Annotated in this window: 79 protein-coding genes and 1 tRNA gene; 42 read left to right on the plus strand and 38 right to left on the minus strand. The window is 52.9% G+C overall.

The annotated features are described in order from the left end of the window. Window positions 1-172 precede the first annotated feature (172 nt). Window positions 173-343, plus strand: coding sequence for a hypothetical protein (locus tag NKF26_RS22225; protein WP_253227524.1), 171 nt, complete (start codon window positions 173-175; stop codon window positions 341-343). Window positions 344-427: 84 nt separating this feature from the next. Here NKF26_RS22225 and NKF26_RS22230 read toward each other — a convergent pair whose 3' ends face one another. Together NKF26_RS22230 and NKF26_RS22235 are read right to left on the minus strand one after the other, a co-directional pair. Continuing rightward, on the minus strand, window positions 428-1,639 hold the full coding sequence (locus NKF26_RS22230; protein ID WP_253227525.1) for an inorganic phosphate transporter: 1,212 nt from the start codon (window positions 1,637-1,639) through the stop codon (window positions 428-430). A gap of 102 nt (window positions 1,640-1,741) precedes the next feature. After that, on the minus strand, window positions 1,742-2,131 hold the full coding sequence (locus NKF26_RS22235) for a hypothetical protein (protein ID WP_253234892.1): 390 nt from the start codon (window positions 2,129-2,131) through the stop codon (window positions 1,742-1,744). A gap of 124 nt (window positions 2,132-2,255) precedes the next feature. Here NKF26_RS22235 and NKF26_RS22240 point away from each other — a divergent pair, with 124 nt between their 5' ends. After that, window positions 2,256-2,693, plus strand: a complete 438-nt coding sequence (locus NKF26_RS22240) for an ester cyclase (RefSeq protein WP_253227527.1) — start codon at window positions 2,256-2,258, stop codon at window positions 2,691-2,693. 1,177 nt (window positions 2,694-3,870) lie between these two features. Here NKF26_RS22240 and NKF26_RS22245 read toward each other — a convergent pair. Then, on the minus strand, window positions 3,871-5,076 hold the full coding sequence (locus NKF26_RS22245) for an inorganic phosphate transporter (RefSeq protein ID WP_253227580.1): 1,206 nt from the start codon (window positions 5,074-5,076) through the stop codon (window positions 3,871-3,873). A gap of 915 nt (window positions 5,077-5,991) precedes the next feature. After that, entirely contained in the window at window positions 5,992-7,380 is a 1,389-nt protein-coding gene (locus NKF26_RS22250) for a GntP family permease (RefSeq protein WP_253227528.1), read from the minus strand. 161 nt (window positions 7,381-7,541) lie between these two features. Between NKF26_RS22250 and NKF26_RS22255 the strand changes: the two genes are divergently transcribed. After that, window positions 7,542-7,922 carry an SWIM zinc finger family protein gene (locus NKF26_RS22255; protein WP_253227529.1) on the plus strand — a complete coding sequence of 127 codons (381 nt, stop codon included), beginning with the start codon at window positions 7,542-7,544 and terminating at the stop codon, window positions 7,920-7,922. 30 nt (window positions 7,923-7,952) lie between these two features. On the opposite strand, the gene NKF26_RS24515 is transcribed toward NKF26_RS22255, so the two are convergent. Continuing rightward, window positions 7,953-8,276, minus strand: coding sequence for a HalOD1 output domain-containing protein (locus NKF26_RS24515; protein ID WP_369682179.1), 324 nt, complete (start codon window positions 8,274-8,276; stop codon window positions 7,953-7,955). A 220-nt stretch (window positions 8,277-8,496) separates the two neighbouring features. On the opposite strand from NKF26_RS24515, the gene NKF26_RS22260 reads away from it, so the two are divergent. The 8 genes from NKF26_RS22260 (at window position 8,497) to NKF26_RS22295 (ending at window position 14,657) form a co-directional block, all read left to right on the plus strand. After that, window positions 8,497-9,135, plus strand: coding sequence for a heptaprenylglyceryl phosphate synthase (locus tag NKF26_RS22260; protein ID WP_253227530.1), 639 nt, complete (start codon window positions 8,497-8,499; stop codon window positions 9,133-9,135). A 571-nt stretch (window positions 9,136-9,706) separates the two neighbouring features. Beyond that, complete coding sequence (locus NKF26_RS22265; protein ID WP_253227531.1) at window positions 9,707-10,738, plus strand: hypothetical protein; 1,032 nt, start codon at window positions 9,707-9,709, stop codon at window positions 10,736-10,738. Between the two features lie 180 nt (window positions 10,739-10,918). Next, the gene (locus NKF26_RS24520; RefSeq protein WP_253227532.1) at window positions 10,919-11,182 is read left to right on the plus strand and encodes a HalOD1 output domain-containing protein; all 264 of its coding nucleotides are present in this window, start codon (window positions 10,919-10,921) and stop codon (window positions 11,180-11,182) included. A 330-nt stretch (window positions 11,183-11,512) separates the two neighbouring features. After that, window positions 11,513-11,740 carry a hypothetical protein gene (locus NKF26_RS22275; protein WP_253227533.1) on the plus strand — a complete coding sequence of 76 codons (228 nt, stop codon included), beginning with the start codon at window positions 11,513-11,515 and terminating at the stop codon, window positions 11,738-11,740. Window positions 11,741-11,987: 247 nt separating this feature from the next. Continuing rightward, entirely contained in the window at window positions 11,988-12,443 is a 456-nt protein-coding gene (locus tag NKF26_RS22280) for a hypothetical protein (RefSeq protein ID WP_253227534.1), read from the plus strand. Between the two features lie 4 nt (window positions 12,444-12,447). Next, complete coding sequence (locus tag NKF26_RS22285; protein WP_253227535.1) at window positions 12,448-13,065, plus strand: hypothetical protein; 618 nt, start codon at window positions 12,448-12,450, stop codon at window positions 13,063-13,065. A 65-nt stretch (window positions 13,066-13,130) separates the two neighbouring features. Next, on the plus strand, window positions 13,131-13,568 hold the full coding sequence (locus NKF26_RS22290) for a hypothetical protein (RefSeq protein ID WP_253227536.1): 438 nt from the start codon (window positions 13,131-13,133) through the stop codon (window positions 13,566-13,568). Window positions 13,569-14,402: 834 nt separating this feature from the next. Continuing rightward, on the plus strand, window positions 14,403-14,657 hold the full coding sequence (locus NKF26_RS22295; RefSeq protein ID WP_253234893.1) for a hypothetical protein: 255 nt from the start codon (window positions 14,403-14,405) through the stop codon (window positions 14,655-14,657). A 2,205-nt stretch (window positions 14,658-16,862) separates the two neighbouring features. Here the strand turns inward: NKF26_RS22295 and NKF26_RS22300 are convergent. Continuing rightward, window positions 16,863-18,479, minus strand: a complete 1,617-nt coding sequence (locus tag NKF26_RS22300) for a choice-of-anchor I family protein (protein ID WP_253234894.1) — start codon at window positions 18,477-18,479, stop codon at window positions 16,863-16,865. A 718-nt stretch (window positions 18,480-19,197) separates the two neighbouring features. Beyond that, window positions 19,198-19,422, minus strand: coding sequence for an SWIM zinc finger family protein (locus NKF26_RS22305; RefSeq protein ID WP_253227538.1), 225 nt, complete (start codon window positions 19,420-19,422; stop codon window positions 19,198-19,200). A 91-nt stretch (window positions 19,423-19,513) separates the two neighbouring features. On the opposite strand from NKF26_RS22305, the gene NKF26_RS22310 reads away from it, so the two are divergent. Both NKF26_RS22310 and NKF26_RS22315 read left to right on the plus strand, forming a co-directional pair. After that, window positions 19,514-19,894, plus strand: a complete 381-nt coding sequence (locus NKF26_RS22310; RefSeq protein ID WP_253234895.1) for a helix-turn-helix domain-containing protein — start codon at window positions 19,514-19,516, stop codon at window positions 19,892-19,894. Continuing rightward, the gene (locus tag NKF26_RS22315) at window positions 19,894-20,214 is read left to right on the plus strand and encodes a hypothetical protein (protein ID WP_253227540.1); all 321 of its coding nucleotides are present in this window, start codon (window positions 19,894-19,896) and stop codon (window positions 20,212-20,214) included. Before NKF26_RS22310 ends, NKF26_RS22315 begins: the two co-directional genes overlap by 1 nt. Before the next feature lie 676 nt (window positions 20,215-20,890). On the opposite strand, the gene NKF26_RS22320 is transcribed toward NKF26_RS22315, so the two are convergent. The 3 genes from NKF26_RS22320 to NKF26_RS22330 all read right to left on the minus strand — a co-directional run bounded on the left by NKF26_RS22320 (window position 20,891) and on the right by NKF26_RS22330 (window position 23,189). After that, on the minus strand, window positions 20,891-21,412 hold the full coding sequence (locus NKF26_RS22320; protein WP_253227541.1) for a nicotinamide-nucleotide adenylyltransferase: 522 nt from the start codon (window positions 21,410-21,412) through the stop codon (window positions 20,891-20,893). Between the two features lie 150 nt (window positions 21,413-21,562). Beyond that, window positions 21,563-21,763, minus strand: a complete 201-nt coding sequence (locus NKF26_RS22325) for a hypothetical protein (RefSeq protein ID WP_253227542.1) — start codon at window positions 21,761-21,763, stop codon at window positions 21,563-21,565. A gap of 415 nt (window positions 21,764-22,178) precedes the next feature. Beyond that, window positions 22,179-23,189 (minus strand): sodium:calcium antiporter, encoded by a 1,011-nt coding sequence (locus tag NKF26_RS22330; RefSeq protein ID WP_253234896.1) that lies wholly within the window; start codon window positions 23,187-23,189, stop codon window positions 22,179-22,181. A 222-nt stretch (window positions 23,190-23,411) separates the two neighbouring features. Here NKF26_RS22330 and NKF26_RS22335 point away from each other — a divergent pair, with 222 nt between their 5' ends. Then, window positions 23,412-24,797 carry a phenylacetate--CoA ligase family protein gene (locus tag NKF26_RS22335; RefSeq protein ID WP_253234897.1) on the plus strand — a complete coding sequence of 462 codons (1,386 nt, stop codon included), beginning with the start codon at window positions 23,412-23,414 and terminating at the stop codon, window positions 24,795-24,797. Window positions 24,798-25,035: 238 nt separating this feature from the next. On the opposite strand, the gene NKF26_RS22340 is transcribed toward NKF26_RS22335, so the two are convergent. Continuing rightward, complete coding sequence (locus NKF26_RS22340) at window positions 25,036-25,425, minus strand: SWIM zinc finger family protein (protein WP_253234898.1); 390 nt, start codon at window positions 25,423-25,425, stop codon at window positions 25,036-25,038. Between the two features lie 193 nt (window positions 25,426-25,618). On the opposite strand from NKF26_RS22340, the gene NKF26_RS22345 reads away from it, so the two are divergent. From NKF26_RS22345 to NKF26_RS22395, 11 genes are read left to right on the plus strand one after another with little or no spacing between them, the layout of a single operon-like run. After that, the gene (locus tag NKF26_RS22345; protein WP_253227546.1) at window positions 25,619-26,740 is read left to right on the plus strand and encodes a PGF-CTERM-anchored ABC transporter substrate-binding protein; all 1,122 of its coding nucleotides are present in this window, start codon (window positions 25,619-25,621) and stop codon (window positions 26,738-26,740) included. Window positions 26,741-26,798: 58 nt separating this feature from the next. Further along, a complete protein-coding gene (locus NKF26_RS22350; RefSeq protein WP_253234899.1) occupies window positions 26,799-27,452 on the plus strand; it encodes an HAD family hydrolase in 654 nt (217 codons plus the stop codon). Beyond that, window positions 27,449-28,372 carry an adenosylcobinamide-phosphate synthase CbiB gene (cbiB, locus tag NKF26_RS22355; RefSeq protein ID WP_253234900.1) on the plus strand — a complete coding sequence of 308 codons (924 nt, stop codon included), beginning with the start codon at window positions 27,449-27,451 and terminating at the stop codon, window positions 28,370-28,372. Before NKF26_RS22350 ends, cbiB begins: the two co-directional genes overlap by 4 nt. 17 nt (window positions 28,373-28,389) lie before the next feature. Next, complete coding sequence (cobS, locus tag NKF26_RS22360; protein WP_253227549.1) at window positions 28,390-29,106, plus strand: adenosylcobinamide-GDP ribazoletransferase; 717 nt, start codon at window positions 28,390-28,392, stop codon at window positions 29,104-29,106. After that, the gene (locus NKF26_RS22365) at window positions 29,106-29,654 is read left to right on the plus strand and encodes an NTP transferase domain-containing protein (protein WP_253227581.1); all 549 of its coding nucleotides are present in this window, start codon (window positions 29,106-29,108) and stop codon (window positions 29,652-29,654) included. The genes cobS and NKF26_RS22365 overlap by 1 nt, the downstream gene beginning before the upstream one ends. Next, window positions 29,651-30,649 (plus strand): nicotinate mononucleotide-dependent phosphoribosyltransferase CobT, encoded by a 999-nt coding sequence (gene cobT, locus NKF26_RS22370; protein ID WP_253227550.1) that lies wholly within the window; start codon window positions 29,651-29,653, stop codon window positions 30,647-30,649. Before NKF26_RS22365 ends, cobT begins: the two co-directional genes overlap by 4 nt. Continuing rightward, window positions 30,639-31,649, plus strand: a complete 1,011-nt coding sequence (gene cobD / locus NKF26_RS22375) for a threonine-phosphate decarboxylase CobD (RefSeq protein ID WP_253234901.1) — start codon at window positions 30,639-30,641, stop codon at window positions 31,647-31,649. The genes cobT and cobD overlap by 11 nt, the downstream gene beginning before the upstream one ends. After that, complete coding sequence (locus NKF26_RS22380; RefSeq protein WP_253227552.1) at window positions 31,642-32,358, plus strand: adenosylcobinamide amidohydrolase; 717 nt, start codon at window positions 31,642-31,644, stop codon at window positions 32,356-32,358. Before cobD ends, NKF26_RS22380 begins: the two co-directional genes overlap by 8 nt. Further along, complete coding sequence (locus tag NKF26_RS22385; RefSeq protein ID WP_253227553.1) at window positions 32,355-33,653, plus strand: cobyrinic acid a,c-diamide synthase; 1,299 nt, start codon at window positions 32,355-32,357, stop codon at window positions 33,651-33,653. Before NKF26_RS22380 ends, NKF26_RS22385 begins: the two co-directional genes overlap by 4 nt. Before the next feature lie 2 nt (window positions 33,654-33,655). Next, window positions 33,656-34,357, plus strand: a complete 702-nt coding sequence (locus tag NKF26_RS22390; protein WP_253234902.1) for a cob(I)yrinic acid a,c-diamide adenosyltransferase — start codon at window positions 33,656-33,658, stop codon at window positions 34,355-34,357. Next, entirely contained in the window at window positions 34,357-35,871 is a 1,515-nt protein-coding gene (locus NKF26_RS22395) for a cobyric acid synthase (RefSeq protein ID WP_253227555.1), read from the plus strand. The genes NKF26_RS22390 and NKF26_RS22395 overlap by 1 nt, the downstream gene beginning before the upstream one ends. Before the next feature lie 283 nt (window positions 35,872-36,154). Here NKF26_RS22395 and NKF26_RS22400 read toward each other — a convergent pair whose 3' ends face one another. From NKF26_RS22400 to NKF26_RS22415, 4 genes are all read right to left on the minus strand, one after another. Further along, on the minus strand, window positions 36,155-36,814 hold the full coding sequence (locus tag NKF26_RS22400; RefSeq protein WP_253227556.1) for a DJ-1/PfpI family protein: 660 nt from the start codon (window positions 36,812-36,814) through the stop codon (window positions 36,155-36,157). 94 nt (window positions 36,815-36,908) lie between these two features. Next, a complete protein-coding gene (locus NKF26_RS22405) occupies window positions 36,909-37,139 on the minus strand; it encodes an SWIM zinc finger family protein (protein ID WP_253227557.1) in 231 nt (76 codons plus the stop codon). Window positions 37,140-37,320: 181 nt separating this feature from the next. Further along, window positions 37,321-37,785 (minus strand): hypothetical protein, encoded by a 465-nt coding sequence (locus NKF26_RS22410; RefSeq protein WP_253227558.1) that lies wholly within the window; start codon window positions 37,783-37,785, stop codon window positions 37,321-37,323. 66 nt (window positions 37,786-37,851) lie between these two features. Further along, window positions 37,852-38,418, minus strand: coding sequence for a transcriptional regulator TrmB (locus NKF26_RS22415; RefSeq protein WP_253227559.1), 567 nt, complete (start codon window positions 38,416-38,418; stop codon window positions 37,852-37,854). Window positions 38,419-39,028: 610 nt separating this feature from the next. Between NKF26_RS22415 and acs the strand changes: the two genes are divergently transcribed. Together acs and NKF26_RS22425 are read left to right on the plus strand one after the other, a co-directional pair. Next, a complete protein-coding gene (acs, locus tag NKF26_RS22420) occupies window positions 39,029-41,023 on the plus strand; it encodes an acetate--CoA ligase (RefSeq protein ID WP_253227560.1) in 1,995 nt (664 codons plus the stop codon). A 1,118-nt stretch (window positions 41,024-42,141) separates the two neighbouring features. After that, window positions 42,142-42,215, plus strand: a tRNA-Thr gene (locus NKF26_RS22425). A 108-nt stretch (window positions 42,216-42,323) separates the two neighbouring features. Here the strand turns inward: NKF26_RS22425 and NKF26_RS22430 are convergent. The 4 genes from NKF26_RS22430 to NKF26_RS24525 form a co-directional block, all read right to left on the minus strand. After that, window positions 42,324-42,824: a hypothetical protein gene (locus NKF26_RS22430; protein WP_253227561.1), complete on the minus strand. Its 501-nt coding sequence runs from the start codon at window positions 42,822-42,824 to the stop codon at window positions 42,324-42,326. Between the two features lie 159 nt (window positions 42,825-42,983). Then, on the minus strand, window positions 42,984-43,235 hold the full coding sequence (locus NKF26_RS22435) for an SWIM zinc finger family protein (RefSeq protein ID WP_253234903.1): 252 nt from the start codon (window positions 43,233-43,235) through the stop codon (window positions 42,984-42,986). Between the two features lie 71 nt (window positions 43,236-43,306). After that, the gene (locus tag NKF26_RS22440; RefSeq protein ID WP_253234904.1) at window positions 43,307-43,714 is read right to left on the minus strand and encodes a nuclear transport factor 2 family protein; all 408 of its coding nucleotides are present in this window, start codon (window positions 43,712-43,714) and stop codon (window positions 43,307-43,309) included. Window positions 43,715-44,248: 534 nt separating this feature from the next. Further along, the gene (locus NKF26_RS24525; protein WP_369682180.1) at window positions 44,249-44,524 is read right to left on the minus strand and encodes a HalOD1 output domain-containing protein; all 276 of its coding nucleotides are present in this window, start codon (window positions 44,522-44,524) and stop codon (window positions 44,249-44,251) included. Between the two features lie 321 nt (window positions 44,525-44,845). Here NKF26_RS24525 and NKF26_RS22445 point away from each other — a divergent pair, with 321 nt between their 5' ends. Together NKF26_RS22445 and NKF26_RS24530 are read left to right on the plus strand one after the other, a co-directional pair. After that, on the plus strand, window positions 44,846-45,526 hold the full coding sequence (locus NKF26_RS22445) for a type 1 glutamine amidotransferase domain-containing protein (RefSeq protein WP_253234905.1): 681 nt from the start codon (window positions 44,846-44,848) through the stop codon (window positions 45,524-45,526). A gap of 515 nt (window positions 45,527-46,041) precedes the next feature. After that, the gene (locus NKF26_RS24530; protein ID WP_253227565.1) at window positions 46,042-46,305 is read left to right on the plus strand and encodes a HalOD1 output domain-containing protein; all 264 of its coding nucleotides are present in this window, start codon (window positions 46,042-46,044) and stop codon (window positions 46,303-46,305) included. A gap of 24 nt (window positions 46,306-46,329) precedes the next feature. Here NKF26_RS24530 and gdhB read toward each other — a convergent pair whose 3' ends face one another. The 3 genes from gdhB to NKF26_RS22465 form a co-directional block, all read right to left on the minus strand. Next, complete coding sequence (gene gdhB / locus NKF26_RS22455) at window positions 46,330-47,613, minus strand: glutamate dehydrogenase GdhB (RefSeq protein ID WP_253234906.1); 1,284 nt, start codon at window positions 47,611-47,613, stop codon at window positions 46,330-46,332. Window positions 47,614-47,616: 3 nt separating this feature from the next. Then, window positions 47,617-47,760: a rubrerythrin-like domain-containing protein gene (locus NKF26_RS22460; RefSeq protein ID WP_253227567.1), complete on the minus strand. Its 144-nt coding sequence runs from the start codon at window positions 47,758-47,760 to the stop codon at window positions 47,617-47,619. A 378-nt stretch (window positions 47,761-48,138) separates the two neighbouring features. Next, window positions 48,139-51,018: a bacterio-opsin activator domain-containing protein gene (locus NKF26_RS22465; protein WP_253234907.1), complete on the minus strand. Its 2,880-nt coding sequence runs from the start codon at window positions 51,016-51,018 to the stop codon at window positions 48,139-48,141. Between the two features lie 191 nt (window positions 51,019-51,209). On the opposite strand from NKF26_RS22465, the gene NKF26_RS22470 reads away from it, so the two are divergent. The 3 genes from NKF26_RS22470 (at window position 51,210) to NKF26_RS22480 (ending at window position 52,927) form a co-directional block, all read left to right on the plus strand. Then, window positions 51,210-51,548, plus strand: a complete 339-nt coding sequence (locus tag NKF26_RS22470; protein ID WP_253234908.1) for a helix-turn-helix transcriptional regulator — start codon at window positions 51,210-51,212, stop codon at window positions 51,546-51,548. Next, window positions 51,545-52,048 carry an SRPBCC family protein gene (locus tag NKF26_RS22475; protein WP_253227570.1) on the plus strand — a complete coding sequence of 168 codons (504 nt, stop codon included), beginning with the start codon at window positions 51,545-51,547 and terminating at the stop codon, window positions 52,046-52,048. The genes NKF26_RS22470 and NKF26_RS22475 overlap by 4 nt, the downstream gene beginning before the upstream one ends. Window positions 52,049-52,285: 237 nt before the next feature. Next, window positions 52,286-52,927 carry an RraA family protein gene (locus tag NKF26_RS22480; protein WP_253234909.1) on the plus strand — a complete coding sequence of 214 codons (642 nt, stop codon included), beginning with the start codon at window positions 52,286-52,288 and terminating at the stop codon, window positions 52,925-52,927. A 479-nt stretch (window positions 52,928-53,406) separates the two neighbouring features. Here the strand turns inward: NKF26_RS22480 and NKF26_RS22485 are convergent, their stop codons facing one another. From NKF26_RS22485 to NKF26_RS22500, 4 genes are all read right to left on the minus strand, one after another. Continuing rightward, a complete protein-coding gene (locus tag NKF26_RS22485) occupies window positions 53,407-54,510 on the minus strand; it encodes a glycerol dehydrogenase (RefSeq protein ID WP_253227572.1) in 1,104 nt (367 codons plus the stop codon). Window positions 54,511-54,792: 282 nt separating this feature from the next. After that, the gene (locus NKF26_RS22490) at window positions 54,793-55,575 is read right to left on the minus strand and encodes a VOC family protein (protein WP_253227573.1); all 783 of its coding nucleotides are present in this window, start codon (window positions 55,573-55,575) and stop codon (window positions 54,793-54,795) included. Between the two features lie 158 nt (window positions 55,576-55,733). Continuing rightward, window positions 55,734-56,486: a metal-sulfur cluster assembly factor gene (locus NKF26_RS22495; RefSeq protein ID WP_253234910.1), complete on the minus strand. Its 753-nt coding sequence runs from the start codon at window positions 56,484-56,486 to the stop codon at window positions 55,734-55,736. Between the two features lie 2 nt (window positions 56,487-56,488). Next, entirely contained in the window at window positions 56,489-57,538 is a 1,050-nt protein-coding gene (locus NKF26_RS22500) for an amidohydrolase family protein (RefSeq protein ID WP_253227575.1), read from the minus strand. Between the two features lie 186 nt (window positions 57,539-57,724). Between NKF26_RS22500 and NKF26_RS22505 the strand changes: the two genes are divergently transcribed. Beyond that, window positions 57,725-58,762 carry an NAD(P)-dependent alcohol dehydrogenase gene (locus NKF26_RS22505; protein ID WP_253234911.1) on the plus strand — a complete coding sequence of 346 codons (1,038 nt, stop codon included), beginning with the start codon at window positions 57,725-57,727 and terminating at the stop codon, window positions 58,760-58,762. Between the two features lie 356 nt (window positions 58,763-59,118). Here the strand turns inward: NKF26_RS22505 and NKF26_RS22510 are convergent, their stop codons facing one another. The 4 genes from NKF26_RS22510 to NKF26_RS22525 form a co-directional block, all read right to left on the minus strand. Next, on the minus strand, window positions 59,119-59,895 hold the full coding sequence (locus tag NKF26_RS22510) for an IclR family transcriptional regulator (RefSeq protein ID WP_253227577.1): 777 nt from the start codon (window positions 59,893-59,895) through the stop codon (window positions 59,119-59,121). Window positions 59,896-61,091: 1,196 nt separating this feature from the next. Then, window positions 61,092-61,850, minus strand: coding sequence for an IclR family transcriptional regulator (locus tag NKF26_RS22515; protein WP_253227365.1), 759 nt, complete (start codon window positions 61,848-61,850; stop codon window positions 61,092-61,094). Between the two features lie 647 nt (window positions 61,851-62,497). Further along, the gene (locus NKF26_RS22520; RefSeq protein WP_253227366.1) at window positions 62,498-63,262 is read right to left on the minus strand and encodes a sugar phosphate isomerase/epimerase; all 765 of its coding nucleotides are present in this window, start codon (window positions 63,260-63,262) and stop codon (window positions 62,498-62,500) included. 169 nt (window positions 63,263-63,431) lie between these two features. Then, window positions 63,432-64,553 (minus strand): Gfo/Idh/MocA family protein, encoded by a 1,122-nt coding sequence (locus tag NKF26_RS22525; RefSeq protein WP_253227367.1) that lies wholly within the window; start codon window positions 64,551-64,553, stop codon window positions 63,432-63,434. Window positions 64,554-64,742: 189 nt separating this feature from the next. Between NKF26_RS22525 and NKF26_RS22530 the strand changes: the two genes are divergently transcribed. The 7 genes from NKF26_RS22530 to NKF26_RS22560 all read left to right on the plus strand — a co-directional run bounded on the left by NKF26_RS22530 (window position 64,743) and on the right by NKF26_RS22560 (window position 73,048). After that, window positions 64,743-65,564, plus strand: a complete 822-nt coding sequence (locus NKF26_RS22530; protein WP_253227368.1) for a sugar phosphate isomerase/epimerase — start codon at window positions 64,743-64,745, stop codon at window positions 65,562-65,564. After that, a complete protein-coding gene (locus tag NKF26_RS22535; protein ID WP_253227369.1) occupies window positions 65,561-66,664 on the plus strand; it encodes a Gfo/Idh/MocA family protein in 1,104 nt (367 codons plus the stop codon). The genes NKF26_RS22530 and NKF26_RS22535 overlap by 4 nt, the downstream gene beginning before the upstream one ends. A gap of 139 nt (window positions 66,665-66,803) precedes the next feature. Then, window positions 66,804-68,582 carry an ABC transporter substrate-binding protein gene (locus NKF26_RS22540; RefSeq protein WP_253227370.1) on the plus strand — a complete coding sequence of 593 codons (1,779 nt, stop codon included), beginning with the start codon at window positions 66,804-66,806 and terminating at the stop codon, window positions 68,580-68,582. A gap of 273 nt (window positions 68,583-68,855) precedes the next feature. Further along, window positions 68,856-69,872 (plus strand): ABC transporter permease, encoded by a 1,017-nt coding sequence (locus NKF26_RS22545; protein WP_253227371.1) that lies wholly within the window; start codon window positions 68,856-68,858, stop codon window positions 69,870-69,872. After that, on the plus strand, window positions 69,859-70,890 hold the full coding sequence (locus NKF26_RS22550) for an ABC transporter permease subunit (RefSeq protein WP_253227372.1): 1,032 nt from the start codon (window positions 69,859-69,861) through the stop codon (window positions 70,888-70,890). Before NKF26_RS22545 ends, NKF26_RS22550 begins: the two co-directional genes overlap by 14 nt. Continuing rightward, window positions 70,890-71,948 carry an ABC transporter ATP-binding protein gene (locus NKF26_RS22555; protein WP_253227373.1) on the plus strand — a complete coding sequence of 353 codons (1,059 nt, stop codon included), beginning with the start codon at window positions 70,890-70,892 and terminating at the stop codon, window positions 71,946-71,948. The genes NKF26_RS22550 and NKF26_RS22555 overlap by 1 nt, the downstream gene beginning before the upstream one ends. Window positions 71,949-72,085: 137 nt before the next feature. After that, window positions 72,086-73,048, plus strand: coding sequence for an oligopeptide/dipeptide ABC transporter ATP-binding protein (locus tag NKF26_RS22560; protein WP_342766334.1), 963 nt, complete (start codon window positions 72,086-72,088; stop codon window positions 73,046-73,048). A gap of 216 nt (window positions 73,049-73,264) precedes the next feature. Here NKF26_RS22560 and NKF26_RS22565 read toward each other — a convergent pair whose 3' ends face one another. The 6 genes from NKF26_RS22565 to NKF26_RS22590 form a co-directional block, all read right to left on the minus strand. Further along, window positions 73,265-73,495: a hypothetical protein gene (locus NKF26_RS22565; RefSeq protein WP_253234912.1), complete on the minus strand. Its 231-nt coding sequence runs from the start codon at window positions 73,493-73,495 to the stop codon at window positions 73,265-73,267. 677 nt (window positions 73,496-74,172) lie between these two features. After that, entirely contained in the window at window positions 74,173-75,558 is a 1,386-nt protein-coding gene (locus NKF26_RS22570) for a glucoamylase family protein (RefSeq protein WP_253227376.1), read from the minus strand. Between the two features lie 251 nt (window positions 75,559-75,809). Then, complete coding sequence (locus tag NKF26_RS22575) at window positions 75,810-76,538, minus strand: TIM barrel protein (protein ID WP_253234913.1); 729 nt, start codon at window positions 76,536-76,538, stop codon at window positions 75,810-75,812. A gap of 152 nt (window positions 76,539-76,690) precedes the next feature. Continuing rightward, entirely contained in the window at window positions 76,691-77,434 is a 744-nt protein-coding gene (locus NKF26_RS22580; protein WP_253227378.1) for a ThuA domain-containing protein, read from the minus strand. Window positions 77,435-77,539: 105 nt separating this feature from the next. Continuing rightward, on the minus strand, window positions 77,540-79,066 hold the full coding sequence (locus NKF26_RS22585) for a sulfatase (protein ID WP_253227379.1): 1,527 nt from the start codon (window positions 79,064-79,066) through the stop codon (window positions 77,540-77,542). Between the two features lie 76 nt (window positions 79,067-79,142). Then, entirely contained in the window at window positions 79,143-79,454 is a 312-nt protein-coding gene (locus tag NKF26_RS22590; protein ID WP_253227380.1) for a hypothetical protein, read from the minus strand. Window positions 79,455-79,856: 402 nt separating this feature from the next. Between NKF26_RS22590 and NKF26_RS22595 the strand changes: the two genes are divergently transcribed. Next, entirely contained in the window at window positions 79,857-80,744 is an 888-nt protein-coding gene (locus NKF26_RS22595; RefSeq protein ID WP_256487805.1) for a glycoside hydrolase family 172 protein, read from the plus strand. Between the two features lie 395 nt (window positions 80,745-81,139). On the opposite strand, the gene NKF26_RS22600 is transcribed toward NKF26_RS22595, so the two are convergent. Beyond that, window positions 81,140-81,805 carry a sugar phosphate isomerase/epimerase gene (locus tag NKF26_RS22600; RefSeq protein WP_253227382.1) on the minus strand — a complete coding sequence of 222 codons (666 nt, stop codon included), beginning with the start codon at window positions 81,803-81,805 and terminating at the stop codon, window positions 81,140-81,142. 234 nt (window positions 81,806-82,039) lie between these two features. Here NKF26_RS22600 and bglX point away from each other — a divergent pair, with 234 nt between their 5' ends. After that, window positions 82,040-84,229: a beta-glucosidase BglX gene (bglX, locus tag NKF26_RS22605; RefSeq protein ID WP_253234915.1), complete on the plus strand. Its 2,190-nt coding sequence runs from the start codon at window positions 82,040-82,042 to the stop codon at window positions 84,227-84,229. 992 nt (window positions 84,230-85,221) lie between these two features. Here the strand turns inward: bglX and NKF26_RS22610 are convergent. After that, window positions 85,222-86,067 carry a hypothetical protein gene (locus tag NKF26_RS22610; protein ID WP_253234916.1) on the minus strand — a complete coding sequence of 282 codons (846 nt, stop codon included), beginning with the start codon at window positions 86,065-86,067 and terminating at the stop codon, window positions 85,222-85,224. Window positions 86,068-86,224: the final 157 nt, after the last annotated feature.

The raw sequence follows: 86,224 nt of genomic DNA on the forward strand, positions 1-86,224 counted from the left end.
GAACGCTGACGGAAAGCGCGAGCACTGTGACTGACGATACACCCGAGACACCGACGGCCCTCCTCGACCGAGCACAACAGCACGCAACGACCGTCGCCGCTGAACACTTTCCGGATCTGCCGGTCGAAACGATCGACTGGGAAGTCTCACATCGACGCAACGACAAGCAGGTGTGACGAAGTACAACCCGACAACAGAGGCGATCACGATTTCGTTGACCTGGACGGCCTACGAACACCACGGCCGGGAGCAATTCAGTGCGCCTGTCCGCCACGAACTCATTCACGTCTGGCAGTACCACGAGTTGGGCACCACGGATCACGGCGCAACGTTCACCCGCTGACGGATACTTTCGATACCTCGGGTCACTGTGACTCATTATGAAAGAGAATATCTACAAATTTGTCTGATAAATGCGAAAAGCAGACTAACCGAATAGAGGAACGAATTCGAACAACAGGTACGCAGAGACTGTTGAAATCCCTGGAACAATATTTTGCATGGCAATAACCCGTGCTGTAGTCCACGGTTCATAAAGCGAATTAATATCGGGGTGTTGATTCCTCTCTACTTCACTAGTCGAGGAATGGTGGTTCTCTTCTGGTTTGGTTTTCTTTATTGTTGGCGTGTCCGCTGAATCTACAGCAAGTGCGCCACCAGTGATCCCCAGTGGACCTTCTTCGATCATTGTAGAGCGACGAGTATACTCCTTTACGCGAGTGGCACGGCCCCATCCAAGACCGACAATACTCATCGTAGAAACAATAACGATGCTAGCAGGAATCCCGAGCTCTGAAAGGACAGTGATAAGTGTGGAACTCACAAGTGCGACGATCAATGCTGCAAGTAGAGGCATATCAGTGAGTTCACTTCCCATCGTATCGAGAGTCCGTCGAGCAATGGTAAACGCACCGACTGCAATAGCAGTCCCCGCAATCAAAATACCATAGTTCATTTCAATGGCACCGCTGCCGACGAGTGGAGCAATTGCGTTCGCCATATTCGATGCCCCTGCTGAGAATGCAGTATAACAGCCAACGATGATAACCAACAAGGTACCAATGAATTCTCGCATAGTTGTATTTGGACCGAGTGTTGGCCGGGCAATCCCTCCCGAGCGATCAATCTGAAGCAGTGTACCTTTGGTCTGTGTAATCGCAAACCAATCGAGAAGGGTAGGGTACCAGTATCGACCAATAATAGCACTCACCCAAAAGGCAATCACCGGAGAGACAAGCCACCATGAAACAATTCGCCCCATCACTCCCACGTTCAGTGCATCAGTTGCAAGGCCGAGACCAGCAATTGTGCCAACTCCAGTCATTGAGGTCGAGGCAGGGACACCAACAATATTTGAAAGGAACAACGCCAATCCGATAAAAAAGAGAATTGCAATACTCGCTTCCAGAGTGAAAAATCGACTCGGAACAATTTCCCCACCCATTGTATTGATAACATTGCGGCCAACTGTCCATCCGCCAATAAGTGCACAGATACTCATAAGAGACGCAGCACCGAACTTTGAGATTGTTTGGCTCCCAACTGCGGGACCGAACGCAACACCTGTATTCGAACCTCCAACATTGAACCCTACGAAAATTGCAACAGCAAGTCCAATGAGAAAGAGTATCTCTGCCATAGCAGAACCATGCGGTATCATCTGTTAAGTCCTTTGTCAATGTTTAGTGGGAACCAAGATCACTAGCTAAAGGTCGCTCTGTCGGGAAATCTGCCCCCTCGCTTACGACGGATGACTTTCCCCAGTTGCTATGGAGTGAACTAATGAGAATGATATATCACTGATATAGAACAATTCGAGATTGTACAGGTCGAACGATTTGCCTTCGACGTCGATGCCCCCAGACTCGTCGAAGTCACCAACGAGAGCCACGAGAACCCCGCAGCCCACCAGTACACCGCCTCCAGCGACGATGTGACCGACGAACTGATGGCCTGTACGTGCCCGCACCACGTTCACCGGAACGCCTTTTGCAAACACATAGCCGCCGTCGAAAATGCACCCGACGGCGGGACATTCAAGCCCTTCCCATCGGAGGACAAAGACGACGCTGAATCGGCAGAGTGCGACTGTGACAGCCTCAGTGGCTTCCCGTGCTGGCCGTGCCTGCAAACGGGACGGACAGAACTGCCGAACTAACCACCCGCTTCAGCCCAGTTTCTCCAGTAGAGAATTCCTATAAAGGCGAGAGACATCTTATCTATAGCGATAGCGTACTTCTCCTCGGGCAAAAACAATGAACGAGCAGGAGCAGATGGAAGCAGAAAACAAGGAGATTGTGCGTAGCCTCATGGAGGAAGTTTTTAACGAGAAAAACATAGAGGCTGCTGACGAATTCTTGGTTGAGGACTACTCGGAGTACGCAACCGGGAATGGGGAATCATTCCAAAGCCGTGAGGAGTTTAAAGCAGGGAATGCAGACTTTTTCGCTGCATTTCCTGACCTCATTGTCACGGAAGATGGATGCATTGCTGAAGGGAATACCGTTGTATATCGGCATACTTTGACCGGGACGCACGAGGGGGAAATTATGGGAGTCGAGCCGACGGGCAACGAGATTACCCTAGAGAATGCTGGTGTCTTTCGTATTGAAAACGGGAGAATCGTTGACCTCTATCTCTATGCGGACAATATCAGTCTGATACGCCAACTGGGAATCGTAACTGAAAATTGAGGGATGGTAATTAAAAAACTAATCTTTCATACCATTAGGACGAACTCGTCGATACATCGTCAAGAACGATGCCGACATTATCCATTGTAATGGATGTTTGGCCAACTGTTTGCGTATGACCGTCGATGGTGAGCGTTACTCCGTCGATGTGGACTGTCGACGAATCGATCGTAAACGCCCGGTGTTCAATCGAAGTGGTCGGAAGTCCTGGTCCTGACAGGTGTGTGTCTTGGATCTGGACCGTTCCATCACTAAGTTGAATCTGGTGCTCTCTCCCCGCGTGATCGTTCACATGTGTTGCTGAATCGCCACTGGAGGCTGTGGCACCCATCGCTACGGATGTGAGGAGTACCGCGCCCACAAGTAGACAACCCAGGCGTTGTATTCGTCGCATTGCACGTTGAGGGTGGCCACCGCTCTTGATAACTTCCGTCGACTGTTTCGATTTTCAATCGAACTGTTATTTTCGAAGGTCTACTCAAATGAGATAAACGGTGCTATCCTAACTCGTACAAATCGGAGCTCTCATCGGTTCTATAGCGAATTTTGTAGAATTCCGAAGAGAGCCATCGTTTAGATCGTTTGTATCTTTTCCATCCTATCTAATCTTTGTCCGGGAACATATGAGATACTGCTTTACAACTACGATGAAATGGCTTCGTATAGTTCGATAAGGAGATACTTCGGAGTGTGATTTGGGATGCTCTGATTGGTTGATGACTCATCGCACTGGGTGAGCCATTACCCGGCACCAGTCTCCCCATTGCACTCACAAAAGCAAGGGCACAAACTCGCCTCAGACCGTGACACTGTCAAGATGGCACAGAACCGCGCACAGGCCGACCAATTCGCCTTCGACCTCGATTTCGCGCTAAACAACGCGGTACGATGCGGCCGCTTAGCGGTAGCGTGGGAAGTTCAGCCGAGCGTGACTAGCTTTACTCCGTTGATTCACTATTCTTAGATACAAGACTGAGATGATAACTGATGTATTCTATTGATGATGATCAGCTATCGTAATTTCGCAGGCGGTGCGTGAGCTGACCGACTGTCCTTTCCATGGTATTCGTAGAAGTCTTCTTCCATAGCCTTCCTTAGCGAGACACCGACTTGCTAATCGAGACGGATTGACGGCCCTATAATGAAATTGACAGGACAAATATTAGGTTAGTCTCGGTTACAGAACTAAGGCAAAAACTCGATACAGTATAAATCCAGTGCCTCCGGCACCAAAGAGTGTGAGAAACCAAATTGCGACTGTATAAACCGTTTTTCGGACGGAGATACTTTCTGTCCCTTCAGTTAGACCACTTCCAATGATACTCCAGAGGATAATATTGTTGAACGAGATCGGATAGCCGAGAATTATCGCGGTTTGAGCGATGATAAACGCCGGAATCAGCGCTGCAATAGATCGTAGAACGCCGAGCGATGAGTAATCACGTGCGACCGCTTGGAGAATTCGGGGCGACCCCATCCATGCTCCCAACAGAATTCCAATTGCTCCGATCGATAGTAATATCGTCCCTGGAAGATGCAGCTGTGATTCAAACAGAGGCTCTAACGGACCGGTCGCTAAGCCAACTTGACTGCCACCGCTCGAAAAGGCAACTAAACTCCCAAGACCAATCAAAAAAAGCCGAACTCCACGGTCGATCGAACGATTGAGTGATCGTCGAAGTAACCCGGCTACGAATAGACCCAGAATCAAACTCGTAGACGCCATCACAAAATCATACCCTCCAATTATCGTCGGGCTAGTCAGCCTCAATGAGTTAGCGACGTAACTCGCGATGGTTCCCTGTGCAGTACCAGGAGCAGGAATCAGGGCCGATGGCATATTCGCAACGATGATCCCAACGATCCCACCGAGAATCGGGAGCGTGCTTTGTTCGGAAAGTCCAGTGCGACGGAGCAAGTATCCCGTTGTATAAGCAATCGTAATCGACATCACTGGTACTGCCGCCCAGAATATTGCAATCTTACGATAGGTCCCATATGCAGGCTCCCCACCAAGTGCCAGTCCCGCGCCAACGATCGACGCCGTCGTTGCAAACGCGGCTGGGATCGGATATCCTGCCCGAACTCCAAGTGAAATAAAGCCTGCTGCTGTCAGTAGACCTGCAATCGCCGCGAGCGGTGTTAATTGAGCGCCCGCTATCAGCCCTTCCCCCACCGTTTTCGAAATATTGCCACCTTGTGTGATCGCTCCTAAAGCAGCAAGTAGTCCTAGAAGAAATGCAGCGCGCATTGTCGAGAGGGCATTTGCACCGACCGCAGGTGCAAATGGGGGAGAATTACTACTCGCTCCTAATGCCCACGCCATCGCTAGACTTGTAGCGATCGCACCAGCTACGACAATAAATGATGTTAGGATAGCCATCTGCTCTTTTGAACTACGTACCTTATTCATCGTCAATAGTAATAGCCCCGCTGCTTGAATGAGCGTCCTGAAAATTCGTAGGTATTTCCGGATATATACTCCCGTAACATCCGATCAGAAGTTCGTGTACGATCGTTCACACGGGTAGCAGATTGGATTATGGGAGTTGCAAGGCTATGTAGTCGTTCCGTACGCCACGACAGATGAGTTCTTCCGGATGCTCGGTTGCTTCGAGTAATCTGACGTTCATACCAGAGAGAGGCGATTACTCCATTAAAATGTGGCTTAGAATCCAAAAAGAAACAGATGTAGACGGGTCGAGTTCTATTTGAATGAAGCATCTATTCCCCTGGAATCCACCAGATAACCTCCTGTGGACTCCATTTCCCTCGTTCTAACGCACCACGCTCATGAAGCTCCTCAAGCCGTTGATGCACTGGCCGCCGTTTCATCACAACCGTATCTGCAACCTACCGGATGATCACTGCCGGGAGCTCGGACTCCCAAATCGCTTGAAGAAGTTCTAGTCAGTCACTATCGGCGGTAGTTCGTGCTCTACTATTCTCTCAATTCGGATTTTATGTGAAAGTACACTGGTTTTAAGCAATTATATAATAATTATCGCATCTTCTACTCACCGGTGGGTCCGTCGCAAAAGGTATGCTCGACAATCTCGATGCGGGCATACTTTCGCGAGGAGTAGATCGACGTCAGCGTCCCCGTCGATGTGCTCGAGGTAAAAGGCGGACGGAACGCCTGTCGTAACGAAGACAGGCGTGTTTGACTGAGATGAGACTATCGTTGATGTGTTCGACTGTCCTATCTCGAGGCGTAGTTCCCACAACCCCACCGCTAAGAGCACAGAAAACAGAGTTGAACGGAAGGGAACGAATCGACTGAAAAGGAGATTCCTCCTCAGGCGAGCGGGATTATTCGTGAGGCAATCAGCGTGGTAATGAGACCGACGACGCCGACCAAGGTGGTGACCACCGTCCACGTCTTGAGTGTCTCTTTTTGTGTGAGACCACCGATCTCTTTGACGATCCAAAAGCCGCTGTCGTTATACCATGAAAAGATTGAGGCACCGGCACCAATCGCCATTACGAGGTACGCAGGGTTGACGGAGAGTTGACTGGCGAACGGGGCCATGATTCCGGACGTAGTCACGATAGCAACGGTCGCGGATCCCTGAACGACGCGCACTCCGGCGGCGATGATCCACGCCGTCACGAGTAGCCCGAATCCAACGCCCTTGAGTCCCCCGGCAATGTAATCGCCGGCACCCGCTGCCTGCAACATAACTCCGAAAGCGCCTCCGGCGGCGGTGATCGCGGCGATGTTGCCGCCGCTTTTGAGAGCGTCGGTCAACTCGTCTGAGAACACCGACTGGCCTATGTCACTGATACGGTAGTACGTGAATGCCGCCGCCATCGCAGCGGCGGTCAGGGCAAAGTTCGGGTCGCCCACGTATCCCGTCACAGAGGACGCAAGCGTGTTATCGGAGAATAACGTATCGACGGTCGTGGCTGCGCCTACGAGTCCAACGGCGAGAATGATCGGCAGGAGTGACTCGAGCAGACCGGGAAGCTGGTCTATCGGCGTCGTGGCCACTTCCTCGATTTCCGTGACCGTCGTCCCCATTGCGTCCCGGAGCGGGATGTTCAGCCGCTGGTTGATCCAGTGACCGTAGGCCAATCCCGACACGAGTGCGGTCGGAAGACCGACCACCACGCCGATCAGCATCGTGGTCCCGAGATTAGCTCCGATATTATCGACTGCGAGCAATGGTCCTGGCGTCGGCGGGATGAACCCGTGTGTCACCACCCCACCGGCGGCGAGAACCACTATGTAAAGCGTGTAATTCCCGCCTGTCCGTGATCGAGCGGACCGCGCGAGGGGCGCAAGCAAGTAAAAGACGTTGTCGAAAAACACGGGAATCGCCATCACGAAACTACTGCCGAACAGAGAGATCTCGGTTTTTCCATTACTCAGCGTACCGAATGCGCGCACGATGCGGTCGGCCGCACCGCTCTCTGTCATCGCCTTCCCGATGATCGCTGCCATCAGGATCGGGATTCCAATCCCAGCCATCCCGTCACCGAATCCGGTGGCCGTTTTACTTACCACATCGCCCAACGGGACTTGTGGAGAGACTGTTCCAACGACAAACGTCGCGATGACGAGTCCGACGAATGCTGGAAGGTCAAGCACGACGAGGAGAAGTACGACGGCGATAACACCGACGAGCAATGAGACAAGCGGACCTTGTCCGCCTAACACTAGAGGGACGTTTACGTGGACCATGCTATCTCGGTTCAAATCTATCCATTATAAATCCATGGATATTAGTCTAAATTTATCATTTGGATTGTTTTACGTGAACATTGTCGTTATTGAAGTGGCAGAAAAGCTGAGGGATCCCCTGTGAAAGCGGAGAGGTGGATTACTTACCTGAAGAGGTGAGTGTGTACAATGTCTCTCGACTCATCGAAGTCACCAACGAGAGCCACGAGAACCCCGAAGACCACCAATACGTGGTCTCCATCGACGACGTGATCGAGGACCTAATGGCGTGTACCTGCCCGCACAACGTCCACCGCAACGCCTTCTGCAAACACATGGCCGCCGTCGAAACCACCACTGACGACGAGACGCTCGAGGCCTTCCCGTCGGAAGACGAAGACAATTCCGAACCATACGACTGCGACTGCGAGGGCCTCGGTGGCTTCCCGTGCTGGCCGTGCGTGCGGACGGGACGAAAAAACTGCCGAACTAACCACCACTACAGCTCTTTTTACCCTGGTATGGTGGGCAGCGCTCTCGATGTTACTCTACCTACGCCCTAAATGAATCAACATGAGTTTCTCCGTGCTAACTCAGTCGAATATAGGCGACGGATCTGTTTGCCGGTCAGAGTCACAGATGAGAATGTGTCCATCATGTCGAACGAACACGTTCCAGCGATCAAGAGAGTAACTAAGGAGTGCTGATTGGGCTCCGTCAGAGTGGTCCAACAGTTGGTCAACAGCATCAAGGTCAATCTGCTCAAGCAGCGGATCGAGTTCTAATGGATTGGCGTCTTCGACTTCAGCGAGTCCTTCAATAATTGCTGCAGACGGGGGTATCTCCCCTTCTGGCTTTGCCCACGTTTTGTATGCCGGGGTACAGGAACACTGAAGAGACAGTTGTTGGGGCGCCATCAAATCAAAACTAGCAAACTGGATGACTTGTATCCATCGCTTCAGTCTTTTTTATTCATGGCACGCCGATTGACCGTCTCGGACATTACCGACCAGCGAACGCTGACGGAAAGCGCGAGCACTGCGACCGACGATACTCCAGAGACCCCGACGGATTTGCTCGGCCGAGCACGACAGCACGCAGCCGACGTTGCCACCGAGCACTTCCCTGACCTTCCGGTTGAAGCGATCGACTGGGAAATTTCACATCGAGCCCAACGACTGGAACAGATGCATCGGTGGCACCACGAATGTCACAGAAGCACGCGTACAACCAATTCTCGATGCATTTTCTTCTACCGAGATTCCCATATTTGTCGAGCCGACCTATCTCCCGTCGTCGTCTCACACCGAGACAATCTCTGGCTATTTGCTGCCGATCGTTCTGAATGCCGGTGACACGATGTGGATCACAGGAGCGCACCATGAATGGGTTCGCTCGGTCGATCTTGATTGGGACTACGTCCAGCCGGAAGCGTACATTGTTCTGAATCCAGCGTCGTCAGTTGCGACGTACACACGGGTAGACTGTGACCTTGATGTCGATGACGTCGTTGCCTATGCTGAACTCGCCGAACAGATCCTCGACCAAGAAATCGTCTACCTCGAATACTCTGGTATGCTTGGTGATCCAGCTGTCGTGGCTGCCGCACGAGATGTACTTTCGTCAGCACAACTCTTCTATGGAGGCGGGATTCACGACTACGACTCAGCTTATGAGATGGCGAAAGTGGCAGACACAGTCGTTGTGGGTGATGTGCTCCACGACGCTGGTATCGAAGCGGTTGAGGCAACCGTTCGTAGCGCGAAGGATGCATAGCACGAGTCATAATCGTGCTCTCTACGATCAAAGAGACAATTAGGAAGATTGAGATTGTGCGCCTGGAATCGGTCGCTCACCGGTTAGTATCCCATACTAACTACACATTCCACCGGTTTTCTCTTTGGGCTTTGCAGCTACTCGTGTCGGGTGACCGGCGTCTCATTTTTAACTTCTATATTGAATTTCTATATTGTCCATAAATACTATCTAGTTATACATATTATTACATTCTATACATGAACGCACTCAAGACGATTTAGAGCAGTACAACGGATCGCTTGTTCGTATAAACGCCCGGTGCTGGGTCCTCACGGGGTGAGCTACAATGCACGACTGCGAGAACAGTACGCAAGACTCCGGTACCGTATCGACACGCAGACGAGCGTTTCTCACAGCTGGTGCAAGTGCTAGAGTGACGGCGCTCGCTGACTGTCTCCTCCCGGCTAGCACGAGCGGTGGAAGTGTCTCACCAGCAAGACCGACGAACAACAGCACGAACGCAACGAGCGGTAACTTCCAAGCAGTCGACCCCAAGCAGTGGCGCGGAGAGTTTCAGAATGTCGTAAATATGGCGAAGGCCGGTGCGGATCCGACCGGTGAGGAAGACGTCTCGCCTATAATCCAGCGCGAGATTGCGAGTCACACACTGCTCTACTTCCCGCCCGGTCGCTACAAGATGAATAGCCAAGTTCGGCGCGTCGGGCTTCGGAATCTCGGGATTATAGGCCAGAACGCGACGCTTGTCCACGGGAAAGTGGATGCGATCGAAGGCTTCGATGTGACAGCAGGCGAGTTCCACGGTCCTGCCCAACACTTCAAAATCGGAATTCCTGATGATCCACATCGAGGGAAGTTCGTGTTCGGCGGGTTCACGCTCGATTGGCGCGGGAAGGACCAAGGGATGCAGGTGTTGAATCACCACACAGCGGGAACATCCGAAATTCGCTCGCTTCGTCAGGTTGGACTGCATTCTCTCGGGTGCCAAGGTCCACTTCGGGTCAATCCGGCCACAGAAGCAGCGCGAGCTCGCGTGCACAACGTCGATTTCCGGTTTGGTGGCCTCACCTACCAGAAGACGATCAACACGCGAGATACGTACGATAATGGTCCAAACTCGGGTCGGTCATGGGCAACCTCGGGAATTACGATGCATCCGAGGACACAGGGCTATCTTCGTGTCGAGAATTCGTTGTTCGGTGGGTGGCCAGACAATGGTATCTACGTCAAGGGTGGCAACCCCGGAACAGGCGATGGGACGGTCGACGTGGTGAACTGTGTGGCAGCGAACAGCCAAGCATCGAATATCCGCATCGGAGGTGCTGGCTCACGGATCCACAATTGTGTGGTCGTGACCGATTGCTCGTTTGGTGACGAGTTCTACTCAGAGCAGCGCCCGATTCGCCTCGATGATGGAACATGCACAGTGTCGAATACGAAAATCCTCCAGACAAAGCCGACGGGATGGTCACTCACGATTCAGCACGCGGTCGAAAAAGCCGTAGTGAAAAATGTGGAGGTGACAATCAAGGAGACGCCGATGACATCGCTCGTCGTTGACGATGGTGTACGCTGGAGTGGACACCCTGTATCTGCTGGCTGACTGTCCGCTTGGTAGGAGAGTTTGTTAGGGGAGATGGGCTAATAGGTTGGTGTTGGGCGTGGGCGGGGGCGGTTATCTGGCAGAGACGGGATTCTAGTCATTGAGAGTGTTTGAAGATCGAATGATATGTTACCGATTAGCCCCTAAACTCTATTAGCACACCTTCCCTGAGCAGAGCGTATGGAGAACGCGTCATCGTCACAGTCAAAGCCATCGATACGAACGACACGTCCGGACACCGAGTCGATCACTGCTGCCGTGGTGACGGCAGTGACTGAAGCGAATGGCACGAAGCCTGTGACGCCCCTCTATGAGGTGATTGACCCAGATGCACTCGAGGATCTCTATCAGCATGGCTCACCGAAAGTGAGCTTCGAGTATATTGGGTTTCACGTTACGATTGATTCCGATCACACGGTTTCTGTCTCTGCGATGGATACTTAGGACGGTACTCTTGGGAGCCAGTGGTGAAATCAGCGGTATCGTATACAGAAATACTCAGATCGCACACCTCCATGTTGCACTAAGCGGTTGTCGAAATAGGTGGCTCCCCACCCTTGGAGAAACGTGAAATCTTGCTTGCCAGCATAAGAAGACTTCAGAACCCAGTTTCGACCCTTCGAATTGGTAGTGTATAACATGCATGTGTGGCCTCTCGAAAGTTAGTAGCTTATATTAGCGCTGGTCAATCAATTTATACCGCTGAGATTAACCCCGAGTATCTAGCCTACAGCGAGCTCGTGATTATCGCGTTCAAGAGCGCGATGAATGGGCATGTCAGGATGGTACAAGGCAGGATCAGCAGACCTCTTCGAGTGCGCCCAAGCGAATAGTGTCCATCACTACTGGTTTTCAAAGAGGTGGTTACTACACTTCAACCGGTCGGCAGACAACGGTCAGACCGATGAGAGCGACGAGTATCCGGTGACGCCAACGGGCAAGGTCAAGGGTGATGGTACGATCGCTGAGCGACTGATATCAGTAGCACCGGAATATGGTTGAAGAAACCCCGTCGCAAGTAGCTGTGAGCCGTGATCATCGTGGGATAGATTCCGCCGAAACGTGTAGAGCAGATCCATTGGTGTAAGCAACCGATTTAGATCGTTCCACTCTCTTGTCGGGGCAGATACCAGATGTAATCGGTAGATTTGTTTTGAGTACATCCCCATATGTTATTATTTTATATTAGACATCATATATAATATTAAACTCAATAAGATATATGTGCGATGATGAGAATCATATCTTAATGGATTCAAAAAAATCCGACAAGGAAAGAAGGAGAAAACTCCTTCAAGCAACAGGGAGTATTGGTGCAGCGTCCTTATTCGGCATTCTCCCGACTATGGGGAAGGAGACCACTGATACAAAAAAGGATAAAATACAGAATAAAATTGAATCATCAATCTCTAAAAACGGTCCTATTGTAAAGACTCATCGAGAACGGCCGAAAAGAGAGATCTTTCCGGATAATGGACCTTTTATTGTACATATCGAATATGGCAACGGTATTGAAAAGGTGCTCAAAATGGAGTTGCCGGATACATCCACTCTAAAAGCAAAATTTGATGGTACAAAATATACTCGCACTGTCAGTGATAAAGACAAAAAAGAGATGGAAAAAGAACATTTGAAGGCCGAAAGAAATCTTCAGAAATCGATTCGGCAAGACACAAAGCGAACAAATCACCAATATAGGAAATGATAAAATGGCTAGAACTATAAAAATTGGAACTGACTACGGTTTAGGTGGAGGATCGTATACCGGTCGGAAAGGTGCATATGTTAAAAACGGGGGTGTAGCAGGGAATCATGCTGAAGCTTGGGACAGTGCAGGGTTCGTAGCAGCTAGTGCAGGAACATTAGCACAAAGTCAAACTGGATCCTGGGCCGAAGTGTTTCAGATTATAGATGTTGTTAAAGCAAATGGCAGGAATAAAGGTGACATCCGAATTCAATTTGGAGGTCACTACGAAGGAGGAATGTCAGCGATTATAGGATATGCATCTGTAAAGATTAATGCATTCCTATATAATGTGACTCTGAACAGAATGGTGCAGACAGAACCTATCTTTACCAAATCAATCCAATATGCGGGTCAGAAAAAATGGTGTACTAACTATACAAACCAGAACATCGTTAGTACAGTCTATGCGGGATACAGATATCGAGTAGGAATCCGTCTTGAAGCAGTTGCCTCTTCAGACGGGATTGCTTATGGATCTTCAGACTGGTACGAACCAATCAATAATAGTCTCCCCACTGTCTGCGGAACTCCTGGGTACGCAAATGTTAACAAGTTAAGAGTTCTTTGGCCCGCTATCTAAACTAGCACCTTTTTGCACTAAGGCTTATGTAGATGGCAACCATGTGGTGATATGTCACTAATTCCATGACTACTCAAGTTCCTTCCAATTACCAACCTACCTTTGCGACAAAGCTAATTTCCGGCTTTTATCTTTCATTAATAAGCTATGCAACGATATCAATTCTTGTGTCGGTTTACTATGTAATAGGTGGAGCCGGTCAGTTCCAAACATCGCCAATTATGGCCTTTATCGGGCTAATAATTCTTTCTTCTATCATAATCCCGTTCATCTATGGATATATGAATATCAAGAGATCGATTTCGACCCCAGAAGAAGAGTCCAATACGCGCCAGCAAGATTTATTTTTTATTGCTGGTTTTATACTGGTATTCCTTGTAATAGCAATAGTGGCTTCACAATTATTTAAGCCTGATTTCTCAACATGGCCATTAATTTATGCAACCTCACATTTCCTCGCTCTTTCTATTTCGTACACAATCTCTAAAATACTCATAACATGACGTAGGTAGTATTACTGTAAGTACCATTGAGAATTCAGTCTGAGTCACACTCGAGACAGTCCTGGACGACCTCGTGTTCATCTGCATTTTGCTCTGTCTTATCTCATTCTGTCCGACGGGAAGAACGTACCATTGATTAGTTAAGATATATAAGGTCGCAAAGTGGTTAAGCCCTCTGTCTGAGGTTCCAGCGATACCCACGAAAGCAGTGTTGATTCCGCTTTTACGCACGCTCAGTATGGGACGGTCTTAAGGCCGTCACGGTCACAGTCGTAGACTCGGCATCGCCTTCGCCGTTCTGGTCAGCCTCTGAGAAGATGGCACTCAGCTTGCTGTTGTTGGTCAAGTTTCACTCGTGATCACGTGCGTGTAGATGGTGTCACGATGGATGTAATGCAGACATGTGCATGATATTATCTCGCCGGTTATATCGTCAATAGAGATGACATATCGGTGGTCTACGGGATTCTCAGTGGACAAGAGCCACGTTAAGGATCGAAAAATTTCATACGTTTTTTAGACCGGTGTTCCCCAATTCCACTGCCGCTTATACTGCCCACAGGAAGTCAATCGCACAAAATCGGTGATTTTGGAAAATCGACCTCGCTGCCGTCGCACGTTCTACTTCGGTTATAGAACCAATCACGCATTTTGAAACGCGCCAAAATCCCAGAAAGTAGACTACTTTTCTCCAGTTGTTCGGCATAGCCGAATCCAGTCGTCGATTTCATCAACAGATGGCACGCTAAATACGCATCACGCACTTTGTAACTCTCCGAGCAAGATGCTAAATTGAGAGCGTAGATTTATGGCAATAGAAAACCAGTTAGTTCTATGAATAAACTCGGCATCAATAGTCAGTGGCTACTCACCGAAAGCCTCCGCGTTGGAACAATCCTCTTAATCGGCTTTCTCCTCGCCTATTTTCTCGACGAATTCATCGCAGCGTTCGGTATTGAACTCCTCTATGGACTACGGAGTACTCTCATCACAGTCATCCAAAATACCGCGCTCCTCACTGGATTACTCTATGTGATTACGAAGGGGATTAATACCTCTTCGTCATCCGCCAATCATCGTGGCGATTAGCGGTTAGAAAGCAGAAAACGGGCATCACGTGTCTTTTGTACGATCTGTAGCTACAATTTGGATTATCTTCGGATTATTGACTAGACGCCATTTGTTATTGGTCAGTTTAAATATTTAGAACTGAGATAGTAGCTAAGGAACAGGATAGGGGCGATGAGAACAAAGACAAACCAAAGACCGGGGTCAAAGAGGATAGTTCCGACGGAACGATGAGGATAGTATATTTTTGCCCAGATCATCATTCCGATGAGGAGCATGCCAAGGACGGTAAGACCACCGAGTGCCGGCCTTTCTTTAAGATATTCATTGAGAGAGTTGGTCATTTGATACCGATTATTTCTTTATTAGCAAGCGTTAAAAATCTATCATTGATCCGTCCTCGCTCATCTTCATCTGGGAGAGATGGAGTTTCTTAGACCCAAGAGCAATAGAGAGCGTGTATTTAGCCGGTAAATCGTAATAGAACACCAGTAGATTGCCGTGTCTATTTCTTCTGGTCTTGTTGGTGGGCGATACGCTGTTGAGCGTCGGCAATAGCTTCTATCGCGACGAGAAATCGCCACAGTAAGTAGAGCGGAATGATGATTAGTGCGGGAAGCAGTCCAAGTAGAGGTGAACCCGCTAACAGAATTGAATATAGTAAAAATAGTACATATAGAACAATTATCGTGGCAGCCCAACTTCGCGGAATTGGCGGGGGTGATGAGTCAGCCATACCTCCCCTCTATTCGCTGTTATCTTAACCATTCTTCTGACCGTTTCTTTTCACTCACCGTCGAACACCACCTCTCCCTGTAACCGATACCGCCCTCTATGCAACACAACGTGACGAACAGTATCCTCAGTTGAGAGTCTGGTCGATGATCGGACCACACTACGAACTGCGCACAGATTGATTCGGGGGTCCCGGGGTGGTGTTACTTCCGCTTATGGATTTAACCGGCAGAGAATCAGGTTAGGTCAACCATGGCTGGCACGTCACCAGAATCAACCCCACAGACACAAACAGATAAAACAAGCATGATGTATACAGACTATCTTGATTTTAATTACACGATAAATAGATAATCAAAATATTGATGGTGATGGAGGTAATAGAGAACAATGTCGGTACGTCATCCACAACAATTGAATTGGTCAGTACCCGACATCCGTGGTAGAACCTTGTTGAACCCAATGACTCCCACGGCTTTTCGATACTGGCGTTCTCGTTAATATACAATACTAACCATGGCTATTGGGAAGAGAAGTATACAGATTGGGCTATTTAAATCGTTGGCGTATGCAACCCATCTACTAACCCCCTCCCCACACTAATGAATACCTGTCGATAGAACTGTATTTAGACATCACATTTCCTTCGACAACAGTCCCCGCTTCAGAAACGTCATGTCTGTAAAGGGAACACCCGCCCTGTTTTTCGCGTGATTCTGTACCTAACATGTACCAATGACATTACTACGTGTGCCGCTGGCGTGTCAAAGCAAAGACTGACACCCAGCGGAATGCGGACCATCACGGTGGTATCATTCTACATCCCTACCCCAGTGATTGAATGGATGTATGGGAGCCATCACCGTTTCACGTTGTCACAACCCTCTTTCACACCCGTAGTGGTGGAACGGGTGTAGTTGTCCCACCACAGGAGTTACAACCCACGAGGGTCCACTGTGAACTACAATCCCGTGACAGCACCCACTACCGTTCGTTCCACGACCGAGTGACAGACGTCTATTGTCGTGACTGAAATGCTAACGCCGTGGATTCGTCTACAACAGACGTTGAAGTGGTTGATTCAGTTGGTTAGCATTCAGTCATGTAATGAACGGATGCACCGCTCGAACGTTCGTCCGTGGTCAGCCTCTCCAAACTCGTGATACTGCTATGCGTGGATGAGTTCGTGCCGGACGGTGGAGCTGAATTGCTCCCACCCGTGGTGTTCGTCAGCCGTCCAGGTCAGCGCAATCGTGATTGCCGCTGTTGTGGGGTCATACTTCGTGACGCCTGCCTGTCGTTGCGCTCGATGTGAAATCTCCCAATCGATCGTTTCGACTGGCAGCTCTGGGAAGTGCTCGGCGGCGACGATCGTTGCGTGCTGTTGTGCTCGGTCGAGGAGGGCTGTCGGTGTCTCCGGTGTATCGTCAGTCGTAGCGTTCGCGCTTTCGGTGAGCGTTCGCGCTTTCGGTGATAGCCAAGAACCTCAATTCATATTTTTGTGGCCTCGTAAATAGTCGTCGTCCCGCTCAGTTCGTTCGCGACGATGAGAAGCGAGTTGTCCGTCGGGCTATCTTCGGCCGGAACGAAGGTCAGCCCCTCCGGTGCGAGGTCACCAGCTGCACCGGCCGCCAGTTCACCACTTTCGAGTGCTTCGGCGAGGTTCGGGTTGGGACCGGTCAATCCCAGTTCGGTGAAATCGAATATCCGATTGTTCACGTACTGGACGAACACAGGTTTCTGGGGGGTAGAAATGTCGAACACCATCACACCGCCAACTTCCTCCAACCCCATGAACGCGTAGTCGGTTCCGTCGACGGTGCCAACTGCCACTCCTTCCGGTTGGGGGCCGGCTTTTGGACTCTCTTCGTCGAGCTGAATCGAGTCCGAACCGGTGTTGAACGCAGCTTTAGGGAGCTTTCCTTTGGAGATGAGGTCAGCGATGGTGCTCTCGATCATGTCGCCGCTCTCGAAGACGAGGTCGATACCGTCGTCAGTCGGTTTCCAAATCGCGAACGAACGACCGCCGTAGATATACAGCTCTTCGAGTATTCCGTCATCGTTTACGTCACCGAAGATGCTCGATACTCTGAGACCGACTAATGACGAGAGCGTGCACCTGTCGAACCGTGATTCGTCGATCGGAACGTCGATACGTCCGTCATCATTCGTGTCGACGCCGAAGGTTCCATTCTCCTCGATGAGAGTGCCGAACTCCGTGAACCCACTGTAGCCACGAGGGTCGCCCTCGTTGGCAGTTACCAAATATGTCTCCCCCTCGACTGTATATGCGTCTATCGAATCGGGTTGGTAGACTCCGAAGAGCGGTTGCGGTTTGATATCGATCCGTTTGTCGTCTATCGCGTCGAGCGCGTTCCTCGGGAGCGAGAAATTCTTAATTCCAAGTGGAACGATGTCACGGACGCTCGCCTGGGCAATGTCGACAATGGCGATGGCGTTGTTTTCCTGAAGGACGACGTACGCCGTCTCGGAGTCGTTGGAGACCGCGATGTACTCCGGTTCGAGGTCCTGTGCAACCGTCGCGTTCGGTCCATAGATGAGGACGCCTTTCTTGCGGAGCGCCTCCTTTTGCGAATCGAATTTTTGGAACCCAGCGGTTGCAACGTCCACGTTTTGAACACCACGCGAAACATCGATAATATTGACCGAACCGGGTGGGTCGATGTCGTACGAATCGTTGGGTTCGCCCTCGCAGGCGACGAGCAATGACTCGCCATCGGGGGTGAACGTCACCATATCGGGGAGAAAACCGACGGTTACCGAATTCAGAAGGTCGAGACTCTTGGTATCGTAGAAAAAGATCCGACCCGGCTCGGTTTCCGGGTCGGCAGCGACGGCGACAGCAACGACGCCATCGCGAGCAGCAGCGCTGTTTGCGGGGCCAGGGTTCTGCCAGACATCCGTAATTCGAATCGAATCGACCAGCGTCGGGTTCGAAGGATCGGAAATGTCGAGGACGTCGACACTGGTTTCGTTCGCATCCACGACGAACGCACGCTCCGTGCATGCGTCGTAGGTAGGGATTTCCGCGGCATCTTCGTTGTACACGCCGCTTTCGTACCGCCCGATCTGCGTCAATAGCCCCATCGAGTTTTCATCGAGATGCCTGGACTCTGCCCCTCCAACCGTCGATACCGCCGGTGTCAGGAAGAGCGCCCCACCAAGTTTGAGAACACTTCGTCGCCCCAGCGTTTGTCTTTCCGTCATCTGTCTGTCCATCGACTATTAGCTATTATTTAGTAATTCACTCTTGATTACACCTACTCCTACATTTATTTCCCATCAAAGCTCGCGTTGACGAGTTTGCAGTCAGAATGTACACCCATACAGGGAGGGGTACGACAGTCAGGGTCTGTTTACTATTAAGAGATGAAAGACAAGAGAACAATGCAAGAGAGGAGGCAGGAGTGGGATTAGATGTTGTAAAACGATATCTATATTCTTCCCCTCCAAATAATCATTTACTTCTGATATATCTAGCCACACTATTCGATCTCGCGTTTGCCGCGTTTGGCTCCAGTAGCCTCTTGCTTGTGACCAGAAAGACAAACAAAATCCAATCACAGTCGGCCACTGCACGGCTACTGATTGGGATGAAAATTCAATGGCTTACACAATTATCCTGCTCGGGTTTGTTCTACTGTACTGTTCCGGATTGTGTACTGTCTACGAACGGTGAGTAGTGCTGTCGGTGTCTCAGGTGTATCATCGGTCGATACATCCGCGCTTCCTGTAAGCGTTCGTTGGTCGTTAAATCCGAGAACGTCAATCGGCGTGCCATGGATAAAAAGGGCTGAAGCAGTGGTTAGTTCGGCAGTTCTTTTCGTCTCGTTCGCACGCATGGCCAGCATGGGAAGTCACCGAGACCGTCGCAGCCACAGTCTTCGGGTTCGGTCTCGTTGTCGTCCTCGGACCGGAAGGTGTCGAATGTCCTGTCGTCGATTGCGTTTTCGATGGCGGCCATGTGTTTGCAGAAGGCATTGCGGTGGACGTGATGCGGACACGTACACGCCATCAGTTCTTCGGTCACGTCGTCGATGGAGACTGTGATTGGTGCATCGTTTCGTACCTGTGGAGTCCACTACAGCAGTCTTATTACTCTCTATTACATACTGTTACGTATGCCCGTTGACTTCGAGAGCTATCACCCAACAGAGCTACCGAATGAAAAGACGAATGGACGGTACATCCTCGAGTTTCTTGCCGACGATCCAGAATTGGGATACCGTGCTGGTGAATTAGCCAAGGAACTCGATATCCCCCGTGGGAGTGTTGGAACGACACTGAGTCGACTTGAAACGCGGGGACTCGTCCGGCACAAGGGAGAATACTGGGCAATCAACCCTGAAGCGTACGATGCTCACACGGCGAGCCTCATCGGATTAGAGACGGTTGCAATTCAGTTCGAGGGCGACTACTACGACGAGAATCCGGACTGGGACGAAGATCTGCCAGATCTTGACGAAGAGGAGCAAGAGAGCGCGTCGACGGAGGAGGAGTGATGTATGACCGTGGTTCCGTGGTCATCGCTTCTGATCCGTTTGGAAATACACCTCGACGACCGTATTTGATTATCAGCGGTCAGAATCATCCGTTTGCTGGGCAACAGTATATTGCTCTCGGAATCACCACCAAAGAGTATCCCGAAGGACTCTCACTAGTGGACGAATTCGAGGCGGGCACACTGAATCGAGAGTCGTTTGTCTCTCCGTGGGCTGTCGTTTCACTCATGGACATTGATATTGATCGTACAGTTGCTCGACTTACATCGGAGTTTGTGGATACCGCGGTCGAAACGATGACGCAGTACGTCTTCGAGTGATATTCACGGCCCTTTGTCGAGTGTCACTCGTCGTCGGAGCGGGCACCATAAGTTAGTATGAGCTACTAACCAAGGATTGCTCTAAAACTCGAAGCAAAAGCGATAGAACTGACTCATCCAGAAAGCAGTGAGCCGCGAGAATCTTCCTCATATCTATTCCTTATCGCGAGAACTACTTAAATGAGAATCGGTCAGTGGTCGTTGGCCTCCTCGACACGGAGTGACCCTCCACACTCACTACAGCTATACTCCTCAGGGTTGCGAACGGTCTTCGAGCGTCGAAACCGGGCAATCCGACCGCCACAGTCCTCGCATACAAGCCACCAATTGGGTGCAGTGAAGCGTTCGCAGTGCCGCGAGGTATTGAGGGCGTCCGTCCAGCGGGTGAACGTTCGCCCGTGATCTGCCTCACCGAACTTGTGATATCGCTAGAAGTGGACAAGTTCGTGCTGAATGGTGGAACTGAATTGCTCCCACCCGTGTTGTTCGTCGGCCTTCCAAGTCAGCGAGATCGTAATCTCTTCTGTTGCAGGGTCGTACGTGGTGACGCCTACCTGTCGTTGGGCTCGGTGTGAAATCTCCCAGTCGATAGTTTCGACCGGCAAGTCAGGGAAGTGTTCGGTGGCAACGTTCGTTGCGTGCTGTCGTGCTCGGTCGAGCAGGGCTGTTGGTGGGGTCAGCCCCTCAAATCACCATTAGATCGTTCGATCTGTTGCGTTCGTTTGACACCATCACACTCTTCAATAACCTCAATAACGCCGTCCGGTACTAGATTGCGCCAGCGATCACCACGAAGCATCCGATCGCGAATCTCCGATCCCTGCAATTTGTCCCGATCGAACATCGGTGACCGTTGAACCTTGATACCCGCTTCTTCGAACAACCGAATAACAAGTGGATTGTTCGAATACGCAACATCGAAGTGGGGACTCATCCCTTGAAGATGGCTTACCCAAACAGCGTTCCGATTCAAATCCTCAATCGGAACAGCGTAAGTCGTAATATCGAGCTGCCGGTGAGCTTTTGTGAGCATCATGACGCGCTCGCCAGCAGTGAATGGGTTTCGTTGGGTGTGTGACTGATCGGCACTTCCAATACCCACAACTAACTCATCAACTTCGCTCGCAATCTCTTCGATAACCGCATGGTGACCATCATGATATGGCTGGAATCGACCGATGTAGAATCCACGGAACATGCTTAATCGCTCTAAATACAGCGAGCGACTGCATCACTCTTCGGTCTACTCGAACACGTTCATAGCCCACCAGACAATAATGGTGAGTGGATCATGTGAAATCGACTTCAGAGGAGACATCATATGACAGTTTCCAGATGTTTGGTGCCGTTATGCGTTGTTCATTCGTTGGCTTGTTGTCTCACCACACTTCTGGCACGTGGCAATTCGATATGGTTCACGCGAGAACTCGGTATTGTCTTGTTTCGTACTTTCCGTTCGGATCTCGATCGAGACTGTATGTGTGGTATCACGCTTGCAAGTCTCGCATGGTTCAATCTGTGTCTGTGATGTGTGATGTTCCCCCGTCATGAAAATCCCTTCCCAAGAGAGTAATATACGTATTCAAACATAAAACGCACTCTTTGTTAGCTCGTGTTCGAACCGATTTTTTCCAACATTAGATGGAGACCTGCCGAGTGATATTATTCACACTTCACGAGCGTTCGCTGGTCGGTAATATTCGAGAACGTCACTTGGCGTGTCATGGATACAAAGAGCTGGAGCGGTGGTTAGTTCGGCAGTTCCTTCCGGCCTGTTCGCACGCATGGCCAACACGGGAAGCCACCGAGCCCGTCGCAGTCACAGTCTTCGGGTTCGGAGTCGTCCTGTCGTCGATGGGTGGCCATCTACTGGTGGTTTATGGGGTTTTCGTGAGTCTCATTGGTGACCTCAACCATTCCCAACCACGAATGCTCGTTCTTTATCATGATGGAGTGTCGATCGGTTAGCCTCCGGGGAGCGTCCGAACGACGCCAGTGGTTTCGAGTATCATCCAGCAGAGAAAGAGGGCGTAGCCGACGAGCAAGCTGTATGCCTCTGGCGTGGTCAATTCCATCGCCGTTCGGAGGAACGAAAACAGGATTACAGTCGCGACGACCAGCACTCCCATCATTGGAACGGCGAGCGCGAAATCGACCGGTGCTGCTCCGGCAATAAGTACACCTGCCGGGATTGCCACCAGCAGGTCGAAAGTATTGCTACCGAGTACGTTCGCGAGGCTGGTGACATCCTCGTCTCTGCGGGCGGCCTGCACGCTGACAAATGCATCAGGAAGACTCGTCGCCGCGGCGAGTATCGTCAATCCCCACAGGAACGGTGGTGTTCCAAACGCCTCACCGAAGGTGAGTGCGGCCCGGACGAGCCCCTCCACGGCGATGACAATAACGATGAGACTCATGATGAGACGGATCCACTCTTGACCCACACGAATACTCGTCACCTGAGGGACGCCGTACTCTCGAGAATCGAGATATTGAATGAAGACGTAGAGTCCGTAGAGACCGACCAACGGAAGAACGAGGAGCCGTGTCACCTCCCCGGTAAGGTCGCCCCCACCGAGTGGATTGTAGATAACCGCCAATGCAAAGATCAGGAGGAGTGACGCCACGGCCAGCATGTAAAAGAGCGCCTCTTTGTAGACGACATCTCGGCTTGAGGTATACCGGTCGGTGACTAATCCGCTCACCCCAGGGATTACGAGAATATTGAAGATTGCTGACCCGACGATGGCACCGACTCCGAGGTCGAACGCTCCGTGCAGCAGCGTCGAAAGGACGGTGCTCGATAGCTCCGGGAAACTCGAACCGATGGCAGTGATGATTGCCCCCTGCACGATGGCGGGTAAACCGTAGTACGCGGCCAACTGTTCGCTTGCATCTTCGAGCCACCCACTCCCTTTCCAAACGACAGCGGTGGCGACGATGGCAACCAGCGTGGACCAAAGCAGCCCTTCCATCGTCTATCCATCAACAGCAACGATTATCAAACGATACCAAATTTTGGATGTCACTATGAGATCCTCCTGTCCACCACGATGACCTGTGGCAGGGAAATATTAGGAATATTGTCTACCGGCCAGCTTGGGACGTGCCAAGAACAAAGTCTGTCCCTGGCAAAGTGTAGATGAACTACGCAGCACGGAGAATCCGAGAACGATCGTCCTATCGAAGCGATTATCATGAATCCGATTACAAAAGGAAAGATTACATTCGAAATCTGGCGTGCCAGGCGAGCGACTCGCTCGCAAATCGATCTACAACAACAACGACGGCTGGAGAACATACTGTCGTTCGTCCGGCGACAGTCACGGTTCTACAAGCAACACTTTGCGGATATCCCTGACGAAGTTACCAACCTCGAAGCGTTTCCACCGGTAACGAAGTCGGTGCTGATGGAGAATTTCGACGACGTGGTCACGGACACCGCCGTGACGAAAGCCGAAATCGACGAGTTCGTCGCCGATGAAGCGACGATCGGAACGCGTTTTCTCGATCGGTATCCGGTCTGGGTAACGTCTGGGACAACCGGCGAACCGGGTATCTTCGTTCAGGATGAGACCGCACTAACCATCCTCAACGTCGTCCCGGATCGGTGGACACTACCGGTATTACTTGGCGTCGAGCAGTTCAGCCGAATCGTCAAGAACGGTGCTCGAGGTGCAGAGATTGCAGTCACCGGTGGTCATTTCGCTGGTGCGTCTGGAGTCGCGCTAATGCGCCGTGAGTCCACGTTCTACCGAAATCGCATTGAAATGTTATCGCCAATGCAGCCGATGTCTGATCTCATAGACAAACTCAATCGATACCAGCCAGCCTTCCTCGTTGGCTACTCGACCGTCCTCGTTGAACTGGCGCAAGCCCAACGAGATGGTCGCCTCGACCTCAATCCGGTATTCATTGCCCCGACTGCGGAGCCAATCTCGGGTCCAGAAAAACAGGAACTTGTACGGGCATTCGATTGTGCGGTGCGTGAGATCTACGGTGCCACGGAGTTCTTCCCGATTGCGGTCGAGTGTGAACATGGAAACCTCCACGCTAATACTGACTGGGTGGTTCTCGAGCCAGTTGATGAGGAGTATCAACCGGTCGAATTCGGTGAGCCTTCCGAAACCGTGCTGATAACGAACCTAGCAAACCGAATTCAACCGCTCGTCCGATACGACCTCGGTGACAGCATCACGATGTACGAGGAGCGCTGCCCATGTGGGAGTGCGTTCCCCATCATCGAAGTCGAAGGACGGCAAGGGGATGTTCTCCGGTTCGAAACCAATGATGGAGAAGAAATTCCGATTTTTCCACTCGCACTCTCCAGTGTTGTTGAGGAAGTGTCGGGAGTACATCGAACGCAAATCGTTCGTACAGCCCCCGACACACTCCAGGTTCGCATTGAGGGTACTTCTGATATGACCGAGCGAGACGTCTGGGAGCAAGTCGAGCAGAACCTTCACTCGTTTCTTCGGAACCAGGGAATCAGTGGAGTGGCCATCGAAGCCGCATCAGAGGCACCACAACGGAATACACGAAGTGGGAAATTCCGTCACGTTTGGTCCGAACTGGAGCGCTAGACCACGTTTTTCGGAGATCAACTGTATCGAGATATATCAGTCGAGCCGTTCGACCGTTTCATTGGTTCCGTCCACTCGGACATGGTTGCCCATTCCAAGTTCAGTCGTCGCTCTGTTGACTCGAGACATGGTTTTGATCTATCGCACTCGGAGCAGTGGTGTACACAGCTATCCGCTAATCGGGGGGATAAGAAACGTAGACACAAAAGAAATTGATTGATAGTGAATGAATACGAGGTTAGTTCGGTAGTTCCTTCCGTCCCGTTCGTACGCACGGCCAGCACGGGAAGCCGTCAAGACCGTCGCAGTCACAGTCTTCGGGTTTGGTCTCGCTGTCGTCCTCGGAGGGAAAAACGTCAAGCGTTCCGTCGTCGGTTGCGGTTTCGACGACGGCCATGTGTTTGCAGTAGGCGTTGCGGTGGACGTGATGCGGGCAGGTACAGTCCATTAGTTCGTCGGTCACATCGTCGATGGCAACTGTGTACTGGTGGTCTGTGGGGTTCTCGTGGCTCTCGTTGGTGACTTCGACGAGTCCGGGGGCATCGACGTCGAAGGCGAATTGTTCGGCCTGTGCGCGGTTCTGTGCCGTCTCGTCAGCTTCAAGTTCACTAGGCGATTTCGTTGACATGGTCTTCTGGGTAGCATTACGGAAGACCGGTGCCGGGTGTTAGAGCACCCGGCGCGTTTCTACACACGCCCGAGGGCACCGTTCTTCCTTACCAATTGCTACTCCAGACGTTCATGCCCAATAGCAGACGCATCTGATCAAGTAAGCTTGCTATAGATAAATTTTTATTTCATTCCAATATTGGTTTCTACTGATGCGAGCTCGACTCATCGCTATCTTCAGTTTGATTCTCCTGACCACTGGGGCAGTTGCTCCAGTTACAGCAAATACAGGCACGAGTAGGACTGTCCACTCGGCGAATACGATGTGCTCATTCCCGATCACCGTCACCGATGCAACCGGGACACAAATCACCATCACGCAGGAGCCACAGCGGGTCGTCACGCTCAATCCAAGCGCTGCGCAAATGATGTGGGAAATCGGTGGAAAGTCCAAGGTCGTCGGCGCCTCCCAGTATGCAGCCTATCTCGATGGAGCAAGTTCGCGCACGAACATCTCTGGCTCCGGGAACGCGTACGTCAGCGAAGAGAAAGTAGTCAAACTCAAGCCAGACTTAGTCTTGGCACCAGACACAGTTCCGAACAGTACCGTTCAGAAACTCCGTCAGGCGAACGTAATCGTCTACCGGTACCGAGCGGCTGCGTCAATGACCGACATCAAGAACCAGACCCGACTCACGGGCAAGCTCACGGGTGAGTGTTCAGGCGCTCGACAGGCTGCCTCACAAATGCAATCTCGACTCGCAACGATTCACCATGCGGTTAACGGGACGAACCGACCGCGCGTCCTCTACACGTTCTTTGGGTACACCGCAGGTAAGGGAACGTTCATCAACCAAATCATTACAACGGCGGGTGGAGACAACGTCGCCGCCGACGCCGGCATCTCAGGATACAAGAAGATCAGTAAGGAGACGATTGTCAACCAGAACCCACAGTGGATCATCCGAAACGACCAACAGCCGACCGTTCCACACACCCCGGCCTACAATAGTACCGGTGCGGTGAAGCACGGAAATGTTATCGTTCTAAATCGCAACTACATCAGTCAGCCCGCTCCACGAGTTATCCAACCGATTACGAAGCTTGCGAAGAAGCTTCACCCCGATGCGTATGCGGCGACAAACGTGTCGACAACGCTTGCTGGACCCAACACGACACAGACTGGCAATGCGAATACATCAACGTCGACCACCAGTACGTCGGAATCTGAGCAGGAGACGACTTCGACGAGCAATCCTGGCTTCGGGGTCGGAATCGCGCTCGTTGGAATCGTAGGCACTCTCATTGTCATCGCGATGAGGAGAAACACGTAATGACCGTAGCACCCGCGAGCACAGTCGGAATAAGACTACAACCGAGGATACGACGAGGATGATCACGTCATTCGACCTCTTCGGGACGCTCGTTGAGGCACCGCGGCCGCAGAATCCAGCGTCCGCGATTGCAGCGGCGCTCGAAGCCCGCGACGTTCCAATTCCCGACGACTGGCCAGACGCCTTTAGCGAGTACCACCTCGACCTGCCCGAGGGCGCTGAACTCTCGCTTCCCGAGCATACAGAAGCCGCACTTGCCAGCCGCGGTATCAACCCAAACAATCAGAATCCTCTTACTGGTGTCACCAGCGATCTCGTCGCTCGAGCCGTATTCGATGCCTTTGATCCAAGACCTGTGACAACTCGCGAGAGTGCAATTGCCGCCGTGGACGTAGCGTCCGAGCGTGGCGATGTGGCGATACTTTCGAACTGCACAGTTCCGAATCTCGTATCCCGCACACTCGAACAGTCGACACTCGACGAGGCACACTTCGACGCAGTCGTGAGCAGTGTCGAGTGCGGTTGGCGTAAGCCCGACCCGCACGCGTTCGAAGCTGTCACGGATCGGCTCGACGGCTCGCTCGACGAACTCGTCCACGTTGGTGACGATCCACAAGCCGATGGGGGCGCCGACGCAGTAGGCGCCACGAGCGTACTCGTCTCGGAGACGCCACTGACCGATCTCCCCGCCGTTCTGGAGGGCCTGCGATGACGCTCACCCCAGTCGTCGCGGTTCTCTTAGCGTTCATACTTGACGAAACAATTGCTGAACCGCCGGTGTGCCTTCATCCGGTCGCGTGGTTCGGCCGCGTCGTCGGTGCGTGCGATCGATCCTGGCGGTATCCGCGTCTCACCGGTGTTCTCATTGCCTGCGTGTTTCCCTTTACGGCAGCCATAGTCGCAGGTGTGACGATCACGTTCCTCAGCCAAATCGCACCGACAGAAAACGTCGTTTCGATCGTCTTCCTCGGGTGCGTAGCAGGGATGTGGCTCTTTGCGACCACGAGTCGTCGGATGCTTCTTGATGTCGCTCACGGCGTCCTCGACGACATCGAGACGGATCCAGGACGAGCGCGAAACTCGATTCGGGCACTCGTCGGCCGCGACACAACGAACCTCTCTCCGGCAGAACTCCGGAGCGGCGCGGTCGAGAGCGCCGCCGAAAATCTCGCGGACGGCCTCGTCGCACCGCTGCTCGCGTTCATGGTCGCCGCCCAGTTTTCACTTTCAATGGCTGTTGCGGCAGCCGTTTGGGTGAAGGCTGTAAACACGCTCGACTCGATGCTTGGCTACCCCGCAAAGCCTCATGGGACCGCCAGTGCCCGACTCGACGACCTCGTCATGTGGCTCCCTGCTCGCGTAAGCGCGGTTCTACTCTCCATCGCCGCAGGCGACCTCACCGCACCGACCCGCGCCGCGCGGTGGGTGGATGCACCTCCGTCGCCGAACTCGGGTTGGCCGATGGCGACTCTCGCAACCATCCTCAATGTTCGCCTCACGAAGCCTGGTGTTTACACGCTGAACTTGGATGCCGATTTGCCGGCGGACGAGCGGGCGAAACGCAGTGTCCGAACCGTTGACCGTGCAGCTCTCGTCGCGTTCGGTTTCGCAGGGGTGGTCACGTGGTTCTGACCGCCTTCCGGGGTGCTGTGGGATTTCTTTCGCGAGCACCCGTCGGCCAGGACAAAGACTCGTGGAACGCATTCCGTTCGACACCGACCTCCTTCCCTCTCGCTGGCTACCCGATCGGGCTCGTTCTCGCACTCCCGTTCGTTCTCCCGATTAGTGGGCCATTCACCGCGTTCGCATTTGTTACATTGATATACATCGTCACTGGAATCCCACACGCAGACGCGATTGCAGACCTCGGCGACGCCGCGGTCGTTCACGGCCCCCCTGACGAGCGACAGACCGTCATGCAGGATACGACAGTCGGCGTTGGCGCCGTCCTCGCACTCGGACTCGTCCTCCTTGGCCTATGGACGGTAGGACTCCAACTCTCGAGTCTTACGTTAGGAGTGCTCGGCCTCGTCGTGACAGCCGAAGTCGGTGCAAAGCTCGCAATGGCAACTATCGCTTGTCTCGGGACGCCCGCTCATGAGGGTCTCGGCTCAGCTGTCGCCGACGACCACGGTCCTCGCTCGCTCGTACTCCCAATCGTCGCTGCACTTCCAGCGGCCGCCTTCACGTGGCCGAATCCGGCTGCCGCCATCGGCCTCGTCGGGGCGTTCGCCGCTGCGCTCGTCATGCTCGCGTGGGCATCCCGGCGGCTCGGCGGCGTGAGCGGGGACGTCATGGGCGGTGCGAACGAGCTTGCGCGGCTGGCCGCACTCCTCACGGGGGTGATCGTGTGGACGCACTCCTGATGTGCGGTGGTCGCGGAACTCGCCTCGATACTGACCGTGAGAAACCACTCTTTGAGGTCGGTGATTATCCCCTCATAGGTCACGTCCTCGAAGCGCTGGAGAGCAGCCAGGTCGAGAGCGTCCACACCGCCATCAGTCCGGACACGCCCGAAACGACAGACTATCTCAAATTGAGAGATGTTGACCTCATCGAAACCCCCGGCGAAGGTTACGTCTCGGACTTGCGCACCGCGCTGGAACGGCTCTCTCCTCCCGTACTCACGGTCGCTTCGGATCTCCCGCTTCTTTCCGGGGACGCCGTCAATCGTGTCTTGAATCAGTACAACGGTACTGCCGCTGTCCAGGTCTGCGTTCCGGCCACGCTCAAGCACCAACTCGGCGTGAGCGCGGACACAACGTACAATTCCGCTGGTCGTGAGGTCGCACCGGCTGGCATCAACATCGTCACCAACACTGACACTGAAACCATGTTCCTGACATACAACACTCGATACGCAATCAACGTGAATCGTCTCAAAGATGCCACCATCGCGGAGACCCTGCGATGAAGTTCGTTCTCGTCGCGGGCACGACTGAAACTGCGACTATCGACGGCATCAGCGCCGCCGGTGAGAACCCGGCGCTGATGGCGCACACACCGTGCGCAGACGCGGAACTTGTTGCCTATGGACAGCCGGTTTTCGCGCCAATCGTCCCGGTCAGCCCCGATGGTTGTCCGACACCCGGACTCGTAACCCGTGCGGTCCGGGATCATGTGGACTTCGAGTTTGTCGTTGCGAACGCTGGCCTCACAGCCCGCACCGCCGCACCATCCGTCACTATCGGTGAATCCCCCGGAGCGGATATTCGCGAATCGGATCCCGTCCCGAACGCTCGCGAACTCTACAAGACGGCACGTGAGTATGCAGTCGGGATACCGGACGACGAACTCGTAATCGCTGAAAGCATCCCGGGTGGGACGACGACCGCGATGGGCGTCCTCCGGGCACTCGGCGAAGATTACAGCATCTCCTCATCACTCCCGGCGAATCCGCTCGACCTCAAACGAGAGGTCGTCTCGGATGCGCTCGACGCAAGCAACCTCGAGCCGGGCGACCTCTCTGGCCAGCCGGTTGAAGCCGTCCGACGGATGGGCGATCCGACACTCGCCGTCTCGATGGGACTTCTCGACGGCGCCCTCAACCGCGGTGGCGACGTGACGCTCGCAGGTGGCACGCAGATGCTCGCCGCGGCGACGCTCGCCCGACACGCGGAACTGACGGAGTCGTTCGACGTCGCGACTACCTCGTTCGTCGCCGACGATGACAGCGTCGACATCCACGCGACCGCGAACAGCCTCGACGTCGAGTTGCACATTACCGACCCCGAGTTCGAGGAGGGCGTGCACGTCGCAATGGACCATTACCTCGCGGGTGTCGCGAAGGAAGGCGTCGGCATGGGCGGCGCACTCTACCTCGCGGCAGAAGCAAACGTCCCGATGGATGCGGTTCGCCAACGGCTAATCGAACGGTACGACAACCTTGTGGGGGACAATGGACCCTGACGCGATTCGTGCCGTGAAGCGCGTGTCCCACGGGAGCAGTGACGATCCTCACATCCTCGATTTCAGCGCGAACACGAACCCGCTGATCCCCGACGGCGTCACGGATGTCTACATGAGCGCCCTGCACGACGCGCGCACGTATCCACCAGAGCCACCCACCGCGTATCGTGCAGCCGCAGCAGACTTCGCCGGGTGTGAAGCCGATCAAGTGGTTCCGACGCCTGGAGGACTCGCCGCCATCCGACTCGCTATCGAGACGACGGTCCAGCCTAGCGACTCGGTCCTGGTCCCCGCACCAAGTTTCGCAGAGTACACACGGGAAGTCCGACTTCAAGGCGCTGACCCAGTCTTCGTCACGCACGACGCCATTCCCGACACCGACCCGAGTGAGTACGCGCTCGCAATCGTTTGCAACCCGAACAACCCGACCGGCGAATGCTACGATGCAGAGCGCCTCCGATCATTCGCCGCGTCCTGCCGCGAGGCGGGGACGCCGCTCCTCGTTGATGAGGCGTTCCTCGGATTCACGGACCAGCCGTCGCTCGCAGGAACACCGGGCGTCGTGGTCGCGCGCTCGCTCACGAAACTCTTCGGCCTCCCTGGCCTACGGGCGGGATTCGCCGTCGCGACCGGGACACTCCTCGATGAGCTTGTGGCTGCGCGGCGGACGTGGAACGTGGGTCGGCCCGCTCTCGATGTCGGGACTTACTGCCTCGAACGGGAGGAATTCGTCTCCGAGACACGCCAGCGTGTCGCCGAAGAACGTGAACGGATGCGAGACACTCTCTCGGGGCACTACGAAGTACATGCGTCTGATGCACCCTTCCTTCTCCTCGACGTTGGTGGTAGAAACATCGCCGCGCTCGTCGAGGCCGTACGCGAACGAGGTATCGCGATTCGGGATGCAACGACGTTTCGCGGGCTCGATTCGCACATTCGCGTCGCCGTTCGTCTCTCCAAGGAGAACGATCGCTTGCTGGAGGTACTCGAAGATGTTTGATGCGACCGTCACGGATGGCGTCCTCCAGGTAACGCAGCCAGGCGCTCGCTGGCTATCTTCCGGATGGGACGGTGGGTTCCACGACACGGACGTCGCATACAATATCTCGGTTCCCGAGGGCTGGGAGCGAACGGACCTCACTGAGTACGTCGGGGAACGCCGAAAGCGAGCGGGATTCGTATCGTCGGGTCCTGCCCTTTTGACAGGTGTCGATCTTGGGCATCTCCAGGGCGCTCGGGACCGCTCGGTCGTTGTGTACGCGACGGCAGGCGTCTCGAATCCGGCTGCACTCCCGATGAATCCGGTTAAACGGCGGAGAAACGGGTCGATGGACGGCGATAATGGTGTGTCCGATTCTCCGGTCGGTACCGTCAACGTGATCGTCGGGACGACGCACGCGCTCTCGGAAGGTGCTCTCACGAATCTCCTCGGGGTCGTCGTGGAAGCGAAGACCGCGACGCTCCTCGCGGAAACCGGATTCACAGGGACCACGACCGACGCGGTCATCGCCGGGACGGTGACGTCGGGAGAGGAGACGACGTTCACGGGAAGCGCGACTGCGATTGGCGCATCGACGCGTGTCTGTGTTCGTGAGGCCGTTCAGGCGAGTCTCACCTCGCGATACGCGGACCGCGAACTCCCTGCGTCCGTCGACGACGCGAAATACGGGACAATCACGGACCGGCGAGCGGAGGTGTTCACGCCGTGAGAGGCATCGTGCTTGCAGGGACGGCCTCGGGTGTGGGAAAGACGGTAGCGACGCTCGCTGTCTGCCGCGCCCTAGAGAACGCTGGCTACGAGGTCCAACCCGCGAAGGCGGGCCCGGACTTCATCGACCCAAGTCACCATGTCGCTGTCACCGGAACACCATCGCGGACGCTCGACGTCTGGCTCGAAGGAGAGGTCGGCGTCCTCCGGAACTACCATCGTGGCGATGGGGATGTCTGCGTTATCGAGGGCGTGATGGGCCTCTACGATGGCACGGTCGCCAGTACCGCGGACGTCGCGGCCGCGCTCGACCTTCCCGTCGTCCTCGTGGTCGACGCGAGCGCGGGGATGGAGAGCGTCGCCGCGACCGCGCTCGGCTTCCGCGAGTACGCCGCGCACGATGGATCCGACGTGGACGTGGTCGGCGTACTCCTTCAGCGCGCACACGGTGGCCGCCACGAAGCCGGAATCCGCGACGCCCTCCCTGACAGTATGGAGTACCTCGGGCGGATTCCGCCGCTCCCCGACCTCGAAATACCCGAGCGCCACCTCGGCCTCGAGATGGGCGACGAATCGTCCGTTGATTCTAATGTGCTCGACGAAGCCGCCGAATCGATCCCCGTCCAACGCCTACTCGATGACGCTCGTGAACCACCTGCAATCGAGTCGACTCCTCGGCAACCGACACACGAGAAGACGGTCGCTGTCGCCCGCGACGACGCGTTCCGCTTCATCTATCCGGCAGTACTCGAAACACTCGGCGACCGAGTGCGCATCGAGACGTTCGCCCCGACGACAGGTGATGACCTCCCCGCGTGCGACGGCGTCTACCTTCCAGGAGGGTATCCGGAACTCCATGCGGACGCGCTCGCCGACTCACCAGCCCTCAACACGCTCCGTGAACGCGCGACGGACGACCTTCCCGTCCTCGGCGAGTGTGGTGGGTTGATGGCGCTCACCGAGTCGCTCACGACGACCGACGGAGAGACGTACGAGATGGCAGGAATTCTCCCCGCGGATGTCCGGATGCACGAGCGGTATCAGGCGCTTGACCACGTCGAGTTACGTGCACGGAGCGATACGCTAACGGCCGACGTGGGGGAGACGCGGCGCGGCCACGAATTCCACTACTCGAGCGCCGACGTCGCAGCTGACGCCCAGTTCGCGTTCGACGTCACTCGCGGGAGCGGCATCACGGATAATGCCGATGGGCTCACCGAATACGCGACACTCGGCACATACTGCCACTGCCACGCCGAGAGCGGTGCGTTCGAGTCGTTAATCGACCAACTGTAACTATGACTGAGAAAGAAACTCAAACAGACGAGAGCCGACGAGAAGAACAGCTTCGACACACACCTGGTAAGGGCCGAACGCCGACGCCTCGCGGTATCGAGCCGAGCGTGCCGGAGGAGTTCGGGTTCGTGCAGGTTTGGTGGGGCGATGGGAAAGGGAAGACGACCGCTGCGATGGGGATGGGGTTCCGGGCTGCGGGCCACGGCTACCGCGTCCACATGCTCCAATTCATGAAGGGTGGCGCGTCGAGCGTCGAGGACGTCCGCGGCGAATACAATGCCATCGATGCATTTCCCGGCTATACGTACGAGAACTCGGGTCACTTCGGCTGGCACGGTTTCATGGACGGCTCGAACGACGACGAGCACGCCGCTCGCGCCCGCGGCGGGCTGCATCGCGCGCACGAACTCGAAGAGGCCGCCCAGGACGTGGACGGCCCGCTCCCACTCGACGGCGACGCGGACGACGGCATCCACATGCTCATCCTCGACGAGGTCCTCTACGCCGTCGCGCAGGGCCTCCTCGACGAACAGGACGTCGTCGATCTCGTCGAATCGAAGCCCGAGAGTCTCGAACTCGTGTTGACGGGAAGTCATGAGAAGCCAGACTACGTCTACGAATACGCCGACCTCGTAACGCAGGTCCGAAAGGAGAAACACCCGATCGACGCGGGTCAGCGCGCCAGGAAAGGCACCGAGTACTGATGACGGAAACACTTCTCGTCGCGGGAACGGCGAGTCACGTCGGCAAGAGCACGGTCAGTGCTGGGCTCTGTCGCCTCCTCGCAAACCAAGGGGTTTCGGTCGCGCCGTTCAAGGCGCAGAATATGAGCAATAACGCGCAGGTTGTCTCGACGCCGGACGGCGACTGGGGAGAGATCGGCGTTTCCCAATACACGCAGGCCCGCGCTGCCAGAATCACACCGACGACGGACGCCAATCCCGTTCTCTTGAAGCCGCGCGGTGACGGTGAGAGCCAGCTCATCATTCACGGGAAGGCCGTCGGGCACTTTGCAGCCAGCGACTACTATGAGGGGTACTGGGAATGGGCCCGTGAGTCCGCAACCGAAGCGTACGAGCGGCTCGCGGCTGATTACGACGTTGTCGTTGCCGAGGGTGCAGGGAGCATTGCAGAAATCAACCTCCATGATCACGACCTCGCTAACCTCGAGACGGCGCGCTTCGCCGACGCCTCGATACTGCTTCTCGTCGATATCGAGCGTGGTGGGGCGTTTGCGAGCCTCTACGGCACGCTCGAACTGCTCCCCGACGACATCCGAGAACGGGTCGTCGGCGCAGCCATAACGAAGTTTCGAGGCGATCCCAGTTTGCTTGAGGAAGGCATCGAGGCGATAGAATCACGAATCGGCGTACCGATACTAGGCGTCCTTCCTTATGACGATCCGGGACTTCCCGAGGAGGACAGCCTCTCTCTCCCCGACGTGAATGAGGTATTCACGATGGGTGACGAGGACGGAGTTCCTGACGAGCGGACCGTCACCGTCGCCGTCCCTCGACTCCCACATATTTCGAACGTTACCGATTTCGAGCCGCTCGCAGACGAGCTCGGCCTTCGCGTTCGGTATGTTCCCCTCAACGGCGTTCTGTCCGATGTAGACGCGGTCATCCTCCCCGGCACCAAGAACACCGTGGACGACCTGCGTGCGCTTTACGAGACAGGATTCGACCAGGAGATTCGGACGTTCCTCGGGCCGATCATCGGACTCTGTGGCGGTTATCAGATGCTTGGGCAGGCGATCACGAATGCGTCACTCGAAAGTACCGAGGAGATAGACTATGTCGAAGGACTTGGTCTGCTCCCTGTCACCACCACCTTCGAGACGGAGAAACGACTCGAACGAGTTTCTGTTCCCGTCGATGGTATGGGTCCAATTGCGGAAGCGTCGGGCACTGTGGAGGGGTACGAGATACATATGGGAAAGACCAGTCTGGCGGACGGAGAACTGAATGAGAGTTCGATACCGCGCCCAATTGGCGACCAAAGCATTGTGACTGACGGAGTTCTAGGGACGTATCTCCACGGACTCTTCGAGAACGAAAACGTTCGAACAGCCCTCGTCACCCATCTCTTTGAACGGGCTGACATTCCTCATCCGAATCACAGTGAGAATCGAGAAGACCCCTTCGAGAAGGCTGCTTCAATTCTCGAAGGCAGCCTCGATACCTCCGCTCTAGGCGTTTACTCGTCAACACGATGAGGATGTCTGAGAATGGATCACACATCGTCTGGGCTTAGTAGATAGGCAACGCGACCGATAGCCTCGAACCGTTTGAAATCTACAAACCGCTCGCGTACGACGAGCTCAATGGCAAAGTCAGTGAGCGAGACAGCCTGCTCTATTACTTCCAGAAGCTCGGGTACGAGAGTGCCAAAGCAAAGCTCTCGCAGTACAATGAGGATATTTATTTTTCCGATGCCCGACAGCGAATCTATTCACTAGTAGAAACGAAGCTCAGCGAGTGAGAAACTGTAAGCGATGACTACGAATCATTAACCACGAGTAGGTCGTCTTTCATGAGTTCCCACTGCTGATCGTACTCCATGATGTAGGCAACCTCTGTGATGAACTCCTCGTCGTATCCAAACCGAGAGAGGAGATGAAAGCCCATCTCAATCCCGGACGAGATGCCCCCAGCAGTCATTATTCGACCGGTGTCAACAACTCGGTGCTCATCGATATCGGTATCTGGAGCGATTTCGGCGAGTCGTTCGATAGGTACTGTTTCTTCGCTCGGGTCGCCGTGTTTTCGATTGGTGGCTTTCCGGTCATCGAGGAGCCCGATTTTACCATAGATCCATGAGCCGGTGCAGACGCTCACCAGAAGCGTCTCGTCTGGGAGGTCTTGAATGAATTCGTGAAGGCGCTTGTTATGCATCTCTCGTCGAGTACCGATCCCACCGGGAATGAGGAATGCATCCATCGTCGGGTTCTGATCAAGGGAGTAGCGTGGTGTGACACGCATGTTCGCCGTCGTTTTGACCGAGCTTGTGCTGTCCCCGATCAGAAAGACTTCTAATTCAGGATCCATTCGCTGGGCAACGGCAAAAACGCCGACGGGAGCGGTGAAGTCAACGACTTCGACGCCATCGAACACGTAAATGCCAAGTCGTTTCCTCATCTCCATGGTACTTAGTGACATACAGTAGGAATAGTAGAGTCAGAGTATTGGACGTGTTGTTGGTCAGTATCACTACAGAACTCGGTGGATTCAAGTAAAAAGACTGAAGCGGTGGTTAGTTCGGCAGTTCCTTTCGTCCCGTTTGTACGCATGGCCAGCACGGGAAACCACCGAGGCCCTCACAGTCGCAGTCACAGTCGCCCGGTTCGGCATCGTCGTTGTCCTCCGCTGGGAACGCGTCGATCATCCCGTCGTCGGTTGCGTTTTCGACGGCGGCCATGTGCTTGCAGAAGCCGTTCCGGTGGACGTGATGCGGGCACGTGCAGGCCATCAGTTCCTTGGTCACGTCGTCGATGGAGAGCGCATATTGGTGGTCTGTAGGAATCTCGCAACTCTCATTGGTGACGTCGATGAGTCTGGGGGCACCGAAGAAGTCGCTCAGAGTGTGATCTGCTTAGTTGTATTCAAAAATGCCTGTAAACCGGGCACGGGAGAGTTGAAATGGCGTTATTCGTGCAGCGCCGCTATCAGTCAATAAGATCGTTCAACAGCACTCGCCCCTCGACAACCGATGTTCGGTCCTCAACACCGACGGCTACCAAGACATCTCGAATAGCTTGTTCCGCAATCGTATCACTCACAAGTACCGCAACGTGAGCTGCATCTTCGACGACGTATTGATAGGCTAACCCGGCGAGAATAGTATCCGTTTTCTCAATCTCGTCTTCGGTGACATCATCTGCAGAGAGACTCAACATTCGTCTCCGCGTTTTGTCGACGACTTCCGGAACACGAGGAGTTGAGAAATCAATCCGACCCGGCTCTAACCATCCCGCATCTTGGGCTGCTCGCAATCGATCACGCTGATAGGCGTATGCATCGGGGTTTTCACCCAACTCTGTGGCGACCTGTTCAGGAACGGTGACGGTGAGGTTTCGCTGGCGAACGAATCGCTCGAACGCCTGGTATTTCTCGTTCGACGGCCCGCCCACCCATCGCGAACAGGACGCTACTGTCGATGATTGCGGTGCTGTCGCTCGGAATCTCCGCCCCTGGCATTATTCGGCCCGCTCCAGATAGGGATCGTAGTCAGCCGCCTCTTCGACGACATCCTGTAGCGCAGTGAAGACGGTCATTCCCTCGACGGGATGAACACCGAGTTTGGATGCCCCAGTCCGTTGTGTGAGCTCACCGTTCATCACCCGGAGCGTATAGTGGAGCGCCGCGGCCAGTTTCGCGATGCCCTGTCGCTCGATGAAGACACGAATGTCCTCCGTATCGTGCTGGCGGCCAATCGCGTCGATGAGGGTTGGTGTTGCAGTCACGTCGCCATGATCGGTCTCGATTTGGAGACGAATCGGCTCCACAGTGACCATTGTTGGGGTCTCATCGTCGTGGCGGGACAGCACACCCATCTCCTCGAGTTGCCCGATATATTTGTAGGTCGTCGAATGGGCCATGTCGAGATCCGTTTTGATAGTCTCGATTGCAACCGGCTCGCTCTGGAGAATGTAGATGTAGAGGCGGGCCAGTTGGGGTGTGTTCAGGAGTTCAGCAAAGGTGAGGAGGTCGTTGAACGTTTCCTCGGGGTAGGGCGTTTTCGCGATTCGATCGTCCGTCGACATCACAATACATGTTCTATGGATAGTGTACTAACTCTTCTCCCGAGGTGTGGACGGCATCAAAACAGTCCTACTTATTATTGTTTGTCTTACTATATTATTTTCAAACAGTTGCACAAAGCATATACCGAAGCCCAGAAGGGACCAGTTGTGGCGCGGTTATCTCTGACACCCTGAATCGGTCTCGCGTGGGTCTGGTGCTATCACTCCTGATCCATACTCCCCCTGCGCTCGCCACACCCTCCTTCCTACAACGGCGGCTCTCAATTAATCATAGATCAGTGCTTGCGTCTGTCGCCCTATGGGCAGTCAAACCGGGCGCGAGCTCTGCATGAAGGACTGACGTAGTTGTTGTATAAGTGTCGGGGTCGTTAAATAGAGAGTTGCATCCCGCAGCGATACACAGGCAAACAACGAAGATGAACATGAACCAACGGCGAGAGGTTCGCATTAGATTCAGTGTTGATGGTTTACCTGTGATTGGTGAAGACAAGATCACATCATGATTATTTGGATAAATAAATAGCCAACGATTAGAAATATTTTATCTCTTTTTGAAATAAAATACAGTAATATAGCAATTTTTATTATCGGAAATGAAGTGATGTGCTGTATGGTTGATGATGATAATACGGAAGCTGGTGTAGAGTTGGACACGCGACTCGAAGAAACGGAATCATTCGAACCACCGAAATCATTCGTTGAACAGGCCAACATTTCTGATCCAAGTATTTACGACGAGTTTGAGGAGAATTGGCCAAAGTGCTGGAGTCGAGCCGCTGATTTACTCGATTGGGATGAGAAATACGATACAATATTAGATGATAGCAAGGCACCATTTTATAAGTGGTTTACCGGTGGTTCGTTGAATGCCTCGTACAACTGTCTCGACCGACATCTGGGCAACCGGGGCAACGAGGTCGCCATTGAATGGATCGGTGAACTGGGGGAGACACGAACGTATACATACGAGGACCTTCACCGAGAGGTGAACGAATTCGCGGCAGCACTCCGGGAGATTGGGGTTGGCGAGGATGATGTCGTGACAATTTATCTACCAATAATCCCAGAACTCACGATCGCCATGCTGGCCTGTGCACGTATCGGGGCGCCCCATAGTGTTGTCTTCGCTGGGTTTTCGGCTGACGCATTAGCCACTCGAATAGAGAATGCAGGCTCTGAACATCTCATTACTTGCGACGGATACTACCGACGAGGCGATCCTCTTCAGCATAAAACGAAGGCCGATAAGGGCCTTTCACAGACTAATCACGATGTCGAAGAAGTAGTTGTAGTAGACCGACTTGGCGATGAGTACGATCACCCAATGGAGAATGGGGAGCATAAGTATGAGGACCTCATAAGCGAGCAGAAGGGAGCAGAAGTGAAACCCGTCCCTCGCGATTCTGAGGACATGCTGTTTCTGATGTATACTTCTGGTACGACGGGAGAACCAAAGGGGGTCAAACATACCACTGCGGGTTACCTGTCGTATGCATCGTGGACATCACACGCAGTCCTCGATATAAAGCCGGAAGACACCTATTGGTGTTCGGCTGATATTGGATGGATTACGGGCCATTCGTATATCGTATATGGACCACTTTCACTCGGGACGACCAGCGTATTATACGAGGGGACACCTGATTACCCGGATAAAGATCGATTTTGGGAGATTATTGAAGAGTATGAAATAGATATCCTCTATACGGCTCCAACGGCAATCCGGGCCTTTATGAAATGGGGTGAGCAGTACCCACGCAGTCATGACCTGTCCAGTTTGCGTCTACTTGGCACAGTTGGTGAGCCAATCAACCCACGTGCCTGGAAATGGTACTACAAGCATGTCGGCGATGAGAAGTGCCCTATCGTGGATACATGGTGGCAGACTGAGACGGGCGGCATGATGGTAACGACGCTGCCAGCAATTGAAACGATGAAACCAGGTAGTGCTGGACCACCGCTTCCCGGCATTGACGCCCAAATCGTGGATACCAAGGGTGAACCAGTTGGAATAGGGCAGGCGGGGTATCTCACAGTGCAGAAACCGTGGCCAGGGATGCTTCGTACCGTCTATAATAACGATGACCGGTACATCAGTGAATACTGGCAGGAGTACTCCGATCCAGATGCGGACAAGTGGGTGTACTTCCCAGAGGATGGAGCAAAGTTAGATGAAGACGATTATATCACTGTTATCGGCCGTGTAGATGATGTGCTCAATGTTTCCGGTCATCGCCTTGGAACCATGGAAATTGAGAGTGCTATCGTCGGTGTGGAAGGTATCGCGGAGGCAGCTGTCGTTGGTGGCGCTCACGAATTGAAGGGTGAAGCAGTTTATGCCTATGTCATCACTGAGGATTCCCACGATAGTGATGATGCAATGCATGATCGCATTGTGGCGGCCATCGAGGACACTATCGGGCCAATTGCACGACCTGAGGAGATACTATTCACGCCAGAACTTCCGAAAACACAATCCGGGAAAATCATGCGGCGCCTCCTTGAGGACGTTGCCAATGACGATGATCTCGGCGACACGTCCACCCTTCGCAATCCAGACGTTATCGAGGAGATTCAAGCGAAGAGAAAGAGTACCAAAGACTAATCTCAGAACAGGTAGTCCAATTTGTGCGATCTAGTGAGTGCCTACTGAAGAGTTGAGAATATACTCAAGGTGGTTGAGGAAAGCAGAGTTTCCGGTGGTGACTGCCCGATGGGTCGCAGATACCGTCGAGATGGAGCGACGGCCAGTGCGTCAACGACTCAAGGAGCTGCATGAGCAAGGTGAGTTGGAACGTGGAAAGTTGAGTCCGCGGGTTGTTATCTGGTGGATCCCAGAAGAGTAGTGGGAATATTAGCGTGCTTCACATGAGAACGATCATCCACCCGTTGTAGTGGGAGCCCTACTGATCGATTCGTCATGTCCCAGACCACAAAGTCTAATATGGCACTATCTTGTAGTATGGAATATGCCCGTGAATGAGGATGCGCAGCGTCGGATGAACAAGGACGTCCGAGAAAACTCTGCACTGTATGCAGCGCTCGCTGACGCTGACGACGACGAATAACTACCTCTTCTCGTAATCTAACACATCGTCAAAATAGCGCCGCCAGACGTCATAGAGCGGATCTTTCTGATAGATGTCTGCAAGAGTAATTGTCGGTAGTTCACCTCGAACAGTATGCGATTCGTCTCTCACTTGGCGAGTTCGTTCTGGATCCCAGTCACCTGGAGGGAGATCGTTTTCGGCCATATTCTCACGAAGGATAACGACACCCGTTCGGTGATTTGCGTCTGGGGAAAAGTGCTTACCGACAAACGCTTGCATCACAACGCACATTGGTCGTGGAGTGATTCGTCGTATGGAAATCGCTCAAGGAGCTTTTTGATATCGCCATTTCTCACGACCCAAATATCATGCCGAAGTCGATGATCAAGAAGTCCTTGTCCAACGCGATACTCCATCCCATTTTGTTCCAGGAAATGCGTATTTTGGAGCTTGATGTCCTCCGGATTGAGAAATGAGAGATCCTCGATCTTAGCTGGAGAATTGTCGGGGGACACAAGCTGTCTTTTGTTGGTATTGGTCAAAGAGCTTCCCCAGTAGCAGGGGAGAACAAAGGTTCGAGCCATCTGTTCTACCGACAGGAGATCTGTATCATCGTACCGACTACAAACTCGAAAGGAGAAGGTCTTTGTTGGGTGCGTAGTGATATCGGAGTGCCTTGGTAGCTCAGGCTGGCAGAGCAACTCCTTTGTAAGGAGTCGGTCGAGAGTTCAAATCTCTCCTGAGGCTTCTAACGGTTTTAGACAATAAGGAATAACAGTAGCTTCTGGAGGATTGTCTACAGTTAGTATGCGATATTGACAAAGTTCGCATTTGAGTGAAATAGCTCCGAATACGCTATTCCGATACATCCTCAAAATCAGCACCCTCTTTCAACTCTCGACGCTTTTCTCCGGATTCCTTGCTACTTGGGACTAATCCTCCAGAGTCATTTTTTGACGAATGGAGCTCATTCCGTGACTCTGTTTCTTGATTTAGTTCACTCGGTGAATGTTTGTCACCGTCCTCATAGACAGTTCCATCGCCGAGCGTAATTGATGTCGCTAGTTCGTCACTCAGTCGTTTCAAGATCGTTTCTGCGCCAGTCGATTTCAAGACACCATCCAATGGGCGTGGTGCCCACCAGAGAACACCGGTGTCATGGATCTCCAATCGTTCGATACGACCCTGATTATGGAGTTCGGTCAGTGTTGAGCGAGTAGTTTCCGGACTCTCCTGGACAATATTTGCAATGTCACTCGTTGTGCTCGCAGCCTCTTCGGTAGCTAGTAGCGCATCGAGTGTTTGGTCAAGCGTTTCTTGCTCATTGGTCTGCTCAGGGTCATTCTGTTCTTTCACAGAGAACACTAGACGATAGACTGCGATAAACTAACTGGCGTTCTTAGGTTTCGACTTTGAATACCGATCGCTCATCACAGAATAAGATATGATATTATCGGGAAAACGAGTAACCGGAGGTTAGTTCGGCAGTTCTGTCCGTCCCGTTTGCACGCACGGCTAGCACGGGAAACCATTCAGGTCGTCACAATCGCACTCTGCCGGATCAGCGTCGTCTTTGTCCTCCGATGAGAAGGCCTCAAGCGTCCCGTCGTCAGTTGCGTTTTCGACAGCGGTGCGATGGACGTGATGCGGGCACGTGCAGGCCATCAGTTCGTGAGTCACGTCGTCGATGGAGGTCCTGTAGTGGTTGTCTGCAGGGTGCTCGTTGCCCCCGATGATGACGTCGATAAGGCCGGAGGGGTGTGTCACCTGAAAATCGCCCTTGGGAGGATCAGTAACTATCTCGTCTCAAAAACAGGATGGGCCACCTTGTACCCCGATTACGTCTCGTATGTCTCTCGCCAGAGGACCGTGTCTAAGTAGTCGATGAACCGGGTCATCCGACCGTCCTCCAGTTCCCAGACGTGCGCAAAGGGAACAGCAAGGGGCTTGCCAGACGTTCTGTGCATCCCACGGAAGGTGCCGAGGACAACAATCGTGTCACCGCCGTCGATGAACTCGTCGGTGTCAACCTCGAACTCCTCGAAGTCATCGAGACAGGGGGTAAACACCTTCTCTAGAACTTCGCCTGGACCGTGGTACGTTCCACCGTAGATGTCGCCCTCAGGCTCGATCCACTCGATATCCTCGGCCATCGTGGCCATCGGTGTGTCGATGTCACCTTCGTTGAACGCGTCGTAGACGCGCTCCACGAGTTCGACATTGCTCTTAGCTTCGGCTCTCGCCATGGTTCTTCACCAAGTTGTATGTACGTCATCCAAAAGTATAAAGGTAGATATTTGCTAGCACACCACACCTGCGATTTGACATCGTTCGTATTCCATCAATCGTACTAGCATGCTCTATAATCTTCGTTAAGACGGTGAATCGTGAAATAGTGGGTGTGACGTGAGCAATTCACAGCATCAATCACTCAAGAGAGATCAATTTGACAGCATGCGCCAGTCTCGAGTTCATTCTCTTCGATGTACTGGGCCAAACACGCATAATTACAGAACTGTCCAATAGTGGTTCGTTCTCTTCCTCGTTTTTCGTCAACAAAGACAGGGTTGTGCACATGCACGTCACTCCCACAGTACGTACAGGCTTTGCTCATATGAGGTAGAAACGGGCTACAGGGGCAAAAGAGTAGTCTCATCGAGTATGAATCCCAGATTATGAGGCGATCACAAATCGATTTCGCAGAAATAGTCTTAGACTGAAGTGGTGGTTAGTTCGGCAGTTCCTTCCGTCCTCACGCAAGGTCAGCACGGGAAACCACTCTAGTCACGTTCATTATTGACCCGTGCTCGGATCTCGCCATCTAATTGCCATACATGCACTGTAGCATCGCAAACCTCGAACTCTACAGAAGGGGCAGATTCTTCCTGATGGCAAAACAGGCTATCGAGTGCCTCTGGATCAACCAAATCGTAGAGTCGAAGGCCTACTTCGTCGAGGTCGATGTCATCGTATTGTACTAATGCCTCAAGAGCAACAGCACTTGCTCGATCGGCACACATACCATCCAGCGACTGTGAACTAGCCGTTACACTCATTGTCTCATCTACTCTTAGAACGTGGTTCGCATAAGAGTGTTGGTCAAAAAGCACAATAGTCCAAACAGACTATGATCGGACAGCTAGTTGATAACATGTTAGCTAATAAATGACCAGAAGAAGTGTACGTCAAACACGGGGGGGATAGTGAACGCTCATCCGACGGCCTATGCAACCGATGAGTAGTAATCCAAAACATATGAAATATTATGCAGGCTCAATATCCATCAGAACGCAATAGACTGAGTCCATTGACTCGATGACAAGTGATTCGGGTGCCAGCAGTCTTTTCGGAATCGCGCACAACACTAGAAAGTGCACATGGCATCTGCGCTATTCGTTGTAAGCGAAGAGGGGTATTGGGGCGAAGAATGCGTCGAGCCACTAACGACGCTCGACGAGGCTGGCTTCGACATTACTGTGGCGACACCATCCGGTTCGAAGCCTGTCATTGACGACACGTCGATTGATCCCGACAATCCGTTTGTTGGTTCTGAAACCGCTGAAAAGGTTGAACAGGTCCACGAAACTGACGACCGACTCAATAATCCGATTCCGATCGCAGAAGCTACTGCCGAAGAGTACGATACGATCGTCTATCCAGGTGGACATGGGGTTGAGTGGGACGTGAATCAGGATCACCATGCCCGTTCATTGCTTCGAGAAACGATCGAAGGAGAAAATGGGAAAGCACTCGTGGTCTGCCATACGCTCGCCATCCTCGCCTTCGCGCGAGATAGTGAGGGACAACCACTTGCTAGTGGCCGTAATGTTACTGGCTTCCCGAATGAATGGGAAGCCGACCTTGTCGACGAAAACGATCGACTTCCTGACGGCAGGAAGCTTCCATATTGGGTGGAAGACGAAGTCGAGGCTGCTGGCGGTAACTGGAACGCAGAAGTTGATCAAGACGTGAGCGTTCGCGTCGATGGTGATCTTGTGACTGGGCGAGGCCCCCAGTCTTCCAGTGCCGCAGCCCAGACACTCCTTGATGAAATCTAGGTTTGATTGTCACTTCACTGGTCGAAGTTCCTCTCTCCCGAACCGCCCGCCGACAATACCGAGACCAATCTCGAAACGACCTCCAAAATCTCTGTGATCCAGACGAATTAAAACACGCTCCATTACGGATCATGATGGATCGACTAACGACCCACTGCCGATGAAATTTCTGAGGGGCGAATGTATGGGAGGAGTGATTTGGAGTCGCTCTCGTCAGATATCAGAACATGGACGCATCAATAGACAGTCATTCCGCACGTGAATACATATAGCGTTAGTATAACCTACTAACTTATGTGGATACCAGTACCAAACAAAAGCAAATAAAGAAAGGTCGAAACCGGTGACAGGGTTAGTGAGGCTTAGCGAGATAATGTCAATTTCACCAAGTTATTTCTCCAAACTAAATCCATAGCTCGGTAGTCCGAATATATGGTCGTGAGAGCGGTTATATCGGCAACCCATGCTGATTACTGCCCGAAGAATTATTGGGTTGACATCCATCCTCAGAAGCAATGAGTGGACCGTCAGATTCGCAGTCATCCCCATTGATACGAACCTCACCAGGACCATCAGAATCAGTTATTACAACGATCATCAGTGCAGTTGAGGAGGTGAACGGCGATCGACCGAGCACACCGCTGTATGAGGTTGTCGAACCTGACGCACTCGAAATGCTCTATGAACATGGAAGCCAACGGGTTGAGTTTCAATACGCTGATTACCAGATCACGATTCACCCCGACCAAACCATTCTCGTCTCCGAGCTAAGCACATAGGAAAAAGGAGTCCTAAATTTCCGTCTACGGCCACAACCCCCGCGATTGATGCGCTTCAGCAATCCGTGAGAGGGCAACAATGTAGGCCGCATCTCGCCATGTCACATCACGAGAATCGACTTCATGGCGAACTTCGTTCCACGCGGTTTGCATCTCGTGTTCGAGTTCTTCATTCACCTTCTCAAGCGACCACGCTCGGCGATTGATATCCTGCAGCCATTCGAAATAACTCACTGTCACACCACCAGCATTGGCCAGAATATCTGGAACGACAGGAATCTCTCGCTCTGTGAGGGTTGCATCAGCACCGGACGTTGTTGGCCCGTTTGCTCCCTCAACGATGATCTCCGCTTGGATATCGTTGGCATTCGCTTCGGTGATGACGTTTCCGATTGCGGCAGGGATCAGGACATCAACGTCGAGTGTAAGCAACTCCTCGTTCGAGAGAACGTCGTCAGTGTTGCGCGTAACGGCCTCGGGTTCCTCTTTATGGGATGGAATCGCCGCGACGTCTAACCCGTCTGGCTCGTAGACCGCACCGTTTACGTCGCTGACCGCGACGACCGACGCTCCCCATTCGTCGAGGAGTCGAGCAGCACTCCCACCGACGCTCCCGAATCCTTGAACAGCAACGGTCGTCTCATCGAGTGGTCGGTCGTAGTACTCACAGACCTCACGTGTGATGATGGCAACGCTGCGTCCGGGGGCTTCGTCTCGGCCATAGCTTCCACCGACGACAGGAGGTTTACCTGTGACAACTCCAGGGGTGGTTTCACCTTTCTGCATGCTGTAGGCGTCCATGATCCAGGCCATCGTCTGGGCATTCGTCCCCATATCGGGTGCCGGAATGTCACGGTTCGGGCCGATAACATCCCGGATTTCTTGGGAAAAACGACGAGTAAGTCGTTCTGTTTCCGCTTCACTCAGTGTTTTCGGGTTGACGACGATACCACCCTTTGCGCCACCAAAGGGAATATCCATCACCGCACACTTCCAAGTCATCCACATTGAAAGCCCGACGCACTCGTCACGCGTAACTCCGGGATGATACCGGAGGCCGCCCTTGAAGGGACCACGGACGCTATCGTGTTGTGCTCGATAGCCAGTGAATACCTCTACAGTTCCATCATCTCGCTCAATCGGGACGGTAACCTCGTGAATCTTAGCTGGGTGCTTGAGCCGTTCGATGATATTCGAATCAATATCGAGTTGACTGGCTGCGTGAGCAAGCTGTCGACGCGCCGTTTCCAGCGCTGATTCGAATTCGCCCGGTTCGGTCGTCTGCTCTTGTGGTGGATTTGTTGCCATGAGTTATTCGAGGGGAGTCCTGCGATTTCGCATTGAACCACTGCAGTCAGGGCACGATCCCGGGTTCGATTCAGCCATCAGAATTGTTCCACAAGTGAAGCACTCGTATGCCGTGTCACCGTCGTAATCGTAGTCGACATCTCTCATCGTCAGATAGTGGTACGGATTTCCCGAGCATGACCGTGATTGTTGATTAACAAACCATGTTCTGATTAGGTGGTTTGTTATTGAACATCGAATTTCGCGGGCGCTTTTCAAGAAGGAGAATTAGAGTCGATATACGAATCGATGAGCCGATGTGCAAAGTAGCCGTAAATGATCAGGAAAACACCGATTCCACCCATAATTATGCTTTCCGGTACATCACTAAGGGTTCCAAGTAGCGATAGTATCCCAATGAAAAGTACTACTCCAACAGTCGTGAGCTGTATAGTTCGGTGTTTCATCGCTCAAATGAACGTACGTACGTGTCCCGCACAACAGTAATTGTTACATAACTAGGTGGCAGCATGGTGGTCAGGTATGTTATTCAATAGTTACCTCTGATGATGCTGGAACACCGAGCTCATCGAATAACGTCGAGAAGAGCTTCCGCTGGACGGTGCGAGAATGTTGATAGAATGCGGGCGGCGAAATTCCTAATGTCTCGGCAACCTCTTCACCAGTGCTTTCACGTGGGGATTCGAAGAATCCGCTATAGTACGCCGTTTGAATCACTTCGAGCTGCCGGTCCGTTAGTTGCTCAAGAAACTCCGAATGCAGGTTTTGGGTCGCTGATCTGTCAACAGTTTGCTTCGAGCGGAGTTCAATGTCTGTGAACATATTCGTCATTAGTCGCATGATATGGCGGTCATCAACGCTCTCAGGGACATCGATTACGAGCGTTGCAGTCGAGGCATCAACTACCGCACTTCGAAGAATGGCACCGTGATCGGCTAACTCGAGTGCAAGAAACGGTTGCGAGATACGAAGCCGAAGCACACCATCGGTATCACTACCGCTGATTCTTCGAACCTCATCGATGGCGGCAATATCCGATGCGGCCTCTTCGACCGTCTCTATCGTGGAACCCTCGACAGTGACGAACACATAGGTTCCAGCATCCGTCTGCTGCACTCCTCCCTGATAGGAAAGTATACACTCTCCCTTTCGTGCTAATCGCGAGAGAATGAACGTCGGGTCATCTATATCGAACTCAACCCGGGTCATCGATGTCGTGAGCAACGCATTCTTCCGCTCGATGGCGCTCGTTGCCGAGGCAATCGTTTCACCAAGCTCTGCAAATACCTCCTTTGCAGTTTCGTCGAATGCATTCTGTGTCTTCGCGTAGACGGTCAAGACACCGTAGGTGAACTCGTCGTAGGCGAGTGGGACGCTCAAAACAGAAAGATAATCGCGAGATAGGGCAGCTTTTCGCCATGGTTCTTGTCGAAGGTGCTCAGCCACGTTGGAAATCGTCGTTACTTCCTTAGTCGCAACTGTCCGACCGGCTGGCTCCGTCTTCGAGTCGTCAATCGTGAACGAAACATTGTCCAGATACCCGCGTTCCGTTCCGGCCCATGCACGCGGTTCAACCGTCTCTGTACTGGAATCAGACACGCCAATCCAGGCAAATACAAATCGATCGTCGTCCGTGAGGAGATCACAAACGGCGTGCTCGATCTCTGCGCGGGTTTCTGCGCGGACGAGTGCTTGGTCGATTTCTCGAATGATTTCGTTGATCCGATTGAGATCGGTGAGTTGGCTATTTCGGTGTTGGAGCTCACGGTCCTGTTTCCGTAATCGGCTCTCGCGCCTCACTCTGTCAAGGGCTGCCTCGGCTGTAACAGCGAGTAAATCAGCCAGTTCACGAGTCACTTCATGAAATCGTCCGATATCGGGAGACCCCACGATAAAGACACCGTGATCACCGAGTGGAATATATGCCGCACTCCGAATGTCGGTTGCCCTGTTTTCGAGTCGTTCGCTATCGTGGACGTCGTCGAAGAAAAGTGATTCACCTTCCAGAAAACTGTAGCTAGTGATTCCTTCAGCATCAGCATGAATTGTTGGGAGTGGCCCGTGTAAGCGTTCCATCGCGGGCGTCTGCACGACTGGGTATAACTCGTTGTTATCCGAGTCAAAAAGATACACCGCAGTCGCATCGAGGTCAAGTACCCCCGGAACATCGTCGGAGACGTGATGAGCGATTTCCTGTGGCGTTTGTGCATAGAGGAAATCTCGCGCCATTTCCTGCAAGGTCGCCAACGCTTCTTCGCGTTGTTTACGTTTCGTGATATCGCGGCAGCTGAACAGGAGCGTCCCACCTTGAATCGAAACCTCGCGGACGTTAACCAGCAGTGTGTGTTCCCGTCCTGCCTTATCCGTGGCTGTACATTCAATGTTCTTTAGTATGCCATCCGCTGCGAGGTCATCGCGATCGAAGAGATCATCGCCGAGGAGTTCGTCAATAGTACCCATTTCACGGATCTCCGCGTCCGTATACCCAAAGATGAAGTGAATGTTCGGACAGATATACGTGTACTCCCCGTCCTCGTTCGTAATCAGAACGGTGTCAGTCATATTGTTGAGCGTGACACGATGGAGTTCTTCGGATTGCCGAAGATCACGTTCGAGGGCCACCCGCTCTGTGATATCTACTCCTTCGACAACGATGGAGACGATTTCGCCACCTTCTCGCTGAACAGGACGGGCAGATAATTCGAGAACTTGTTGACCACTCGTGGCAGAAGATCGTTCTATCACTGCATTTCCAAAGTCACCAGTGAGTGCCTTCTCGATAATTTGCCGTACATCTGATTGGGTGTCATCCGTGGCAGACCACCATGGAAGCGTCCAGAACGGTTGTCCAATGGTACTCTCGAGATTCATCTCGGTCATATCTTGCGCAGTTTGGTTGACACGGGCCAGCGAACCATCTGGATCAAGTACCCATGTCGCTGTACGGGTATCGTGAAAGATCGCATCGAACTGTCTCGCCCGATCACGCTGAGTAGTGGTTCGACGAGCGGAGCGAATGCTTCGTTCAGCTCGTTCGAGGAGTTCTTCGTGCATCTGTTCGGATGATTCGGTGTAGGCAATGTAATCGGTAACACCAGCACCGATGGCTTCGCTAGCAACCGATTCGTTTCCGGATGCTGTACACAGGATTATTGGGAGGGTTGTCGTTTCGTTACGAATCGTGTGCAGTAGGTCTATTCCTGTGGAGCCTTCGAGAGTATATTCACAGATGAGACAGTCGATCGATCCTTCGTGGAAGTAATCGAGAGCATCGTCAGCGGTTGCAACTGATTGGATAGACGCTTGGCTCTGCGCTTCCATCGACTCGACGAATTTTGGAATCCATTCATCCGCTCCAACCAGAAGGATTTCGGACGAATCGAGCACGTTAGAGGAAGCCGACATTACTTATGAGTTGAATCCCCGGGAGTTCAATATATCGCATGTCAGTGTGAGACGGTAGAAGGTACGTTCCATACTGCCTAGAGTGAAAATTCCGTTAATATTTGTCGAGCGCCGCTCTCTCCACCCGAATTGTCGAGGGGATTTCGTTCAACCTCTAGGTTTAATATCGAGTACGCCGTACGTTCAACTGGATGGTTGAACAACAGCTGAACGACGTGGATCTCGATGCAATCTTCAAAGCATTAGCCCACCCAATTCGTCGCGAGATCCTCGAACAACTCGCCGATGGCCCCGAAAGCGTCGGCGATCTCGCCGAACCACACGACGTCTCGTTGGCGGCAGTCTCCAAGCACTTGCATGTGTTGGAAGATGCGGGCTTGCTTGATATCAAGAAGGACGGCCGGGTTCGACGATGTCACCTCGACGCCGCACCGCTGAGTGAAGCCTTCGGATGGCTGACCCGGTACCGCGTGCTCTGGGAAGACCGCTTCGACGCGTTGGCCGACCATCTGGAGCAAGAAGACCGATGACAGACAACACTGATGACGGAAGAGAATCGCGGAAAGAGGCCACCACAGATGAAGATCGAAGTATTACGGTCAACCGTATAATCGAAGCATCGCCGGAGAGAGTCTATGAGGCCTTCGTCGATCCCGACGAACTCGCCGCGTGGCTCCCGCCAGAGGGGTTCTCCTGCGAAGTTCACGAGTTCGACGCCACGGAGGGCGGCACCTTCCGCATGTCGTTCACCGCCGACATCGAGGAATTGGAACCATACGCTCACACGTTCCATGGGACATACGAGGAACTGTCTCCTGGCCAGCGGATCGTTTACACCGAGGAATTCGAGTCCGACGACCCGAGAATGGCCGGCGAGATGACGACCACGGTCACCTTCGAGAAGGTCTCCGGCGGGACCGAAGTCACCGCTCATCAGGCAGGAATCCCGGAGAACATTCCGCCCCAGGACGCCAACGAAGGATGGAATGATTCGCTTGGAAACCTCGCAGACGTCGTTGAAGTGGCCTAGCGCATAGATAGCATCGAGGGTCCCGTGGCGGGTCTCACTTCCACTTATGGGGTTAGTGGGGAACCAGAGTTGAAGGCCATCAATATACAAAACGTTCACAGGCACATCTAAGAGATGTTAAATAAATTTGATTGTTCTATTCTCACTACTCTATCAAGAAGCACCGGAGGAGTCGCGGCCCAATATGACTGGATGGAGATGCTCAATTATTTAACATCCGGTGCTCATCTGAAAGGCATGTCACGGATTAACGAACCAATCGATCGAGAGGTACTCGACCAGTTAGAGAAATGCTCTACGTCTGCAATAGCAGATACAAAACACGAGGGTGTGAAAACGCTGTCTTCTGCGATTAAACCGGTTCATACCGATTGCACATTCGTTGGGACGGTCCGGACCGTCACGCTCGATCCATCGACACTCTGGGCACCCGTACAGACGCTTGATGCAGCTCTCGAAGATGAAGTCGTCGTGGTTGATGCCGATGACAGCGTCGATGAGGCCATTTGGGGCGAGTTGCTCTCTACATCCGCAACCGCTACTGGCGTGCGGGGAATGGTCACGAATGGAGCAGTTCGGGACGTCGCCGGTATACGAGACATCGGGTTTCCCGTCTTTTCACGGGCAGTTACGCCTCGCGGGCCAAGCGGTAACGAAGAAGCCGAGCAGAATGTTCAGGTCACTGTTGGGGATACACCGATTAACCCGGGAGATGTGCTTGTCGGTGATGAATCCGGGGTAGTTGTAATCGAACGTGATGCAGTTGCGGAAGTGGTCTCGGACGCTGAGACGGTCGTGAAGACGGAAAGAGATGTAACCCGTCTACTTGACGAAGGGAAATCACTCGGACAGGCGTTTGAGGACGCTGGAATGGTGTAGACCGTCCTGTACTAATTGATTACCCAACGAGTCGTTAGAAACGGTAAATTTCGAATTTGGGTGCCTAAACGAACAACGATTGGAACGAGGTGCGTCGCGCCTCGTTGTACTGTAAAGAGTTTCGGGCTGTAGACTCCTGTCAATCAATTTACCGTCCGAATTCGCGCGAATTGACGTTCGATCAAAAGTCAAAAAGTGATTCATCGATATAGTTATAATAATAGACAAGTAAGTCGGCCATCGTAGTAGCTATAGACATTCCGACATAGTGCTACGTCGCGTACGTCGTCGGATGGCTCGCGATTTTCTTCGTTCTCCTCGCTGGAGGCTACTTCGAGTCTTCGGTCCTCCCTAGCTTCGGGAACACACTCGGTATCGACGCGCTTGCCGCGTGGTACGTCACGGCCGTATTCGCTGTCGACGAGTCTTGAGAGTGACCGGTCCTGCCCGTGCAGTAACCGTCGTGGAGCCGTCGCAAGCTACCCGTGGTGCTCTCGAACCCGTCGACCGATTTGATCGGTTGTTCGGAGGGCGTCTCGAACCATCGGCGGCGTAACCTCGAATGGCTCATTATGGATCGTCTCCTCGGGATCACACGCGGCGTCCGCGACCGTTTCGAGCTGCGTCGTCGTCGGGTCATCGAGCCCGATGTCAGCGAGCGTCACCGGGAGGTCGAGTGCGAGTGAAAACTCGACGTAGTCCTCGACAAAAGCGTCTTCACGGCCCTCGAGTACGAGCTGAGTCAGCGTCCCGATGTTCACTTTCTCCCCGTGGGTCGCATGGTGAGTTCCTGCCAGTTGTGTCAGCCCGTTGTGTACCGAGTGCGCCGCAGCCAGACCACCACTCTCGAATCCGAGCCCACTGAGAAGTGTATTTGCCTCCGCCACGGCCGCCACGCTTTCAGTGACTGCGTCACGTTCGATCGCGTCCACGGCGACGATAGCGTGCTCTCGGAGCGTCTCATAGCAGAGTTTTGCGAGTCGGTGCCCGGCCCGCGTCGGGGTGCCACCAACGATATTCTCGCCGTTCGACTGGTACGTCGCATCCGCTTCGAACCAAGTTGCAAGCCCGTCAGCGATCCCCGACCGGAAGAAGCGCGTCGGCGCGGCCGCGACGACCGCCGTATCGAGAAACACGAGGTCGGGATGTCGCTCGTAAAACCAGTATTCACGGAACTCCCCTTCTTCACTGTAGATAACCGAGAGGGCACTCGTTGGGGAGTCGGTCGAGGCAATAGTCGGCATCGAAACCATCGCACCCCCAGTTTCTTCGCGGACGGCTTTCGCAGTATCAAGCGCCTTGCCACCACCAGCGCCGATAACGACGTCCGCACCGCGCTCTTCCACGATGGCTCCGACACGATCGATCTCGGTTTCAGAGGCTTCGCCGTTGAACTCGACCGTGCTTGCCCCGTGGCCCTCCGCTTTCAGACTTCGGATGGCCCGCTCACCAACCAGATCGAGGACGACCTCGTCTGCCAGAAGCAAACACTCGGTCCCAAGCGAATTGACATGCGTTCCGAACGAGTCGATGATGTCGCGTCCCTGTACATACGCTGCCGGTGATTCGAACACCTGAGGCATACCAGTTAACACCACACCAACCGTGTTAAAGCTTCCCACAGTTTCGGTCGAGCGACCTTCAGAACCGCCCAAACCCATGAATGGAAGAGAAAAATGATCTACTCACAGTGCTTCAACACGAGGAGGAAGACATCGTTGTCGTCGACGGCCACCCGCACACGCGGGACGCGACCACACGGAGACTGAAAAGGACCGTCGTTTGCCGGGGCATGGCACTCGACATCTCCGACGGCGATGTTGTCGCGACCCTGCATGCCTCACACAATTCCCAATGGAGAATGTTTAGAACGGGAAGAGATCGCCTTCTATTCCGTCTCGCTCGATGAGTTCGATCTCGTGGTCGTCCCGATCTTTCGTAAATGCGTACATCTGGTCACAGGATTCGGGGTCGCGATAGTCGGGTGCCTCACGCTGTTGGAGGGTCTCCCAATCGTCCTGCAGATCATCGAGACGAACACAGAAGTGCCCCCATCCATCTTTTTGTTCGTACGAGCGTCCATCGTAGTTGTAGGTGAGTTCGACCGCCATCGCCTCCTCGGCGGCGTCCTCGGGTTTCATGAAGTAGTTGGCGAACGAATCCGATTCCCAACGGCCGGTGTGCTCGTACTCGAATTTTCGCGTCCAGAATCCGAGCGCCTCGTCGGCATCCTCGACGCGAATCATGGTGTGGTCGATGCTCCATCGCGCGCCGTGGTCGCGTTGGACGATTTCGATTTCGTGCCCATCGGGATCCGTTACAAATGCATAACTTCCACCGCAGGAATCGGGGTCGCGGTAGTCCTCAACACCTTCCTCGATCAATTCTTCGTATGCCTCGTCCACGTCTTCGACACGCACGGCGATGTGACCCCACGCATCGCCGATTTCAGGAGACTCCCCCTCGTTGTGTGTCAGTTCAAGCATCGCCCCGTCTTCGTGCATCCCTTCGGGACCGAGGTAGACGATAGTGAATCCGTCTCCCTCATAACGATCTTTCTCTTCGTACTCGAGATGGGTCTGATACCAATCGAGTGACGCTTCCAAATCACCGACACGCATCATCGTGTGGTCAAGGATTCCGGTCATGTAGTATGCTACACTGGCTCTCTAAAAAAACCATTTGGTTACTGCCGAGCCAAAGTCGATGAGAAAGCGGGACAAACGGTCGAAGACACCGGGCGAAGAATCGTTTCGTCCGGCGGAGTGACAGCTATCGCCGCGAGCAGTCAATACCGGGATACTCCTCAGTCACTTGCGAGTTCGGGGTTTCGCGCAGCATGGAGACTGGCACAAACACCACCCTGTCCACCCATGTTTGTCTTCGCGAGTCGAGAAGCGCTCCGCGCGGTCTGCACGTCCTCGGTGGCAAGCGGGTCACCGTCGCGGGACACGAACAATCGGTCACCAAGCTCCTCGACGACTCCAACGCTCGTGGCTTTCTCCAGATACCGTTTGAGCGGGTCTGCATCCACCTCAACGTAGAACTCGTCGAGATCGATCATCGCGCGACCGCCTTCGAAACCGATATCCTCCCGCCGTAACGCCGCGAGTTGAGCGTCGTCGAGCCCGGCATCGGCAAGTTCCTTGATGGCATCGTATTGACGGGCGAGACGGGCCTTTCGGTCGAGCGTCGCGCGCGTCTCGGCGATATCACCGTCTGCAGTTTCGAAGGCGTCCGAGAACGCCATCCCTTCGTTCACACCCCGGGTAACTTCGGTCGCGTGCATGTGATCTCGGAGCACGATGCGGACATCGCCCACGCCTTCGAGTTCTGAAATCGCGTCGCGAGCGTCCGTCGCCATCATCCAGGCGAATGTCGGGGAGCACCACGCCGTCGGGAGCGCGAACGCGACAATGACGGTTCCATCCTCTATTTCGAGATCCTCGATGTAGTCGAGTTCGACTATCGACCGGTCGAGTTCCGGATCGGTGACGCTCCGAAGTGCGGACCGGATGGCGTCTCTGGTCGGGACTGTCCCTTCTATCGCTGGCGTCATGGTCAGTCCGCCGCTCCTTCGTACTGCGCACCCGTGTCGAAGCGTTGGGAGACATCGTCATCCTGAAGCGATTTCTTGCGTTCCTCGATGTCGATATCGTACAGGTCCGCGGCGTTTTCACCCAACACCTTCTTCTTCGTCTCGAGGTCGAACTCGACGCCGTACTCGCGACGTTCCTCCTCGGTAAACTCGGTATCGAGGATGGCCTCCAGTATCCAGTCGGGTTCCCAAATCGCGTAGTCGCTCCCGAAGAGGATGCGGTCCTCACCGAGCCAATAGAGTAACTCGCCAAGCACCTCACGGAATTTCGCCGGTCTGCCTCGTGCCATCGGGGCGACGACCGCGAGTCCGCCGTACACGTTCGGCTCCTGCGTCCCGATCCAGCAGAAGTCGTCGAGTCGCGGCATCCCGACGTGCTCGACGACGAAGTTGAGTTCTGGGAACGAGGTTGCCGCGTCGTCGATATCCGCGACGTCGAAGGCGTCGCGGTTCAGCGGGCGAATCGTCGGTCCCTTGTGCGGATGGATGTTCCGAATACCGAGGTCGACACACTTCTGGAGGAACTCGAAGGACTCTTCGGAATCGAGGCGCCATCCCTTCGAGTCGCCGCGCCACTCTGCGGTGTACACCTTCGCTCCCTGGATGTCGTACTCCTCTTTCTGTCGTTCGAGATCATCGAGCCCCTCTTGGCCTTCCCGAGGGTCGAAGCGTCCATTCGTGATGAGCCGATCACTGTATTCGTCGGCGAGCGCACCGCAATCGTCGATGGTGTTGAAGCCGTCGGCGTAAAATTCCTTTAAGTATGTCGGTTGGAAGATACCCACATCGACGTCACCGGTCCCGAAAACACTCGTCAGGAGTTGCTCATCACTGTAGGTACGGAACTCGTCGAGCGAGCGTTGTCGATCTTCCGGCGCGAATCCCGTGTGATAGTCGTGAAAGCACTGGATAAACTGTTCGCCTCCCTCATGGATGATGTTCTCCTTCGTCGCGTTCCACGCGTGAAGGTGACCATCAACGACGAAGATATCTTCGCCTTGGTGCTGAAGCATTGCATGCAAATAACAACCACACACAGTAATAATTGTTATGGACCGCCAACAGGGTACAGTCGGGATTTTGTGTCGATAGCTTCCCCATCGTGGTACAACAGCCCGCGATCCCGTTGCGTTTAGCCGGCAGTCGCTGCCGGTACCACTGATTTTACTACCGGTTGGGGAGGTGATTTCAGTCGCATCATGCAAGCTGCGCGACTACACGAGTATACGGACGATATGAGCGAGGCACTTACGGTCGAAGATGTCGAGAAGCCGGAAATCTCTACATCGGGGCAAATAATCGTCGAGGTGGAGGGCGCTGGGTGGTGCCAGACGGACAACCACATCATCGAGGGGATGTGGGAACCCTACGCAGAGCAGAATCTCCCGATGACTCTGGGTCACGAGAATGCCGGTTCAGTCGTCGAAGTCGGTGACGAAGTAACCACCGTCGAAGTCGGCGATTCGGTCATCTGTCATCCCGTTCGTACCTGTGGGCAGTGTCGCGCTTGCCGATTGGGTAACGATATGTACTGTGAGAACGGCGCGTTCTCCGGACTCGACACGGATGGCGGATTTGCGGAGTACCTCCTCACCTCCGAGCGATCCGCGATCAAGCTCGACGACATCGATCCCGTCGATATCGCACCGCACGCCGATGCTGGGATCACAGCCTACCACGCGTCGAAGAAAGCAGTCGATGAATTGGTCCCGGGGAACTACTGCGTCCTCATCGGTATCGGGGGGCTCGGTCACATCGGTCTGCAAGCCGTCGAAGCGATGAGTGCGGCACGGACTATCGCCGTCGATATCAAAGACGACGCGCTCGAACTCGCCGAGCGATTGGGCGCCGATTTTACCGTCAACTCCGGGGACGAGAACGTCGCAGACGCTATCACCGACATCACTGACGGTGCAGGTGGGACACAGGTCCTGGACTTCGTCGGCGCCGACAGCACCACTAACCTCGCGCCCGATATCGTCTCCCCCGGTGGCGACCATCACATCGTCGGCTACGGCGGGCACGTCCATCGACCCTCTCAGGACCTCGTCGACGGCGAGTTCTCCTATCAGGGCAACCTGGTCGGTACCTACACCGAACTCCAGGAACTCATCGCGCTCGTTGAACAAGGGGAGATGCACCTCACCACCACGCAGTACGACCTCGATGAAATCAATAAAGTAGCCGAAAAACTCGAGCGGAACGAAATCGAGGGTCGCGCCGTCATCCGACCGTAGACTCGACCATCCGATTCAATGCTGTTGAACCACAGCCCTCAGTGGTCATTCTTTGTTCGGGAAGGCGTATTGACTGGGTACGAGATAGTCGTATCGGTGAAACGGATTCAACAGGAGTGAATTGGATCAACCCGACGATCAACATTACAATCATAGTGACGTAATCCTGGTCGCCCCATATTCTCTCTAATCGTTGCAAGTGTAGAACGAGGTAGTCCGGGCTTCAAGTGGATATCTCCATGGGAGACATCTACTCCAGAAACCTCCACAAGACCATCGTGATTGGCTCACTCACCGAACCAAGAGAGTGACGAGGGTTTCAGGGATTCACCACTGTTGATTCCTCGAGATCGAGATTAGTAGTCTCTCATTTCGAGTTCGATTAGATTGGCAGTATCCGAGACCGCCATCGCGAGGTTCTCGGTGAAGTAGTCACCCTTCATTCGACTTGCCGGACCTGCGATCGAGATTGATCCGTAGACGCCTTTAGAGCCGTCTTCATTCGAAGGCTGGATCGCAGTGGCCACACAACAAAGGCCTTCGAGTTGTTCTTCCCGATCGAATGCGATGTCCCGTTCGCGAATCGTCTCCAGTTCTGCTTCCAGTTTGGATCGATCCGTGATAGTGTGGGGCGTCGTCGCTGGAAGTCCGTGGCGATCGATGATCTCGTCGATCCGTTCCGCAGGGAGGTGTGCTAAAACTGACTTACCGAGCGCGTTATCGTGGAGGTATTTTTGGCTTCCCGTCGTATCGAAGTTGACCGCGTTCGTACCCTGCGCATCGTAAACATAATAGCCGTACCCCCGTTCTTCGATCATCAGAATACAGAGTTCGCCAGTCTCTTTGGCCAACTGGTCGATTTTATGCTTCCCGACTTGGTAAATATCTAGTTGGTCAATAGTGCTATGTCCCATATTGAGAAATCGCATGCTTAGTCGATAGTTTGCCCCTTCTTTGACGACGAATTCGTGAGAAGCTAACGTGGTCAGGTGATAGTGCGTCGTGCTCTTCGCCATATCGAGATGCTCCGAAATTTCAGTTTCCGAGGCCTGACCAAGTGTCATGAGCGCCTCTAGGACGGAGAGCGATCGGGCACTCGCTTTGATCCGTTTCGGCTTGTTTTTTCCTTTCATAGACTACCCTTTCTCCAGAACCCTCATTAAGGTTCACCATCATTGAATCGAACAATACTATAGACCTGGATGGAACCGGCCCCGAGACGATTATCGAAGTCGCGTTTCTGGGTGAAGGTGGGGAAGTCACATCAATTAAGTTATATTCCCTATCACGTTTATGACCTTCGAGGAAGGTAAAATCGCACCGAAATGGTGAAAGCGATTTACTTGTCTGCTAATGGTCTCACCAACCGACGACCTGATGCCGATTCGTTCACAAAAGACGAAAGTGTCAAACCGATTGATTGCCACAAGGAATTTATTACTCGCGTGAGAAAATGGCACACATGGGGACTGATAATGAGAATCAACCGCGTCTCTCGGAAAGTACATCACCCGATACGACTCTCTGTCAGAACTGCGATCAGGAGTTCGATTGGCAGCAGACAGAGTGTCCTCACTGCGGGTGGAAAAAGAACGAATGGGTCGAAAAAGGTCGGTACGGGTTAGGAAGATAATCATCACTCAAACAAGATATATGATGGATTGAACGTTCTCCGTCCGATAGTAGCTACACTTGGCAACGGACAATTGTCATCAAGATCTTTGCTGTGTCGTCTCGAATGCTTGGAACCGTTTACCACATACAGAGACGCCGGAACAGACCAGTGACCGACGAATATTCGGTCGTTTGTTTTGTTATTTAATCTACCCTAATCGAAGACACTCTATACCCATCCAGAATTACATATGATTCATCTTGTTAGAATATTGACTCTAAAAATCCGATGATCGTAGGGAGGAGGGTGCCCAACATGGACTACAACCTTTGCATAGAACAGGTGAGGGGTCCCGGGGCGTTTGCACTTCCGCTTACGGCGCTAAGCGGTAGTGTAATTGAGGTCACCTCCTTGTGCTCAATCTGGCGATATAGATCCTATAATCGGTGAATGCTCCCGTTCTGAGATCTATAAATTACATACAGCTATATCAAACTTGCCTTAGTCTACACTACCGATAACAACTCAAGAATGGATGGTCACAGCTTAACTATCTTCTACGTACGCTTCAAGAGTCCTGTAAAATCGAACTATCTCTGTGGCATTACAAGACTAGTGATGTAACGACACAGTAGATAGAAACTACTACAAGAATTTAGACAATTCGATCAGTTGCATAATGAATAAGTTGAAAGAAGCTCCGTCGGAAGCAATTCAGGCGTAACGATGTTTTATACGGATAGTATCAGCAACATTTTGGAGACGTTCAGGGATTTCGTCAGTAAATCTTTCACCGGTCATTCGGCCGCGCGGACCGGAGATGCTAATTGCTGCAGGAAGTGCATTATCGCGCATAATGGGTGCAGCGACACAGTGGAGGCCTTCAACACGCTCTTCCCGATCAAAGGCAATTCCAGCTTCGCGAATCTGTGCAAGCTCCTCGAAAAATTCATCCCGGGATGTAATCGCGTTTGGACCATGGTGAACGAGCCCGTATCTATCGATAGTTTCGTGAACGAGTTCTTCAGGTAAATGCGCCAGAATCACTTTGCCGCTAGCGGATGAGTGAGAGTGAAGACGAATCCCTATGTATGTATCCGTCTCAATCGCCTCCTCTCCTTTAGCGATATAAATATGAGCAGCGAGCCCATGATCATAGACAACCAAATTAACTTTATCACCGAATTCTTCAGCAAGTTGATCGACCTTTGGTTTCGCAAATTCGAATAAACGGGATTGGCTCCGCCTGAATCCTCCGGTTTCGAGAAAACGATAACCAATATCGTACTCACTCCCTTGCTTCACGACGTATCCACAGTCGTGAAGAGTGGTCAGGTGACTGTGTACCGTGCTCACTGGAAGTTCAAGTTTATCTGAGAGGTCTGATACTCCGACGCTACCATCGATATCTTTGAGGGCGTGTAATATCCGGAACGTCGTTCGAACCGCTTTGACTCCGCTTTTGTCGGTCATAGTATGCAGGATGGAATCGGAGGATTATAAATTTTTCACTATCGTCGGAAACATACCGAATTTTATTCCAGATCTATCGTGAAGTCCAGAGATCCCCTTTCACCAAGCCCTTAACAAATATTTTCATAGATATATAGATGATGTAAAAGGCTCAAATTTGTCCCCTTCTTGATTTGAGGTCCATGCAGTCTCTCGTTTCTTTGAATTTGTTGTACATAGATATCTGGTTCTCAATGAAAATGGCCATCTACTACTGCCGAAAATCTGGGTCTCTGACGCGGTGGACACTTGAATACGAATAGTATAAACACCTCAACCATGGAATGAGCGGGAGAAGGATTCACCAGTAGTGAATATTCTCAACCAACAGTAACTAGGGCAAGATGAACCCTCAGTTATTCTCGAATGTTAGGTGTCAAAATATGGGATAATTCACCACATAAGTTGCATTGATTTTTTGTCTGAATAATATTTTGCATGGATTGTTCATGGGTTTTATTTGATGAGAAGCTATGACCGTTTATCCTTTTACTTTCCGAGCCACTCTCGTTGTCAACCCCTTCGAAACGGTTGGCGACACCAGTTCGCTACTGCTTCGTTCAAGCAAGGTACGCTCGTAAGTGCTCAAATAAGGAGATCCGTCAGATTTAGGATGAAAAAGAATCTGCGGTCAGTCCGTTTTTCTTGAACAGGGATAGTTTCGAAGCGCCAGCGACAACAGATTCGACCGGATCTACAGGGTCTTCGTGTTCGTAGACCAGCCATTCAACTCCCACATCGATAGCTGCCTGGGCAGTTTCCCGAACATTGAGATCACCATCGCCCAGGTTGACAAACTTCTCTTCTTCGAAGCGCATATCTTTGAGGTGGACAGAGGCAGTACGATGGCCAAAGTCTTCGAGTACCGAGTGTGGATTCGTTCCGGTGACACCAATCCAACCGAGGTCGAGTTCAAACTCGACGCCATCATCGGTTTCATCAGCTAAGATATCGAAGTGAGTGCGACCATCAGAGGAAGTAAACTCGTGACGATTGGTGTGGTAGAGAAATCGGAGGCCCTGCTCGTTAACTGTGTCCGCTAGGGAATTAAGTAGGTTCGCTGTCCGGTGAGTCGCTTGTACTGATCTGAAATGCTTTTCGTCTAGGTAACCAAGGATGATAGTCTCACAATCGAACGCTTTGCAGGTAGTTACCAGTTCATCTAATGAGTGTTGAAAATCGTCGAGTCCTGCCGACAAACCAGCTACTTCAAGACCAGTTTCGTCAAGCGCCGCTAATGTCGCATCCGAGGGGGGCCCGTAATATTCCATTTCGACGCCATCGACGTCCGTCTCCGACGCTATTCTTACTTTGGTCGATTCTTTTACATCAAATTTCCGTAACGTGTATAGTTGTATTGCGGTTTTAACCATCTAGTTAGTTTGTTTATTGGCAAGTAATTAGGTTTTCTGGTGCGTTGCATCGAAATCGTCATCCGATCAATTTGCAATTTTGGACCCGATGAGTTTCGTATGATCTTCGATTTTATGGATGAATTTTAGATTATTGAAATCTGTCTGCCAATTTTGGAACGCTAATCGATTATTCGTCCACCGGTTTTGGCTGTAGGTCGCCGGATTTGATCATAGAGGTGAGAGGGTTATCGTCGATGTTGAGAGGGAAGTCGATCCGTCCACGTCGTCGAGCCGATTGCCACGCACCGAAGATTAGTTCGGTTGCTCGGAGGGCATTTTCCCCAGAGAGGAGAGGGACTTGCTTCCCATCGATACTTTCGACGACGTTTGCCAGTGCGCGCGTAAGTACAGTTTGACCTTTCCAATCTTCGGCGTCTCGGCGACCATGAACGTCCTCATTGTTCACATCAAATTCTTCCCATGATGATTTCCCATTCCGTCGCATTCGAAGCATGGGGCCAGTGTCATCCGTCGGAAAGCCGACACCGATTTCTATAACGCCTTCAGTACCGACGAGTCGATTGTGACTATTGATTGCGTTCCCATTTCCGATTCCTGTGGTGGCTAGACCCTGGACGCCGCTTTCATACTGCCATTGGACGACACCTTGATTCTCGTTATGGGCCCCGAAGAGGACGTTTTCTTCTCGGTAATCGATCTGCCCGATCACCCACTCGGGGTCGGATTCTTCAGCATAAAAGTTACTGAGATCAAACGAATGCGTTCCATAGTCAAACAGATTAGGTGAGGAGAACTCAACTCGTTTGAGTGCACCGATCTCGCCAGCATCGAGCAATTCCTTTGCCTTGACGAATGGCGTACCGAATCGCCGTTGATGATTGAACGTGAGTTGAATGTCGTACTCGTTAGCTTTCGAGACCATTTGGCGACAATCTTTCCACGTGTCCGCCATCGGTTTCTCGCAGTGAATAGCCTGTGGAATCTCGCTTTCGATACAATCGAAGGTGATGTCCGCATGAACTGCCGGTGGTACGCAAATGCTGACGATATCCGGCTCGACTGCAGAGAGCATTTCGTTGTAATCTTCGAAGACGTTGTCGGTGGCGATACCGACTTCCTCGGCGAACCCAATCGCGTTCTCACGGACGATGTCAGCACACGCTGTCAGTTTGCATCCATCGATACGGTTGTACGATTCTGCGTGTTTATACGCCATGGCGAATCCAGTCGCGTTCGAGCTTTCTGGGGGTTTTCCTGTGCCAATAAACGCAACGCTGTAATCCTTCATGATTGACCTTCAGATATTCGTTTTTGACCCGATCGATATAATCTTTCTTACTTTCAACGCCAGACTCCAGTTTGATTTCTATTTGAATATCTGAGAGATTTTATATTCTGATGGAGAAGAAAAGGTGTTCAATTTTACCCTTCGACCTCATTCCTTCGCCAAAGTCTCAAACTGCTACACTTCGAGAGGTTGCGATCATCATTTCACAGGGACAGAAGCGTTAAATGCGGAGCACAGAATGGTAGGTGCATGGTTCAAACAGCCATAATTATGGGGATGATCGGCCATCTCGATGACGACACTGGTCGTACTATTACCCGTGTGGGCGACGCAGAGTATAGTGGAATCGAACTCGGTATCGAATCCGTCGACGATGGGTCGACGAAAGCACTCGACGAAACGGGGCTCGGCGTCACGAGCATCATGACCGGATTGGATCAAATCCGCTCTCCAGAAGAAGGACTTCTCTCGGCATGTCGAACGCTGGATTGCGACCGCGTCGTCCTTGGTTGGCTCGACGAAACGTACTATGCGTCCCCCCAAGCGACGAAGGACACTGCGGCACTGCTTAACGAATGTTCCGATGGACTCGCCGAGTACGGACTTACGCTCTGTTATCATAATCATGACCACGAGTTCATCACGTTCGATGATGCGGAGGGACGGACGGCGTTCGAGGTGCTGGTCGATCACCTAGATGACCGTGTACAGTTCGAGTTCGATGTCGGTTGGGTCGGCACCGCTGGCGCTGATCCAGCCGAAGTCATTCGAACGTATGCCGATCGTGTCCCTCTAATCCACCTCAAGGATATGGTTTACGAGACGAGCGAATCCGTTCAGCTTGGTGAGGGAGATCTCAACGTCGAAGAGGTCGTTGAAGCAGCCGTTGATGCAGACGTTGAATGGCTCATCTATGAGCACGAGTACCCCGAAGACGCCGAAGTTTCGATGCGAGAAACAGCCCCGAAAATGAACGACCTCGTGAGTATGACCGAAGGTAACACTGAATGACACTTCGAATCGGCATGCTCGGATACGGGTTCATGGGGAAAGCTCACACCAATGCACTTGACCGGTTGCCCCTCTTTTTCCCAGACGCGCCATCCACTGACCGCCACATCCTCGTCGGTCGACACGAGAAGTCGCTTGCCGAGGCAGCAGAGCGGTACGACTTCACCCGAATTACTGACGACTGGGAGGAAGCTCTCGATGAGATCGATGTCCTGTTGAACCTCGGTCCAAATCATCTCCACGCTGAGCCCTCAATCGCCGCGTTGGAAAGAGATATCCATGTCCTCTGTGAGAAGCCCCTCGCATCAACTCGTGATGACGCCGAGAGGATGGCGGCAACGGCGGATGCCTCGAATGCCGTAGCGGGGATCGGCTTCAATTATCGCTTCGTCCCGGCTATCCGGTATGCAAAGCGACTCATCGAAGCGGGTGAACTTGGCGAGATCCGTCACTTTCACGGACGATACGTCAATGGGTTTCTCACCGACGAAACGGCCGGCTGGTCCTGGCGACTTTCGAAAGAACATGCGGGTGCGGGGGCACTTGGAGATCTCGGTTCCCACACTATCGACCTCGCACGCTACCTGGTCGGTGACATCGTGACCGTGAGCGGTCACACACGCACCTTTACGACCGAACGTCCATTTGAGTGGGGTGATGATGGTGAGACCCGCGAAGTCGACGTTGACGATGCGTACTCAGCGCAAGTCGACTTCGATAACGGTGCGATGGGTGTGCTACAAGCAAGTCGGCAGGCTCACGGAGAAACGAACAATAACAACTTCGAGGTTCACGGCACGGATGGTGCAGTGAAGTTCAACCTCGCTCGGCTCAACGAACTCGAAGTCCATACCGGGGATAATCGGGGCTTCCAAACCGTGCTCATCACTGATGACGATGATCCCTATGGAGACGTCTGGTGGCCTCCGGGCCACGTCATCGGGTGGGAACACACATTCGTTCATGAGCATGAAAAGTTCCTTACCGCCATTGCCGAGAATCGGGCGTTCAGTCCCGACTTCGCGGATGGAGCGGCAGTTCAGCGTGTCATCTCCGCGATTCAACAAAGTGACGAATCTGGCCAGCGGGTCGAACTCTAGAAGCCTTAACGGCTGTCCGAGTCTACAAATAACCAACAGAATATAGACATCTAATCTCTATATTCATATTCATGTCTATAATTGGAACAATAGCACAAATTATTTATTATGGGAATTTGTTGTTGCGGCAAGGCAGACCATGCCAATCATAGAGCCTACTCCCAAGACTAGACGGCAGATGCTTCGCGCCGCCGGAATCGCCGGTATCGCAAGTCTCGCTGGCTGTTCAGGTAGCCAAAGCAAGAATGACGCTGGAAATAAAAAAAGCGGGTCCGGTACAGGTGACGGATCCACGGTCAACGCGTCATGGACCACGACTGCGGGAAGCGGAAATCTCGCTCGAAAGCACTACAATCAGTATAACTTCAAAGAGTTCCAGGGTGCCATCACCGGATACATTTGGGACCCATTTGTCGCACAAAATGACTTCACCGGGGAGTACTACCCTTATTTGATCACGGACTGGTCGATTACGAAGGGCGCGATGGAGCTAAACATCCGTGATGGATTGACATGGTGGGATGGGTCAAAAGTCGATTCGAAAGACGTTGCGTCCTCGTTGAAGCTCGGGTTCCTGATGAACGGTTCGCTCGATACTATCGGCGAGGTCAAGGAGAAGGATAAATCGACCGTCGAGATTACACTGAAAAAGCCGACAAACGGGAATATCCTCAAGCAGACAATACTCCCGCAGAGCCTCAACGTCAAATATTCCTTGTACAAGGATTACGTCAAGCAGTACGATCAGGCGTCGTCAGAGGACGAACTACAGAAAGTACGTCAAAAGCTGGCAAGTGCGACGATTGATGAACCGTACGGACACGGCCCTTGGCAACCTGACCAGATAAACCCTGGAAAAATCACACTGAAGAAATATGAGAAACACCCGGATGCGGATAATATCAACTTTTCCACGGTAGAGTTCATCCAGATGGGCGGCGGTAATCAGAAGATCTGGGGAGCCATGAAGACCCAAAATATCGATGGCACAAAGGCATTCGTCGAAAATGCCGTCGGTAATACATTCCCCAAGTCCGTCAAGCACAAAAATTTCCCCGCAAACTGGGGAATGGGCCTTTGGTTCAATCACGATGATCCCGTGTTGAAAAACCGAAACGTTCGGCAAGCGATCGCGTACCTATTCGACCGGAAGACGATTGCCAAGAACTCCGATGCGACCAAACATCCGGTTAACATCCCGAACGGTATCACCAACGCCACTCAAGATCGATGGGTCGGGGACTTAGCTGGGAAAATGAACAAGTACCAAAAAAATACTGGAAAAGCATCCACTCTCCTGAAAAAGGAGGGATTCACAAAGAAGGGCGGCAAGTGGCACCAACCTGATGGTCAGAAGTTTTCGCTCCCGATTAACACACCTGCTGGTTGGAGTGACTTCACCGCATCCGTTCAGACGATGGTTTCAGAGCTAAACGACTTCGGAATCGAATCGCAGGTGAAAACAACCGACAGCAGCTCTTACCTCAGCACCCTTTGGCCGAATGGTAACTTCCGAGTTGCCACCTACGGGTGGGCTGCCGGTATCGCGTATCCGTATTACACGTATCGTCTAGTGTACGAAGATCCGGGGGTGCAAGGCGCGATTAGTCCTCCGGACACGTTCAAAGCCCCACCAGTTGGAAAGCCCAACGGGAAGCTACAAACCGTTGACCCGAACGAGTTGCTCGCCAAACTCGAGAAGAAGGTCGATAAGTCCACAGAAAAAGACCTCATAAGTCAACTGGCGTGGTTGTACAACTACAACCTTCCGTGCCTCCCAGTTCAGGAAAAACTCGACCAAGCATGGTACGATACTGACGGTTGGGAATATCCCTCGAAAGACGATGACGCCATGACGTACTACGGCGGCTTGTTCAATTGGCTTCCACGACAAGGGAAATTGAAAGCAGTAAAATAGAATAATACGTACGGAACGCGCATTGTAGCAGCTATTCTTTTCGACTTTCACCGTTCGAAGAGAAGAATCGAAGAAAGAGTCAGAGCTTTTGTTAATTAATCCTCAGCAAGTATAGATACTTCCTTTGGAATAATCAAGACCAAACATTTATTATGAATCCTATATTGGTTCCATCTATCGGATGTTGAGTGATGAGAACACGGGTCCTCGGTGTGAAACATCGATGCCTCGAGCAGATGCGAAACGGAAATCGGTAGCACCCAAGTACAACATATGAATCTGAGATACCTCGTTAAACGAGCGACGTATGCACTCGCCACGGTTTACCTGGCAGTGAGTCTCTCGTTTTTCTTAATCCGAATGCTTCCAGGCGGACCAGAAACGTACATCAAGAACAAGCTTATGCAGAGCCAGACGTCGATGTCGGTGGAACAAATCAACCACCTCGCCGCTGCATACACGAACGTGTATCCCGATCAGCCGTTGTACGTTCAGTACATCAACTATATGACCTCTGCGCTGCACGGCGATTTCGGAACGTCCGTGTGGTTTGGGGAACCGGTCTCGCACGTAATTTGGCGAGCGATGCCGTGGACATTGTTCCTCTCTACCGTAACATTGTTCCTCGGTCTTACTATCGGGGTCGTCGTCGGCGGGCTAATGGCGTATAAAGAGGGTGGAAAGTTTGACGTTGGAGTGACGTCATACACGCTCATAGCCGGGTCAATCCCGTACTATATGTTGGCAATCGTCCTCGTGTACGTTCTGGGATTCATGTGGGGAATCTTCCCAACGAACGGGGCATACGCATCCGGACTGGAACCCGGCTTCAACATCCCGTTCATGAAGAGTGTGGTGTATCACGCGGTGCTACCGGTTCTCTCGATGGTATTCGTCAGTTTCGGTGGGACGGCGCTCGGGTTGCGAAGCAACGCGATTAGCGAGCTCGGGTCAGACTACATTCGAGCCGCTCGTATCAGGGCCCTGCCACAACATCGAATCGCACTCCGATACGTGGCGCGCAACGCGATCCTTCCAATGTATACTGGAATCATGATGGGTATCGCGAGCATCTTCGGTGGGTCAATCATCCTCGAGCAGATATTTGGATACCAGGGAATAGGCTATATTATGTTCAAGGCAACGATGTCAAGGGATTATCCGCTGATGATGGGGTCGTTCATTCTCGTGACGGTAGCGACAGTCACCGGGATTTTCATCGCCGACATTACGTACGGAATGGTCGATCCACGGATCGAAACGGGAGGTGAGGGTCGTGAGTCGTACTAACGATAACGGTTCTACCCCTGAAGATAGCCCGTTTGGGGCCGTCTCTGAATATTCGTTGACGCGAACTGACCGCGCTCAGCGGGCGTTTGAAGAGTTCGTCGTCATGCCATTTTCCATCATATGGGATGACTTCCGGGCTCGAATTGGGTTCCTCATTATCGTGTTCTATCTCCTCCTGGGAACGTTAGGGGTTGCCGTGGTACGCAATCCCAAACCGAACCAGGCAGGACGTTTGCTGCCTCCGTTCCAAACGATGGCGTTCCCGCTCGGAGCCGATAAACTTGGTCGTGGGATCTTCGCACAGGTGGTTCACGCGACGCCGGTTATGCTGGAGATCATGCTCTCCGGTGGGCTCTGGGTGATCGTCGTCGGAACGTTCCTGGGATTGGTCGCAGGATACAAAGGGGGTAAACTCGACACCGTCATCATGTTCATGAGCGACACGCTGATGATGCTGCCTGGGCTCCCCTTGCTCCTTATCTTGATTTGGATCGTGAAGCCGGAGAGTCCAATTGTCATCGGACTCACTCTCTCACTTACGGGATGGGCTGGTCTCGCACGTGCGATCAGATCGGAGATGCTCTCGCTGCGGGAGGCAGACTATGTAGAAGCATCACGGATCATGGGACTCGATACCAGTTATATCCTGAAAAACGATTTATTGCCGAACATCATGCCATACGTACTGATCAATCTCGTTAACTCCATGAAAGGGATGATCTTTGCGTATATGGGATTGTCTTTCCTTGGCGTCCTCCCGTTCACGAACTTGAATTGGGGAACCATGCTGAATAACGCCTACACCGAGTCTGGTGCGATATACTCATGGAAGGGGGCCCACTGGTTGCTCGCCCCTATGCTGGCCGTGATGCTGCTTTCGTTCGGGCTCGTGATGTTCGCTCAGGGTTGCGACAGACTGTTCAACCCCCGTGTCAGAGCTCGCCACGAGAACAATAGCAAGACGGACAAGAACTCGACCGATAACGATTCACCGACGCTAATGGAGTCGAACTACTAATGTCACGAACAACACCACGACAAAGTCGCGCTGGTCGCACAGATACTGTCCTCGAGATCCGGAACGCATCAGTTACGTTCTCGATGGACAGAGGCGATGCAAGGGTTCTAGACGACGTTTCGCTCGATCTTCAGCGACACGAGACACTCGGAATCGTCGGGGAAAGTGGCAGCGGCAAATCCATGCTTGCAGCGGCAATGTTAAACGTGGTAGAGGAGCCAGGTGAGCTAACCGGCGAAGTCATCTACCATCCACCAGACGGCGAACCGATTAATCTCGTTTCGGCAACACAAAAGCAACTCTCAAACATCCTCTGGGAAGAGATTGCGATGGTGTTTCAGGGCGCAATGAGCTCGTTCAATCCGACGCTCACGATCCGCGGCCACTTCAGAGAAACGTTGCAGGCACACAACAAGAATGTTCGAGAGGGAATGGCTCACGCTCACGATTTGTTATCCGATCTCTACTTGGATCCCGATCGAATTCTCGACGCCTACCCACACGAGCTCAGTGGCGGGATGAATCAACGTGCCCTCATCGCACTAGCGCTACTGCTTGAGCCAAACATTCTCGTTATGGACGAACCAACCGCCGCACTCGACCTCCTCATGCAGCGCTCAATCATCTCTCTTATCGAGAAACTCCAGAAGAAGTACGACCTGACGATCGTGTTTATCACACACGACTTTTCGTTAGTTGCGGACCTCTCTGACCGGCTGGGTGTAATGTATGCGTTCGATCTCGTCGAAGTGGGTGAGACGAACGTCATGACGACGAACCCAGCACACCCGTACTCCCGTGCTCTGTTGAAAGCAGTTCCCTACTTGGAAGGTCCGCTCGACGAAATGGCTGCGATCGAAGGTCGAAGCCCAGATCCCGTAAACACGCCCGAGGGGTGTTCGTACCATCCGCGGTGTCCGCTTGCGACGGAAAAATGCACGAACCAGAATCCAGAGATGCTGGGCATCGAAGGAAAACATGACGAGCATCTCGCTGCCTGCTTCCATCCTGAAACAGCACGCGATGAGATTACGCTGGATTTGGGGGTGAACCAATGAGTACATCGGAGCCGGTCGTTTCGCTCGACAACGTCGAGGTCCACTTCGAAGAGTCGAGTAGTTTGTTCAGCTTCGGATCAGAACCGGAACCCGTTCGTGCAGTCGACGGGGTTTCCCTGGATATCCATTCCGGGGACGTGGTCGTTCTGGTCGGTGAAAGCGGCTGTGGGAAAACGACGCTCGGACGAACGGCGATTGGCGTCCAACGCCCGACAGACGGGTCAGTTTCCTATCGTGAACAGGACATCTGGGATGCAAAGGAAGGGAAGGGTGACGTCGAAATAGAATTTAGCGAAATCCGTCGATCGCTTCAGATGGTTCATCAAGATCCCGGAAGTGCGTTGAACCCAAATCAGAAGGTCATTGCCACGCTGAGCGCTCCCCTCCGAAAGTGGCATCCGAATCTCTCGAAAGAGGATCGGCAAGCCCGTGTATTCGAGCTGCTCGAGACGGTAGGCGTTCAGCCCGTCGAGGACTATGCGTTCCGCTATCCACACCAGCTCTCGGGTGGCGAACAGCAGCGTGTCGCACTGATTCGATCGCTGTTGATGAACCCGGATCTGGTGCTTGGGGATGAAGCTGTGTCTGCGCTCGACGTTTCGCTCCGAGTGGATATGATGGAACTCATGCTGGACCTCAGGGAACGTTTCGAGACATCATTCCTGTTCATCAGCCACGATCTTGCAAACGCCCGCTATCTCGCAGAGAAGGCAGGCGGACGTATCGGTATTATGTACCTCGGAGAATTGGTGGAAATCGGTCCAGCGGAGCAGATCATCAAAGATCCGCAACATCCGTACACGAAAGTCTTGAAGTGGGCAACGCCGCAGCTCCACTCAGATGACGAGGGACGAATGATCGAAACACCGGTTCGTTCGATCGACATCCCGGATCCAATCGATCCACCGTCGGGCTGCCGATTCCACACCCGCTGCCCCGTCGCTCGCGAAGCTTGTAAGAAGGAGACGCCGTCAATGTTCGATGTCACAGGAGAAGGACAGAAAGCAGCGTGTTTCCGGCAGGATTCGACTCACGAATATTGGCATAGTCGAGAGCTAGACGGCACCGATAGACGAGTGCAAGAGGAGTTGGACTTCTGACCGCGCGATTAGCATCATCCGATTACCGCTGGAATTGAAACCCGATTCCGATTCGACCGATCGAATTCGTGGCCCCATTCTAGCCACGTACTATAGGACCAGATTTGCATTGCTGGAGTTCGATTTCCGCTACTCACGAACATCGCCAGAAGTAATTATCCGTGGGGGGAGGGTGTCAGTTCTTTATCGAGGGGGTTGATGACTGAGGAGGACACATTAGAGGCGTTTGAGGAGCTCTAGACCCGCAATTCCAATGACCGCAACCAAAATCAATAGTGTACCCCAAATGCCGAACAACCCGGCATAGATGCCATTGAGAATGATCATTCCGATGAATATTAGTAGAAGGCCGAACGCCGCCATTGCGACTAGGAGTGATCGGCGAGCTGCCGATACTATCTCAATTACAACATCGAACGGTCCACTCTCTCTACCTGTGGTAGCCATACAAAACGATATTACTCCCACATACATTATTTTTCCCATAAGATCTTCCATATTGCGGGTCTCTGTGATCGTCAGAATTGGATTAGTAAAAATTGTGACGACGGCAAAGATAAAGCATCGGTGCGAGGATGACGACCACTATTCCGTTGAGAAGGATTGTGAAGAGGGCGATAGGATAGCTAGGGGCGGAAGACGGGAGGAACGCGAGGCTCAACAATGAGAAGAACGCAAAAAGGAAATTGAGACCAAACGCAATAGCTAAAATCCACGAATATGGGCAGATCGTATTGAGGAACGGTTCTAATCCTGTTGCGTCTTTGTCCCCGCTCGCACGAGTTGAGCTAGATGTCATGCTCCCGGAAACGACCATTTTGGTCTAGAACAGATATTATTCCTATAATAACGCTCCATATCCTGTTTTCAGCGTGGTTCATGTCTGGTGGTACCCAGAGGGAAGATATGAATGTTGGGATTACATCATGGAATAATAACTCTTTCAGCAGATACCACGATCATCGATGGTGTGTTCGCCAATCGATCGTCTCAACCGCATCGGTAGGGAGCGAAGAAATAGATTTAACGAGTGTTTCGGCGAGGTCGATCGCACACCGGGTCTTAGAGGATGATCACAGTCGGGTTCCAAAACTGGAGAATTCGATTTGTGCTGTGACCTTTCGTTAAATTGTAAAGGTCTCCCGTTCAAGGAGGTGTTCTGGACGTTCGCCGATCTCACTGTCGTGGAAGTAATTGCGGATGGAACCATTAGAGAGATGGTTTGCGATAGCCGTGATCGACATACCCTGATCAAGGGAATAGAATTTCTTCGTGAGTTCACCCGTTTCTGCGTTCACAGAGTCGTAGAATCCGTACTTTCCGTCGATTCCCATCTTCCGAAGTTGCCTCACGTTTTCGAGGGCTGCATGGGGAGCGTAATCTAGCGCCAGGAACGTCGCGTGGGGTGTGACGATCGGACCAGGAGTATAGTGATCTTTCCAAGCACCTTGGTCCGGGACCCCAAATGCACCATATCCGTTTGGCGTTCCGCAGGGTGAAAGCCCCCAAATAGGCCAATTTTGGTCCTCGGCGAACTCGATCTGCACCCGGGTCCAGTGGGCATTGTTCTTCCCAAATCCTTCCGTTCCCAACTCTTGCTCTTTTATAAACAATGAGGGCATCAGTGCTTCGAACTGGGCACCACCCCAGCTCGGAACGTATTTTGTCCCATTATATGTGTAATGACCCTCGAACACCTCAACCCCGTCGTATGTTTGAAATTCCCCCTGTGCGGTTTGTTGTGTCCAATCATCTTCCGGCTCGAACGTTCGGTTAGGTCGCCACCAATGTGTATCCGGGATGTCGCCTTTGCCGATGGCACAGTAGCTGGCGACGCGAGGCTCACTGTTAACCATCCCGTAGGTCCAATCGGTCAACCCGGACTCGAAGTCGTATCCACCACGCAGTTGGCCATTATCCGGGTGGTGGAACGGCGCGTAGTCCTGGGCCGCCACAAGGGCCTGCGCACGGTCGGCAAGTTCGCCGTCATACCTCTGTCCAATTACGACCAGTGCAGCTGTTAGATGACCGTTGTCGACGGTGGAGACGTACTTCGTCCCGCTATGTGTTTCCATCCACGGTCGTCCGGTCCGAATGTCGTACCATCGTAAGAATAGTCCATTCCACTTTTCAAGCGATTCGAGCGTTTCCACGACGGTCCGGATTCGCCACTGAGCTTCGTGATCGGAGACGACACCGATTTCTGCTGCGCCGATAGTACTCGTGAGATACATTGCGATGTTCGACGGGGAAGTACGGTATGACCGTGTCACCGTATCTCCGCTGACGTCGACAGTGTCGTCTGGAAGCCCGCGGTCAGATGTGAATTTCTCGAAGAAACGGTAGTGACGACGGGCGATACCGCGAAGCCGATTCTCACGGTGGTTTGTTCCCGAAGACGCTCGTCCAACCGTTTTTTCATCCTCCGTTCCGTCAGCCGTCACCGTACTGACCCCCGCCGCTGCCGTGATACCTGTTAGGCCGATAGTCTGGAGGAATTTTCTACGCATGTGGCTAGTGAACTGGCTACTTGTCATAGGTTTGCGCACCAATAATTATGAGTATTGTTTCGATATTAAAATTTATGAACAATTATTGATTGAATTGAGCGAGCCCTAAACAGATTCCGCGAACGAACGGTCCGACAAGCCAACACCCATGATGGTACTTGGTAGCGTCCTAACAAACAGAGGGGGACGAAACTGACAGAGACCGACTCCAATCGTACCTCGATCCCAGGTGCCAGGACGCGTGTGGAAAATTAGAGGTCGTTTAGGTACGCTGCTCCGTGATAGAGAGACGCGGCAGGATCGGATGGTTGATCGTGTTCGTAAATAAGCCACGTCGCGCCGACGTCACGAGCAGTATCCGCGCACGCCTGCATATCCACGTTGCCCTCACCAATTTCGCAGAACTCACCGTCAGCCATATCCTTCATGTGAACCATCTCGATACGGTCGTCGTACCGTTCGAGCAACGTGACTGGATCCTCTCCACCAGTGAGCGCCCATCCGACGTCGAGCTCAAGTCCGACGTCGGTCGCAACACGAAGCAGGCGGTCGAGGCCCGTCTCATCACCGAGGTCGACGAACTCCTGGTCATGGTTGTGATAATGGAGACGCCATCCACTGTCTTCGACTTTCTCCGAGAGACGATGGACCATGGATATAGTCTCATCGGTGGTTTCGGAGTCCGCGAAATAACTCTCATCGAGATAAGAGAGAACCGCGGAATCACAACCGAGTCGTTCCTGAAAAGTGGCTCGTGTTTCTTCGAGATTTCGTTGTAAATCCTCGAGTCCAACGTGGGCGCCGCTGACTGGAGTAAGGCCGGTTTCCTCAAGTTTATCCAACACCTCAGCAACCGTTGGCTCGCCGAATCCAGCGAATTGGACTCCGTCGTATCCGGCATCAGCGATTCGATCTAAGACATCCAGTAGAGGCTCATCTAGATCACGAACGGTGTACAAATTTATTGCAGTTCGAGTCACGGTTAATGATGAATATGGGGGACTATCGTTCTTTGGATTCCACCGTTGAGTAATTGAGCGATGACGAATGATGATATACCGAGCAGAGCGTTATCGGGTTGGCACGGTTTCTCACCGTTGTGTCAAAAAGTCGTTGTTGAGCCGCTATCCGATCAGTGGACTGACCGCGTGTCGCTAGTATCGATGTCTTCAATGGGTTCGTGGTTGCCGCGAACGACTTCGGACCCGTCTTCGGGTCGAGCGGCCCATTCGCAGGCGTTTGCTAGGACCTGCTGGATTTCGTTTTGGTGGTACACTGGGTAGGTTTCGTGACCCGGCCGAAAGTAAAAGATGCGCCCCGTACCTCGGAAGTAACAGCAGCCAGAGCGGAATACCTCGCCACCTTCGAACCATGAGGTGAATACGAGCGAATCCGGTTCGGGAATGTCGAAGTGTTCGCCATACATCTCTGCGTCCGGCACCTCGAAATAGTCGTCAATCCCGTCGGCTATCGGATGGGCAGGGTTGGTGACCCATAATCGCTCCGTCTCGGCCGCCTCGCGCCATTTCAGACCACAAGACGTCCCCATTAATGCGCGAAAGATCTTCGAGTAGTGCGCCGAGTGAAGAACGAGTAACCCCATGCCATCGAGAACATGGCGTTTCACCCGTCCAACTATTTCATCTTCCACTTTATCGTGGGCAGCATGCCCCCACCAGGTCAAGACGTCCGTCTCCGCAAGAACCTCCTCGGTGAGTCCGTGGTCTGGATCATCGAGCGTGGCCGTTCTCGTTTCGAACCCACGTTTCTCGAGAGCGTCTGCAATCGCTCCGTGAATGCCGTCGGGATATAGCTCGGATACTTCGTCGTGGTCTCGTTCGTGGACGTACTCGTTCCAGACAGTAACTGTCGTCATATGTAGTCTCGTGCATCGACCGACAAAATAAGTCTACCCCTTCTCAGGAAGGAAACGAATCCGAAATATGGAGTCAGCGTCCGTTTGGTGGAGTCCGTATTGGAGTCATATCCTTTCCGGGAATAGTTTGTCAGTCCGCTCAAGGACGCCAGTCTCGCGCTCGACTGTCTCTGCGTGCTCCTCGCGACCCGTTTCGCGGAGGCGCATTACGTACGTCTCCCTGTTTCCTCGCTGGTAAAACGGTAATTCTTCACGGATGACCTCTAGTAATGGGTCGGTGAGTGCACGCGGCGTACCAGCTATACCACCATTATCACCAGTCGCATTCTCCATCATCCGCGTTGTATGCCACCGCTGGAGCAATGAGAGACCCTGCTCGGCCACCGTCGGGTGTTCGTCAACTAAGTTGGTCGTTTCGTGTGGGTCTTCGTCGACATTGAACAGTAGTAGAGATTCGATTTCGTGCCACCCGTCATGGTACGTCTGTACGAGGAGCCAATCATCCCATCGAACTGCTCGTTGACACGTCCACGTTCCCTGACTCAAGACCAAAAAGTCACGGCCAGTGTCGTTGCCTGCTGTGAGCGTATCGGCAAACGAGCGCCCATCCCAACCCTCCGGTATCTCTCCCCCAGCAAGTTCTGTCACCGTGGGAGCAAAATCAACGTTGTAGTGGAGTCCTTCGTCGACCCCCGATTTTACACCCGGTCCACTTATGATTAGGGGGATGCGGCATGCACACTCGTCCGCCAACTGATGGTCACCGTAGACGTTGAGTTCCCCTTGGTTCTCACCGTGGTCAGCCGAGACGATGATAAGCGTCTCCTCAAGCACATCATCGTCGGCAAGCAGGTCGAGAAGTTTACCGATATAGTCGTCCATGTATCTGATTCCTGTGTCGTACCCGTCAATCCACTGTTTGAACGCTTCCCGGTCGTAAATTTCGTCGGGTGTACGAGGTAGATCGAGCACGTCTGAACCGTTTATGTATTCATGATGAAGATCCTGGGCGCTGTGTGGACCGTAGCTCTCCCTCTGTGCGGCGATCCGTTCTTCAGTAAGCCATTGGGGAGCAGGATCGTCCGCGAAGGGGCGTCCATACTCCATCGGTGTGTCGTAGTTGGTATGAGGGTCCCAAAAATTGACGTGAAGGAACCAGTCTTCGTCAGTTGAGTGCTTTTGCAACCAATCCTCGGCATACGAGTAGACCTCGTCAGCGCGCTCGTGACCGCTACCTTTCGTATCCCACCACTCGTCGAACCCATCCACGACATGCCAGGCAGCGTGACGTTGTGGAAACGGACTGATGAACGCGGTGTGGAAGTCCTCTTGGCGGAGCGTGGTCGGGAACGACCGATACGTTCCTCTGTTCCCCTCTTGGCGACCGACTCCTTGTTGCCGGATGTCGGCGGCGATACCCCCGTGGTTGACGACACCGGTATGGATACCGAACCGGCCGGTGAACAATGCCGTCCGTGATGGAAGACAGGGAACGTCCGAGGCGTAATAGTTCGTGAACCGGCAGCCGTTTTCGGCGAGCTTGTCGATATTCGGAGACGTATTGCGATGATACCCATAGCAGCCGAGATGATCCGGGCGTAGCGAGTCGCAGTCAATGTACAGAATTCGCATATCGTCCTATTCGGTAGGAGTTAAATGAGTGTTACGGTGCATTTACTACGACAATTGCAGCTGTGTGGACACAACGTTACATAATCGAGTCAGTGACGAACCCATCAAAGCTGAGAATCGGCCGCTGAACCGTGTCTCCAAAGATGTGGTCACATCCGTGTTTTTCAGCTACTTCGAGCGTACATTCGGCGTGTTCGTCATCTTCTGCGACCATCACAGTGCGCTCATAGTCGACCATTCGGTCCTCGAATACCGTCGCAGCTATCTTCTCAGTTTTTTGTTTGACTCCAGCGAGGACGACAGTGTCATTGTACGTGACGTTTTCGAGATCCCCAATCGAGGACAGCGCATCGTCTTCATACTCCTTTTTGGAGATGAGCGAAAGCAACCGGAGTTCGGTACCGGTTGCGTTCGCGTACTCACCGGCTTCTTCGAGGAGTTCTTCGGAACGGTTGGTATCTTATAGTACTACGAGTCCGCGCTTCATAGACGTATATTTCATCCAAGCCAATAACAAATCCAATGGAGGTTCCATTTATTCAGAAGCATTACTGAAATTCGTTTTGGGTTGCATAGGATTAAGGGGTAATCAAGCAAATACAGGATTGATATGCGTTCGACCTTTGGACTTGCTTCACTTACGGAGCTCAGCAACGAGGACAGCCGTTCTATCACCGCAGAAAACCCGGACGGCAAAGTCGGAGAGGGAGGACAGGATGCAAGTAAATTAGGACCTAGTCGGAAAGGACGACCATCGATAACCGTCGGGAGCGGTGAGACAGTCGAACTAATGGATACCGACGGACCAGGAATCATCAAACACATCTGGATAACTACGGCCGAAGAGACTCCCTCGAATGATTACCCTCTGCGGAACCTCGTCCTTCGAATGTATTGGGACGACGAACCCGATCCATCGGTCGAAGTCCCGCTTGGAGACTTCTTCTGTAATGGTCATGGGAAGCGATGCACCGTCGATTCCATGCCGATCATCGTCGCACCGAGTGGTGGCTTCAACAGCTACTTACCGATGCCGTTTCGTGAGCATGCCAGGGTGACTATCGAATCCGACCACCCCGACGACGTAGTGTTTTTCTACCAATTCGATTACTCGGAAGTGCCGTCGATGTCCGATGATGTTGCGTACTTTCACAGTCAATGGCGGCGTCAGAACCCGGTTTCACTTGGAGAGGACGTCACCATCCTCGATGGGGTCGAAGGTGAGGGCCACTACGTCGGCACATACTTAGCGTGGACTGCACTCGGCGAGCATTGGTGGGGTGAGGGCGAGGTGAAGTTCTACCTCGATGGTGACGACAAGTTTCCGACCATCTGTGGGAGCGGGGCGGAAGATTACGTCGGTGGTGCATGGTGTTTCTGGAATCCCGGTTCGTCTACGTATGCCGACGCACAAACGTACTCGACAGCTTTTCTCGGATACCCGTTGTACGACGATGAACGTGGTCGACCGCCACGACATGGACTATACCGCTGGCACATTCCCGACCCCATTCGATTTCACGAGGATATCCGAGTGACCATTCAGGACATCGGCCATGATGGCTCGGAATTGTTTGAACGCTCCGACGATATCGCGTCGGTCGCCTACTGGTATCAGCGAGAACCACATGCTCCGTTCCCTGATATTCCGGAACGACGTGAACGTCGACCTCGCTGAGCCATAAACTTCCGATGTCGCGACCGAACACATTGGTTATCCCAATGAATGCAATCATTGTTGGCTGTGGGTGGCAGATCCATATCGATTCGACTACAAGCAATCGACTTACGATTCGTGGTCCTCCGAGCTAACAGCATCGGCCGAGCCCCACGAGTTCAGGAAACATCGTCTCGAATGGACATCTGATCTCCAGTCGTCCGGGACTGCGTACACCCCTCGTACCACTGGATCACCGCACTCAGGAAAAAACGAACAGACAATCCCCCCAGTGAGTTCTCCATGAAAACAATCCTGATTATGGATGAAATCTATGCCTCGAGCGAGCACTCATGGGAAGTGATCGCGTAGGATGTGGTCACAGCATATTTCGAGAGCGGGAAAGCACCCGTCTTTCAGTCGGCGATCAGCTCTGAAATCGTCGATGCTGCGCCCTGGAGTGTGTCCTTCTCGTAATCACCCTCGTATAATACCCATTCTACGTCGACCTCCCTTGCTGCTGCAATGCATCCCGAGAGATCGACGTCACCGTCACCGAACGAGACGGATGCTTTCGTGTCTATGTCCCGGTCGTAGAAGTGAACCGTCTGCGTCCGATCGCCGACCCGATGGAGAAGTGCGACCGGATCAGCACCGGCGTACAGGGCTGCAGGGAGATCGAGTTGGAACGAAACCGATTCGTCAGTTGCCGCGACGAGTTCGTCGAACGCCCATTGGTCCTCGAGGCGAACGAATTCGTGGGCATGATTATGATAACAAAACTGCATGCCTCGGTCGTCGATCCGCTTGGCCAATTGCATCAAGCGGTCGGCAGCGTTTGCGACGGTCGATTTAGACTCGAAGTACGAGTCATCAATCGACGGAATGACGACGGTTTCACAACCAAGTCTCTGATAGCGGTCCATCGTCTCGTCGAAGTCAGTCTCTAGCCATTCGATAGGAACATGGGCTCCTGCAACCTCGGTTCCTGTTTCGTTGAGCACGTCTCGAACTGCGTCTTGGTCGGCGTCCGAGAGTCGAAAGGCGAATTCGACACCAGTGAAGCCAGCGTCCGATACCATTCGAATTAGCTTCGGGAGAGACGACTCGTGCTCACGTAGTACGTACAACTGTATCCCATTGTTTGCCATATGGTGTACTCTAACACATAATGTATAGTCTTTTGGTCGTGATTTCTGGCATCAATGCTAAAGAGCAGACTACTAATAGACAACTATACTGTGAGATTTTCATTAACGATCACAGGGGAACCAAAACATTGAACCTGTGGTCCTGTATCGTATTGTTTACCGAAGATGGCCGCTAATCAAGATTCTGAGGATCCAGAAGAAGAGATACCTTTCGAAAACGAGATAGATGGTTTGCTAGCAAGATTGACGTTAAAAGAGAAGGTCGGGCAGCTGAATCAACTCAACGGCTCCGAACAGACAGGGCCAGCCGTTGAGGATGTCGATCTCGAAGATGAAATCAGAAACGGGAAGGTCGGCTCCGTGTTGAACGCGGACGGCCTCGAGAACCGTGAACGTTACCAGCGTATCGCTGTAGAGGAGACCGAACATGGCGTTCCGCTATTGTTCGGTTACGACGTCATCCACGGTTTCCGAACACTCTCGCCAATCCCCCTCGGCGAAGCCGCGAGTTGGGACCCTGACGCCGTTCGTGCGAGTGCTAACGTCGCCGCCGCCGAAGCCTCAGCGTCGGGAATTCACTGGACATTTGGTCCACCGGTTGACGTGGCGAGAGACGCCCGATGGGGACGATCGATGGAAACGAGCGGCGAGGACCCTTATCTTGCGGGTGAACTTGCGGCGGCACGGGTCCGTGGGTTCCAGGGTGACGACCTCACTGCCGCAGACACTGTCCTCGCTTGCGCGAAGCACTACGCTGCCTACGGTGAGGTCAAGGCTGGACGAGAATACAACACGGTCGATATCTCTGAGAGTACGCTCCGTGACATCCATTTACCACCGTTCGAAGCCGCGGTAACTGAGGGCGTCGGCACGGTAATGAATGCGTTCACCGTATTCGAAGGGATTCCTGCGGGTGCAAGCAAACGTCTCGTCAGAGATGTGCTCAAAGACGAATGGGCGTTCGACGGATTCGTCGTTTCCGACTGGAATTCGTTCCGCGAATTCATCTATCACGGAGTGGCTGGCGATGAGCGTGACGCCGCTGAACTCGCTATCGAAGCAGGATCCGATATGGACATGGTCGGCCATATCTACACAAATGAACTCGTCAACCTCGTTGAAGACGGAACTATCGATGAGGCGTTGGTCGATGACGCCGTGCGTCGTGTCCTTCGTTCCAAGTACCGTCTTGGCCTCTTCGAGGACCCGTATCGTTACTTCGACGACGAGCGCCGAAAGGAGACCGTCCTGAATGAGACTCATCGAGAAATCGTCCGTGATGTTGCTCGAAAGTCCATCGTACTCATGAAGAATGAACGTGATGTGCTCCCCTTGGACGATGTCGATTCAATTGCCGTCGTCGGTGCACTTGCTGACAGCGCGGACGACGTACTCGGTGACTGGCGCGGTTGCGGTCGACCAGAAGACGCCGTGAGCGTCCTGGACGGTATCGAGGGGACAGTCGATAATGCTGAGGTGCGATATGCGCAGGGATGCGACCGTTCCGGTATGGTATCGGCAACTCTCCGAGAAGAAGCCATCGAGACCGTAGAGGAGACAGATGTAGCGGTGGTCGCAGTCGGTGAGTCATATGAACTTTCAGGCGAAGCTTCGAGCAGATCTGACATCGATCTCCCGGGTGAGCAACAAGAACTCCTCGAAGCGCTGCAGGCAACAGGAACACCCGTGGTTGCCGTACTTATGAACGGACGCCCACTCGCTCTCCCCTGGCTAAGCGAGAACGTTCCTGCGATTCTGGAAACGTGGTTCCTCGGAACGGAAGCTGGCGATGCTATCGCAGACGTGCTCTTTGGCAACCATCAACCATCGGGTCGGCTTCCGATGAGCTTCCCGCAGACGGTTGGCCAAGTACCGATCCACTACAATCATCTACCGACCGGTCGACCGCAACACCGCGCAGAAGCTGGCTGGGGGACGTCTTATCTCGACATTCCGAACGACCCGCTGTATGCGTTCGGTCACGGGCTTAGCTACACGACCTTCGAATACGCTGATCTCGAACTCGGTGCATTGACTATCAAGATGAATGAACCGCTTTCGATAGGCTTGACCGTCGAAAATATTGGAGATGTCGTAGGAACGGAAGTTGTTCAGGTCTATATACATGATCTCGTTGGCAGCCGCGCCCGTCCAGTCAAGGAGTTGAAACGGTTCCGAAAGCTAGAACTCGAACCTGGCGAGCGCCGCGAAGTAACATTCGAGATAGAAAGCGACGATCTCGCTTTCTGGACCGCTGATGAAGTCTTCGCTGCAGAACCGGGCGAGTTCGACGTGATGATCGGGCATGCGTCCGATGACATTCGGCTGACTGATTCTTTTGAACTTCGAGCGTGAGCACGGTTTCTGGTTCGACTAGATTTGGGTCCGTTTGAGATCAAGTTTCTCCCTCGGACTGGAATCTGATTGGTCTCAACGAAGAGACTACGAATACAGTGTATCTCGGGATCATCACCGATTCACAATGAGCTGCTTTGCGGCCAAAATCGATATTTTCAGCGATAGTGAATACGTCTCATCGAAGGTTGATTTCCTCGAGATTAGCCTTTCAATGTGACACTGGTCTTGCTACTGTCGTTCGGAGTGCTAATCGAATGTCATTCACGTGAATCGCTAGTTCGATAACAAAGGTCAATTCATTTCGGTTCAGCAGTGGAAGTATAGGAAAGAGCATTCACTATCGTCGGAACCTTCGTGAAGAGATCACCAGGGATCTTAAATCAAGGATGATGTCTACCATAACTGTCAACAAGGTAAGTGAAGATTTCCCATGATAGTGAATTAATAACAAGGATCAGGACAGGAATTACAGGACTATATTTGTAATGGGAGAAAATGGAAAGCCCCCGAGATAGTAAGCTATTTAATAATCGGACAAGGAGAGAAGATCGTAGTTACTTCTTTATACCAAGATATGCATCGATTCCCCTTTCGAAGTTGTAAAGATGAGACTCCGCCAGTAATAGTGGACCTAAAATGCACGATTTCAGTCGGTCTAACCATCTACATACGCTTCCACCCGCATACAAACGATACAGACAGTGAAAATACCGCACTAGCGAAGATCGCCGTGATGCCGGGACTGCATGCAAAATAAATAGACATGAAAATGATGAGTCACAGTCGTTGTGATCAGATACGAGACCGAAACCACGAGGAAGCTGTAACATACAGTTACACCACATCTGAATAAATTGTGCTTCTTTCTTAGTTGTGACTCGAATAAGAGGCGTTGGAGACGTGAGGAACCACCCCAAGCCGCAACCAGAGGCAGTCTACACGTCACGTCTCGTCCAACGTATCAACCGTGTTTTGTTTTCGCGCCGTTCTCACACCCCACTACCGTCACGTCCGGTCACAACGGGTGTGACGCCACCCGTGACTGCGCCATTGTCGAGAAGATCGAACTCGTGGTACCGCATTTCATTCAGCCCTTCAACTGTATCCATGTCCATCGCCACGATCGTGATTTTCTCTTGTCGCTGACTCACACGGCGCTCTTTGACCGTCACGTCCGAGCCACCAAGCTCGACGAGTGCGTCCCACACGCGAGTAATCGTCGTGCCGTGCGGTTTCTCACCATCGATGGCGGTGATCGCTTGCTTCAAATCTGCACGCGTCCAGAAGACGCCCGAACCGTCTTTCCGCCGTGTGGCGAATTCGTCCCATCGTCGGGCGGCCGTCACTGCACGCCACGAGTTCTTTTTGTTTGTCTCGTCGACGAGCCGCTTTTTCACCTGGTAGGGCGAGCAATTCGCGTACAAATCCAGCGGAGATGTGGCCGGATCGACGTCACCCGGCAGGCCAGCGATGTTCGACGATTCGCTATCGTCTTCGATCTCAGCTTCGAGTTGGTTCACCTTCGCCGTGGCCGCTTTCGATATCTCCCGCGCAGTCTTTGCGTTCTCGTTCGCCTCGTGTGCGTTTGCGGCGAGATCCGTCCGTGCCGTACTCGCCTTTTCGGTGGCCGTTTCGAGGTCAGCAACACGCTGTTCAAGGGCGTCGATTTGCTCGGCCTGTTGCTGGATTACCGTCCACATCGTTTCCCGGCTGGGGACCTCCTGTTTGGTCATACCTGTGTTCGGCTCTGCCATGTCCATTCCCATCGCGGCGGCAAAGTCGTCGTCCGAGACCGCGCTCTCGTCAACTTCGTCGGGTGACAATCCGATTGACATCTCACCTCCGAAATTCGGTGTCTTCATCGACGCTCACCCAATGGTTGGAGGCCCAAATCCTGGGGCGATAGCTCTTCCAATTGGTTTGCAACTTGGGAAAGCCCCTGCGTGTCGGGGTCATAGATTCCGTAGTGAATTAGCCAGATGCGTGCTGCCG

This window comes from Haladaptatus sp. AB618 (assembly GCF_024136965.1).
In the GTDB taxonomy this organism is placed as follows: Archaea; Halobacteriota; Halobacteria; order Halobacteriales; family Haladaptataceae; genus Haladaptatus.

What these genes read in the sequence shown, in the direction of transcription:
- NKF26_RS22230 (WP_253227525.1), bottom strand. Translation starts at nt 1,639, where the DNA reads ATGGCAGAGATACTCTTTCTCATTGGACTTGCTGTTGCAATTTTCGTA.
- NKF26_RS22240 (WP_253227527.1), top strand. Translation starts at nt 2,256, where the DNA reads ATGAACGAGCAGGAGCAGATGGAAGCAGAAAACAAGGAGATTGTGCGT.
- NKF26_RS22245 (WP_253227580.1), bottom strand. Translation starts at nt 5,076, where the DNA reads ATGGCTATCCTAACATCATTTATTGTCGTAGCTGGTGCGATCGCTACA.
- NKF26_RS22250 (WP_253227528.1), bottom strand. Translation starts at nt 7,380, where the DNA reads ATGGTCCACGTAAACGTCCCTCTAGTGTTAGGCGGACAAGGTCCGCTT.
- NKF26_RS24515 (WP_369682179.1), bottom strand. Translation starts at nt 8,276, where the DNA reads ATGGCGCCCCAACAACTGTCTCTTCAGTGTTCCTGTACCCCGGCATAC.
- NKF26_RS22265 (WP_253227531.1), top strand. Translation starts at nt 9,707, where the DNA reads ATGGCGAAGGCCGGTGCGGATCCGACCGGTGAGGAAGACGTCTCGCCT.
- NKF26_RS24520 (WP_253227532.1), top strand. Translation starts at nt 10,919, where the DNA reads ATGGAGAACGCGTCATCGTCACAGTCAAAGCCATCGATACGAACGACA.
- NKF26_RS22275 (WP_253227533.1), top strand. Translation starts at nt 11,513, where the DNA reads ATGTCAGGATGGTACAAGGCAGGATCAGCAGACCTCTTCGAGTGCGCC.
- NKF26_RS22280 (WP_253227534.1), top strand. Translation starts at nt 11,988, where the DNA reads ATGGATTCAAAAAAATCCGACAAGGAAAGAAGGAGAAAACTCCTTCAA.
- NKF26_RS22285 (WP_253227535.1), top strand. Translation starts at nt 12,448, where the DNA reads ATGGCTAGAACTATAAAAATTGGAACTGACTACGGTTTAGGTGGAGGA.
- NKF26_RS22290 (WP_253227536.1), top strand. Translation starts at nt 13,131, where the DNA reads ATGACTACTCAAGTTCCTTCCAATTACCAACCTACCTTTGCGACAAAG.
- NKF26_RS22295 (WP_253234893.1), top strand. Translation starts at nt 14,403, where the DNA reads ATGAATAAACTCGGCATCAATAGTCAGTGGCTACTCACCGAAAGCCTC.
- NKF26_RS22300 (WP_253234894.1), bottom strand. Translation starts at nt 18,479, where the DNA reads ATGGGGCTATTGACGCAGATCGGGCGGTACGAAAGCGGCGTGTACAAC.
- NKF26_RS22310 (WP_253234895.1), top strand. Translation starts at nt 19,514, where the DNA reads ATGCCCGTTGACTTCGAGAGCTATCACCCAACAGAGCTACCGAATGAA.
- NKF26_RS22315 (WP_253227540.1), top strand. Translation starts at nt 19,894, where the DNA reads ATGTATGACCGTGGTTCCGTGGTCATCGCTTCTGATCCGTTTGGAAAT.
- NKF26_RS22320 (WP_253227541.1), bottom strand. Translation starts at nt 21,412, where the DNA reads ATGTTCCGTGGATTCTACATCGGTCGATTCCAGCCATATCATGATGGT.
- NKF26_RS22325 (WP_253227542.1), bottom strand. Translation starts at nt 21,763, where the DNA reads ATGACGGGGGAACATCACACATCACAGACACAGATTGAACCATGCGAG.
- NKF26_RS22330 (WP_253234896.1), bottom strand. Translation starts at nt 23,189, where the DNA reads ATGGAAGGGCTGCTTTGGTCCACGCTGGTTGCCATCGTCGCCACCGCT.
- NKF26_RS22335 (WP_253234897.1), top strand. Translation starts at nt 23,412, where the DNA reads ATGAATCCGATTACAAAAGGAAAGATTACATTCGAAATCTGGCGTGCC.
- NKF26_RS22340 (WP_253234898.1), bottom strand. Translation starts at nt 25,425, where the DNA reads ATGTCAACGAAATCGCCTAGTGAACTTGAAGCTGACGAGACGGCACAG.
- NKF26_RS22345 (WP_253227546.1), top strand. Translation starts at nt 25,619, where the DNA reads ATGCGAGCTCGACTCATCGCTATCTTCAGTTTGATTCTCCTGACCACT.
- NKF26_RS22350 (WP_253234899.1), top strand. Translation starts at nt 26,799, where the DNA reads ATGATCACGTCATTCGACCTCTTCGGGACGCTCGTTGAGGCACCGCGG.
- cbiB (WP_253234900.1), top strand. Translation starts at nt 27,449, where the DNA reads ATGACGCTCACCCCAGTCGTCGCGGTTCTCTTAGCGTTCATACTTGAC.
- NKF26_RS22365 (WP_253227581.1), top strand. Translation starts at nt 29,106, where the DNA reads ATGTGCGGTGGTCGCGGAACTCGCCTCGATACTGACCGTGAGAAACCA.
- cobT (WP_253227550.1), top strand. Translation starts at nt 29,651, where the DNA reads ATGAAGTTCGTTCTCGTCGCGGGCACGACTGAAACTGCGACTATCGAC.
- cobD (WP_253234901.1), top strand. Translation starts at nt 30,639, where the DNA reads ATGGACCCTGACGCGATTCGTGCCGTGAAGCGCGTGTCCCACGGGAGC.
- NKF26_RS22380 (WP_253227552.1), top strand. Translation starts at nt 31,642, where the DNA reads ATGTTTGATGCGACCGTCACGGATGGCGTCCTCCAGGTAACGCAGCCA.
- NKF26_RS22390 (WP_253234902.1), top strand. Translation starts at nt 33,656, where the DNA reads ATGACTGAGAAAGAAACTCAAACAGACGAGAGCCGACGAGAAGAACAG.
- NKF26_RS22395 (WP_253227555.1), top strand. Translation starts at nt 34,357, where the DNA reads ATGACGGAAACACTTCTCGTCGCGGGAACGGCGAGTCACGTCGGCAAG.
- NKF26_RS22400 (WP_253227556.1), bottom strand. Translation starts at nt 36,814, where the DNA reads ATGTCACTAAGTACCATGGAGATGAGGAAACGACTTGGCATTTACGTG.
- NKF26_RS22415 (WP_253227559.1), bottom strand. Translation starts at nt 38,418, where the DNA reads ATGTCGACGGACGATCGAATCGCGAAAACGCCCTACCCCGAGGAAACG.
- acs (WP_253227560.1), top strand. Translation starts at nt 39,029, where the DNA reads ATGGTTGATGATGATAATACGGAAGCTGGTGTAGAGTTGGACACGCGA.
- NKF26_RS22440 (WP_253234904.1), bottom strand. Translation starts at nt 43,714, where the DNA reads ATGGCGAGAGCCGAAGCTAAGAGCAATGTCGAACTCGTGGAGCGCGTC.
- NKF26_RS24525 (WP_369682180.1), bottom strand. Translation starts at nt 44,524, where the DNA reads ATGAGTGTAACGGCTAGTTCACAGTCGCTGGATGGTATGTGTGCCGAT.
- NKF26_RS22445 (WP_253234905.1), top strand. Translation starts at nt 44,846, where the DNA reads ATGGCATCTGCGCTATTCGTTGTAAGCGAAGAGGGGTATTGGGGCGAA.
- NKF26_RS24530 (WP_253227565.1), top strand. Translation starts at nt 46,042, where the DNA reads ATGAGTGGACCGTCAGATTCGCAGTCATCCCCATTGATACGAACCTCA.
- gdhB (WP_253234906.1), bottom strand. Translation starts at nt 47,613, where the DNA reads ATGGCAACAAATCCACCACAAGAGCAGACGACCGAACCGGGCGAATTC.
- NKF26_RS22460 (WP_253227567.1), bottom strand. Translation starts at nt 47,760, where the DNA reads ATGAGAGATGTCGACTACGATTACGACGGTGACACGGCATACGAGTGC.
- NKF26_RS22465 (WP_253234907.1), bottom strand. Translation starts at nt 51,018, where the DNA reads ATGTCGGCTTCCTCTAACGTGCTCGATTCGTCCGAAATCCTTCTGGTT.
- NKF26_RS22470 (WP_253234908.1), top strand. Translation starts at nt 51,210, where the DNA reads ATGGTTGAACAACAGCTGAACGACGTGGATCTCGATGCAATCTTCAAA.
- NKF26_RS22475 (WP_253227570.1), top strand. Translation starts at nt 51,545, where the DNA reads ATGACAGACAACACTGATGACGGAAGAGAATCGCGGAAAGAGGCCACC.
- NKF26_RS22480 (WP_253234909.1), top strand. Translation starts at nt 52,286, where the DNA reads ATGTCACGGATTAACGAACCAATCGATCGAGAGGTACTCGACCAGTTA.
- NKF26_RS22485 (WP_253227572.1), bottom strand. Translation starts at nt 54,510, where the DNA reads ATGCCTCAGGTGTTCGAATCACCGGCAGCGTATGTACAGGGACGCGAC.
- NKF26_RS22490 (WP_253227573.1), bottom strand. Translation starts at nt 55,575, where the DNA reads ATGACCGGAATCCTTGACCACACGATGATGCGTGTCGGTGATTTGGAA.
- NKF26_RS22495 (WP_253234910.1), bottom strand. Translation starts at nt 56,486, where the DNA reads ATGACGCCAGCGATAGAAGGGACAGTCCCGACCAGAGACGCCATCCGG.
- NKF26_RS22500 (WP_253227575.1), bottom strand. Translation starts at nt 57,538, where the DNA reads ATGCTTCAGCACCAAGGCGAAGATATCTTCGTCGTTGATGGTCACCTT.
- NKF26_RS22505 (WP_253234911.1), top strand. Translation starts at nt 57,725, where the DNA reads ATGCAAGCTGCGCGACTACACGAGTATACGGACGATATGAGCGAGGCA.
- NKF26_RS22510 (WP_253227577.1), bottom strand. Translation starts at nt 59,895, where the DNA reads ATGAAAGGAAAAAACAAGCCGAAACGGATCAAAGCGAGTGCCCGATCG.
- NKF26_RS22515 (WP_253227365.1), bottom strand. Translation starts at nt 61,850, where the DNA reads ATGACCGACAAAAGCGGAGTCAAAGCGGTTCGAACGACGTTCCGGATA.
- NKF26_RS22520 (WP_253227366.1), bottom strand. Translation starts at nt 63,262, where the DNA reads ATGGTTAAAACCGCAATACAACTATACACGTTACGGAAATTTGATGTA.
- NKF26_RS22525 (WP_253227367.1), bottom strand. Translation starts at nt 64,553, where the DNA reads ATGAAGGATTACAGCGTTGCGTTTATTGGCACAGGAAAACCCCCAGAA.
- NKF26_RS22535 (WP_253227369.1), top strand. Translation starts at nt 65,561, where the DNA reads ATGACACTTCGAATCGGCATGCTCGGATACGGGTTCATGGGGAAAGCT.
- NKF26_RS22540 (WP_253227370.1), top strand. Translation starts at nt 66,804, where the DNA reads ATGCCAATCATAGAGCCTACTCCCAAGACTAGACGGCAGATGCTTCGC.
- NKF26_RS22545 (WP_253227371.1), top strand. Translation starts at nt 68,856, where the DNA reads ATGAATCTGAGATACCTCGTTAAACGAGCGACGTATGCACTCGCCACG.
- NKF26_RS22555 (WP_253227373.1), top strand. Translation starts at nt 70,890, where the DNA reads ATGTCACGAACAACACCACGACAAAGTCGCGCTGGTCGCACAGATACT.
- NKF26_RS22565 (WP_253234912.1), bottom strand. Translation starts at nt 73,495, where the DNA reads ATGGCTACCACAGGTAGAGAGAGTGGACCGTTCGATGTTGTAATTGAG.
- NKF26_RS22570 (WP_253227376.1), bottom strand. Translation starts at nt 75,558, where the DNA reads ATGCGTAGAAAATTCCTCCAGACTATCGGCCTAACAGGTATCACGGCA.
- NKF26_RS22580 (WP_253227378.1), bottom strand. Translation starts at nt 77,434, where the DNA reads ATGACGACAGTTACTGTCTGGAACGAGTACGTCCACGAACGAGACCAC.
- NKF26_RS22585 (WP_253227379.1), bottom strand. Translation starts at nt 79,066, where the DNA reads ATGCGAATTCTGTACATTGACTGCGACTCGCTACGCCCGGATCATCTC.
- NKF26_RS22595 (WP_256487805.1), top strand. Translation starts at nt 79,857, where the DNA reads ATGGATACCGACGGACCAGGAATCATCAAACACATCTGGATAACTACG.
- NKF26_RS22600 (WP_253227382.1), bottom strand. Translation starts at nt 81,805, where the DNA reads ATGGTATCGGACGCTGGCTTCACTGGTGTCGAATTCGCCTTTCGACTC.
- bglX (WP_253234915.1), top strand. Translation starts at nt 82,040, where the DNA reads ATGGCCGCTAATCAAGATTCTGAGGATCCAGAAGAAGAGATACCTTTC.
- NKF26_RS22610 (WP_253234916.1), bottom strand. Translation starts at nt 86,067, where the DNA reads ATGTCAATCGGATTGTCACCCGACGAAGTTGACGAGAGCGCGGTCTCG.